Annotated in this window: 97 protein-coding genes and 7 tRNA genes; 80 read left to right on the forward strand and 24 right to left on the reverse strand. The window is 72.3% G+C overall.

Annotated features, from left to right (window positions below):
• Nucleotides 1–130: 130 nt before the first annotated feature.
• On the reverse strand, nt 131–802 hold the full coding sequence (locus ACZ6C6_RS23590) for a lysophospholipid acyltransferase family protein (protein WP_469205244.1): 672 nt from the start codon (nt 800–802) through the stop codon (nt 131–133).
• A gap of 234 nt (nt 803–1,036) precedes the next feature.
• On the opposite strand from ACZ6C6_RS23590, the gene ACZ6C6_RS23595 reads away from it, so the two are divergent.
• Complete coding sequence (locus tag ACZ6C6_RS23595; RefSeq protein WP_469205245.1) at nt 1,037–2,212, forward strand: glycerophosphodiester phosphodiesterase; 1,176 nt, start codon at nt 1,037–1,039, stop codon at nt 2,210–2,212.
• 204 nt (nt 2,213–2,416) lie between these two features.
• Nucleotides 2,417–2,923 carry a GNAT family N-acetyltransferase gene (locus ACZ6C6_RS23600; protein WP_469205246.1) on the forward strand — a complete coding sequence of 169 codons (507 nt, stop codon included), beginning with the start codon at nt 2,417–2,419 and terminating at the stop codon, nt 2,921–2,923.
• Between the two features lie 28 nt (nt 2,924–2,951).
• Here the strand turns inward: ACZ6C6_RS23600 and ACZ6C6_RS23605 are convergent, their stop codons facing one another.
• Both ACZ6C6_RS23605 and ACZ6C6_RS23610 read right to left on the reverse strand, forming a co-directional pair.
• Nucleotides 2,952–3,386 (reverse strand): hypothetical protein, encoded by a 435-nt coding sequence (locus ACZ6C6_RS23605; protein WP_469205247.1) that lies wholly within the window; start codon nt 3,384–3,386, stop codon nt 2,952–2,954.
• A gap of 2 nt (nt 3,387–3,388) precedes the next feature.
• Entirely contained in the window at nt 3,389–3,748 is a 360-nt protein-coding gene (locus tag ACZ6C6_RS23610) for a hypothetical protein (protein ID WP_018103833.1), read from the reverse strand.
• 572 nt (nt 3,749–4,320) lie between these two features.
• On the opposite strand from ACZ6C6_RS23610, the gene ACZ6C6_RS23615 reads away from it, so the two are divergent.
• The 8 genes from ACZ6C6_RS23615 to ACZ6C6_RS23650 all read left to right on the forward strand — a co-directional run bounded on the left by ACZ6C6_RS23615 (nt 4,321) and on the right by ACZ6C6_RS23650 (nt 15,109).
• On the forward strand, nt 4,321–5,373 hold the full coding sequence (locus ACZ6C6_RS23615) for a methionine ABC transporter ATP-binding protein (protein ID WP_469205248.1): 1,053 nt from the start codon (nt 4,321–4,323) through the stop codon (nt 5,371–5,373).
• Complete coding sequence (locus ACZ6C6_RS23620) at nt 5,370–6,038, forward strand: methionine ABC transporter permease (protein WP_469205249.1); 669 nt, start codon at nt 5,370–5,372, stop codon at nt 6,036–6,038. Before ACZ6C6_RS23615 ends, ACZ6C6_RS23620 begins: the two co-directional genes overlap by 4 nt.
• A 74-nt stretch (nt 6,039–6,112) precedes the next feature.
• Entirely contained in the window at nt 6,113–6,967 is an 855-nt protein-coding gene (locus tag ACZ6C6_RS23625) for a MetQ/NlpA family ABC transporter substrate-binding protein (protein ID WP_469205250.1), read from the forward strand.
• A 101-nt stretch (nt 6,968–7,068) separates the two neighbouring features.
• Nucleotides 7,069–7,746: a GNAT family N-acetyltransferase gene (locus tag ACZ6C6_RS23630; protein ID WP_073967835.1), complete on the forward strand. Its 678-nt coding sequence runs from the start codon at nt 7,069–7,071 to the stop codon at nt 7,744–7,746.
• 109 nt (nt 7,747–7,855) lie between these two features.
• On the forward strand, nt 7,856–9,094 hold the full coding sequence (gene cbiE, locus ACZ6C6_RS23635) for a precorrin-6y C5,15-methyltransferase (decarboxylating) subunit CbiE (RefSeq protein ID WP_469205251.1): 1,239 nt from the start codon (nt 7,856–7,858) through the stop codon (nt 9,092–9,094).
• 331 nt (nt 9,095–9,425) lie between these two features.
• Complete coding sequence (gene cobT, locus ACZ6C6_RS23640) at nt 9,426–12,725, forward strand: nicotinate-nucleotide--dimethylbenzimidazole phosphoribosyltransferase (protein ID WP_469205252.1); 3,300 nt, start codon at nt 9,426–9,428, stop codon at nt 12,723–12,725.
• Between the two features lie 257 nt (nt 12,726–12,982).
• Nucleotides 12,983–14,242: a uroporphyrinogen-III C-methyltransferase gene (cobA, locus tag ACZ6C6_RS23645; RefSeq protein ID WP_469205253.1), complete on the forward strand. Its 1,260-nt coding sequence runs from the start codon at nt 12,983–12,985 to the stop codon at nt 14,240–14,242.
• A 48-nt stretch (nt 14,243–14,290) separates the two neighbouring features.
• A complete protein-coding gene (locus ACZ6C6_RS23650) occupies nt 14,291–15,109 on the forward strand; it encodes a TrmH family RNA methyltransferase (RefSeq protein WP_469205254.1) in 819 nt (272 codons plus the stop codon).
• Here the strand turns inward: ACZ6C6_RS23650 and ACZ6C6_RS23655 are convergent, their stop codons facing one another.
• Entirely contained in the window at nt 15,110–16,405 is a 1,296-nt protein-coding gene (locus ACZ6C6_RS23655; RefSeq protein ID WP_469205255.1) for a serine/threonine-protein kinase, read from the reverse strand. It lies immediately after the preceding gene.
• Nucleotides 16,406–16,610: 205 nt separating this feature from the next.
• Here ACZ6C6_RS23655 and ACZ6C6_RS23660 point away from each other — a divergent pair, with 205 nt between their 5' ends.
• From ACZ6C6_RS23660 to ACZ6C6_RS23675, 4 genes are all read left to right on the forward strand, one after another.
• Nucleotides 16,611–16,871, forward strand: coding sequence for a hypothetical protein (locus tag ACZ6C6_RS23660; RefSeq protein ID WP_469205256.1), 261 nt, complete (start codon nt 16,611–16,613; stop codon nt 16,869–16,871).
• A gap of 186 nt (nt 16,872–17,057) precedes the next feature.
• A complete protein-coding gene (locus ACZ6C6_RS23665; RefSeq protein ID WP_365684207.1) occupies nt 17,058–17,249 on the forward strand; it encodes a hypothetical protein in 192 nt (63 codons plus the stop codon).
• Nucleotides 17,250–17,610: 361 nt separating this feature from the next.
• Nucleotides 17,611–18,567 (forward strand): phosphotransferase enzyme family protein, encoded by a 957-nt coding sequence (locus ACZ6C6_RS23670; protein ID WP_469205257.1) that lies wholly within the window; start codon nt 17,611–17,613, stop codon nt 18,565–18,567.
• A 68-nt stretch (nt 18,568–18,635) separates the two neighbouring features.
• Nucleotides 18,636–18,914, forward strand: coding sequence for a TFIIB-type zinc ribbon-containing protein (locus ACZ6C6_RS23675; protein ID WP_365684203.1), 279 nt, complete (start codon nt 18,636–18,638; stop codon nt 18,912–18,914).
• A 50-nt stretch (nt 18,915–18,964) separates the two neighbouring features.
• Here the strand turns inward: ACZ6C6_RS23675 and ACZ6C6_RS23680 are convergent.
• The 5 genes from ACZ6C6_RS23680 to ACZ6C6_RS23700 form a co-directional block, all read right to left on the reverse strand.
• Nucleotides 18,965–19,036: transfer RNA gene (locus tag ACZ6C6_RS23680), tRNA-Val, on the reverse strand.
• Nucleotides 19,037–19,058: 22 nt separating this feature from the next.
• Nucleotides 19,059–19,130 (reverse strand) — tRNA-Val (locus ACZ6C6_RS23685).
• A gap of 37 nt (nt 19,131–19,167) precedes the next feature.
• A tRNA-Val gene (locus tag ACZ6C6_RS23690) sits at nt 19,168–19,239 on the reverse strand.
• A 1-nt stretch (nt 19,240) separates the two neighbouring features.
• Nucleotides 19,241–19,314, reverse strand: a tRNA-Cys gene (locus ACZ6C6_RS23695).
• A 39-nt stretch (nt 19,315–19,353) separates the two neighbouring features.
• Nucleotides 19,354–19,426 (reverse strand) — tRNA-Gly (locus tag ACZ6C6_RS23700).
• A 163-nt stretch (nt 19,427–19,589) separates the two neighbouring features.
• Here ACZ6C6_RS23700 and ACZ6C6_RS23705 point away from each other — a divergent pair.
• The 3 genes from ACZ6C6_RS23705 to ACZ6C6_RS23715 all read left to right on the forward strand — a co-directional run bounded on the left by ACZ6C6_RS23705 (nt 19,590) and on the right by ACZ6C6_RS23715 (nt 22,348).
• Nucleotides 19,590–20,627, forward strand: coding sequence for a chorismate-binding protein (locus ACZ6C6_RS23705; protein WP_469205333.1), 1,038 nt, complete (start codon nt 19,590–19,592; stop codon nt 20,625–20,627).
• Nucleotides 20,624–21,445, forward strand: a complete 822-nt coding sequence (locus tag ACZ6C6_RS23710; RefSeq protein ID WP_469205258.1) for an aminotransferase class IV — start codon at nt 20,624–20,626, stop codon at nt 21,443–21,445. Before ACZ6C6_RS23705 ends, ACZ6C6_RS23710 begins: the two co-directional genes overlap by 4 nt.
• Nucleotides 21,446–21,511: 66 nt before the next feature.
• A complete protein-coding gene (locus ACZ6C6_RS23715; RefSeq protein WP_469205259.1) occupies nt 21,512–22,348 on the forward strand; it encodes a GNAT family N-acetyltransferase in 837 nt (278 codons plus the stop codon).
• Between the two features lie 14 nt (nt 22,349–22,362).
• On the opposite strand, the gene ACZ6C6_RS23720 is transcribed toward ACZ6C6_RS23715, so the two are convergent.
• The gene (locus tag ACZ6C6_RS23720) at nt 22,363–22,878 is read right to left on the reverse strand and encodes a DsbA family protein (protein ID WP_469205260.1); all 516 of its coding nucleotides are present in this window, start codon (nt 22,876–22,878) and stop codon (nt 22,363–22,365) included.
• Nucleotides 22,879–23,035: 157 nt separating this feature from the next.
• On the opposite strand from ACZ6C6_RS23720, the gene ACZ6C6_RS23725 reads away from it, so the two are divergent.
• The 3 genes from ACZ6C6_RS23725 (at nt 23,036) to ACZ6C6_RS23735 (ending at nt 25,016) form a co-directional block, all read left to right on the forward strand.
• A complete protein-coding gene (locus tag ACZ6C6_RS23725) occupies nt 23,036–23,497 on the forward strand; it encodes a hypothetical protein (protein WP_469205261.1) in 462 nt (153 codons plus the stop codon).
• Nucleotides 23,498–23,735: 238 nt separating this feature from the next.
• Nucleotides 23,736–24,707, forward strand: coding sequence for an acetylxylan esterase (locus ACZ6C6_RS23730; RefSeq protein WP_469205262.1), 972 nt, complete (start codon nt 23,736–23,738; stop codon nt 24,705–24,707).
• Nucleotides 24,708–24,860: 153 nt separating this feature from the next.
• Nucleotides 24,861–25,016, forward strand: a complete 156-nt coding sequence (locus ACZ6C6_RS23735) for a hypothetical protein (protein ID WP_018103853.1) — start codon at nt 24,861–24,863, stop codon at nt 25,014–25,016.
• Nucleotides 25,017–25,020: 4 nt separating this feature from the next.
• Here ACZ6C6_RS23735 and ACZ6C6_RS23740 read toward each other — a convergent pair whose 3' ends face one another.
• Nucleotides 25,021–25,596 (reverse strand): CGNR zinc finger domain-containing protein, encoded by a 576-nt coding sequence (locus tag ACZ6C6_RS23740; protein ID WP_469205263.1) that lies wholly within the window; start codon nt 25,594–25,596, stop codon nt 25,021–25,023.
• A 192-nt stretch (nt 25,597–25,788) separates the two neighbouring features.
• Nucleotides 25,789–26,202: an SsgA family sporulation/cell division regulator gene (locus ACZ6C6_RS23745; protein ID WP_003959770.1), complete on the reverse strand. Its 414-nt coding sequence runs from the start codon at nt 26,200–26,202 to the stop codon at nt 25,789–25,791.
• Nucleotides 26,203–26,392: 190 nt separating this feature from the next.
• On the opposite strand from ACZ6C6_RS23745, the gene ACZ6C6_RS23750 reads away from it, so the two are divergent.
• Complete coding sequence (locus tag ACZ6C6_RS23750; RefSeq protein ID WP_469205264.1) at nt 26,393–26,884, forward strand: TIGR02611 family protein; 492 nt, start codon at nt 26,393–26,395, stop codon at nt 26,882–26,884.
• A gap of 54 nt (nt 26,885–26,938) precedes the next feature.
• Nucleotides 26,939–27,010 (forward strand) — tRNA-Val (locus ACZ6C6_RS23755).
• 56 nt (nt 27,011–27,066) lie between these two features.
• Here ACZ6C6_RS23755 and ACZ6C6_RS23760 read toward each other — a convergent pair.
• Entirely contained in the window at nt 27,067–29,544 is a 2,478-nt protein-coding gene (locus tag ACZ6C6_RS23760; RefSeq protein WP_469205265.1) for an SCO7613 C-terminal domain-containing membrane protein, read from the reverse strand.
• 83 nt (nt 29,545–29,627) lie between these two features.
• Here ACZ6C6_RS23760 and ACZ6C6_RS23765 point away from each other — a divergent pair, with 83 nt between their 5' ends.
• Together ACZ6C6_RS23765 and ACZ6C6_RS23770 are read left to right on the forward strand one after the other, a co-directional pair.
• The gene (locus ACZ6C6_RS23765; RefSeq protein WP_469205266.1) at nt 29,628–30,071 is read left to right on the forward strand and encodes an SRPBCC family protein; all 444 of its coding nucleotides are present in this window, start codon (nt 29,628–29,630) and stop codon (nt 30,069–30,071) included.
• Nucleotides 30,072–30,110: 39 nt separating this feature from the next.
• Nucleotides 30,111–30,182: transfer RNA gene (locus tag ACZ6C6_RS23770), tRNA-Val, on the forward strand.
• A gap of 66 nt (nt 30,183–30,248) precedes the next feature.
• On the opposite strand, the gene ACZ6C6_RS23775 is transcribed toward ACZ6C6_RS23770, so the two are convergent.
• On the reverse strand, nt 30,249–30,974 hold the full coding sequence (locus ACZ6C6_RS23775) for an exonuclease domain-containing protein (protein ID WP_469205267.1): 726 nt from the start codon (nt 30,972–30,974) through the stop codon (nt 30,249–30,251).
• A 189-nt stretch (nt 30,975–31,163) separates the two neighbouring features.
• Between ACZ6C6_RS23775 and ACZ6C6_RS23780 the strand changes: the two genes are divergently transcribed.
• The 3 genes from ACZ6C6_RS23780 to thrS all read left to right on the forward strand — a co-directional run bounded on the left by ACZ6C6_RS23780 (nt 31,164) and on the right by thrS (nt 34,984).
• Entirely contained in the window at nt 31,164–31,730 is a 567-nt protein-coding gene (locus ACZ6C6_RS23780) for a DUF4365 domain-containing protein (RefSeq protein ID WP_469205268.1), read from the forward strand.
• Nucleotides 31,730–32,917, forward strand: coding sequence for a hypothetical protein (locus ACZ6C6_RS23785; protein ID WP_469205269.1), 1,188 nt, complete (start codon nt 31,730–31,732; stop codon nt 32,915–32,917). The genes ACZ6C6_RS23780 and ACZ6C6_RS23785 overlap by 1 nt, the downstream gene beginning before the upstream one ends.
• Before the next feature lie 90 nt (nt 32,918–33,007).
• Nucleotides 33,008–34,984: a threonine--tRNA ligase gene (thrS, locus tag ACZ6C6_RS23790; protein ID WP_469205270.1), complete on the forward strand. Its 1,977-nt coding sequence runs from the start codon at nt 33,008–33,010 to the stop codon at nt 34,982–34,984.
• Between the two features lie 38 nt (nt 34,985–35,022).
• Here thrS and ACZ6C6_RS23795 read toward each other — a convergent pair whose 3' ends face one another.
• The gene (locus tag ACZ6C6_RS23795; protein WP_469205271.1) at nt 35,023–35,694 is read right to left on the reverse strand and encodes a potassium channel family protein; all 672 of its coding nucleotides are present in this window, start codon (nt 35,692–35,694) and stop codon (nt 35,023–35,025) included.
• A 66-nt stretch (nt 35,695–35,760) separates the two neighbouring features.
• Between ACZ6C6_RS23795 and ACZ6C6_RS23800 the strand changes: the two genes are divergently transcribed.
• Entirely contained in the window at nt 35,761–36,321 is a 561-nt protein-coding gene (locus ACZ6C6_RS23800; protein ID WP_365684176.1) for an HIT family protein, read from the forward strand.
• 75 nt (nt 36,322–36,396) lie between these two features.
• Here ACZ6C6_RS23800 and ACZ6C6_RS23805 read toward each other — a convergent pair whose 3' ends face one another.
• Together ACZ6C6_RS23805 and ACZ6C6_RS23810 are read right to left on the reverse strand one after the other, a co-directional pair.
• Nucleotides 36,397–38,067 carry a hypothetical protein gene (locus ACZ6C6_RS23805; protein WP_469205272.1) on the reverse strand — a complete coding sequence of 557 codons (1,671 nt, stop codon included), beginning with the start codon at nt 38,065–38,067 and terminating at the stop codon, nt 36,397–36,399.
• 154 nt (nt 38,068–38,221) lie between these two features.
• On the reverse strand, nt 38,222–40,432 hold the full coding sequence (locus ACZ6C6_RS23810) for an elongation factor G-like protein EF-G2 (RefSeq protein ID WP_469205273.1): 2,211 nt from the start codon (nt 40,430–40,432) through the stop codon (nt 38,222–38,224).
• Between the two features lie 375 nt (nt 40,433–40,807).
• On the opposite strand from ACZ6C6_RS23810, the gene pgsA reads away from it, so the two are divergent.
• The 15 genes from pgsA (at nt 40,808) to ACZ6C6_RS23885 (ending at nt 55,971) form a co-directional block, all read left to right on the forward strand.
• Nucleotides 40,808–41,458: a phosphatidylinositol phosphate synthase gene (pgsA, locus tag ACZ6C6_RS23815; RefSeq protein ID WP_365684170.1), complete on the forward strand. Its 651-nt coding sequence runs from the start codon at nt 40,808–40,810 to the stop codon at nt 41,456–41,458.
• A complete protein-coding gene (locus ACZ6C6_RS23820; protein ID WP_469205274.1) occupies nt 41,455–42,396 on the forward strand; it encodes a phosphatidylinositol mannoside acyltransferase in 942 nt (313 codons plus the stop codon). The genes pgsA and ACZ6C6_RS23820 overlap by 4 nt, the downstream gene beginning before the upstream one ends.
• Nucleotides 42,393–43,553, forward strand: coding sequence for a glycosyltransferase family 4 protein (locus ACZ6C6_RS23825; protein WP_469205275.1), 1,161 nt, complete (start codon nt 42,393–42,395; stop codon nt 43,551–43,553). Before ACZ6C6_RS23820 ends, ACZ6C6_RS23825 begins: the two co-directional genes overlap by 4 nt.
• A 38-nt stretch (nt 43,554–43,591) precedes the next feature.
• Nucleotides 43,592–44,140, forward strand: coding sequence for a LemA family protein (locus ACZ6C6_RS23830; protein WP_018524205.1), 549 nt, complete (start codon nt 43,592–43,594; stop codon nt 44,138–44,140).
• A gap of 150 nt (nt 44,141–44,290) precedes the next feature.
• A complete protein-coding gene (gene pdxS / locus ACZ6C6_RS23835) occupies nt 44,291–45,211 on the forward strand; it encodes a pyridoxal 5'-phosphate synthase lyase subunit PdxS (RefSeq protein ID WP_469205276.1) in 921 nt (306 codons plus the stop codon).
• A gap of 6 nt (nt 45,212–45,217) precedes the next feature.
• Nucleotides 45,218–45,811, forward strand: a complete 594-nt coding sequence (pdxT, locus tag ACZ6C6_RS23840; RefSeq protein WP_469205277.1) for a pyridoxal 5'-phosphate synthase glutaminase subunit PdxT — start codon at nt 45,218–45,220, stop codon at nt 45,809–45,811.
• Between the two features lie 61 nt (nt 45,812–45,872).
• On the forward strand, nt 45,873–46,625 hold the full coding sequence (locus tag ACZ6C6_RS23845; RefSeq protein ID WP_365684162.1) for a YebC/PmpR family DNA-binding transcriptional regulator: 753 nt from the start codon (nt 45,873–45,875) through the stop codon (nt 46,623–46,625).
• 132 nt (nt 46,626–46,757) lie between these two features.
• Nucleotides 46,758–47,327: a crossover junction endodeoxyribonuclease RuvC gene (ruvC, locus tag ACZ6C6_RS23850; RefSeq protein ID WP_361025896.1), complete on the forward strand. Its 570-nt coding sequence runs from the start codon at nt 46,758–46,760 to the stop codon at nt 47,325–47,327.
• Nucleotides 47,324–47,950 carry a Holliday junction branch migration protein RuvA gene (gene ruvA, locus ACZ6C6_RS23855; RefSeq protein ID WP_469205278.1) on the forward strand — a complete coding sequence of 209 codons (627 nt, stop codon included), beginning with the start codon at nt 47,324–47,326 and terminating at the stop codon, nt 47,948–47,950. The genes ruvC and ruvA overlap by 4 nt, the downstream gene beginning before the upstream one ends.
• 74 nt (nt 47,951–48,024) lie before the next feature.
• Nucleotides 48,025–49,098 (forward strand): Holliday junction branch migration DNA helicase RuvB, encoded by a 1,074-nt coding sequence (gene ruvB, locus ACZ6C6_RS23860; RefSeq protein WP_365684158.1) that lies wholly within the window; start codon nt 48,025–48,027, stop codon nt 49,096–49,098.
• Nucleotides 49,099–49,263: 165 nt separating this feature from the next.
• Nucleotides 49,264–49,719: a preprotein translocase subunit YajC gene (yajC, locus tag ACZ6C6_RS23865; RefSeq protein ID WP_469205279.1), complete on the forward strand. Its 456-nt coding sequence runs from the start codon at nt 49,264–49,266 to the stop codon at nt 49,717–49,719.
• A gap of 147 nt (nt 49,720–49,866) precedes the next feature.
• Entirely contained in the window at nt 49,867–51,618 is a 1,752-nt protein-coding gene (secD, locus tag ACZ6C6_RS23870) for a protein translocase subunit SecD (RefSeq protein ID WP_469205280.1), read from the forward strand.
• A 1-nt stretch (nt 51,619) separates the two neighbouring features.
• Entirely contained in the window at nt 51,620–52,711 is a 1,092-nt protein-coding gene (gene secF / locus ACZ6C6_RS23875; protein ID WP_469205281.1) for a protein translocase subunit SecF, read from the forward strand.
• On the forward strand, nt 52,711–53,262 hold the full coding sequence (locus ACZ6C6_RS23880; protein ID WP_469205282.1) for an adenine phosphoribosyltransferase: 552 nt from the start codon (nt 52,711–52,713) through the stop codon (nt 53,260–53,262). The genes secF and ACZ6C6_RS23880 overlap by 1 nt, the downstream gene beginning before the upstream one ends.
• Before the next feature lie 150 nt (nt 53,263–53,412).
• Nucleotides 53,413–55,971 (forward strand): RelA/SpoT family protein, encoded by a 2,559-nt coding sequence (locus ACZ6C6_RS23885; RefSeq protein ID WP_469205283.1) that lies wholly within the window; start codon nt 53,413–53,415, stop codon nt 55,969–55,971.
• 67 nt (nt 55,972–56,038) lie between these two features.
• On the opposite strand, the gene ACZ6C6_RS23890 is transcribed toward ACZ6C6_RS23885, so the two are convergent.
• Together ACZ6C6_RS23890 and ACZ6C6_RS23895 are read right to left on the reverse strand one after the other, a co-directional pair.
• The gene (locus tag ACZ6C6_RS23890; protein WP_469205284.1) at nt 56,039–57,268 is read right to left on the reverse strand and encodes a DUF349 domain-containing protein; all 1,230 of its coding nucleotides are present in this window, start codon (nt 57,266–57,268) and stop codon (nt 56,039–56,041) included.
• 173 nt (nt 57,269–57,441) lie between these two features.
• Nucleotides 57,442–58,236, reverse strand: a complete 795-nt coding sequence (locus ACZ6C6_RS23895; RefSeq protein WP_469205285.1) for a peptidylprolyl isomerase — start codon at nt 58,234–58,236, stop codon at nt 57,442–57,444.
• A gap of 149 nt (nt 58,237–58,385) precedes the next feature.
• Between ACZ6C6_RS23895 and ACZ6C6_RS23900 the strand changes: the two genes are divergently transcribed.
• The 4 genes from ACZ6C6_RS23900 to ACZ6C6_RS23915 all read left to right on the forward strand — a co-directional run bounded on the left by ACZ6C6_RS23900 (nt 58,386) and on the right by ACZ6C6_RS23915 (nt 62,720).
• Entirely contained in the window at nt 58,386–59,081 is a 696-nt protein-coding gene (locus tag ACZ6C6_RS23900; protein WP_469205286.1) for an MBL fold metallo-hydrolase, read from the forward strand.
• A gap of 11 nt (nt 59,082–59,092) precedes the next feature.
• Nucleotides 59,093–60,355 carry a histidine--tRNA ligase gene (gene hisS, locus ACZ6C6_RS23905; protein WP_469205287.1) on the forward strand — a complete coding sequence of 421 codons (1,263 nt, stop codon included), beginning with the start codon at nt 59,093–59,095 and terminating at the stop codon, nt 60,353–60,355.
• A gap of 279 nt (nt 60,356–60,634) precedes the next feature.
• The gene (locus ACZ6C6_RS23910; RefSeq protein ID WP_365684138.1) at nt 60,635–61,270 is read left to right on the forward strand and encodes a vitamin K epoxide reductase family protein; all 636 of its coding nucleotides are present in this window, start codon (nt 60,635–60,637) and stop codon (nt 61,268–61,270) included.
• A 70-nt stretch (nt 61,271–61,340) separates the two neighbouring features.
• Nucleotides 61,341–62,720 carry a replication-associated recombination protein A gene (locus ACZ6C6_RS23915; RefSeq protein ID WP_469205288.1) on the forward strand — a complete coding sequence of 460 codons (1,380 nt, stop codon included), beginning with the start codon at nt 61,341–61,343 and terminating at the stop codon, nt 62,718–62,720.
• A gap of 18 nt (nt 62,721–62,738) precedes the next feature.
• Here ACZ6C6_RS23915 and ACZ6C6_RS23920 read toward each other — a convergent pair whose 3' ends face one another.
• Nucleotides 62,739–63,440, reverse strand: a complete 702-nt coding sequence (locus ACZ6C6_RS23920; protein WP_469205289.1) for a DUF2470 domain-containing protein — start codon at nt 63,438–63,440, stop codon at nt 62,739–62,741.
• A gap of 188 nt (nt 63,441–63,628) precedes the next feature.
• Here ACZ6C6_RS23920 and rpsD point away from each other — a divergent pair, with 188 nt between their 5' ends.
• Nucleotides 63,629–64,243, forward strand: a complete 615-nt coding sequence (gene rpsD / locus ACZ6C6_RS23925) for a 30S ribosomal protein S4 (protein ID WP_018524225.1) — start codon at nt 63,629–63,631, stop codon at nt 64,241–64,243.
• Here rpsD and ACZ6C6_RS23930 read toward each other — a convergent pair.
• Nucleotides 64,231–66,435, reverse strand: coding sequence for an ATP-binding protein (locus ACZ6C6_RS23930; protein WP_469205290.1), 2,205 nt, complete (start codon nt 66,433–66,435; stop codon nt 64,231–64,233). The genes rpsD and ACZ6C6_RS23930 overlap by 13 nt on opposite strands.
• A 214-nt stretch (nt 66,436–66,649) precedes the next feature.
• Between ACZ6C6_RS23930 and ACZ6C6_RS23935 the strand changes: the two genes are divergently transcribed.
• From ACZ6C6_RS23935 to ACZ6C6_RS23960, 6 genes are all read left to right on the forward strand, one after another.
• Nucleotides 66,650–67,090: a DUF948 domain-containing protein gene (locus tag ACZ6C6_RS23935; RefSeq protein WP_469205291.1), complete on the forward strand. Its 441-nt coding sequence runs from the start codon at nt 66,650–66,652 to the stop codon at nt 67,088–67,090.
• A gap of 7 nt (nt 67,091–67,097) precedes the next feature.
• Nucleotides 67,098–67,451 carry a DUF6167 family protein gene (locus ACZ6C6_RS23940; protein WP_469205292.1) on the forward strand — a complete coding sequence of 118 codons (354 nt, stop codon included), beginning with the start codon at nt 67,098–67,100 and terminating at the stop codon, nt 67,449–67,451.
• Nucleotides 67,451–70,120, forward strand: coding sequence for an alanine--tRNA ligase (gene alaS, locus ACZ6C6_RS23945; RefSeq protein ID WP_469205293.1), 2,670 nt, complete (start codon nt 67,451–67,453; stop codon nt 70,118–70,120). Before ACZ6C6_RS23940 ends, alaS begins: the two co-directional genes overlap by 1 nt.
• Before the next feature lie 8 nt (nt 70,121–70,128).
• Nucleotides 70,129–70,602: a Holliday junction resolvase RuvX gene (gene ruvX, locus ACZ6C6_RS23950; protein ID WP_450825087.1), complete on the forward strand. Its 474-nt coding sequence runs from the start codon at nt 70,129–70,131 to the stop codon at nt 70,600–70,602.
• Between the two features lie 95 nt (nt 70,603–70,697).
• Nucleotides 70,698–72,479 carry an endolytic transglycosylase MltG gene (mltG, locus tag ACZ6C6_RS23955; protein WP_469205294.1) on the forward strand — a complete coding sequence of 594 codons (1,782 nt, stop codon included), beginning with the start codon at nt 70,698–70,700 and terminating at the stop codon, nt 72,477–72,479.
• On the forward strand, nt 72,476–73,318 hold the full coding sequence (locus ACZ6C6_RS23960) for a shikimate dehydrogenase (protein ID WP_469205295.1): 843 nt from the start codon (nt 72,476–72,478) through the stop codon (nt 73,316–73,318). Before mltG ends, ACZ6C6_RS23960 begins: the two co-directional genes overlap by 4 nt.
• A gap of 44 nt (nt 73,319–73,362) precedes the next feature.
• Here ACZ6C6_RS23960 and ACZ6C6_RS23965 read toward each other — a convergent pair whose 3' ends face one another.
• A complete protein-coding gene (locus ACZ6C6_RS23965) occupies nt 73,363–73,800 on the reverse strand; it encodes a hypothetical protein (RefSeq protein ID WP_469205296.1) in 438 nt (145 codons plus the stop codon).
• Between the two features lie 297 nt (nt 73,801–74,097).
• Here ACZ6C6_RS23965 and aroC point away from each other — a divergent pair, with 297 nt between their 5' ends.
• The 8 genes from aroC (at nt 74,098) to nusB (ending at nt 80,544) form a co-directional block, all read left to right on the forward strand.
• A complete protein-coding gene (gene aroC, locus ACZ6C6_RS23970; protein ID WP_469205297.1) occupies nt 74,098–75,282 on the forward strand; it encodes a chorismate synthase in 1,185 nt (394 codons plus the stop codon).
• A complete protein-coding gene (locus ACZ6C6_RS23975) occupies nt 75,279–75,821 on the forward strand; it encodes a shikimate kinase (RefSeq protein WP_469205298.1) in 543 nt (180 codons plus the stop codon). The genes aroC and ACZ6C6_RS23975 overlap by 4 nt, the downstream gene beginning before the upstream one ends.
• Nucleotides 75,818–76,912: a 3-dehydroquinate synthase gene (gene aroB / locus ACZ6C6_RS23980; protein WP_469205299.1), complete on the forward strand. Its 1,095-nt coding sequence runs from the start codon at nt 75,818–75,820 to the stop codon at nt 76,910–76,912. Before ACZ6C6_RS23975 ends, aroB begins: the two co-directional genes overlap by 4 nt.
• Nucleotides 76,909–77,349 (forward strand): type II 3-dehydroquinate dehydratase, encoded by a 441-nt coding sequence (gene aroQ / locus ACZ6C6_RS23985; protein WP_469205300.1) that lies wholly within the window; start codon nt 76,909–76,911, stop codon nt 77,347–77,349. The genes aroB and aroQ overlap by 4 nt, the downstream gene beginning before the upstream one ends.
• Nucleotides 77,350–77,473: 124 nt before the next feature.
• A complete protein-coding gene (locus ACZ6C6_RS23990; protein ID WP_469205301.1) occupies nt 77,474–78,316 on the forward strand; it encodes a Pro-rich N-terminal domain-containing protein in 843 nt (280 codons plus the stop codon).
• Nucleotides 78,317–78,385: 69 nt separating this feature from the next.
• Complete coding sequence (locus ACZ6C6_RS23995; protein WP_469205302.1) at nt 78,386–79,492, forward strand: M24 family metallopeptidase; 1,107 nt, start codon at nt 78,386–78,388, stop codon at nt 79,490–79,492.
• Nucleotides 79,493–79,543: 51 nt separating this feature from the next.
• Nucleotides 79,544–80,110 (forward strand): elongation factor P, encoded by a 567-nt coding sequence (gene efp / locus ACZ6C6_RS24000; protein ID WP_018103901.1) that lies wholly within the window; start codon nt 79,544–79,546, stop codon nt 80,108–80,110.
• Nucleotides 80,111–80,112: 2 nt separating this feature from the next.
• Nucleotides 80,113–80,544 (forward strand): transcription antitermination factor NusB, encoded by a 432-nt coding sequence (gene nusB / locus ACZ6C6_RS24005; protein WP_365684107.1) that lies wholly within the window; start codon nt 80,113–80,115, stop codon nt 80,542–80,544.
• Between the two features lie 162 nt (nt 80,545–80,706).
• On the opposite strand, the gene bldD is transcribed toward nusB, so the two are convergent.
• The gene (gene bldD, locus ACZ6C6_RS24010) at nt 80,707–81,207 is read right to left on the reverse strand and encodes a transcriptional regulator BldD (protein ID WP_018103903.1); all 501 of its coding nucleotides are present in this window, start codon (nt 81,205–81,207) and stop codon (nt 80,707–80,709) included.
• A gap of 221 nt (nt 81,208–81,428) precedes the next feature.
• Between bldD and pyrR the strand changes: the two genes are divergently transcribed.
• From pyrR to ACZ6C6_RS24080, 14 genes are all read left to right on the forward strand, one after another.
• Entirely contained in the window at nt 81,429–82,013 is a 585-nt protein-coding gene (gene pyrR / locus ACZ6C6_RS24015; protein ID WP_469205303.1) for a bifunctional pyr operon transcriptional regulator/uracil phosphoribosyltransferase PyrR, read from the forward strand.
• Between the two features lie 85 nt (nt 82,014–82,098).
• Nucleotides 82,099–83,088, forward strand: a complete 990-nt coding sequence (locus ACZ6C6_RS24020; protein WP_469205334.1) for an aspartate carbamoyltransferase catalytic subunit — start codon at nt 82,099–82,101, stop codon at nt 83,086–83,088.
• Between the two features lie 2 nt (nt 83,089–83,090).
• A complete protein-coding gene (locus tag ACZ6C6_RS24025; RefSeq protein WP_469205304.1) occupies nt 83,091–84,377 on the forward strand; it encodes a dihydroorotase in 1,287 nt (428 codons plus the stop codon).
• A complete protein-coding gene (locus ACZ6C6_RS24030) occupies nt 84,374–84,949 on the forward strand; it encodes a PH-like domain-containing protein (protein ID WP_469205305.1) in 576 nt (191 codons plus the stop codon). Before ACZ6C6_RS24025 ends, ACZ6C6_RS24030 begins: the two co-directional genes overlap by 4 nt.
• Complete coding sequence (carA, locus tag ACZ6C6_RS24035; protein ID WP_469205306.1) at nt 84,946–86,085, forward strand: glutamine-hydrolyzing carbamoyl-phosphate synthase small subunit; 1,140 nt, start codon at nt 84,946–84,948, stop codon at nt 86,083–86,085. Before ACZ6C6_RS24030 ends, carA begins: the two co-directional genes overlap by 4 nt.
• On the forward strand, nt 86,078–89,386 hold the full coding sequence (carB, locus tag ACZ6C6_RS24040) for a carbamoyl-phosphate synthase large subunit (RefSeq protein WP_469205307.1): 3,309 nt from the start codon (nt 86,078–86,080) through the stop codon (nt 89,384–89,386). Before carA ends, carB begins: the two co-directional genes overlap by 8 nt.
• Before the next feature lie 54 nt (nt 89,387–89,440).
• Complete coding sequence (locus ACZ6C6_RS24045; protein WP_469205308.1) at nt 89,441–90,550, forward strand: quinone-dependent dihydroorotate dehydrogenase; 1,110 nt, start codon at nt 89,441–89,443, stop codon at nt 90,548–90,550.
• Entirely contained in the window at nt 90,547–91,386 is an 840-nt protein-coding gene (gene pyrF / locus ACZ6C6_RS24050; RefSeq protein WP_469205309.1) for an orotidine-5'-phosphate decarboxylase, read from the forward strand. The genes ACZ6C6_RS24045 and pyrF overlap by 4 nt, the downstream gene beginning before the upstream one ends.
• Nucleotides 91,387–91,631: 245 nt before the next feature.
• Nucleotides 91,632–91,955 carry an integration host factor gene (locus tag ACZ6C6_RS24055; protein WP_469205310.1) on the forward strand — a complete coding sequence of 108 codons (324 nt, stop codon included), beginning with the start codon at nt 91,632–91,634 and terminating at the stop codon, nt 91,953–91,955.
• A gap of 38 nt (nt 91,956–91,993) precedes the next feature.
• Entirely contained in the window at nt 91,994–92,611 is a 618-nt protein-coding gene (gmk, locus tag ACZ6C6_RS24060; protein ID WP_469205311.1) for a guanylate kinase, read from the forward strand.
• An 81-nt stretch (nt 92,612–92,692) separates the two neighbouring features.
• Nucleotides 92,693–92,965 (forward strand): DNA-directed RNA polymerase subunit omega, encoded by a 273-nt coding sequence (rpoZ, locus tag ACZ6C6_RS24065; RefSeq protein WP_003970369.1) that lies wholly within the window; start codon nt 92,693–92,695, stop codon nt 92,963–92,965.
• Nucleotides 92,966–93,110: 145 nt separating this feature from the next.
• Nucleotides 93,111–94,313 (forward strand): bifunctional phosphopantothenoylcysteine decarboxylase/phosphopantothenate--cysteine ligase CoaBC, encoded by a 1,203-nt coding sequence (gene coaBC, locus ACZ6C6_RS24070; protein ID WP_469205312.1) that lies wholly within the window; start codon nt 93,111–93,113, stop codon nt 94,311–94,313.
• A 239-nt stretch (nt 94,314–94,552) separates the two neighbouring features.
• Entirely contained in the window at nt 94,553–95,761 is a 1,209-nt protein-coding gene (gene metK / locus ACZ6C6_RS24075) for a methionine adenosyltransferase (RefSeq protein WP_018103916.1), read from the forward strand.
• A gap of 128 nt (nt 95,762–95,889) precedes the next feature.
• Nucleotides 95,890–98,022, forward strand: a complete 2,133-nt coding sequence (locus ACZ6C6_RS24080) for a primosomal protein N' (protein WP_469205313.1) — start codon at nt 95,890–95,892, stop codon at nt 98,020–98,022.
• Nucleotides 98,023–98,176: 154 nt separating this feature from the next.
• Here ACZ6C6_RS24080 and ACZ6C6_RS24085 read toward each other — a convergent pair whose 3' ends face one another.
• Nucleotides 98,177–98,653 carry a hypothetical protein gene (locus ACZ6C6_RS24085; RefSeq protein ID WP_469205314.1) on the reverse strand — a complete coding sequence of 159 codons (477 nt, stop codon included), beginning with the start codon at nt 98,651–98,653 and terminating at the stop codon, nt 98,177–98,179.
• 243 nt (nt 98,654–98,896) lie between these two features.
• Between ACZ6C6_RS24085 and fmt the strand changes: the two genes are divergently transcribed.
• The 4 genes from fmt (at nt 98,897) to ACZ6C6_RS24105 (ending at nt 103,291) form a co-directional block, all read left to right on the forward strand.
• On the forward strand, nt 98,897–99,829 hold the full coding sequence (gene fmt, locus ACZ6C6_RS24090; protein ID WP_469205315.1) for a methionyl-tRNA formyltransferase: 933 nt from the start codon (nt 98,897–98,899) through the stop codon (nt 99,827–99,829).
• A 66-nt stretch (nt 99,830–99,895) separates the two neighbouring features.
• On the forward strand, nt 99,896–101,329 hold the full coding sequence (locus ACZ6C6_RS24095; protein WP_469205316.1) for an RsmB/NOP family class I SAM-dependent RNA methyltransferase: 1,434 nt from the start codon (nt 99,896–99,898) through the stop codon (nt 101,327–101,329).
• 114 nt (nt 101,330–101,443) lie between these two features.
• Nucleotides 101,444–102,127: a ribulose-phosphate 3-epimerase gene (rpe, locus tag ACZ6C6_RS24100; RefSeq protein WP_365684082.1), complete on the forward strand. Its 684-nt coding sequence runs from the start codon at nt 101,444–101,446 to the stop codon at nt 102,125–102,127.
• Between the two features lie 147 nt (nt 102,128–102,274).
• Complete coding sequence (locus ACZ6C6_RS24105) at nt 102,275–103,291, forward strand: sugar-binding transcriptional regulator (protein ID WP_018103922.1); 1,017 nt, start codon at nt 102,275–102,277, stop codon at nt 103,289–103,291.
• Nucleotides 103,292–103,438 lie beyond the last annotated feature (147 nt).

The following is a 103,438-nucleotide window of genomic DNA, read 5'->3' on the forward strand; positions in this document are numbered from 1 at the left end:
GGGGGGGCCGCGGGGGCGCGCGGGCGGGGCCTGTTTGTGGTGGGGGTGTTGGTCCCCTTTGCGCCCGCGACGGCGGGCCCCCCCGCCCCCCGCCCGGGGGGACGCGGCCCCTCTCGTACGTTCCGCCGGATCAGGCGGCCTTCGCCTTGGTCGCGTACATGTCCACGTACTCCTGGCCGGACAGCCGCATCACCTCGGCCATCACGGAGTCGGTCACCGCGCGCAGCACGTAGCGGTCGCGGTCCATGCCCTCGTAGCGGGAGAACTCCATCGGCTCACCGAAACGTACCGTCACCTTGCCCGGCCGCGGCAGACCGGAGCCGCCCGGCTGGAGCTTGTCCGTGCCGATCATCGCGAAGGGCACCACCGGCGCGCCCGTCATCAGCGTCAGCCGCGCGATGCCCGTACGGCCCCGGTAGAGCCGGCCGTCGGGGGAGCGGGTGCCCTCCGGGTAGATGGCGAACGCCTTGCCCTCTTCCAGGATCCGGCGTCCCGTCATCAGCGCCGCGACACCGCCGCGCCCGCCGTCCCGGTCCACCGGGATCATGCCGACGCCCGTGAAGAACCAGGCCATCAGCCGGCCCTTGATCCCCTTGCCCGTCACGTACTCGTCCTTGCCGATGAAGTACACCGGACGGTCGCAGCAGATCGGCATGATCATCGAGTCGATGAACGTCAGATGGTTGCCCGCCAGGATCACCGGCCCACTGCCCGGGATGTTCTCGATGCCCTCCATCCGGGGACGGAACATCAGGCGCAGGATCGGTCCGAGCACTGCCTTGATGAGTGCGAGACGGGACAACGCTTCCTCCGGTGTAGTGGCCGGGCCGGCCGGGGCGACGGATTGTGAAGGTCCATGCAGGTGAGGACGATACTCGCGGGTACCCGCCAATCGCACATCGGGTTCACGGACCGGATACGCCGTGTTGACATGTGTTCGCGCCATGTTCGTCCAGGTGCCGCCCTCAGGACCGTACCCCTGCCTACGCTCGATCCTCGCTCGACAGGTGCCGTACATCACATGCGAGGAGCATTCATGACAGAGCGTGCGCAGGCCGCGCCGGGACGCCGGACCGTCATCGGGGCGGGGGCAGCCGTCCTCGGCACCGCCGCCCTGGGCGTCACCACAACGGCGCAGGCGGCCGACCGGAACGGCGGACACGGGGGCCACGGCGGACACCGCCTCGACCTGCCGGTCCCGACGGTCATCGGCCACCGGGGCACCAGCGGCTACCGCCCCGAACACACCCTGGGCTCCTACCAGCTCGCCCTGGACATGGGCGCGCACATCATCGAGCAGGACCTCGTCCCCACCCGCGACGGCCACCTCGTCTGCCGCCACGAGAACGACATCACCGCCACCACCGACGTCTCCGCGCACCCCGAGTTCGCGAACCGCCGGACCACCAAGACCGTCGACGGCGTCTCCCTCACCGGCTGGTTCACCGAGGACTTCACCCTCGCGGAGCTCAAGACCCTCCGCGCCAAGGAGCGCATCCCGGCCAACCGCCAGAAGAACACGCTGTACGACGGCCGCTGGGAGGTCCCCACCTTCGAAGAGGTCCTGCGCTGGGCCGACCGCGAGGGCCGCCGCCGCGGAAAGCCCGTCTGGCTGTACGTCGAGACCAAGCACCCCACCTACTTCCGCGGCCTCGGGCTCGGCCTGGAGGAGCCGCTGGCCAAGCTGCTGCGCCGCTACGGACGCCACCGCGCCCAGTCCCCGGTCATCCTCCAGTCCTTCGAGCCCGGCAGCGTCCAGCGCCTGGCCCGGCTCGTCGCGACCCCGCGCATCGTCCTGCTCTCCGGCGCGGGCACCCGGCCCTGGGACTTCGTGGTGTCCGGGGACCCGCGCACCACGGACGACCTCGTCGAGCCGGCGGGCCTGAAGTGGATGGCCTCCTTCGCGCAGGGCATCGGCCCCACCCTGGACCTGATCATCCCCAAGGACGCCGCCGGCCGGCTCACCGAGCCCACCACCCTGGTGCGCGACGCCCACGCGCAGGGCCTCGTCCTCCACCCGTACACGATGCGCAACGAGAACACCTTCCTGCCCGCCGACTTCCGGCGCGGCAGCGACCCGAACGCGTACGGGGACGCGTTCGGCGCGTTCGCGGCGTACTTCGCGACCGGGATCGACGGCATCTTCTCCGACAACCCGGACACCGCCCTGCTCGCGGCGGCGGACTTCACGGCGAAGAGCGCGAAGAAGTAGCGCGCCGGGCCCGACTCCCCGTCAGCTCCCCGCTCCCGTCACATCGCAGGGGAGTTGGCTATGTCACAGGGGAGTTTGGGCCCCATCCGTTCCCGATGCCTTGGATGTCTGCGCAGAATGCTCGCGGCGGAGGTTGTCGCTCCTGGACCGTGGGAAAGGAGCGGGAGACAACCGGCGGATCAGGTGAGCGGGAGGCATGCGCACATGGGCATGAGCGTGACCATCTCGGCGGCGGACGTGCGGGACGCCGAAGAGATTCTGAAGCTGCAGTACCTCTGTTTCCAGAGCGAGGCGGAGCTGTACGGCAATTACCGCATCGACCCGCTCGTCCAGACCCTCGACTCGGTACGCGCCGAGATCGCGGAGAACCTGGTCTACGTGGCACGACTCGGCGACGAGATCGTCGGCTCGGTGCGGGGCTCGACCGACGAGGAGGGCACCGGCCAGATCGGCAAGCTCTGCGTCCACCCCCGCCTGCGGGGCCACGGCCTCGGCGCCCGGCTGCTGCGCGCGGCGGAGTCCGGCCTCGCCGACGAGCGCGCCGCCACCCGCTTCCGGCTGCACACCGGCCACCGGAGCGAAGGAAACCTCAGGCTCTACCAGCGCGCGGGCTACGCCGCCGTGGGCAACGCCCAGGGCAACGACGGGGTCATGATGATCCTGCTGGAGAAGGAGGCCCAGGCCCCCACCGCGTACGTGGCCAGCGCCTAGGACGTGTTCGAGCGCCGCGCCCCCGCCGTTACGCGGTCCGGGCGCGGCGCAGCCACATCATTCCGGTGACCGGCAGGATCACCGGAATGAAGAGGTAGTCCCGGCCGCAGTACGACCACACGGTCGCGTCGGCGAACGCCGACGGCTCCACCAGCGTCCACGTCCCCACGATCAGCACCCCGGCCAGCTCGGCGGCGCAGCACACCAGCGCCATCCGGCGCGCCCGCTCGCCGCCGCGCACCAGCGAGTACGTGATGAAGCCGTAGACGAGCGCGGCGACCGCCGACAGCACATAGGCGAGGGGCGCGCGGCCGAAGTCCAGGATCATCTGGACGATCGAACGGGACGCCGCCGCCACGGTGAACACGCCGTAGAACCAGACGAGGACCCGGCCGGGACCGGTGCCGAGGTCGAAGGGCCGCTTCTCGCCGGCCGTCGCCTGCGTGGTGTCGGTGTCGGTCACGGTCAGCTTCCCCAGATGTCGTAGAGCCGTACTTCGAGGACGGCCAGGACCACCGCGCCCGCCGCCACCGTCACCGAGCCCCAGCGGGTCCGCTCGCTCAGCGACAGGAACCCCGCCGCCGGCACGGCGAGGAACGCCCCGGCGAGGTACGCGATGAAGATGGTCATGCCCTGCTCGGGCCGCTCGCCCCGGGCCAGCTGCACGATCCCCGTCACGAGCTGCGCCAGGGCCAGCAGCGAGACGACGGCCATGCCGATGAAGTGCCAGTCCTTGGTGGGCTGATCCCGGTAGGCGGCGTATCCGCACCAGGCGGCGAGGGCGAGGGCGGCCACGGCGACCGCGACCGTCAGGGCGTCGAGCATGAGCCGAGGGTATTACGGCGCGCCGGGCCCGCCGTCCTCGCCCCCGGTTCGCCGGGGCCCGGGCGGTATCGCCCGGGGATCGTGGCCTTGACCACAGGGCGCACCGCTTCGGGGTGCCGGGGGAGGGACTCGGCCGGGCCCGCTAGGAGCGCATCGTCGCAGGTCAGGGCGGTGTGGCTGGAAAGCGGCGGCCGATACGAGACCGTCGCACCGGCGTATCCACGGCTGTCCGCTATCCGGACAATCGGTCCGGCGGCGAACTCACGTCTGTTTTACTTGTGCCCATGACCACGACGAGCAGCCGCATCCTTGCGACCGAGGCGATCACGACGCCCGGTGCTCGTTGTATGTGTCGAATGCGCGCCTTCTGAGGGCCCACGACCGAGCCTCGCGCCCCGAAGCGAGATCCTTCCCGGCCGGCCGCACAGGCCCCGGCCCGCGGTGACCGCCGCGCCCGGACGCCCGGGGAAACCGCTCGGAACGTCCGATCGAAAACGTCCGGACCATCCCTGGACGCATGCCCCGTGCCCGGCGGACACCGCGCCGCGCACTCGACAGTGACGGAAACCCCTGTGATCACCACGACGGGCCTCACGAAGGTCTACCGTTCGCGCGACCGCGAGGTCACCGCCCTGGACGGCGTCGACCTCCACGTACGCGAGGGCGAGGTGTACGGCGTCATCGGCCGCAGCGGCGCCGGCAAGTCCTCGCTCATCCGCTGCGTCAACCTCCTGGAACGCCCCACCTCCGGCACCGTGACCGTGGCCGGCCAGGACCTCACCGCCCTCGCGGGCCGGGGCCGCCGGGCCGGCAAGGAACTGCGCGAGGCACGCAGCCGCATCGGCATGGTCTTCCAGCACTTCAACCTGCTGGCCTCCCGCACCGTGCAGCGCAACGTCGAACTCCCCCTGGAGATCCTCGGCGTCACCGGCCGCGAACGCTCCCGCAAGGCCCTCGAACTCCTCGACCTGGTCGGCCTCGCCGACAAGGCCAAGTCGTACCCGGGCCAGCTCTCCGGCGGCCAGAAGCAGCGCGTCGGCATCGCCCGCGCCCTCGCCGGTGACCCCAAGGTGCTCCTGTCCGACGAGGCGACCTCCGCCCTGGACCCCGAGACCACCCGGTCCATCCTCCAGCTCCTGCGCGACCTCAACCAGCAGCTCGGGCTCACCGTCCTGCTCATCACGCACGAGATGGACGTCGTCAAGACCATCTGCGACTCCGCGGCGCTGATGCGGGGAGGCCGGCTGGTCGAGTCCGGCACCGTCGGCGAACTGCTCGCCACCCCCGGCTCCGAGCTGGCCCACGAGCTGTTCCCCGTCGGCGGCACCGCCTCCGCGGCCGACCGCACCGTCGTGGACGTCACCTTCCACGGCGAGGCCGCCGCCCGCCCCGTGATCTCGCAGCTCTCCCGTACGTACAACATCGACATCTCGATCCTGGGCGCCGCCATGGACACCGTGGGCGGCAAGCAGATCGGCCGCATGCGCATCGAACTGCCCGGCCGGTTCGAGGAGAACGTCGTCCCGATCGGCTTCCTCCGCGAACAGGGCCTCCAGGCCGAGCTCGTCGACGGCGCAGACGCCGTACCCGTACCCGCACCGCTCACCAAGGAGGTGGCGAAGTGACCTGGTCCGAAATGCAGCCACTGCTTTCGCAGGGCACCGTCGACACCCTCTACATGGTGCTGTGGTCCGCCCTCGCCACCGTCCTGGTCGGGCTGCCCCTCGGCGTCCTGCTCGTCCTCACCGACAAGGGCGGACTGCTCCAGAACACCCCGGTGAACAAGGTCGTCGGCGTGATCGTGAACATCGGGCGCTCGCTGCCGTTCATCATCCTGCTGATCGCCCTGATCCCGTTCACCACCTGGGTCGTCGGCACCTTCATCGGCCCCACCGCGATGATCGTCCCGCTCGCCGTCGGCGCCATCCCCTTCTTCGCCCGGCTGGTCGAGACAGCGGTGCGTGAGGTCGACCACGGGCTCGTGGAGGCCGTCCAGTCGATGGGCGGGTCCATCCCGACTATCGTCCGCAAGGTGCTGCTCCCGCAGGCCCTGCCGTCCCTGGTCTCCGGGATCACCACCACCGTCATCGTGCTCATCGGCTACTCGGCGATGGCCGGCGCGGTAGGCGGCGAAGGGCTCGGCTCCAAGGCCGTCACCTACGGATTCCAGCGCTTCGACAACCGGTTCATGCTGATCACGGTCGCGCTGCTGATCGTCATCGTGACCCTCGTCCAGCTGATCGGCGACCTCGCCGTCCGCCTGCTGGCCCGCCGCGGCCGCACCTCCTGAGACTTCCCTTCCTCATCAAGCCCGCACTCCTTGTCCGGGCGCACCACCATCACCACCTGAAAGAGGCACTTTTCGTGCGTACCAGCAGCAAGATCACCGCCGCCGCCGCGGCCACCACCGCCCTCGCCCTCGGCCTCACCGCCTGCGGCACGGACTCCGACCCGTCGTCCAAGAGCGGCGGCACCGACACCTCCAAGGCCCTCGTCGTCGCCGCGTCCCCGACGCCGCACGCCGACATCCTCGGCTTCGTCAAGAAGAACCTCGCGGACAAGGCCGGCCTCAAGCTGGAGATCAAGGAGTTCACGGACTACGTCCTGCCGAACACCGCCACCGAGACCGGCCAGGTCGACGCCAACTTCTTCCAGCACCAGCCCTACCTGGACGACTTCAACAAGAAGAACGACACCCACCTGGTCTCCGTCGGCACCGTCCACCTCGAACCCCTCGGCCTGTACTCCAAGAAGGTCAAGGGCCTCGACGGCATCAAGGCCGGCCAGACCATCGCCGTCCCCAACGACACCACCAACGAGGGCCGCGCGCTCCAGCTGCTCGCCGAGAACAACCTCATCACCCTCAAGGACGGCGTCGGCACCAGCGCCAAGCTGAGCGACATCACCGACAAGAAGGGCCTGGAGTTCAAGGAGCTGGAGGCCGCCACGGTCCCGCGCGCCCTCAACGACGTGGACGCCGCCGTCATCAACGGCAACTACGCCATCGAGGCCGAGCTCAAGCCCGCGAAGGACGCCCTCGTCCTGGAGAAGGCCGACGGCAACCCGTACGCCAACATCGTCGCCGTCAAGAAGGGCGACGAGAAGGACCCCCGGGTCCAGAAGCTCGTGAAGCTCCTCCACTCCGACGAGGTCAAGAAGTTCATCGAGGACACCTACCAGGGCTCGGTCGTCCCGGCCTTCGGTGACGCCAAGTCCTGACCCGTACGCGGCACTTGCCCGAGGAGCCCCGCACACCCCGCCCGGGGGTGCGGGGCTCCGCCGTACCGACCCGGCCATGCGCGCGCCCCCCGCGATGCTGCATGCTGTGCATTTACACGGTCTTCGGCATGGAGCTGCGCATGACTTCCACCTTCCCGGACATCTCCATCAGCACGGACCGGCTGGTGCTGCGCCCATTCGACATGGCGGACATCCCCGCGTACATCGAGATGATGAACGACGAACTCGTCACCGCCTGGACCGACGCCCCCCACCCCTACACCCAGGTCGACGCCGAACGCTGGGTGCGCAGAATCGCTCCCGCACACCGCACCAAGGGCGACGGGATCGCCCTGGCCGTCACCGAGTTCCTCACCCAGCGCCTCGTCGGCTCCGTACGGCTGCGCAACACCGACTGGCGCACCCTGTCCACCGAGGCCGCCTACATCACCGCCCCCTGGGCCCGCGGCGAGGGCTACGCCACCGAATCCGTGCTGGCCGTCGCCCAGTGGCTCTTCCGCGACCAGGGCTTCGAGCGCATCGAACTGCGCACCGCCGCCGACAACACCGCCTCCCAGCAGGTCGCCCAGAAACTCGGCTGCATCAGCGAGGGCGTCCTGCGCAACGCCCGCATAGCGCGCTCCCAGACAGAGGACGGCGGATGGACCGACATCCGCACCGACCTCATCGTCTGGGGCCTGCTCCCCGAAGACCTCGAAGGCGTCGCCGAACAGCTCGCCGACGCCGGCGGCTACGGCACCTACAACGACTGGAACTGACCGGCGCCGGGGCCCCGACGCCCCCTCGGCGGGGACCGGGTAACCTCACCCTGCCTGCCTCCGGGCACCCCCGCCCCGCCTGCGACGACTCCAGGAGAATGACACCAAGATGGCCGACCGGGTCACAGTGATCGGCTGGGACGGCTCGCCGCTGACCAGAGCGGCCGGCGCAGCGCTCTCGGCCGCGACCCTGGTCGCCGGAGCCGCCCACCACCTCGCGCTGCCGGAGGTCCCGCGCGGCGCCGAACGCATCCGCCTCGGCTCCGTCGACCTCGCCGCCCGCCGCATCGCCGGCCACCGGGGCAGCGCCGTCGTCCTCGCCGACGGCGATCCCGGCTTCTTCGGCGTCGTCCGCACCCTGCGCGCCCCGCAGCACGGCCTGGAGGTCGAGGTCGTCCCGGCCGTCTCCTCCGTCGCCACCGCCTTCGCCCGCGCCGGCATGCCCTGGGAGGACGCCCAGACGGTCGTCGCCCACCCCCGCACCCTGCGCCGTGCCGTGAACGTCTGCCGTGCCCACCACAAGGTCGCCGTCCTCACCTCGCCCGGCGCCGGACCCGCAGAACTGGCCCTGCTCCTCGAAGGCGTCCACCGCACGTTCGTCATCTGCGAGGAACTGGGCACCGACCGTGAACAGGTCACCGTCGTCACCTCGGAGACCGCCGCCGACCACGTCTGGCGCGACCCCAACGTCGTCATCGTCATCGGCGGCGGCCCCGAACGGCAGGCCGACGGCGCCTGGATCGCCGGCCGCCACCCCGCCCACCCGCAGGGCGTACGGGGGTGGGCCCTGCCCGCCGGCGCCTACCCGGACCCCGGCGCCCGCCCGGCGGGGGAGAGCGGCGAGGGCGAGGGCCCCGTCCTGCGCGCCGCCCAACTCGCCCACCTCGGCCCGCGCACCGGCGACCTCGTCTGGGACATCGGCTCCGGGAGCGGCGCGCTGGCCGTCGAGGCGGCCCGCTTCGGCGCGGCGGTCCTCGCCGTGGACAGCGACTCCGAAGCCTGCGCCCGCACCGCGGCCGCCGCCCGCGCCTTCGGCGTCCAGCTCCAGGTCGTCGAGGGCCGCGCCCCGCACGTGCTGGAACGGCTGCCCGAGCCCGACGTCGTACGCATCGGAGGCGGCGGTGTCCCCGTCGCCACCGCCGTCGCGGACCGCCGCCCGGAACGCATCGTCACGCACGCCTCCACTCGCGACGAGGCCGAGGCGCTGGGTGCCGCGCTGTCCGGGAACGGCTACACGGTCGGCTGCTCCCTCCTCCAGTCCGTCGAACTCGACACGGCCGCCTGGTCGGAGCGCGAACGCACGGTCGTCTTTCTGCTTTCCGCACTTCGTTCGGACCTTGCCCCCTGACCCGTCGGCAAGCGGTGCGAGGTAGGCTGGCCGATCGTCGCACCGCTCCCGGATGTTCGTCGCTTCGTTCGTCAATGTCCGGAAAAGGGGACCGTTTTGGTCCCCGTTGTGGTACGGCAGCACCCTGGGACGCGCAACGTGGCGCAGTCCACAGCGGGCCGTGGCGAAATGAGCTGCCGCGGCGGCGAACGACCGCGAGAATGCAGGATGTCCGCGACCGATTCGTGCCGCGCGGCGCGCCCGCTCGTTCCACCGGACGAGCACCGCGTGCCGTGTCCGGGCGTCCCGGGCGAAGGGCCGAAGGAGCACTGACGATGGGCGAGGGGAACGCATGAGTGACACCGGCCGGATCCCGGGCGAGGGACTGCCGGAGAACGCGGGCACGGTGGAGCAGCCGGGCGTTCCCGCGGCTGACTCCTACACCTACCTTGAACCCTCCGCACAAACCCCCGAGGACGACGACCTCCTCCTGATGCCGAGCGCCCAGGGCGCCTGGGGCGAACCCCAGCCGGCGGTCCAGCAGGCGGACCCCTACGCCGACCCGGCCGCGCAGGGCGCGTACCAGCCGCACTTCCACCCCCAGCCGGCCGACCCCGCGCACGCCCAGGGCCCCGTCCAGCTCCAGGAGCAGGCCCCGGCGTACGCGATGCAGCAGGCCGCCGCACCGCTGCCCGAGACCGGCCCCGGCGCGCACGAGTCCGGAGGCCGCGACTCCGGCTCCGTCGACCTCGGTGCCGTCCGCATCCCCGCCCCTGCCGCGCAGCCCCCCGTGCGCCGTCCGCTGCACCGGGGCCCGGCCTCGCCCGAGCCGTCCTTCGGCGGTACGTCGGGGGCCGGAGTGGTCCGCTCCCTCGCCGACCGCGGCCCGGCCGGCGCGCCTCCCGCCCGCCACGCGGGCCCGGCCACGGCCGAACCCGAATACTTCGACCCGCAGCCGGCGGACCAGCCCCTCCCGGGCCCCCAGCTCGGCGAGATCCCGCCGCAGACGGCACCGCAGTGGGCCCCGGTGCCCCCGGTCGCCCCGGAGCAGCCCGCACCCTTCGCGGAGCCCGCCCAGGTGGCACCGGAGGAGCCTGCACCCGTGGCCCCGGTGGCCGAGACCCCGGCCCCCGAGGCGCAGGTCGCGGAACCGGTCGCGCCGGAGGCCCCGGCGCCGGCCGCCGAGCAGCCGGTCACGGAGCCGGTGGCGGTCACGGAGCCCGAGCCGGTTCCGGTCGCCGAGGCCGCGGCGGTGCCGGTCACGGAGCCAGTACCGACTGCGGAGCCGGTGGCCGTGGCGGAGCCCGAACAGGCCCCCGAGCCGCAGCCCGTGCCGGTTGCGGAGCCGGAGCCGGTCGCGGTGGCGGAGCCCGTACCGGCCCCCGAGCCGCAGGCCGTACCGGCCCCGGAGCCGGTCGCCGTGGCCGAACCCGTGGCGGCCCCCGAGCCGGAGCCCGTACCGGCTGCCGAGCCGGAGCCCCTCGCTGCGGCGGAGCCCGTGGCGACCCCGGAGCCGCAGCCCGTCGCGGTCGCCGAACCCGTGGCGGCCCCCGAGCCGCAGCCCGTACCGGCTGCCGAGCCCGAGCCCGAGCCCGAGCCCGTCGCCGTGGCGGAGTCCGCCCCGGTCGCGGAGCCGCAGCCCGCCCCGGAGCCGGAGCCGGTCGCTGTGGCGGAGTCCGCCCCGGCCCCCGAGCCGCAGCCCGAGGCAGCGGCCGAGCCCGTACCGGCCCCCGAGCCGGAAGCCGCCCCCGAGCCGGAGGCGGTCGGTCCGCTCGCCGAGCAGTCGATACAGCCCGAGGCCCCCGCTCCCACTCCCGCCCCCGAGCCGGAGGCCGGCCCCGAGGTCATCGAGACCCCGGACCTGAGCGACGAGGCTGAGCCCGTACAGCAGGAGCAGGCCCCCGAAGAGGCGCCCGCGGCGCCCCCCGCACCGGGCTACGACGACGCCGAGCGCGAGGCCGTCCTGCGGGTGATGCGGGAGCGCCGCGACATCCGCAACGGTTTCCGCAGCGACCCCATCCCGCACGAGGTGCTGCTGCGCGTCCTGGAGGCCGCGCACACGGCGCCCAGCGTGGGCCACTCGCAGCCGTGGGACTTCGTGGTCATCCGGTCCGCCGAGACGCGCCGCTCGATGCACGAGCTGGCGCAGCAGCAGCGGGAGGCGTACGCGAAGTCGCTGCCGAAGGCGCGGGCGAAGCAGTTCAAGGAACTGAAGATCGAGGCGATCCTCGACACCCCGGTCAACATCGTCGTGACCGCCGACCCGACGCGGGGCGGCCGCCACACGCTCGGCCGGCACACCCAGCCCCAGATGGCCCCGTACTCGTCGGCGCTCGCCGTGGAGAACCTGTGGCTGGCGGCACGCGCCGAGGGCCTGGGCGTCGGCTGGGTGAGCTTCTTCGACGAGCGCGAGATGGTGCGCGCGCTGGGACTGCCGGAGCACCTGGAGATCGTGGCCTACCTCTGCGTGGGGTACGTGGACGAGTTCCCCGAGGACCCGGAGCTGATGCAGGCGGGCTGGTCGAAGCGGCGCCCGCTGTCCTGGGTCGTCCACGAGGAGACGTACGGCCGCCGCGCCCTGCCCGGCGAGGCGCCGCACGATCTGCTCCAGGAGACGATCTCCAACATCCGGCCGCTGGACGCCAAGGCGCTCGGCGAGGCGTGGGAGCGCCAGAAGCGGATGACGAAGCCGGCCGGTGCGCTCGGCATGCTGGAGATCATCTCGGCGCAGCTGGCCGGGCTCTCCCGGATGTGCCCGCCGCCGATCCCGGAGCCGGCGGCCGTCGCGGTGTTCGCGGGCGACCACGGTGTGCACGCCCAGGGCGTCACGGCGTGGCCCCAGGAGGTCACCGGCCAGATGATCGCCAACATGCTCGGCGGCGGCGCGGTGTGCAACGCGTTCGCGTCCCAGGTGGGGGCCGAGGTGTGCGTGGTCGACGTGGGCGCGGTCGCGGAACTGCCCGCGATGCCGGGCCTGCTGCCCCGGAAGGTACGGGCCGGCACGGCGGACTTCACCACGGGGCCGGCGCTCACCCGCGAGGAGGTCCACGCGGCGATCGAGGTCGGCATCGAGACCGCCCGGGACCTGGTGGCGGCGGGCAACAAGGGTCTGCTGACCGGCGAGATGGGCATCGCGAACACGACCGCGTCGGCCGCGCTGATCTGCGTGTACACCGGCATGGACCCGGCCGAGGTGACGGGCCGGGGGACCGGCATCAACGACGAGATGCACGCCCGCAAGATCGACGTGGTGCGGCGCGCCCTCGAACTCCACCAGCCGGACCCGGCGGACCCGATCGGCGTCCTGGCGGCCGTCGGCGGCCTGGAGCACGCGGCGATGGCCGGCTTCCTGCTGGGCGGCGCGTCGCTGCGTACGCCGGTGATCCTGGACGGCGTCAGCGCGGGCGCGGCGGCCCTGGTGGCCCGGGCGATCGCCCCGGAGGCGCTGGCCGCGTGCATCGCCGGACACCGCAGCGCGGAGCCCGGCCATGTCGCCGCGCTCAACAAGCTGGGCCTGCGCCCGCTGGTCGACCTGGACCTCCGCCTCGGCGAGGGCACGGGTGCGCTGCTGGCGCTGCCGATCGTGCAGAGCGCGGCCCGTGCGATGCACGAGGTCGCGACGTTCGACTCGGCGGGCGTGACGGAGAAGTAGCGGCACCGTTGTCCGGGGCGCTGCCCCCGGACCCCCGCTGCTCAATCGCCGCAGGGGCTTACCCATGAGCCTCGTCGGCGATTGAGGCGGGGCGTCGGGGGCAGCGCCCCGGTCCCGGGAAGGGGCGGGGAGGGGACAAGGCTCGCCGCAGGCGCCCCCGCCCACCCCGTATCGTGATCCCCACCCACCACATTTCACGCCGCTCCACCGCCGCAGCGGCCCGCGCTTCCGCACCGCCCCGAGGAGCCCGCACCACCATGGCCGAGCACGCCGATCGCCCCGCCTACCCCGTCGGACTGCGCCTCAACGGGCGCCGCGTAGTCGTCGTCGGCGGCGGCCAGGTGGCGCAGCGCCGCCTCCCCGCCCTCATCGCGGCCGGGGCCGACATCGTCCTCGTGTCGCCGTCCGCCACCCCCTCCGTCGAGGCGATGGCGGACGCCGGCGAGATCCGCTGGGAGCGCCGCAGGTACGCCGAAGGCGACCTCACCGACACCTGGTACGCGCTCATCGCGACCGACGACGACGCCGCCAACGAGGCCGCGTCCGCCGAGGCGGAACGCACCCGCACCTGGTGCGTCCGCAGCGACGACGCCGAAGCGGCCACCGCCTGGACGCCCGCCACCGGTCGCAGCGAGGGCGTCACCGTCGCCGTGCTCACCGCGGGCGCCCAGGGCCGCGACCCGCGCCACTCCGCCGCGGTCCGCGACGCGATCGTGGAGGGCCTGCGCGACGGCAGCATCGCCGCCCCGCACCACCGCACCCGCACCGCCGGCGTCGCGCTGGTCGGCGGCGGCCCCGGCGACCCGGACCTCATCACCGTCCGGGGCCGCCGCCTGCTCGCCGAGGCGGACGTCGTCATCGCCGACCGCCTCGGCCCCCGCGACCTGCTCGACGAGCTCCCGCCGCACGTCGAGGTGATCGACGCCGCGAAGATCCCGTACGGCCGCTACATGGCCCAGGAGGCCATCAACAACGCGCTGATCGAGCACGCCAAGGCCGGCAAGGCCGTCGTCCGGCTCAAGGGCGGCGACCCGTTCGTCTTCGGCCGGGGCATGGAGGAGGCCCAGGCGCTCGCCGCCGAGGGCATCCCGTGCACCGTCGTGCCCGGCATCTCCAGCTCCATCTCGGTCCCCGGCGCGGCCGGCATCCCCGTCACCCACCGGGGCGTCGCCCACGAGTTCACCGTGGTCAGCGGGCACGTCGCCCCCGACGACGAACGCTCCCTGGTCGACTGGGCCGCCCTCGCCCGGCTGCGCGGCACCCTGGTGCTCCTGATGGCGGTCGACAAGATCGGCGCCATCGCCCGCACGCTCGTGGAGCACGGCCGCTCGCCCGAGACCCCGGTCGCTCTCGTCCAGGAAGGCACGACGGCCTCCCAGCGCCGCGTCGACGCGACCCTCGCCACGGTGGCCGAGCGGGTGGCCGCCGAGGACGTCCGCCCGCCCGCCGTCATCGTGATCGGCGCCGTGGTCGAGGTCGGCGCGGACGCCACTCCGACGGCGAGCAGCAAGCCGTGACAGCCCCCGACAGTCGGCACCCCCACCGGACAAGGCAGCACCAGAACCGTGGCTGAACCCCTCACCATCGACACCCCCGACGACCCCCGCCTCAGCGACTACGTCAGCCTCACCGACGTCGAGCTCCGGCGCAGGAAGGAGCCCGCGGAGGGCCTGTTCATCGCCGAGGGCGAGAAGGTGATCCGCCGCGCCCTGGAGGCCGGGTACGAGATGCGCTCCATGCTGCTCTCGGCCAAGTGGGCCGACCAGATGCGGGACGTCATCGAGGAGAGTGCCGCCCCCGTCTACACGGTCGCGCCGGACCTCGCCGAACGCGTCACCGGCTACCACGTGCACCGGGGCGCCCTCGCCTCGATGCGGCGAAAGCCCCTCCCGGCCGCCGGTGACCTTCTCCGCACGGCCCGCCGCGTGGCCGTCATGGAGGCCGTCAACGACCATACGAACATCGGCGCGATCTTCCGCAGCGCCGCCGCCCTCGGGATGGACGCCGTCCTGCTCTCCCCGGACTGCGCCGACCCGCTCTACCGGCGCTCCGTCAAGGTCTCGATGGGCGCGGTGTTCTCCGTGCCGTACGCGCGCCTCGGCTCCTGGCCGCAGGGTCTGGAGGCCGTACGCGAGGCCGGGTTCACGGTGCTCGCGCTGACGCCCGCCGAGCAGGCCGTCAGCATCGAGGAGGCGGCGCCGCACCGGATGGACCGCGTCGCCCTGATGCTCGGCGCCGAGGGCGACGGCCTCTCCGCCCGGGCCCTGGCCGCCGCCGACCGGTGGGTGCGCATCCCGATGGCCCACGGCGTGGACTCGCTGAACGTCGGCGCGGCGGCCGCGGTCGCCTTCTACGCGGTGGCCACGGGCCGCCCCGAGAGCTGACTACCGGCTCTGCTCCTGGCCTTGGCTCCGGTCGTGCCCGAGGTCCACGCCCAGCCCCCGGGCCGGACCCTGGCAGCCCTGCGCCGCCGCGATCCCCAGCGCCACCAGCAGCGTCACCACCACGAAGACGACGAGCCGCTGCCGCAGCAGCCTCGGGTTGGCCGGACGACGCCCCGTCGACGTCGTCCTGGTCCCGGGCCGGGTGCCCGGCCTGCCGTTCGTCCCGTTGGTGCCCTGCGGACGCCGGGCCGGCCGTGCCGTCCCGCGCGGCGGCTGCTGCACAGGCCGGCCGCCGCCACCGGTGCGGGCGGGGGCGGGACGCGCCGCCGACGGCCGGTTCTGCGGGCGCGACCCCGGCGCCGGACCGGCCGCCCGGCGGGTCTGCTGCTCCGTGTACGGGCCGTCCAGGCGACCGGTCGGGCGGTCCGCCTCCTGGGCCGAACGCTGGACCGGCGGCCGGCTCTCGTGCAGCCCCTGCGCCTCGCGCGCCGCGATCTCCTTGAGCCGCATCGACAGCTGGAGCGTGCTCGGCCGCTCCTCCGGGTCCTTCGCCAGACAGGCGCTCACCAGGGGCGCCAGCGCGTCGTGCACATCGAAGAGCTGGGGCTCCTCGTGCACCACGCGGTACAGCATCACCTCGGAACTGCCGTGCCCGAAGGGGGAGTCGGCCATCGCCGCGTACGCCAGCGTCGCCCCGAGCGAGAACACGTCCGTCGCCGGGGTCACCGCCGCGCCGCGCACCTGCTCGGGCGCGAGGAATCCGGGCGAGCCCACCGCCGTACCGACGTGCGTCAGCGTGGACGCGCCCGTGGCCCAGGCGATCCCGAAGTCGATGATCCGGGGGCCCTTGGGGGAGAGGAGGATGTTCGACGGCTTCAGGTCCCGGTGCACCACCCCGGCCTCGTGCACCGCGACCAGGCCCTCGGAGAGCGCCGCCCCGATCGAGGCCACCTCGGCGGCCGACAGCGGGCCCTCCTCGGCGACCTTGTCGTGCAGCGACGGCCCCGGAACGTACTGCGTGGCGAACCAGGGGCGGTCCGCCTCCAGATCGGCGGCGACCAGCCGGGCCGTACAGCCGCCGCGGATCCGCCGGGCGGCGGACACCTCGCGAGCGAACCGCGAACGGAACTCCTGATCCTCCGCCAGGTCCGGACGGATCACCTTCAGCGCGACGCGCTGGCCCCGCCGGTCCGAACCAAGGTAGACGACGCCCATCCCGCCGGCCCCGAGCCGCCGGTGCAGCCTGAACGAGCCGACGACACGCGGGTCCTCGCGCCGGAGCCGCATCATCGCCATGTCTGCCCATCCCCGCTGCCTGGTACGCCTGACGAGGCACAGCTTACGTACCCGCCGCCCGGGGTGCTCAGAGGCCGCGCCCTCAAGGGAGATTCGATTGTCAGTGGTGGGTGGGAGACTTGAGGAGTGGTCAGGGAGCCGCGGATCCAGGCTCCCCGGCCCGTGCGAGATCTCAAAGGTCCGTCGCAGAAGGGGGATTGGATCAGTGAAGGGCGATCGAGTCGAGATAGTGGTGGACGCCGGGGACAGCACCCGGACCTACGAGGTGGTGGCCTCCCGGGCGGGCCGCCGGGTGGAGACCGCGGTCCGCCGGGGCGTGGTCGAAGTGAGTGAAGTCACCAGGAACGGGTCCGTGGTGCGCACGGCCCGGTTCATGGCGACCAGGGTCCTCGCCCTGGTCGAGCAACCGGTGCCCAGGGAGGACACCTCCGAGCGTCCCCTCCGGGAAGACCCCAACGCCGCCTAGCCCGGTCTCCACCCAGGGGAGTACGCCGGGCGAGCACGGCTCATCCTCCGGGAGGCCCGGGATTCGGTACGCGGGCATGACGCCGCCCGCGCCCCGGATCCCTAATGTTGAGTCCAAGCGGCGGGCGTCGCACTCGTCCCCCGAGGTCAAACGCCCGCCGCCCCACATCAGGTCAGGAGAGGAACCATGGCTGACACGGCGGCACGGACGGTGGTCCGCACGCGGACACGCGGCTCGTACGCCGAGTCCGGCCGACGCCACCCGCTGGTGGCGACCGCCATGGTCCTTCCCCTGGCGGCCCTGCTCGTCGTCGTCTTCGGCGGCTGGGAAGCAGTGGTCACACAGGCGTCGTCCGTGGGCGTGATGCTGGGGCGCTGAGCGGCGCCCCGGGTCCGGAAGAGCGGTCCGGACCGGGACATCCGGCCAACAACCCCGTGGGGACGGGGGTGCGGCGGACGGCAGCGTTTGTCCGGTCAGCTGGGGAGCTGACCGGACATCGCGCTGTCCGGGGTCGGAACGCCTCCGGCCGCCACCCGTCCGCGTACGCCCTGCCGGGCCGTGGCGCCCGACCCCCGGCTGCCTCGGCCCGGGTCCGGGCGCCTTTCTGCACGTACGCCCTGCCGGGACGCCCGCGGCCGCCGGGGCCCGGACCCGGCGCCCTTTCGGCGCGTACGCCCTCCCTGCGCGTACCCTCGGCCGGGGCAACCGCCCCAGCCCGTTCCGCGCCCCCGGGGAGACCGTGACCACCGCACTCGTCCGCGCGCTGGGGGACCTCGCCCACCGGGCGGTCCACCCGGCAGGCTGCGGCCCCCGTCCCTGCCCGCCGCCGGCCGTGCTCGCCGAACGCGACGACGGGGTCGTCGTCCGCAGCGGGCCCGTCGTCGCCAAGGCGCACGCCGCCGGTACGGATACCGCCGAGCTCGCCGCCCGGTTGCGCCTGGCCGCCGGTCCGGGGCGGGCGGACATCCTGCTCGCGCCCCTGCACGGGGCGCACCTCACCGAGCTGCACGGCCGCCCCGTCACCCTCTGGCCCCACGGCGAGCCCGTCGACCCCGGCGACCCGGACGCGGCGCCCTGGGAGGAGGCCGGTGCGCTCCTGGCCCGGCTGCACCGGAGCGGGACCCGGCGGCCGCTCCCCGCCATGCGCGGGCCCGTGAAGGCCGCGTTCGCCGTCGCCCGGATGCGTGCCGCCCGCCCCGGCGAGCCGGCCACCGCGCCCGTGCTCGCCGCCTGGAGCGGGCTGCCCGCCTGGGCCAGGGGCGAGGCACCGCCTCCGGCGGGCCGGGGAACGTACCTCTGCCACGGCGACCTCCACCTGGGCCAGCTCGTGCGCCACCCCGCCCCGCAGGGCCCCTGGCTGCTCATCGACGTGGACGACGCGGGCCTCGGCGACCCCGCCTGGGACCTCGCACGCCCCGCCGCCTGGTACGCGGCCGGGCTGCTCCCGCCGGACGTCTGGTTCCGCTTCCTGGACGCCTACCGGACGGGCGGCGGCCCCGCCGTACCGGCCGACGGCGACCCGTGGCCGGCCCTGGATGTGCCGGCCCGCGCGCTGACCGTACAGACCGCCGCCCTGGCCTGGGCCAAGTCGGCTGCGGAGGGCCGGACTCCGGATGAGGTGGAACAGGTGATGATCGACGCCTGTGCCCGAATTGCCTCGCTCCCGCCCGAGTTGGCGGCCGAACGCACGTCGTAGGGTGGACCGACCGTCGGCGGGCATGCATTCCGGCGACGGCGAACCGACGGCGAGGAGTGAGCCCGAACATGCAGTGTCCCAAGTGCCACGCGCAGATGCACACGTACAACCGCAATGGCATCCAGATCGAGCAGTGCAGCGGCTGCCGGGGGATATTCCTGGACTACGGCGAGCTGGAGACGCTGACCCGCATCGAGTCCCAGTGGGCCCAGCAGGCACCGCCGCCGGCCGCCCCGCCGCAGGCGTACCCCTCCGCCCCAGCGCCCGCCTGGGGCGCCCCGCACCACGGCGGCCACCACGGTCACTACCGGCAGAAGAGCTTCGGCCGCATGCTCTTCTCCTCCTGACCGAGCACGACGAAGCCCCGGTCGCCGAGACGACCGGGGCTTCGTGACAGTGCGCGATACTGGGATTGAACCAGTGACCTCTTCCGTGTCAGGGAAGCGCTCTCCCGCTGAGCTAATCGCGCAGGTGAACCTGCGTGTACTGCGTGCGCGATACTGGGATTGAACCAGTGACCTCTTCCGTGTCAGGGAAGCGCTCTCCCGCTGAGCTAATCGCGCGGGTGATCCTTGCGGACCGGTGATCCTTGCGGATCAGTGGACGATACTGGGATTGAACCAGTGACCTCTTCCGTGTCAGGGAAGCGCTCTCCCGCTGAGCTAATCGTCCTTGGAGGTGGAGACGGGATTTGAACCCGTGTAGACGGCTTTGCAGGCCGTTGCCTCGCCTCTCGGCCACTCCACCAGGGGCGGGAGTTCCGGGAAGAATCCCCCGCCTTCTGCGAGCGGACGACCAGGTTCGAACTGGCGACCTCAACCTTGGCAAGGTTGCGCTCTACCAACTGAGCTACGTCCGCTTGTCTTTCCCGGTCCGCTTGCGCGTCCCGGCGACGTGTTGAACTCTAGCGGATTCCCGGGCCAGTACAAAAACGCGTTTGTGCAGCGTGCTGAGGTGCGCTCGCCCCGGCGCGGGTCACCGCGCGCCGTCCTACACTCGCGGACGTGCACGACCTCGCTCCCATGGCCCGCTTCGGCGGCCTCGTCGCCTCCGGTCTGCGGGATGTGACCAGCGATCCCGCCGCCCTCGACTCGTCCGGTTTCTGGGCCGTCTGCGCGGGCTTCGAATCCTCCCTGACCTGCGCCCGCTTCGACACCGTGCGCCCCGCCCCCGTGCCCGCCCCGGTCCCCGGAGCCTGGCGCGGCCCGGGCGCCGGGGACTGGACCTCCTCGCTCGACCGGGCCGCTTACACCGAAGGCGTACGGCGCATCCGCGCGTACATCGCGACCGGCGAGGTCTACCAGGCCAACCTCTGCCGCGTGCTGACCGCACCGCTGCCCGGCCCGGGCCCGGCCGACGTGGACGCGCTCACCGCACTGCTGGCGCGCGGCAACCCCGCCCCGTACGCAGGAACGATTCGGCTCCCCGCGCACGGCGTCGAGATCGCCACCGCGTCCCCCGAGCTCTTCCTGCGCAGGGAGGGCCGCACGATCGAGTCCGGACCCATCAAGGGCACCGGCCGCACCGAGGCCGACCTGCTGGAGAAGGACCACGCCGAGAACGTGATGATCGTGGACCTGGTCCGCAACGACCTGGGCCGGGTCTGCGCCACCGGATCGGTCACCGTTCCCGACCTCTGCGCCGTCGAGAAGCACCCCGGCCTCGTCCACCTCGTCTCCACCGTGCGCGGTCGCCTCGCCGAGGGCGTCGGCTGGCCGGAGATCCTCGCCGCCGCGTTCCCGCCCGGCTCGGTCACCGGCGCCCCCAAGTCCAGCGCGATGCGGATCATCGGCGAACTGGAGACCGCCCCGCGCGGCCCCTACTGCGGTGGTATCGGCTGGGTGGACGCCGACCGGAGGACCGCCTCGCTCGCCGTCGGCATCCGGACCTTCTGGACCGACCGCACCGGGCCCGCCCCCCTCCTGCGCTTCGGCACCGGGGCCGGCATCACCTGGGGCTCCGATCCGGAACGCGAGTGGGACGAGACCGAACTCAAGGCGTCCCGGCTGCTCGCTGTAGCGTCGGGCGCATACGACGCAACCGGAAGGACCGCACCATGAGGATCTGGGTCAACGGCGAGCTGCGCCCCGCCGACGACGCCCGGGTGTCCGTGCTCGACCACGGGCTCACCGTCGGCGACGGCGTCTTCGAGACGCTCCGGGTCTGCCACGGCCGCCCCTTCGCCCTCACCCGGCACCTCGACCGCCTGACCCGCTCCGCCCGGGGCCTCGGCCTCCCCGCCCCCGACCTGGACGAGGTGCGCCGCGCCTGCTCCGCCGTCGTGGAGGCCAACCCGGTCGGACTGGGGCGCCTGCGGATCACGTACACCGGCGGCATCTCGCCCCTCGGCTCCGACCGGGGCGACGCGGGCCCGGGCCTCGTCGTCGCCCTCGGCGAGGTGAGCCGCCGCCCCGACACCACGGCCGTCGTCACCGTGCCCTGGACCCGCAACGAGCGAGGCGCGCTCACCGGCCTCAAGACCACCTCGTACGCGGAGAACGTCGTCGCCCTGGCCCGTGCCCACGAGCGGGGCGCGTCCGAGGCGCTGTTCGCCAACACCGCCGGGCGGCTCTGCGAGGGCACCGGGTCCAATGTCTTCGTCGTCCTGGACGGGCAGCTCCACACCCCGCCCGTCGCCTCCGGCTGCCTGGCCGGCATCACCCGGGCGCTCACCGCGGAGTGGACCGGCGCGCTGGAGACCGACCTGCCGTTCGACGTCCTGGACCGGGCCGACGAGGTCTTCCTGACCTCCACCCTCCGTGACGTGCAGGCCGTCCACCGGGTCGACGGCCGGGAGCTGCCGGGCACACCGGGACCGGTGACCGCCAAGGCGATGCGGATCTTCGAGGAGCGCGCGGCCGACGACCTCGACCCGTGACCGGTCACCGGCCCGTCCGCGCAAATGCGGGTGACGGACCGCCACGCAGGGGATAGAAACCACCTGATGACGACGACACTGCGGCCGGCCGGGCCGATCCAGTCAGGCGCCGACGGCGCACAGCGGCGCGCGTACGACGTGTGCGACAACGGGCGCCCCGTCGGCTCCGTCGCGCTCGCCGTCGAGCCGGGCGCGGGCGGCGCGACGGGCCTCATCAGGGCCCTGCGGATCGACGAGGCCGTCCGCAGGCGCGGCCGGGGCACCATCGCCGCGCTGGCCTCCGAGGAGATCCTGCGCGGCTGGGGCTGCTCCCAGGTGTGTACGGAGGTGGCCGCCGGGGACACCGCGGGGCAGCGACTGGCCGCCGCGCTCGGCTACACGGAGCGCAGCCGCAATATGGTCAAGACGCTGCCCGACGAGCCCCCGGCCCTTCCCGACGGGCTCACCGCGGACCCGATGACGCCCGAGGAGTTCGCCGCCTGGGAGGGCGACGCCATCGCCGCGTACACGGAGAGCCTGGTCAGCCGGGGCGTCCCGCGCGAGGCGGCGCCGGCTGCGGCCCGCGCCTCCCACGCCCGCCACCTCCCGGACGGCCTCGCCACCGAGGGGGCGCGGTTGGACCACCTGCGCCACGGGGGCGAGACGGTCGGCCACGTCTGGGAGGCGCCGTTCGAGATGCACCCCGGCATGCGCATCGGCTACGTGTTCGACGTGGAGGTGGCGGAGGCGCACCGGGGGCGCGGTTACGGGCGGGCCCTGATGCTCCAGGCCGAGCGGATCGCGCTGGCGGCGGGCGAGACGCGGATCGGGCTGCACGTCGTCACGGCCAATACTCCGGCCCTGCGGCTGTACGAATCGCTCGGTTACGTGCCCACCCAGTACAACCTGATCAAACCGCTGTAGGGGCGCCCGGTCGTTCAGCGCTCCCCGGCCAGGAGCCGGTCGGCGATCTCCTCGATCCGCTCGCGCAGTCCGTCCTGGCTCTTGCCCCCGTCGAGGCGCTCCCCGGCGATCACGTACGTCGGCGTGCCGGTCACTCCGATGGCCTTGCCCTCGGCCTGGTCCGCGTCCACGATCAGCATGTGCCGCCCGTCGATGAGCGCGGTGTCGAACTCCTCCGCGTCCAGGCCGAGCTCCCCGGCGACCTCGACCAGCAGCTTCTCGCCCCGGTCCCCGAGCTCACCGGTGCGTGCGAGCACCGCCTCGATGTACGGCCAGCCGCTGCCCTGGGCCACGGCCTCCTCGGCGGCCTGCGCGGCGGCGTAGGCGTGCTTGTGCTTCTCCAGGGGGAAGTGCCGCAGCCGGATCTCCAGCCGGTCGCCGTACCGGGCCCGCAGGGCGTGCACATCGGTGAGGGCGTGGTGGCAGTCGGGGCACTGGAGCTCGCACCAGACGTCGAGGACGACCGGTGCGGCGGGGGTGGAATCGCTCATGGGGCCAGTCTCGCAGGGCGCGCGGCCGGGCGGCCGCCCGGCACCTGGGGAGGAGCCCGGCCCTGAGATCTCCCTGATACGGGCCCGGGGCATGGCCCCCCGCGCGGTGGCCGGTGCAGGATGGAAGGGACGTATCCCCCTGCGCCAGGAGGCACCGATGCTTGCCGAGACCATTTGCTCCGCGGTGTCCGCGGCGGGCCTGGGCATCGCGGCCGTCACCGCGTACCGCAAGCGGTTCCTCACCGCGACGAGGATCGCCGCCTATTCGCTGGTGCCGGTCGGCCTGGTGCTGACGGGTGCCGTGAGCTGGCTGTGGGACATCGCCTTCAAGCCGAGCGTCTGGCTGGGCTTCGGCCTGCTGGGGGTGGCCTGGCTGCTGTTCATGATCACGCGCGCGGTCGAACGCCGGGGCGGAGGCAGCCGCAAGGAACGCCGGGCGGCCGCCCGGGCAGCCCGCGGCGAGGCCGTGGAACCGGCCGCGTCGGCCCCCTCGCTCGGCGCGGGCTCCTCACCGGAAGCCACGCGTGCGCGGGGCAAGCAGGGCAAGCAGTCGTCGTCGGCCGGAGCCGGCGAGGACTTCAGCGACATCGAGGCCATCCTGAAGAAGCACGGCATCTGACACCGGGAGCCGTTCCGGCCCGCGGGCCCCGCCGCATCCCGCGGCGGGGCCCGCGTCGTCTCACCAGGTGAATCGTTTCACCCGGGGCGCCCGGGATTTCCTTGACCCTGCCCGGCGGGGCCGCATAACGTCCCGCTGGGCTGTGAACGTATGCGTTCGGGCCCATGAGACCGGGGGCGGGACGCGTGGACCTGAGCGGCGGACGCCGCCCCCTCCGCGTGCCCGAAACGGAGAAGCGATGGCCCTGTTCGACCTGCCCCTGGACCAGCTGCGTGGCTACCGGCCCGACCCCGAGGAGCCGGAGGACTTCGACGCCTTCTGGCGGCTCACCCTGGACGAGGCCGCGGCCCACCCGCTGGACGCCGAGTTCGCGCCCTACGACGGCGCACTGACCGCCGTCGACTCGTACGACGTCTCGTTCGCCGGCTGGGGCGGGCACCGGATACGCGCCTGGCTGAACGTCCCCGCGGGGGCCGAGGGCCCGCTGCCGACCGTCGTGCACTACCTCGGCTACAGCGGCGGGCGCGGGCTGCCCCACGACCATCTGGTGTGGCCCTCGGCCGGCTGGGCCGCGCTGATCGTGGACACCCGGGGCCAGGGCGCCGTCAACCACCACTCGGCGGGGGCCACCCCCGACCCGTACGGCGCGGCCAACCCGCAGGCGCCCGGCTTCATGACCAACGGCATCCTCGACCCGGAGACGTACTACTACCGCCGGGTCTTCACGGATGCGGTGCGCGCCGTCGAGGTCGCCCGCAGCCACCCGGCCGTCGACCCCGCCCGCATCGTCGTGAACGGCGCCAGCCAGGGCGGCGGCATCTCCCAGGCCGTGGCGGCCCTCAGCCCGCACGTGAAGGCCGCGTTCGTGGACGTGCCGTTCCTGACCCACTTCCGGCGGGCTGTCGAGATCACCGACGAGGACCCGTACCAGGAGATCGTCCGCTTCCTCGCCACCCAGCACGGCGCGGGCGACCAGGTGTTCCGCACCCTCTCGTACTTCGACGGCGTGAGCTTCGCCGCCCGTGCGACCGTCCCCGCGCTCTACTCGGTCGCCCTGATGGACGCGATCTGCCCGCCCTCCACGGTCTTCGCCGCCTACAACCGCTGGGCCGGACCCAAGGAGATCGAGATCTACCCCTGGAACGGTCACGAGGGCGGCACCGGCGTCCAGCGCCAGGTCCAGCTGCGGAGGCTGCGCGAGCTGCGCTGAGCCGACGGGCCCGCAGGGGAGCGGGGGTTGGGAAATGTGCTGGACCATCGCACGCCGGAGCGATTAACGAGCCCCCCATGACGGGTGAACTCCCGTCATGAAGAGGCATGTTGGTACGGAGGACCCCCCGGACTGCGTCATGATCGTCCCGAAATGGTGGACACCTCTCGGGGCGACGCCCCCGCACCCCCTGGCGAAGAGCCGCGCGGCTGCCTCTTCGCGCTTTCCCAGCCCCCTCTGATGATCTTCCTCACGGTCGTCGGCAGCCTGCTGCTGATGGCCGCGTTGCACGATCTCTTCCTGCTGTGAGCGGTCAGCCGGCCGCTTCCCGGCGGCGCGCCCGGTACGCGGCCACGTGCAGGCGGTTACCGCAGGTGCGGCTGGAGCAGTAGCGGCGGGAGCGGTTGCGTGAGAGGTCCACGAAGGCGTGCCGGCAGTCCGGCGCCTCGCACCGCCGCAGCCGTTCCGTCTCGCCCGCCACGATGATGAAGGCGAGGGCCATGCCGCAGTCGGCCGCCAGGTGGTCGGCGATGGAGGCGTCCGGCGAGAAGTAGTGCACATGCCAGTCGTAGCCGTCGTGGGCGGTGAGCTGCGGTGTGGTGCCCGCCTCGGCCACCAGGGCGTTGACCAGCCCGGCAGCGGTGCGCGCGTCCCCGGCGGCGAAGACCTCGGCGAACCGGGCGCGCACGTCGTGCACGGCCCTCAGGTCCCGCTGGTCGAGCACGCCGATCCCGCTCACGTGGTGGCTCACGGCGAACGCGTGGAGTGCCGCGACGTCTGCGAGCCCGTCGGCCGGCGCCCCGCCCCCTTCCGGCTCGCTTTCCGGCGCGGTGTTCACCAGATCGACCACTAGGTCGAGGGCGATCCGGGTGTCGTGGGGGATCAGCACGCTTTCGCTCCCTGGCCTCCGGCGTGCGGGCGCCCGCCGATGCCGGACGACTCTACTGGCTCGGACGCGACGCGGACCGGCGCCGGTCACCACGGTGGATCCGTGGCACCGGCGCCGGTGTCAGCCGTATGAGGTTGTCCGCGCGACGCCGTCTCCCCGAGTCGGACGGCGTCGTGCAGCTCTCGGCCTGGCTCAGCTCTCGGCCAGGATGTGTGAGAGCTCCGTATCGAGGTCGAAGTGACGGTGTTCGGTGCCCGGTGGAACCGCGGCGTCGGTCCGCTTCAGGAACGACTCCAGGGCCCGTGCCGGGGCCTCGAGCAGTGCTTCGCCCTCTGGGGAGCTCAGCGCGATGCAGACGACGCCCTGGCCGTGACTACGGGATGGCCAGACACGTACGTCTCCGGTGCCGGTGGGCCGGTGCAGCCCCTCGGCAAGGAGGTCGCGGGCGAAAACCCACTCGACCGTCTCCTCCGCTCCGGTGTGGAAGGTGGCGTGCACGGCATATGGATCGGCCGTGTCATACCGCAGGCCCGCGGGTACAGGCAGTGAGGACTCGCTCGACACAACGAGGCGCAGGTGCAGCTCGCAGCTGACCGTGGTGTTCATAAGCGCCAGGGCCTTTCGCTCAGTGTGCGCTCGGGGATTCGCACGTCGGCGAAATCGACATGCCACCTACGGTGGCGTTGTAAACCCCTCTGACCGTTTTGAGATGCTTCGGGTAGCTCGTACAGCGGTGTGTAACTTTGCGTCATGCGGCCATTCCAGTGAACGCGAGCGGGTCCGGTAGGTTGGGTTCATGAATGCGGAGAGTGACGAGCGGGACGGTGCCGCCGCGGCGAGGACACCGGCTCCCGCGGCGGCGGAAGCGCCCCGCGACGCGACGGGGGACGTCATACCGGGAGTGACCAAGGAGGATCCGGCGCTCGGCTCCAGAGCGCCCGGCTTCATCAAGGCGTCCCGGGCACTGCACATCAGCTGGCAGGTCGGCGTCTTCGTCGTCGGCCTCGCCGTCGTGGTGGCCGGCATCATCATGCTGCCGCTGCCGGGCCCCGGCTGGCTGGTGATCTTCGGCGGCATGGCGATCTGGGCGACCGAGTTCGTCTGGGCCCAGCTGGTGCTGCGCTGGACCCGGCGCAAGGTCACCGAGGCCGCCCAGCGGGCGCTCGACCCCAAGGTGCGCCGGCGCAACATCATCCTCACGGCGGCCGGACTCGTGATCATCGCCGTGCTCGTCGGGATCTACGTGTGGAAGTTCGGAATCGTCATGCCGTGGAAGATCCACGAGTGACCCCGGCCTGGTCATGGGGCGCCGCTGACATGGGGTAATGTTTGCCGTGCGCCCGGGCGATTAGCTCAGTGGGAGAGCGCTTCGTTCACACCGAAGAGGTCACTGGTTCGAACCCAGTATCGCCCACCCGGACCGACGGCCCGGAAGCTCCAAGAGCTTCCGGGCCGTCGGCGTTTCCGCCCTCACCGCATCCGCCCCAGCGCCTCCTTCAGCCGCCGGGCGTCCCGCAGCCGCTTCTCGTACGTCGCCCCCACGGCCAGCAGCAGCGCCCCGGCCAGCGCCGGCGCCACCCACCGCGGCAGCGCCCCCGCCACCTGCACCACGTACGGCGCCAGCTCGTGCAGCGCGTCCAGCGCCAGCACTGCGCCGCCCAGCACCAGCAGCGCCTGGAGCCGCAGTCGCGCCCCCGCCAGCGTGACCACCAGGGCCGCCACCCCCAGCAGCAGCGGACGCGTCCAGCCCGGGTCCGTCCAGGCCGCGCCCAGCGACGGCACCAGCGTCACCGCCAGGCCCGCCCCGTACGCCGCCCACGACGAGGCCGACGGGTCGCGGCGCCGGCGCAGCACTCCGACCACGAGCGCCGGCACGGTCACCGGCAGGGTGTACGCCTCCGGCGCCGACACCCCCGCCACCGCGAGCCGCACCCACGCCGCCGCCACGAACAGCATCGTCGCCAGGTACCCCGCGAACGGACGCCGCTCGGGACGCAGCGCCGTTCCCGCCGCGAGCACCCCGCACAGCGCCAGCACCAGCGCCAGGAACCGCGCGTCGCCCACCGCCATGGCGACCGCCACCGCACCCGCCCCCGCCCCGGTCACCTCGACCGGCACCGCCACCGGGTGGCCCTTCAGCCGCGCCCCCACCAGCACCGTCACCGCGGGCACCGCCAGCACCGGCACGGCCGCCTCGTACACCGCGAAGCCCAGCGAGGACCCCAGCGCGGCCACCGGCACCACGGCGCACACCACCGCCGCGCAGGCCGCCGCCGACACCACCACCGGCGAGGCCCCCTCCTGCCGGTCCAGGGCCGCCGAGAGCGCCACGAACACCACCACCAGCAGCCCGAACGCCGTGTACGTGGTCGTCTCGGCCGCCAGCGACAGCAGCCCCGCGCCCGCCGTACCGGCCACCCCGACCACACCCGCCGTCACCGCCACACCCCGCGCCCCGGCCCGCAGCCCGGCCACCGCCAGGCCGAACGCCGCCACGGCCAGGACCAGCCGCCCCGCCAGGGCCGCTCCGAAGGACAGGTCCAGCGCGGCCGGAAGCACCATCAGCCCCGCCCAGCCCAGCGCCACCGCCGCCGCACCCGCCGCACCCCGCCACGCGGACCCGGGCACCAGGGCCGGCCCGGCCCGCCGAAGCAGGCCCTCCCACCAACGGCACGCCGCGCCGAGCGCCACGGCGACCAGCAGCAGCACCACCGGGGCGGACACCATCCCGTCCCACGGCAGGTCCGTCGCACCCACCGCGCCCCGGGCCCCGCCGCGCGGAGCACCGGACCACACCGCGCCCAGCCGCGTCACCGGGCCCGCCGCGACCACCGTCACCGGCACCAGCGACACCAGCACCGCACCGGCCGCCACGACCGCCGACGCCCAGGCGAGCCCCCGGGCCGCCGCGACACCCAGCGGAGCGCGTACGGCCAACAGCAGTGCCCCGGCGCACAGCAGGTACGCCGCCACCGGCCAGCCTTCCGGCACCGCGGCGGCGGGCACCCCGCCCACCGCCGCCACGGCCGCGAGACCGGCCACCACGCCGCCCGCCGTCGCACACGCGACCGGAGCCCGGCGCGCCCCCGCCAGGGCGAGCGCCGCACCGGCCAGCAGCAGCGCCCCCGGTGCCGTCGCACCGGCGGGACCGGCCGCCGTCAGCGACTCCACCAGCGCCACCAGCAGCCCGGCCCCGCCCGTCGCGCACAGGGCGACGCACGCCACGACCCGCACCGGCGCCCGTCCGGCCCTCAGCGCCACCACGCCGTCCAGCGCGGCCGTCACCAGCAGCGCCCCCGAGAACCACAGCGGCCCGCCGCCCGCCGCCCACACCCACAGCACCAGCGGCAGCTGCGCGGAGACGACCGCCAGCGGCAGCGGCAGCCGCAGCCCGCCCAGGAGCAGCCCGTACGCCGTCCACAGCAGCGCGAGCACCGCCGCCGCCGTCCCCGTGTACGCCGCACCGTCCGCGTCCGGCACCGCCACCGCGTACACCGCGTACGCGTCCAGCACCATCAGCACCGACGCCACCGCCACCAGCGCCTCCGCCGTCGCCCCCAGCCCCCGGCGCAGCAGCGTCGCCGGAACGGCCAGCGCCCCGGCGGTCACCGCGGTCAGCACCGCGCTGCGTCCGCCGATGCCCATGTCGCCCCAGCTGACCAGGGTGAACGCGAGGGCGGCGACCGCGAGCAGCAGCCCGCCGAGGACCAGCAGCACGTTCTGCGCGCTGCGCTCGGGAGCCGGACGCGCCGGGCCGAACCCTCCGGGGCCCGGTCCCCAGGGCGCGACCGGACCCCGGGGCGGTCCCCAGGGAGCGGGCCCGTTGGCCTCCAGCGCCCGCAGCAGCCAGGCGCGGCGGGTCAGCAGCTGGGCCCGTCGGGCGTCCAGCCGGGCCAGTTCACGATCGAGGAGCGCCAATTCCTCGGCGGGCGGCGGCACATGTTCCATGAACGCGAGTGTGCTGCGCGCCACGTGGCCGAACATGCGTCCGCGTACTCAGATACCCGCCTGAGTACGCGCATCCTGGGGAGATGGACTGGAACCACTACCGATTCGTCAGCGTGTGGAAGCTGCGGGCAGCGCCCGGCGCCGTGTACGCCGAGCTCGAACGCGTCGAGGACTATCCGCAGTGGTGGCCGCAGGTCCGCGAGGCCACGCGGTCCGGCGACTCCGGCACCACGCGCGTCCGCTCCCTCCTCCCGTACGACCTCGTCATGACCGTGCGCGAACAGCGCCACGACCCGGTGAACGGCATTCTCGAAGCCGCGCTCCGCGGCGACCTGGTCGGCTGGGTCCGCTGGACGGTCACCGCCCACGGCTCCGGCACCCGCGTCGTCTACGAGCAGGAGGTCGAGGTGCGCCGGACGCTGATGCGGGTTCTCGCGGTGCCCTGCCGGCCGGTGTTCCGCGCCAACCACGCCCTGATGATGCGGGCAGGGCGGCGCGGGCTCGCGGCCCGGCTGGAAGCGGTTTGAACCACGGCCGTCCGGCCCTGTATGGTTCAACCCGTTCCCGGGCGATTAGCTCAGTGGGAGAGCGCTTCGTTCACACCGAAGAGGTCACTGGTTCGAACCCAGTATCGCCCACCCCGGGAAGGCCGGTCCGTCAGCACCACGACGGACCGGTCTTCGTGCGTCCGGACGCCCGACCGCTCACGCCGCCGTGCGCAGCTCCGGACGCAGCGGCCAGGCCGGGTCCACCGTCTCCGGCGTCCCGCTGCGCGCGAACCACGCCTGGAGCCCCCGCGCCTGGGCGGCGTGCCACACCGCCTGGAGCGTGTGCAGCTCCGCCGGGGTCAGCCGCTCAAGGCGGGCCGCGAAGCGGCGCCCCACCGCCCGGACCAGCTCCATCGAGGCCGCCGCGTCCGCCGCCGCGTCGTGCGCCCCGTCCAGGAGCACGCCGTACAGCTCGCAGAGATCCGTGAGCGTGCGCCGGCCCTTGCGGTAGCGGTCCAGATGCTTGTCCAGCACCCGGGGGTCCAGCACGCACAGCGACGACCGCTCCAGGTAGGCCCCCAGCGACGACGCCCGGTGCCGCTTCAACTCCCGGTCCAGCAGCGTCAGATCGAACGGCGCGTTCATCACGACGAGCGGCCGCCCCGCCGCGCACTGCTCGGCCAGCGCCCGCGCCATCTCCTCCACCGCCGGCGCCGGCCAGCGGCCGTTGCGCTGGAGGTGGTCGTCGGTCAGCCCGTGGATCTCCGTCGCCCCCGGGGGGACCGGCACCCCCGGATTCACCAGCCAGCGGGTGACGCGCACCGGGCCGTCCGCCCGGTCCTGGACCACCAGGGCGGCCGAGACGATCCGGTCCTCCTCGACGTCCACCCCCGTCGTCTCCGTGTCGAAAGCGGCCAGTGGCCCTTCGTACCAATGAGTCATCCCCGAACTCCTCGCGCACGCACGGCAGATGGCGGGATTCCTCTGCCCGGTTCGGTGATACCCGCGCCCTTTGCCTGATACGCCGTTTGCGCGCGGCCCCCTGCGGTGACAACACAAGTACCGGCAGCGGAAGTTGACCGCCCGGCACCTCTCATCCCCATCGGTACGGCCCGGAAGGCTTACGGAGCCATGGCGCTCGCGCAGCCCGAACCGAGCGGGCTGCTGCCCCAGCGGACCGCACCGCTGCGCGGCGGACTCGCCACCACCGCCTGCATGGAGACCCTCCAGGTGGGCTACCTCCACGCCGTCGCCGCGGCGGCGGGCTGCTCGCTGTCGCAGCCCTTCCCCGACAACGGCATCGACTGGCACGTCAGCCACGGTTCCCCCGGCCACCTCGTGGACGACGAGGTGACCATCAAGGTCCAGCTGAAGTGCACCTACCAGATACCGCCCCGGCCGCCCGGCCGGACCTTCGCCTTCACGCTGGACAACGCCCACCTGGTGAAGCTCGCCAGGACGCCCGTGTCGGTGCACAAGATCCTGGTCGTGATGCTCGTGCCGCGCAGCCAGGACGACTGGCTGCGGGCCGGCCCCGACAGCCTCGACCTGCGGCACTGCTGTTACTGGACCAACCTGGCCGGCCACCCCGTGACCGGCCGCCACCGGACCACCGTGCGGCTCCTGACCTCGCGCGTCTTCGACGACCGGGCGCTCTGCGAGATCATGACCCGCGTCGGGGCGGGAGGGAGACCCTGATGCACGAGTCCGTACGCGTCCACGGCGAGGCCGCCCCATCCTCCTGGGGCCTGCCCGACCCTGCCCGTGTCGACCCCGCCGTCCTCGGCGCCCTGCTCGCCCGGCACGGCTGGCAGCGGCGCGGGCCGGGCACCGGCCCCTACAGCCGCTGGACCCCGCCGGGCGGCACGACCAGCCTGCTCGTTCCCCGCACCGGGACCTTCCCCGACAGCGAGGACCTGCTCGGCGAGGCCCTGACCGCGCTCGCCCGCAGCGCGGTCCCCTCCGCCCGCGAGATCCTGGTCGCCCTCGCCGTCCCCAGTGACGAGATCCGCTGGCACCGCGAGGTCCCCGAACCCGCCGCCGGGGCCGCCGACTGGCTCGGCGCGGAGCAACTGCACGGCGCCGCCCGCCAGATCCTGCTGGCGGGCGCGCTCGCGGTCCGGGGCACGGCCGGCTACCACGGCGCCCGCCGCCGCGCCCGCGCCCTGGCCGCCCTCGGCCCCGTACTCACCGGTCCCGGACCCGGCGGCCGTTCCCTCACCGCCTTCGTCCCGGTCGACCCCGGCCGCCCCGTCGCCGTCCGGCTCCACCACGCCCTGCACGCCACCCGCGAGGCGGTGGACTACCAACGGGCCACCGGCCGCATGGAAGCCTTCGACAACGCCGTCGCGGCAGGCGTCAGCAGGGAACTCACCGAGGCGGTCGTCGCCCTCGTCCGAGGCTCGGAGGGCGCCGCCATCGCTCTGGACTGGGCGCCCGCCGCCGGAACGCCCGACGGCTGCCCCGCCCGCCCCGAACCCGTCGAGTTCTCCCCGGGCGACCTGCCCGCGCTGCGCCGGGCCGGGGCCCGCTACCTCCGCGACGAGCCCGCCGTCGCCGTACGGATCACCGGGGCCGTAGTCCGGCTGCGGCGGTCCGGGCCGCGCGGGGCGGGGATCGTACGGCTACGGGTGCTGGCCGGGGCCGAGGTGCCGCACGTCCGGATCGAGCTGGACGAAGAGGCGTACCGGATCGCGGGCCAGGCCCATCTGGTCGGGCTGCCGGTCCGGGTGGAGGGCCAACTGGAGAGCCGGGGCGGCTTCCGGCGGCTGACCGGGGCCTCGCAGGTCGTCCCCGTACAGGTGGACGACGGGGAACGGGACCGGCTGATGAAGTCGCTCCAGGAGAACGTGGACTTCTTCGAGGAGGCGTGCGCGGGGGAGTAGGGCCTTTCGCAATGGGGGGCCTCGGCTCGGTACGATTCCTTCTGCACGCGCCAGAGGAGTGCGGTGCGCCCCCTGAGTCAGGAGAGACCGGTGTCAGACGTCCGTGTGACCATCCAACGCGATTCCGAGCGGGAAGAGCGCGTGGTGACGACGGGCACTACGGCTGCCGAGCTCTTCCCCGGCGAGCGCACCGTCGTCGCGGCCCGCGTGGGCGGTGAGCTGAAGGACCTCGCGTACGAACTCCAGGACGGCGAGACCGTCGAGCCCGTGGAGATCTCCTCCGAGGACGGCCTCAACATCCTGCGCCACTCCACCGCGCACGTCATGGCCCAGGCCGTGCAGGAGCTGCACCCCGAGGCCAAGCTCGGCATCGGCCCGCCGGTCAAGGACGGCTTCTACTACGACTTCGACGTCGAGAAGCCGTTCACGCCCGAGGACCTCAAGGCCATCGAGAAGAAGATGCAGGAGATCCAGAAGCGGGGCCAGAAGTTCTCCCGCCGGGTCGTGACGGACGAGGCCGCCCGCGAGGAGCTGGCCGACGAGCCGTACAAGCTGGAGCTCATCGGCATCAAGGGCTCCGCGTCCTCGGACGACGGCGCGGACGTCGAGGTGGGCGGCGGCGAGCTGACCATCTACGACAACCTCGACCCGAAGACCGGCGAGCTGTGCTGGAAGGACCTCTGCCGGGGCCCGCACCTGCCGACGACCCGCTTCATCCCGGCCTTCAAGCTCATGCGGAACGCGGCCGCGTACTGGCGGGGCAGCGAGAAGAACCCGATGCTCCAGCGCATCTACGGCACCGCCTGGCCGACCAAGGACGAGCTCAAGGCGCATCTGGAGTTCCTGGAGGAGGCCGCCAAGCGCGACCACCGCCGCCTGGGGGCCGAACTGGACCTCTTCTCCTTCCCGGACGAGATCGGCCCCGGCCTCGCCGTCTTCCACCCCAAGGGCGGCGTCATCCGCCGGGCCATGGAGGACTACTCGCGCCACCGGCACGAGGAGGAGGGCTACGAGTTCGTCTACTCGCCGCACGCGACCAAGGGCAAGCTCTTCGAGAAGTCCGGCCACCTGGACTGGTACGCCGACGGCATGTACCCGCCCATGCAGCTCGACGACGGGGTGGACTACTACCTCAAGCCGATGAACTGCCCGATGCACAACCTGATCTTCGACGCGCGCGGCCGTTCGTACCGTGAACTGCCCCTGCGCCTCTTCGAGTTCGGCACGGTGTACCGGTACGAGAAGTCGGGCGTCGTGCACGGCCTCACCCGCTCGCGCGGTTTCACGCAGGACGACGCGCACATCTACTGCACCCGTGAGCAGATGGCCGAGGAGCTGGACCGGACGCTCACCTTCGTCCTCAACCTGCTCCGCGACTACGGGCTCACCGACTTCTACCTGGAGCTGTCCACCAAGGACCCGGAGAAGTTCGTCGGGTCGGACGACGCCTGGGAAGAGGCCACCGAGACCCTGCGCCAGGTCGCCGAGAAGCAGGGCCTGCCCCTGGTCCCGGACCCGGGCGGGGCCGCGTTCTACGGCCCGAAGATCTCCGTGCAGTGCAAGGACGCCATCGGCCGGACCTGGCAGATGTCGACCATCCAGCTCGACTTCAACCTGCCGGAGCGGTTCGACCTGGAGTACACCGGTCCGGACGGCTCCAAGCAGCGCCCGGTCATGATCCACCGCGCGCTGTTCGGCTCCATCGAGCGCTTCTTCGCGGTGCTCCTGGAGCACTACGCGGGTGCGTTCCCGGTCTGGCTGGCCCCGGTCCAGGCGGTCGGCATCCCGATCGGCGACACGCACATCCCGTACCTCCAGGAGTTCGCGGCGGAGGCCCGGAAGAAGGGCCTGCGCGTCGACGTGGACGCGTCGTCGGACCGGATGCAGAAGAAAATTCGCAACCACCAGAAGGCCAAGGTGCCCTTCATGATCATCGTCGGCGACGACGACATGAACGCGGGCACGGTGTCGTTCCGGTACCGCGACGGTTCGCAGGAGAACGGCATCGCCCGTGACGAAGCGATCGCCAAGCTCGTTGACGTGGTGGAGCGTCGCGTGCAGGTGTGAGGTGCTCCCCGCGCAAGCGGGGACGGGCCCCCGGTGAGCTACCCGCTCGCCGGGGGCTCCTTCTCGTCCTCCCTGCGGAACACCTGGATCAGCCACGACGAGAACGCGCCCGTCACCGCCCCCAGCAGCGCCAGGCCGCACGCCATCAGGCCCGCCGCGATGACCCGGCCCATCGTCGTCACCGGTACGGCATCCCCGTACCCCACCGTCGTCAGCGTCTCGCACGCCCACCAGACCGCGTCCCCGAATGTGCGGATCGAGGCGCCCGGGGCCCGGTGCTCCCAGTGGTACACGCTGAGGGCCGCCGAGAAGCCCAGGAGGACGGCCGTCATCCCGGCGTACGAGATCACTCGCGCGTACAGGCCGAGGCGCGGGCGGTCCCGCTTCTCCTGGACCGCCGTGTAGACCTGCACCATGCGCAGCGGGCGCAGCAGCGGCAGGGCCAGGACGAGGGTGTCGAGCCAGCGGACGCGGACGAAGCGGAGGCCGAGGCCGCTGAGGCGCAGGCGTGCCGCGTAGTCGAGGACGAACAGCAGCCAGGTCGCGCCGACGAGAGCGAGGGAGATGTCGTGCCAGGGCTGGGCGTCGCGCGGGGCCAGGACGCGGAACGCGTAGCCGGCGAGGAAGACCAGGGAGGCCGCGAGGAGCGGGACCTCGGTGCGCCGCTCCCAGTGGGTGAGGGCGGGAGGGGGCGGGGTGCGCGCGCTCATCGGCCCAGCATCGCGGTGCGTGGAGGGGATCGGCCCCGGCGACACGCTCCGCACAGGTGAAGCAATATGCTGGCCGGCATGACGAGTGAGCCGGAACAGCAGATCGGAGTGGGGACGCCCGACGCGTTCCAGCGCCTGTGGACGCCCCACCGGATGGCGTACATCCAGGGCGAGAACAAGCCGACCGGCCCGGAGGCGGGGGACGGCTGTCCGTTCTGCGGAATTCCGGAGAAGTCGGACGAGGACGGGCTCGTCGTCGCGCGCGGTGCGAAGGTGTACGCCGTGCTGAATCTGTACCCGTACAACGGGGGGCACCTGATGGTGGTGCCGTACCGGCATGTCGCGGACTACACGGAGCTGGACGGTCCGGAGACGGCGGAGCTGGCCGATTTCACGAAGCGGGCGATGACCGCGCTGCGGGCGGCCTCGGGTGCGCACGGTTTCAACATCGGGATGAACCAGGGCGCGGTGGCGGGGGCGGGCATCGCCGCGCATCTGCATCAGCATCTGGTGCCCCGGTGGGGTGGTGACGCCAACTTCATGCCGGTGGTGGGGCACACCCGGGTGCTGCCGCAGCTGCTGGCGGACACGCGGAAGATGCTGGCGGACGCCTGGCCGGCCGCTTGATCTCCCTGGTTCTCCTGCTCGCCGTGCGGGGCGCTCCGGTTTCCTCCGGGGCGCCCCGTTCGCGTACGCGGGTGGTTACGCGTCGTAGAGGTCGGCCTTGCCGGGCGTCGGGGCCTGGACGAGGCCGCTGAGGACCGACGAGCGGCCCGCGAAGCGCTCGGTGTCCACGCCGTGCTCCTCCAGGACCTTGATGGCGGCGTTGTGCACGACGCGCAGGACGGGGGTGGCGGCGCGCATGGCGTCGTCGGCCATGAAGCGGTGGCGCCAGGGCTTCTCGGCCCAGGCGTGGCGGAGGCCGAAGGGCTCGGGCAGGGCGATCTTGCCGCCGAGGTAGTCCAGGAGCGGCGGATACCAGGTGAAGGGGGCGCGCAGGGCGAGGCGGGTGACCTCGTGGGCGTCGACCAGGGCGAGGGTGATGTCGCGGGTCTCCCAGAACCGGACGGTCTTGTTGACGGTCCGGGTCTTCGCGGCGGGCTTGCTGGTGAAGAGGGAGTGGACGGGGCCGAGGGCGTGTCCGGTGACCTCGATGCGCAGGGTCTCGTAGAGGACGGTGACGGTGATCATCATGGTGATGACGAGCTGGCCGTCCCAGAGGGTGAACTGAACGCCCAGGTAGTGGCGGTTGCCGCCGCCGAACTGCTGGTGGTTGCAGATCCGCTGTATCTCGTGGGGCTTGATCTGGTAGGTGGCGACGTCCTCGCCCTGGGGGCGGGTGACGCTGTCCGCGTTCTCCCCGATGGGGGTGACGATCCAGTGGTTGACGGAGGGGGTGGGGAATCCGCCGGTGTTCAGCGGGCCGCGTTCCAGCAGCTTGAGCTGGTCGTGGATGACGCGGATGACGTCCCAGCTGCGGAACTGGTGGATCTCCTTGCCCGGTTCCTTGGGGACGAGGTCTTCGGCGAGCTGCCAGCTGCCCCAGCGGGTGCCCATGCCGAGGATGCCCTTGGGGCCCGCGTAGAAGACGGAGTTGGACTGCTGCTCGGCGGAGAGCTTCTCCAGGCCCTGGCGCAGGGCCTCGCGGGCGGTCTCGCTGGGGTTCTTCGGGACGGACTCGGGGATCTTGGCGGCGACGCCGCCGCCGGAGAGCAGGCCCTCCCAGCGGGCGCGCATGTCCCGGGCGGACCTTTCGGCGATCCGTTTGGCGATGTACCAGCCGATGACCGGGGCGACGAGCATCGCGCGCAGGTAGAGGGCGAGGAGTCCGGCCAGGGGCAGCCGGATCATCAGGAAGACGACGCCGATGCCGACGAGGGGCAGCAGGCTGTTGCCGAGGGTGGTGAGGAGCCTGTCCTTGGTCTTGGCGAAGCCGTCGCGGAGCCGGAAGGCGATGACCCACAGCAGCATGCCCGGCAGGAACAGGAAGCCGAACAGCACGGTGACAGCCGTGAGCCGGGTGTCCCGTTGCTTACGGAGGCTGTTCGCGGAGAGGCAGTGCTCGACCACGGTCTGCGGGTCGGTGCCGAAGGACTGGATGAGGTCCTTGCGGGCGCCGCCGAGCATGCGCTCCTGTACGGCGCGGGCGAACGCCTCGCCGAGGTTGGGCTTGAAGTAGTCGGACTTGAGGAAGCCGGAACGACCCGCTTTCACCTCGGACTTGTGCCACTCGCTGTTCGCTTTGAGGATCTCCTCCACCGGGCTGTCGCGGTACGCGGCGGAGGCGAGGGCGTTGGTCGCCACCGCCGCGCCTGCCGACCCCTGGAGCGGAATCTGCGCTCCGGGTGAGAAATCGAATCCGTTGCTGGCCACTGTCGCCCCCACTCGCCACCGAGGAACCGCTCCTGCGGCTGTTTCCCAACTGCCGTGCCCGGCACACTTTCTGAGCTGGGGTCTCAGCGTATCGTCCGGATACGTCCGCCGTCCGGCCCTGTGGACAACGTTCGGCGGAGCGGCCCGTTTCGTGTCACCCCCGGCCGGCGTGCACGCGGTCGGCGAGCTGCGGGGGCATGGGTTCGTGGCGGGCGTACGAGCGTTGGAAGCGGCCGGTGCCGTGGGTCAGGGCCCGCAGGTCCACCGCGTACCGGCCGATCTCCAGTTCGGGCACGTCGGCGCGGACGAGGGTGCGTCCGGAGCCGGACTGTTCGGTGCCGGTGACCCGGCCCCGGCGGCCCGAGAGGTCGCTCATGACCGGGCCGACGTAGTCGTCGGGCACCAGGACGGCGACCTCGGCGACGGGTTCCAGGAACTGCACGTGCGCCTCGGCGGCGGCCTCGCGCAGAGCCAGGGCGCCGGCGGTCTGGAAGGCGGAGTCGGAGGAGTCCACGGAGTGGGCCTTGCCGTCGCGCAGGACGACCCTGATGTCGACCAGGGGATGTCCGGCGGCGACGCCCCGGGCGGCCTGGGCACGGACGCCCTTCTCGACGGAGGCGATGAACGCCCGGGGTACGGCGCCGCCGACCACCCGGTCCTCGAAGGCGACGCCCGAGCCGGCGGGCAGCGGTTCGACGTCGATCTCGCAGACCGCGTACTGGCCGTGGCCGCCGGACTGCTTGACGTGGCGGCCGCGCCCGGTGGCCGGTCCGGCGAAGGTCTCGCGGAGGGCGACGCGGTGCGGGACGGTGTCGACCTGGACGCCGTAGTGGTCGCGCAGCCGGTCCAGGGCGACGTCCAGGTGGGCTTCGCCCAGGCCCCACAGGACGAGCTGGCCGGTGTCCGGGTTCTGTTCGAGGCGCAGGGCCGGGTCCTCGGCGACGAGGCGGGACAGGCTGTGGGAGAGCTTGTCCTCGTCGGTCTTGCTGTGGGCCCGGACCGCGAGCGGGAGGAGGGGGTCGGGGGTGGTCCAGGGGGCGAGGAGGAGGGGGTGGCCGGTGCCGGAGAGGGTGTCGCCGGTCTCGGCGGTGTCCAGCCGGGCGACGCAGGCCAGGTCGCCGGCGACGCACGCGTCGAGGGGCCGCTGCTGCTTCCCGAAGGGGGAGGTGAGGGCGCCGACCCGGGTGCGCGCCTCGTGGCCGGGGCGGTCCTCGTGTGCGGGGGAGTCGAGGCCGTGGCCGTGGACGTGCACGGTGTCGTCGGGGCGCAGGGTGCCGTTGAAGACGCGGACGAGGGAGAGCCGGCCGACGTAGGGGTCGGAGGACGTCTTGACGACCTCGGCGACCAGGGGGCCCTCGGGGTCGCCGTCGAGGGCGGGGAGCGGGGAGCCGTCCGGGGCGGTGACGGCGGGCAGCGGGTGCTCGCGCGGGTCCGGGAAGCCGCCGGTGATCAGGTCGAGGAGTTCGACGGTGCCGATGCCCTGGCGGGCGCCGTCGGCGGCGGGTGCGGCGGCGAGGACGGGGTGGAAGGAGCCGCGGGCGACGGCGCGTTCGAGGTCGGTGACCAGGGTGCCGGTGTCGATGGCCTCACCGCCGAGGTAGCGGTCCATCAGGGTTTCGTCCTCGCTCTCCGCGATGATCCCCTCGATGAGGCGGGCGCGGGCCTCGGCCAGGGGTGCCTGCTCGTCGCCGGACGGGGGGTGTGCGGCGCGCTCCCCGCCGGAGTAGTCGAAGACGCGCTGGGCGAGCAGGCCGGTGAGGCCGGTGAGCGGGGCGTGCCCGTCGGCGGCCTCCGGGCCGAGCACGGGCAGGTAGAGGGGGAGGACGGCGTCGGGGTCGTCGTCGCCGAAGAGCTCCCCGCAGATCCGGGTCATCGCGTCGAACGGGGTGCGGGCGGTGTCGAGGTGGGTGACCACGATGGCCCGGGGCATGGCGACGGCGGCGCACTCCTCCCACAGCGCCCGGGTGGTCGCGGCGACGGCCTCGGGCTCCTGCGCGGCCGAGATGACGAAGAGGGCCGCGTCCGCCGCCCGCAGCCCGGCCCTGACCTCCCCGACGAAGTCGGCGTACCCGGGGGTGTCCAGCAGGTTGACGCGGTGCCCGTCCCAGTCCACGGGGACGAGGGAGAGCTGGACGGACCGGTTCTGGCGGTGCTCGATCTCCTCGTGGTCGGAGACGGTCGTGCCGTCCTCGACGCGTCCCGCGCGGCCGAGGGCGCCCGCGGTCTGCGCGAGGGCCTCGACCAGCGTGGTCTTGCCGGAGCCGCTGTGGCCGACCAGCGCCACGTTGCGCAGGGCGCCGGGGTGGTGGCCGGCCGCCGGTGTCCCTCCGGCGGCTCCGGTGCGTGCGTGTGCCTTGTCGCCCATGATCATGCCTCCCGGCGGTGGCGTACGGGCAGGCGCTCGGGGCCGGCGCGGCGGCTGCGACGACGCCCGCGGTATTCCGAGCTTGGCACTGCCCGCGGGAGGCGTCCATACGGGCGTGCGGGGTGCCCGGACGGTGGACGGCGCAGCGCGTGACTACGATGGGCCCGGAGGGTGCTGAAGGCCCTGGCCGGGCTCGCGGCGCCCGGACGCACGTCTGCGGCGTTGCCGAAACGCCTTCATGGCTCGCCATGGAGACGCTCCGGCGCCCTGCAGCCGCACGCACCGGCCACCGCTCCCTGATCCGGCCAGGGCCTTCAGCACCCTCCAGCCGGTGGCCGACGGGGTCACGCGGCCCAGCTACCCCTCGGGAAGGCCATGCTGAACAAGTACGCGCGTGCCTTTTTCACGCGTGTCCTCACGCCGTTCGCCGCACTGCTCCTCCGCCTCGGCGTGAGCCCGGACGCGGTCACCCTGATCGGTACGGCCGGGGTGATGGCCGGTGCGCTGGTCTTCTTCCCGATGGGGGAGTTCTTCTGGGGCACGATCGTCATCACGATCTTCGTGTTCTCCGACCTCGTCGACGGGAACATGGCGCGCCAGGCCGGCATCTCCAGCCGGTGGGGCGCGTTCCTGGACTCCACCCTCGACCGGGTCGCCGACGGGGCGATCTTCGGTGGCTTCGCCCTCTGGTACGCGGGCAGCGGCGACGACAACACCCTGTGCGCGGTCGCGATCTTCTGCCTGGCGAGCGGTCAGGTGGTCTCGTACACGAAGGCGCGCGGAGAGGCGATCGGGCTGCCGGTGGCGGTCAACGGGCTCGTGGAGCGTGCCGAGCGCCTGGTGATCTCGCTGGTGGCGGCCGGTTTCGCGGGTCTGCACAAGTTCGGGGTGCCGGGCATCCAGGTGCTGCTGCCGATCGCGCTGTGGATCGTCGCCGTCGGCAGCCTCGTGACGCTGGTCCAGCGGGTCGTCACCGTGCGCCGTGAGGCGGCGGAGGCGGACGCGGCGGACTCGGGCGGGCAGTGAGCGGCGCCGAGGCGCGGCCCGGCGCCAGGGAGCGGCTGAGCGACGCGCTGTACGGGCTGGGCTGGGCGGCGGTCAAGACGCTGCCCGAACCGGCCGCCCGGGCCCTCTTCCGTACCCTCGCCGACCAGGTGTGGAGGCGGCGCGGGAAGAGCGTGCTCCGGCTGGAGGCCAACCTCAAGCGGGTCGTGCCGGACGCCGGCCCGGCCCGGCTGGCCGCCCTGTCGCAGGCAGGCATGCGCTCGTACATGCGCTACTGGATGGAGTCGTTCCGGCTGCCCACCTGGAGCCCGGAGCGGATCAAGGCGTCGATCGACGTCACGGACGCGCACCGGCTGACGGAGGGGCTGGACTCCGGGCGCGGGGTCATCCTCGCCCTGCCGCACCTGGGGAACTGGGATCTGGCCGGAGCGTGGGTGACCACGGACCTGAAGGTGCCGTTCACCACGGTCGCCGAGCGGCTGAAGCCGGAATCGCTGTACGACCGGTTCGTCGCCTACCGCGAGGGCCTGGGCATGGAGGTGCTGCCGCACACCGGCGGTGCCGCGTTCGGGACGCTTGCCCGGCGGCTGCGGTCGGGCGGCCTGGTCTGCCTGGTCGCCGACCGCGATCTGTCCTCGTCGGGCATCGAGGTGACGTTCTTCGGCGACACGGCCCGGATGCCCGCCGGTCCGGCGCTGCTGGCCCAGCAGACCGGCGCACTGCTGCTGCCGGTGACGCTCGGTTATGACGACACGCCGGTGATGAAGGCACGCATCCACCCGCCGGTCGAGGTGCCGGAGTCAGGTGACCGGGCCGCGAAGACGTCAGTGATGACACAGGCCCTGGCCGACGCGTTCGCCGTGGGCATCGCCGAGCATCCGGAGGACTGGCACATGCTGCAACGGCTCTGGCTCGCCGACCTCGAACCGCGCACGGACCGGAGCGGAGACCCGACGTGAAGATCGGCATCGTCTGCCCGTACTCCTGGGACGTTCCGGGCGGTGTGCAGTTCCACATCCGCGACCTGGCCGAGCATCTGATCCGGCTCGGCCACGAGGTGTCCGTGCTCGCCCCGGCCGACGACGAGACGCCGCTGCCGCCGTACGTGGTCTCCGCGGGCCGGGCCGTGCCGGTCCCGTACAACGGCTCGGTGGCGCGGCTGAACTTCGGGTTCCTGTCGGCGGCCCGGGTGCGGCGCTGGCTGCACGAGGGCACGTTCGACGTGATCCACATCCACGAGCCGACCTCGCCGTCGCTGGGGCTGCTGACCTGCTGGGCGGCGCAGGGGCCGATCGTCGCCACGTTCCACACGTCCAACCCGCGCTCCCGGGCGATGATCGCCGCCTACGCGATCCTGCAGGCGGCGCTGGAGAAGATCAGCGCGCGGATCGCGGTCAGCGAGTACGCCCGCCGGACCCTGGTCGAGCACCTGGGCGGCGATGCCGTGGTCATCCCGAACGGGGTGGACGTCGACTTCTTCGCGCGGGCCGAGCCCCGGCCCGAGTGGCAGGGCGGCACGATCGGCTTCATCGGCCGCATCGACGAGCCCCGCAAGGGCCTGCCCGTGCTGATGCGCGCGCTGCCCGCGATCCTCGCCGCCCGTCCGGAGACCCGGCTCCTGGTGGCCGGCCGGGGCGACGAGGAGGAGGCCGTCGCCTCGCTGCCGAAGGAGATGCGCTCGCGCGTGGAGTTCCTCGGCATGGTGAGCGACGAGGACAAGGCGCGGCTGCTGCGCAGCGTCGACCTGTACGTGGCCCCCAACACCGGGGGCGAGAGCTTCGGGATCATCCTGGTCGAGGCCATGTCGGCGGGCGCGCCGGTCCTCGCCAGCGATCTGGACGCCTTCGCGCAGGTCCTGGACCAGGGCTCGGCGGGCGAGCTGTTCGCCAACGAGAACGCGGACGCGCTGGCCGGGGCGGCGATCCGGCTGCTGGGCGACCCGGAGCGGCGCGCCGGGCTGCGCGAGCGGGGGAGCGCCCATGTGCGGCGCTTCGACTGGTCGACGGTCGGGGCGGACATCCTCGCGGTGTACGAGACGGTGACGGACGGCGCCGCCTCGGTGGCGGCGGACGAACGCACGGGGCTGCGGGCCCGGTTCGGGCTGGCGCGGGAGTAGCGCCTGGCCGGGCCTTCGCCCCGGTAGCCTTGCCGCCCGTGACCGTAACCCTCATCATCTGGGCCGTCGTGGTGCTCGTCGCGATCGGCCTGTACCTCAGCTGGACCGCGGGCCGCCTCGACCGGCTGCACACCCGCATCGACGCGGCCCGGGCGGCCCTCGACGCCCAACTGCTGCGCCGGGCCTCGGTCACCCAGGAGCTCGCCACCTCCGGCGTCCTCGACCCGGCCGCGTCGATCGTGCTGTACGAGGCCGCGCACGCCGCGAGGCAGTCGCCCCAGGACCACCGCGAGGTCGCCGAGAGCGAGCTGAGCGCCGCCCTGCGCGCGGTGTTCGGTGAGAGCGCGCAGGTGGAGGCGGTACGGGAGATCCCCGGTGGCCAGGAGGCGGCGTCCGAGCTGGCGGCCGCGGTGCGGCGGGTGCCGATGGCGCGCCGCTTCCACAACGACGCGGTCCGGGCCGCGCGGGCGCTGCGCCGGCACCGTACGGTGCGGTGGTTCCGGCTGGCGGGGCACGCGCCGTTCCCGCTGGCCTTCGAGATGGACGACGAGCCGCCGGTGGCCCTGGCGGACCGGCCGGGCAGCTGACGGACAGCGCCCCGTCCCCGCGCGCGGGGAGGCCGGCGAAAACGATCCACCGGCCTTCCATTGGCCCTTGCTGTGGACTGGTGCGGAGGAGTTTGCTCGGCAGTGCGTCATTCGGCGCGCCCGCATCCGCTCCCCCCAGTGAGGTCATCCGTGTCCACGCTTCCCAGCACTTCGCAGTCCGCCGACGCCCCGGCCACCGGCACCGCCCGCGTCAAGCGCGGCATGGCCGAGCAGCTCAAGGGCGGCGTGATCATGGACGTCGTCAACGCCGAGCAGGCGAAGATCGCCGAGGACGCGGGCGCCGTGGCGGTCATGGCCCTGGAGCGGGTGCCGGCCGACATCCGGAAGGACGGCGGCGTGGCCCGGATGTCGGACCCGAACATGATCGAGGAGATCATCGAGTCGGTGTCCATCCCGGTGATGGCCAAGTCCCGCATCGGTCACTTCGTGGAGGCGCAGGTCCTCCAGTCCCTCGGCGTCGACTACATCGACGAGTCCGAGGTCCTGACCCCGGCCGACGAGGTCAACCACAGCGACAAGTTCGCCTTCACCACCCCCTTCGTCTGCGGCGCCACCAACCTGGGCGAGGCGCTGCGCCGGATCGCCGAGGGCGCGGCCATGATCCGTTCCAAGGGCGAGGCGGGCACGGGGAACGTGGTGGAGGCCGTCCGTCACCTGCGCCAGATCAAGAACGAGATCGCCCGGCTGCGCGGCTTCGACAACAACGAGCTGTACGCCGCGGCCAAGGACCTGCGCGCCCCCTACGAGCTGGTCAAGGAGGTCGCGGAGCTGGGCAAGCTGCCCGTCGTGCTGTTCTCCGCGGGCGGCGTCGCCACCCCGGCCGACGCGGCGCTGATGCGCCAGCTCGGTGCCGAGGGCGTCTTCGTCGGCTCCGGGATCTTCAAGTCCGGCGACCCGGCCAAGCGCGCCGCCGCCATCGTGAAGGCCACCACCTTCTACGACGACCCGAAGGTCATCGCGGACGCCTCCCGGAACCTGGGCGAGGCCATGGTCGGCATCAACTGCGACACGCTGCCCGAGGCCGAGCGCTACGCCAACCGCGGCTGGTAGTCACCGATGAACGACACCCCTGTGATCGGAGTCCTGGCCCTCCAGGGCGACGTACGGGAACACCTGATCGCCCTGGCCTCGGCGGATGCCCTGGCCAGGCCGGTCCGGCGCCCCGAGGAACTGGCCGAGGTGGACGGCCTGGTCCTGCCCGGCGGCGAGTCCACCACCATGTCCAAGCTGGCCGCCCTCTTCGGCATGCTGGACCCCCTGCGCGAGCGGATCGCGGCCGGGATGCCGGTGTACGGCACCTGCGCCGGGATGATCCTGCTCGCCGACAAGATCCTCGACCCCCGGTCCGGCCAGGAGACGCTGGGCGGCATCGACATGATCGTGCGCCGTAACGCTTTCGGGCGGCAGAACGAGTCCTTCGAGGCGGCCGTCGACGTCGCCGGGATCGACGGCGGGCCGGTCGAGGGCGTCTTCATCCGGGCCCCCTGGGTCGAGTCCGTGGGCGCCGGGGCGAAGGTGATCGCGGAGCACGGCGGCCACATCGTGGCCGTACGCCAGGACAACGCCCTTGCCACGTCGTTCCACCCGGAACTGACCGGGGACCACCGACTCCACGCGTACTTCACCGAGATGGTGCGCGCGGCCGGGTGACTCGATCCCGGTAGGATCTCTCGGGTTCGTACGGAATTTGGTGACGCGAAGGAGAAGGCAGATGTCCGGCCACTCTAAATGGGCTACGACGAAGCACAAGAAGGCCGTGATTGACGCCAAGCGCGGCAAGCTCTTCGCGAAGCTGATCAAGAACATCGAGGTCGCGGCCCGCACCGGTGGTGTGGACCCCGAGGGCAACCCGACCCTCGTGGACGCGATCCAGAAGGCGAAGAAGAGTTCGGTCCCGAACAAGAACATCGACTCCGCGGTCAAGCGCGGCGGCGGTCTTGAGGCGGGCGGCGTCGACTACCAGACGATCATGTACGAGGGCTACGGCCCCAACGGTGTCGCGGTGCTCATCGAGTGCCTGACCGACAACCGCAACCGTGCCGCGTCCGACGTACGGGTCGCCATGACCCGCAACGGCGGTTCGATGGCCGACCCGGGTTCCGTCTCGTACCTGTTCAACCGCAAGGGCGTCGTCATCGTCCCCAAGGGCGAGCTGACCGAGGACGACGTGCTCGGTGCCGTTCTCGAAGCGGGCGCCGAGGAGGTCAACGACCTCGGCGACACCTTCGAGGTCGTCAGCGAGGCCACCGACATGGTCGCGGTCCGCACCGCGCTCCAGGAGGCGGGCATCGACTACGACTCGGCCGAGGCCAACTTCCTGCCCACCATGCAGGTCGACCTGGACGAAGAGGGCGCCCGCAAGATCTTCAAGCTGATCGACGCGCTGGAGGACAGCGACGACGTGCAGAACGTCTTCGCCAACTTCGACGTCAGCGACGAGGTCATGGCGAAGGTCGACGCCTGAGCCGCGTCCGACACAGCCGTTGCGGACGGGCCGGCGGGGGACACACCCCGCCGGCCCGTCCGCATTGTCGGTGGTGACCGATAGCCTGCTGAAACACTGGAACAGTTGACCGATCGGCAGGGAGGGGCGACCGTGCGCGTGCTCGGCGTGGACCCGGGACTGACCCGGTGCGGGGTCGGCGTGGTCGAGGGCGTCGCGGGCCGCCCGCTCACCATGCTCGGCGTGGGCGTCGTGCGCACCCCCGCCGACGCGGAGCTCGGCCACCGCCTGGTCGCCGTCGAGCGCGGCATCGAGGAATGGCTGGACGAACACCGCCCCGACTGCGTCGCCGTGGAACGCGTCTTCGCCCAGCACAACGTGCGTACGGTGATGGGCACCGCCCAGGCCAGCGCGATCGCCATGCTCTGCGCGGCCCGGCGCGGCCTCCCGGTCGCCCTGCACACGCCCAGCGAGGTCAAGGCCGCCGTCTCCGGCAGCGGACGCGCCGACAAGGCGCAGGTGGGAGCCATGGTGACCCGCCTCCTGCGGCTGGACGCCCCGCCGAAACCGGCCGACGCCGCGGACGCCCTGGCCCTCGCCATCTGCCACATCTGGCGCGCCCCCGCCCTCAACCGACTCCAGCAGGCGCACGCGGCGGCCGCCGCCCGCCCCCCGCGCGTCCCGCGCACCGCAGCCGTACCCGTCCGGAAGGTCCCCCGATGATCGCCTTCGTCACCGGCCCCGTCGCCGCTCTCGCCCCGACCACGGCCGTCATCGAGGTCGGCGGCATCGGCATGGCCGTCCAGTGCGCGCCGAACACCCTGGCCGCCCTGCGCGTCGGCCAGGAGGCCAGACTCGCCACCTCGCTCGTCGTCCGCGAGGACTCGCTGACCCTCTACGGCTTCGCCGACGACGACGAGCGGCAGGTCTTCGAGCTCCTCCAGACCGCCAGCGGCGTCGGCCCCCGGCTCGCCCAGGCCATGCTGGCCACGCACACCCCGGACGCCCTGCGGCTCGCCGTGGCCACCGGCGACGAGAAGGCGCTCACCGCCGTCTCCGGCATCGGCAAGAAGGGCGCCCAGAAGCTCCTGCTGGAACTGAAGGACCGGCTCGGCGAACCCATCGGCACCCACGCCCCCGGCCAGGGCATCGGCACCGCCGTCTCCGCCTCCTGGCGCGACCAGCTCCAGGCCGCCCTGATCGGCCTCGGCTACGCCACCCGCGAGGCCGACGAGGCGGTCGCCGCCGTCGCGCCCCAGGCCGAGGAAGCCCTCGCCGCCGGAGGCCAGGCACCCGTGCCGCAGCTGCTGCGCGCCGCCCTGCAGACCCTCAACCGGGCGCGCTGAGCGGCACGGGCACCCCTTCTCCGCCCGGCCGGCCACCCGGCCGGGCACCGATACATCCGAGGCGGACAGACGAGATGAACTGGGACGACACCGGAGCTGGCACGGACGACCGGCTCGACGAGCGGCTGGTCGACGCCGGCGCGGACGGCGACGACACCGCGGTCGAGGCCGCGCTGCGCCCCAAGGACCTGGACGAGTTCGTCGGCCAGGAAAAGGTCCGCGAACAGCTCGACCTGGTCCTCAAGGCCGCCCGCGCCCGCGGCGCCACCGCCGACCACGTCCTGCTCTCCGGCGCGCCCGGCCTCGGCAAGACCACCCTCTCCATGATCATCGCGGCGGAGATGAACGCCCCGATCCGGATCACCTCCGGCCCGGCCATCCAGCACGCCGGCGACCTCGCGGCGATCCTCTCCTCGCTCCAGGAGGGCGAGGTGCTGTTCCTGGACGAGATCCACCGCATGTCCCGGCCCGCCGAGGAGATGCTGTACATGGCCATGGAGGACTTCCGGGTCGACGTCATCGTCGGCAAGGGCCCCGGCGCCACCGCGATCCCGCTGGAGCTGCCCCCCTTCACGCTGGTCGGCGCCACCACCCGGGCCGGGCTGCTGCCGCCCCCGCTGCGCGACCGCTTCGGCTTCACCGGGCACATGGAGTTCTACGCCCCCGCCGAGCTGGAAAGGGTGATCCACCGCTCCGCCCGCCTGCTGGACGTCGAGCTGGACGCCGAGGGCGCCGCCGAGATCGCCGGGCGCTCCCGGGGCACGCCCCGTATCGCCAACCGGCTGCTGCGCCGCGTGCGGGACTACGCCCAGGTCAAGGCCGACGGCCGCATCGACCGGGAGGTCGCGTCGGCGGCCCTCGGGGTGTACGAGGTCGACGCCCGGGGCCTGGACCGGCTGGACCGGGCGGTGCTGGGGGCGCTGCTCAAGCTGTTCGGCGGGGGTCCGGTGGGCCTGTCCACGCTCGCGGTGGCCGTGGGGGAGGAGCGCGAGACCGTCGAGGAGGTCGCCGAGCCCTTCCTCGTACGGGAAGGACTGCTGGCCAGGACGCCGCGCGGACGGGTCGCCACCCCGGCCGCCTGGGCCCACCTGGGACTGGTTCCTCCGCAGCACGGCGTAACGGGACAACAGGGTTTGTTCGGGGCGTGATGCGTCACAGGTTGACCGCAAGCGGAACCACGGTGCCATGCTGGGCGTTGTTCCATCGATGCGGACTCGCTTAGACTCCGCCGATGCCGCCCGTAACGGGTCGGTGTACCCACCCCCGTAGACCAGGCCGTTCTCCAGTGCGGTCGTGCGAAGGAAATTCGTCCCGTGAATCCCGTGACTCTCCTCCCCTTCATCGTGCTCATCGGGGCCATGTTCCTGATGACGCGGTCCGCCAAGAAGAAGCAGGCGGCGGCTGCGGCCATGCGCAATGAGATGCAGCCCGGCACCGGCGTCCGCACGATCGGGGGCATGTACGCCACCGTCAAGGAGCTTCACGACGACACGGTCCTCCTTGAGGTCGCCCCCGGCGTCCACGCCGTGTACGCGAAGAACGCGATCGGCGCCGTCCTGGACGACGCGGAGTACAACCGCATCGTCCACGGCGACGACCCGGAGCTCGACGTCGACGGCGCGGTCGTGCCGGACGACGCCTCCTCGCTGACCGAGGCCGACGACGTCAAGACCGACCTGGTCAAGAAGACGGACTCGGACGACGACGCCGAGGCCGCGGACGACAAGAAGTCCGACGGCAAGGCCGACGGCGAGGCCGACGCGAAGTAGCACACCGCGACCCGGGGATGCCGTGAGCCCACAGGCGTCCGGCACCCCGGTGCGTGCGTGCCTTCGCGGGGGCGGGTCCCCACTAAACTTCGTGGCCGCTCGGACGCATACCCGGCGCGGGGCGGTTGGACAGGGAGAAACGACAAGGTGGCAGCACCGAAGAAGGGCCGAGGCGCGGCCGGTGGTCAGGGGAAGCCAGGGCGTTCCCTGGCGCTGATCCTGATCGCCATGGTGGCCCTCACCGGCGGGATGTTCCTGGCCGATCAGCCGACGCCGCGACTCGGCATCGACCTGGCCGGCGGCACCTCCATCACGCTGGAGGCCAAGGCCGAGCCCGGCCAGGAAAAGGCGATCAACAAGACCAACATGGACACCGCGGTCGACATCATGAACCGCCGTGTCAACGGTCTGGGGGTCAGCGAGGCCGAGGTCCAGACCCAGGGCAATCGCAACATCATCGTCAACATCCCCAAGGGCACGAACTCCGCCGAGGCCAGGGCGCAGGTCGGCACCACCGCCAAGCTGTACTTCCGGCCGGTGCTGACCGTCGCCCAGGGCGCGCCCACCCCGGACCCCAGCGCCTCCCCCTCCGGCAAGGCCAGCACCTCCCCCTCGCCGAAGGCGTCCGCCTCCGAGAAGGCGACGGACGGCGACAAGGCCAGCCCCTCGTCCAAGCCGTCCGCGTCCGCCACCACCCAGGGCCGCGCGGTCACCGGCGCCCTGAAGGCCGACTCCTCGCCGTCGCCGAAGGCCAGCGCCACGCCGAAGGCCAGTGAGTCCGCGTCCGCCGAGGACCAGGCCGCCGCCGCCAAGCTCCAGAAGCAGTTCGAGTCGCTCGACTGCTCCAGCAAGGCGTCCCGTGCCGAGGCCGCCCGGGGCAGCAAGGCCGGTGACACGGTCGTGGCGTGCAGCCAGGAGGGCGACGCCAAGTACGTGCTCGGCCCGGCCGAGGTCTCCGGCACCGAGGTCAAGACCGCCAAGGCCGCCTTCGACCAGCAGCGCGGCATGTGGATCGTCCAGATGGAGTTCTCCGGCAAGGGCTCCAAGCAGTTCCAGGCGATCACCAAGAAGCTCTCCACGCAGCAGGAGCCGCAGAACCAGTTCGCCATCGCCCTGGACGGCGAGGTCGTCTCCGCCCCCCGGGTCAGCGAGCAGCTGAGCGGCAGCGCCGAGATCTCCGGCAGCTTCAACCAGGACTCCGCCGAGGCCCTGGCCAACCAGCTCTCCTACGGTGCGCTCCCGCTCTCCTTCAAGGAGCAGAGCGTCACCACCGTCACCGCCGCGCTCGGCGGCGAGCAGCTGAAGGCCGGGCTCATCGCCGGCGCCATCGGCCTCGCCCTCGTCGTCATCTACCTGGTGGCCTACTACCGCGGCCTGGCGTTCATCGCCCTGCTCAGCCTCCTGGTCTCCGGCATCCTCAGCTACACGATCATGTCGCTGCTCGGCCCGGCCATCGGCTTCGCGCTGAACCTCCCGGCCGTCTGCGGTGCCATCGTGGCCATCGGTATCACCGCCGACTCGTTCATCGTCTACTTCGAACGCGTACGGGACGAGATCCGCGAGGGCCGTACGCTGCGCCCCGCCGTGGAACGCGGCTGGCCGCGCGCCCGGCGCACCATCCTGGTCTCCGACTTCGTGTCGTTCCTCGCCGCCGCCGTGCTCTTCGTGGTCACCGTCGGCAAGGTCCAGGGCTTCGCGTTCACGCTGGGTCTCACCACCCTGCTCGACGTCGTCGTGGTGTTCTTCTTCACCAAGCCGCTCATGACGATCATGGCGCGCAAGAAGTTCTTCGCCAGCGGCCACCCCTGGTCCGGTCTGGACCCGAAGCGCCTCGGCGCCAAGCCGCCGCTGCGCCGCTCCCGCCGTGTCAACGCCCCCACCGAACCGAAGGAGGCGTGAGATGTCGCGACTCGGGAATCTCGGCGCCCGTCTCTACCGAGGCGAGGTCGGCTACGACTTCATCGGCAAGCGCAAGATCTGGTACGGCGTCTCCGTCCTGATCACCATCACGGCCATCCTCGGCCTGGTGGTCAGCGGCCTGAACATGGGCATCGAGTTCAAGGGCGGTGCCGTCTTCACCACCCCGAAGACGAGCGTGTCCGTCTCCGAGGCGGAGGACCTGGCGTCGGACGCCTCCGGCCACCAGGCCATCGTCCAGAAGCTCGGCAACGGCGGTCTGCGCATCCAGATCACCGAGGTCGACACCCAGAAGTCTGACGAGATCCAGGACAAGCTCGCCCAGGACCTCGACGTCCCGCGCGAGAAGATCGCCGCCGACCTCGTCGGTCCCAGCTGGGGCGAGCAGATCGCCAACAAGGCGTGGACCGGCCTCGGGGTCTTCATGATCCTGGTCGTGATCTACCTGGCCATCGCCTTCGAGTGGCGGATGGCGGTGGCGGCCCTCGTCGCGCTGATCCACGACATCACCATCACGGTCGGTGTCTACGCCCTGGTCGGCTTCGAGGTCACCCCGGGCACCGTGATCGGTCTGCTCACCATCCTCGGTTACTCCCTCTACGACACGGTCGTCGTCTTCGACAGCCTCAAGGAGGGCACGAAGGGGATCACCAAGCAGACCCGGTGGACGTACAGCGACGTCGCCAACCGCTCGATCAACAGCACGCTGGTCCGCTCGATCAACACCACCGTCGTCGCCCTGCTGCCGGTCGCCGGTCTGCTGTTCATCGGTGGCGGCGTCCTCGGCGCCGGCATGCTGAACGACATCTCGCTGGCCCTCTTCGTCGGCCTCGCGGCCGGTGCGTACTCCTCGATCTTCATCGCCACCCCGCTGGTCGCCGACCTCAAGGAACGCGAGCCGCAGATGAAGGCCCTCAAGAAGCGGGTCCTCGCCAAGCGCGCGGCCGCCGCGGCCAAGGGCGAGACCGAGGACGACCGGGGCGAGGACGACTACGAGGACGCGGCTCCGGCAGGTGCGGTCGTCGGACAGCGCCAGCAGCCCAGGGGCCACGGCCGGACCCCGGGGAAGCGCTGATGACCAGCACCACCGACAGCATCAGGGAGCTCCTGCTCAGCCGTATCCGTGACGTGGCGGACTACCCGAAGCCGGGCGTGATGTTCAAGGACATCACCCCGCTGCTCGCGGACCCGGTCGCCTTCACGGCCCTCACCGACGCCCTCGCGGAGCTGTGCCGGCGGCACGGCGCCACGAAGATCGTCGGCCTGGAGGCCCGCGGCTTCATCCTGGCGGCCCCCGTCGCGGTCCGGGCCGGCCTCGGCTTCGTACCGGTCCGCAAGGCCGGGAAGCTGCCGGGGGCCACGCTCAGCCAGGCGTACGAGCTGGAGTACGGCACCGCCGAGATCGAGATCCACGCGGAGGACCTGTCCGCCGACGACCGGATCATGGTCATCGACGACGTGCTCGCCACCGGCGGCACCGCCGACGCGTCCCTGGAGCTCATCCGCCGGGCCGGCGCCCAGGTCGCCGGGGTCGCCGTCCTCATGGAGCTGGGCTTCCTGTCCGGCCGGGCCCGCCTGGCCGACAGCCTGCGCGGGGCCCCGCTGGAGGCCCTGATCACGGTCTGAGGACCTGCCGCAGCGACGCCGACGGGCACCCGGGAACAACCGGGTGCCCGTCGGCGTTGTCAGGGCTCTCACGGTCCCCGGGGGAGGACCGGCCGCCGGGTCGTTACGATGGCCCTTCCGGGTGTGTCCGGATCCGCACGAGGAGCGCTCTTGCCAGACGAGGCCCAGCCAGTCGCCGCCCCGCAGCCCGACAAGCCCGGGGGCGCCTCCGCCACGCCCGCGAAGCAGGAATCCGCGGAGAAGCCGAAGCCTCCGGCGCCCCAGCCCGGCACGGGCCCCGCGCCCGCCGAGGCCAACGGCCCGGCGCCCGCTTCCCCCGCCCAGCCGGCCGCCCCCGCCCCGACCGCGCCCAAGCCCCCCGCGAAGCCCGCCGCCGGATCCGCCTCGCCCACCGGCCCGGCCTCCCGCTCCGGCGGTTCCTCCAACCGCGTCCGCGCCCGCCTCGCCCGTCTCGGTGTCCAGCGCTCCAGCCCGTACAACCCGGTCCTCGAACCGCTGCTGCGGATCGTCCGCGGCAACGACGCCAAGACCGAGACCTCCACGCTGCGCCAGATCGAGCGGGCCTACCAGGTCGCCGAGCGCTGGCACCGGGGCCAGAAGCGCAAGAGCGGCGACCCGTACATCACGCACCCGCTCGCCGTGACGACGATCCTCGCCGAGCTGGGTATGGATCCGGCCACTCTGATGGCCGGGCTGCTGCACGACACGGTCGAGGACACCGAGTACGGCCTGGACACCCTGCGCCGCGACTTCGGCGACCAGGTCGCCCTGCTGGTCGACGGCGTCACCAAGCTGGACAAGGTCAAGTTCGGCGAGGCCGCCCAGGCCGAGACCGTGCGCAAGATGGTCGTCGCCATGGCCAAGGACCCGCGCGTCCTGGTCATCAAGCTCGCCGACCGGCTGCACAACATGCGCACCATGCGGTATCTCAAGCGGGAGAAGCAGGAGAAGAAGGCCCGCGAGACGCTGGAGATCTACGCCCCGCTCGCCCACCGCCTGGGCATGAACACCATCAAGTGGGAGCTGGAGGACCTCGCCTTCGCGATCCTCTACCCCAAGATGTACGACGAGATCGTGCGGCTGGTCGCCGAGCGGGCGCCCAAGCGCGACGAATACCTCGCCATCGTCACCGACGAGGTCCAGGCCGACCTGCGCGCCGCCCGCATCAAGGCCACCGTCACGGGGCGGCCCAAGCACTACTACAGCGTCTACCAGAAGATGATCGTGCGGGGCCGCGACTTCGCGGAGATCTACGACCTGGTGGGCATCCGCGTCCTCGTGGACACCGTCCGCGACTGCTACGCGGCGCTCGGCACCGTGCACGCGCGATGGAATCCGGTCCCCGGCCGGTTCAAGGACTACATCGCGATGCCCAAGTTCAACATGTACCAGTCGCTGCACACCACGGTGATCGGCCCCAGCGGCAAGCCCGTCGAGCTCCAGATCCGTACGTTCGACATGCACCGCCGCGCCGAGTACGGCATCGCCGCGCACTGGAAGTACAAGCAGGAGGCCGTCGCGGGCGCCTCCAAGGTCCGCACCGACGTCCCCAAGAACAGCGGGCGCGGCCAGGACACCGTCAACGACATGGCGTGGCTCCGCCAGCTCCTGGACTGGCAGAAGGAGACCGAGGACCCCAGCGAGTTCCTGGAGTCGCTGCGCTTCGACCTCTCGCGCAACGAGGTCTTCGTCTTCACGCCCAAGGGAGACGTCATAGCGCTGCCGGCCGGGGCCACCCCGGTCGACTTCGCCTACGCCGTCCACACGGAGGTCGGCCACCGCACGATAGGAGCACGGGTCAACGGCCGGCTCGTGCCGCTGGAGTCCACGCTCGACAACGGCGACCTGGTCGAGGTCTTCACCTCGAAGGCGGCCGGCGCCGGGCCCTCGCGCGACTGGCTCGGCTTCGTCAAGTCGCCCCGGGCCCGCAACAAGATCCGCGCCTGGTTCTCCAAGGAGCGCCGCGACGAGGCGATCGAGCAGGGCAAGGACGCCATCGCGCGGGCCATGCGCAAGCAGAACCTGCCGATCCAGCGCATCCTGACCGGCGACTCTCTGGTCACCCTGGCGCACGAGATGCGCTACCCCGACATCTCGTCCCTCTACGCAGCCATCGGCGAGGGCCATGTCGCCGCCGCGGGCGTCGTGCAGAAGCTGGTCCAGGCCCTCGGCGGCGAGGACGCGGCCAACGAGGACCTGGAGGAGAGCACCCCGCCCTCCCGCAGCCGCACCAAGCGCCGTTCCAACGCCGACCCCGGGGTCGTCGTCAAGGGCGTCGACGACGTCTGGGTCAAGCTCGCCCGCTGTTGTACGCCCGTGCCCGGCGACCCCATCATCGGCTTCGTCACCCGGGGCAGCGGCGTCTCCGTGCACCGCGCGGACTGCGTGAACGTCGACTCGCTCTCCCAGCAGCCCGAACGGATCCTGGACGTCGAGTGGGCGCCCACCCAGTCCTCGGTCTTCCTGGTCGCCATCCAGGTCGAGGCCCTGGACCGGTCCCGCCTCCTGTCGGACGTCACCCGGGTCCTCTCGGACCAGCACGTCAACATCCTGTCCGCCGCCGTCCAGACGTCCCGGGACCGGGTGGCCACCTCGCGCTTCACCTTCGAGATGGGCGACCCGAAGCACCTCGGCCACGTCCTGAAGGCGGTACGGGGCGTGGAGGGCGTCTACGACGTCTACCGGGTGACCTCGGCCCGCCGGCCGTAAGCACGCACAGGAGAGGGGCCCCTCCGCTTCGCGCGGAAGGGCCCCTCTCCTGCGGTACGGGACCGGATCAGCCGCCGAACTCCTCCAGGCCCTTGAGCGCCTGGTCGAGCAGGGCCTGCCGGCCCTCCAGCTCACGGGCCAGCTTGTCCGCGCGGGCGTTGTTGCCCGAGGCGCGGGCCGCGTCGATCTGGCCGCGCAGCTTGTCCACGGCCGCCTGGAGCTGACCGGTCAGACCCGCGGCGCGGGCCCGGGCCTCCGGGTTCGTCCGGCGCCACTCGGTCTCCTCGGCCTCCTGGAGCGCCCGCTCGACCGCCTGCATCCGCCCCTCGACCTTCGGGCGGGCGTCACGCGGTACGTGGCCGATGGCCTCCCAGCGCTCGTTGATGCCCCGGAACGCGGCCCTGGCCGCCTTCAGGTCCGTCACCGGCACCAGCTTCTCGGCCTCGTCGGCGAGCTCCTCCTTCAGCTTGAGGTTCTCGCCCTGCTCCGCGTCGCGCTCCGCGAAGACCTCGCCACGGGCGGCGAAGAAGACGTCCTGGGCACCGCGGAAACGGTTCCACAGCTCGTCCTCGGCCTCGCGCTGGGCGCGGCCCGCCGCCTTCCACTGGGTCATCAGGTCGCGGTAGCGGGCTGCCGTGGCCCCCCAGTCCGTGGACCCGGAGAGCGCCTCGGCCTCCGTGACCAGCTTCTCCTTGACCTTGCGGGCCTCCTCGCGCTGGGCGTCCAGCGAGGCGAAGTGGGCCTTGCGGCGCTTGGAGAACGCCGAGCGGGCATGCGAGAAGCGGTGCCACAGCTCGTCGTCGGACTTGCGGTCGAGCCTGGGCAGGCCCTTCCACGTGTCCACGAGGGCGCGCAGCCGCTCGCCCGCGGAGCGCCACTGCTCGCTCTGCGCCAGCTCCTCGGCCTCGGCGACCAGAGCCTCCTTGGCATGCTTCGCCTCGTCGGCCTGCTTCGCCTTCTGGGCCTTGCGCTCCTCGCGGCGCGATTCGACCGTCGCGACGAGCGCGTCCAGCCGCTTGCGCAGCGCTTCCAGGTCGCCGACGGCGTGGTGCTCGTCGACCTGGGTGCGCAGGTGCTCGATGGCGGTCGTCGCGTCCTTCGCGGACAGATCGGTGGTCTTCACCCGCCGTTCGAGGAGGCCGATCTCGACCACAATGCCCTCGTACTTGCGCTCGAAGTAGGCCAGGGCCTCCGCCGGTGAACCGGCCTGCCACGATCCGACGACCTGCTCGCCGTCGGCTGTACGCACGTACACGGTGCCCGTCTCATCGACACGGCCCCACGGGTCGCTGCTCACAGCGCCTCCTCCACCTGATGCCCGCGAGGGGATCACCCCCCTGGCATCGTCCACAGTTTCCTGGGGCGGGCACCGCCCGCCCTGCACGACGCCAATCTAGGCGACGGGCCGCCCGGCTGTCCGCACTCAGCACGGCTGGATTTATTCGCCGCCCGGCCCGCCCGCCCCCGCAATCACACCTTGTCGACGGTCAGCTTCGAGATGTTCACTGCCTTCTTCGGCGCACCGTCGGGGCCGCCGCCGTCCACTCCGGCCTTGCCGACGGCCTCGACGGCCTTCAGCGACTTCGCGTCCATCGTGCCGAACGGCGTGTACGTGGGCGGCAGCTTGCTGTCCTTGTAGACCAGGAAGAACTGGCTGCCGCCGGTGTGCTCCTGCCCGGTGTTGGCCATCGCCACCGTGCCCGCCGGGTACGTCACCGAGCCGTCCGCGCCCGCCTTGCCCAGCGCGGTCAGGTTCTCGTCGGGGATGGTGTAGCCCGGACCGCCGGTGCCGTCGCCCTTGGGGTCACCGCACTGGAGGACGTAGATGTTCTCCGTGGTCAGCCGGTGGCACTTGGTGCCGTCGAAGAACTTCTTGTCGGCCAGCGACTTGAAGGAGTTCGTCGTGTGCGGGGTCTTCGACGCGTCCATGGTGAACGAGATGTCGCCCTGGCTCGTCTTGAGCGACATCGTGTACGTGGCCTTCTTGTCGATCTTCATCGCCGGCTCCGGCTTCGCCTTCTCCGTGGGGGAGGGCGACGTCTCGGCCGACGGGCTCTGGCTCGCGGCCGCGTCCGTCTTGTCCTTGTCGTCGTCCCCGCTGGTGGCGAGGTACGTCGCGCCCGCGATGACCGCCACCACGGCGACCGCCGAGGTGATGGCGAGCGTCAGCCGCCTCGTACGCTTCCGGGCGTCCTCCCGGCGCCGCTGCTGCCGCTCGTACTTCTCCCGGGCGAGCTGCCGCCGCCGCTGATCGCTGGTGACCACCGGGTGTTCTCCTTGTACGTCGTGTGTTCGGGCCTGGGTCGCCCCGTACCGTATATGGGTTAGCTGTGGAATGAGGAGCGCCGGTAGGCTCTGAACTGCTGTGACCTCACGGTCGCTCTTCCGCGCAGGACTACCGATTGAGGACGATCGTGCTGATTGCCGGGTTCCCCGCCGGGGCCTGGGGGACCAACTGTTACCTGGTCGCCCCCGCCGCGGGTGAGGAGTGCGTGATCATCGACCCGGGCCACCAGGCCGCCGCCGGAGTCGAGGAGACGCTGAAGAAGCATCGGCTCAAGCCCGTAGCCGTCGTCCTCACGCACGGCCACATCGACCATGTCGCCTCGGTCGTCCCGGTGTGCGGCGCGCACGACGTCCCCGCCTGGATCCACCCCGAGGACCGCTACATGATGAGCGACCCGGAGAAGGCGCTCGGCCGCTCCATCGGGATGCCGCTCATGGGCGAGCTCACGGTGGGGGAGCCGGACGACGTCCAGGAGCTGACCGACGGCGCACGGCTGAGCCTCGCGGGCATGGAGTTCGGCGTCTCGCACGCGCCCGGCCATACCAAGGGGTCGGTGACGTTCAGGATGCCCGAGAGCCCGGAGATCCCCCCGGTCCTCTTCTCGGGCGACCTGCTCTTCGCCGGCTCCGTCGGACGCACCGACCTGCCTGGCGGCGACCACGCCGAGCTCCTGGAGTCGCTGGCCCGTGTGTGCCTGCCGCTCGACGACTCGACCGTGGTGCTGTCCGGCCACGGCCCCCAGACGACCATCGGCCGCGAGCGCGCCACCAACCCGTTTCTGACCGGGATGACCGGTGCGGACGCGCCCCGACGAGGAATGTGACGAGAGCGACAGTGAGCACCTTCAAGGCCCCCAAGGGCACGTACGACCTGACCCCGCCGGACTCCGCGAAGTACCTGGCGGTGCGCGAGGCGATCGCCGCCCCGCTGAAGAACTCCGGCTACGGCTACATCGAGACCCCCGGTTTCGAGGACGTGGCACTCTTCTCGCGCGGCGTCGGCGAGTCCACCGACATCGTGACCAAGGAGATGTACACCCTCACCACCAAGGGCGGCTCCCAGCTCGCCCTGCGCCCCGAGGGCACCGCATCGGTGCTCCGCGCGGCCCTGGAGGCCAACCTCCACAAGCTGGGCAACCTGCCGGTCAAGCTCTGGTACTCCGGCTCGTACTACCGCTACGAGCGCCCGCAGAAGGGCCGCTACCGCCACTTCTCGCAGGTCGGGGCGGAGGCCATCGGCGCCGAGGACCCGGCGCTCGACGCCGAGCTCATCATCCTCGCCGACCAGGCGTACCGCGCGCTGGGCCTGCGCGAGTTCCGGATCCTGCTGAACTCGCTGGGCGACAAGGAGTGCCGTCCGGTCTACCGGGACGCGCTCCAGGGCTTCCTGCGCGAGCTCGACCTGGACGAGGAGACCCGTCGGCGCATCGAGATCAACCCGCTGCGCGTCCTGGACGACAAGCGCCCGGAGGTCCAGAAGCAGCTCACCGGCGCCCCGGTGCTGCGCGACTTCCTCTGCGACGCGTGCAAGGCGTACCACGAGCAGGTCCGCGACCTCCTCAACGAGGCCGGTGTGATCTACGAGGACGACGAGAAGCTGGTCCGCGGCCTCGACTACTACACCCGCACCACCTTCGAGTTCGTCCACGACGGTCTCGGCTCGCAGTCGGCGGTGGGCGGCGGCGGGCGCTACGACGGGCTGTCCGAGATGATCGGCGGCCCGGCGCTCCCGTCGGTGGGCTGGGCGCTCGGCGTCGACCGCACGGTCCTCGCCCTGGAGGCCGAGGGCATCGAGCTGGAACTGCCCTCCACCACCAGCGTCTTCGCGGTCCCGCTCGGCGAGGAGGCGCGCCGGGTGCTCTTCGGCGTCGTCACCCAGCTGCGCCGGGAAGGCGTGGCCGCGGACTTCGCGTTCGGCGGCCGGGGCCTGAAGGGCGCGATGAAGAGCGCCAACCGCTCGGGGGCCCGGTTCACGATCGTCGCCGGTGAGCGCGACCTGGCCGAGGGCCACGTCCAGCTCAAGGACATGGAGTCCGGCGAGCAGACGCCGGTCCCCGTCTCCGACGTGGTCGAGACGGTCCGCGCGCGCCTCGTCTGACGAAGCGTGGAGCGGGCGGGCGGTGCGCCCGCCCGCTCCACGTCAACTCGGTGGGCGCGGATTCATCCCGCACGGTGATTCCGTCCGTGCGGGATGTGACGCCCGAGGGAAGGGTGTGCGGGGCGGGACGGCCCCGTCGCGGCTGCGCGGCCCGGGATCCGCTTCCGGACGGGCCCACTGGGCCGCGTACGTCTTTATGTGCATCGAACGGAAGAGCGGCCGTGCCGTGCGGCACAATGACCCTGCCCCAGCAGGCTACTCAGTGACGGAAACGGCGATATGACGACTGCAGCGGTTGACCATCCCTCCTCCGACCAGGACGAGAGGGGCGGGAAGCGGACCATCGGCGGCAGCCGCGCACTGGCCATCCTGCTCATGATCACGGGCGCCGCCGGCACGCTCGCCGCATGGGTCATCACGCTCGACAAGCTCAAGATGATGGAGGATCCCTCCTTCGTCCCCGGGTGCAGCCTCAACCCCGTGGTCGCCTGCGGCAACATCATGAAGAGCGAGCAGGCGTCCGCTTTCGGCTTCCCCAACCCCTGGCTCGGCATGGTCACCTACCCGGTGATCATCGCCATCGGCCTGGCCCTGCTCGCCGGAGCCCGCTTCCGCCCCTGGTACTGGCTCGGCATGAACGCGGGCACGCTGTTCGGCGTCGGCTTCTGCACCTGGCTCCAGTACCAGTCGCTGTACAACATCAACTCGCTGTGCCTGTGGTGCTGCCTCGCCTGGGTGGCCACCATCTTCATGTTCTGCTACGTCACCACGCACAACATCCGGCACGGGATCATCCCCGCGCCCTCCTGGCTGCGCAACGGCCTCACCGAGTTCCACTGGGTGCCCCCGGTGCTGTGGATCGGCATCATCGGCATGCTGATCCTGACCCGCTGGTGGGACTTCTGGACCAGCTGACCATCGTCTCCCGCCGGGCCGGACCACCGGCCCGGCACCGTTGTCAGTGCGGTGACATAGGCTTCAGGACGTGGAGCCCGACCTCTTTACCGCCGCTGCCGAAGACCGCCAGGAGAAGGATCCGTCCAGCAGCCCGCTGGCCGTCCGGATGCGTCCCCGTACGCTGGACGAGGTCGTCGGCCAGCAGCATCTGCTCAAGCCGGGATCGCCCCTGCGCCGTCTGGTCGGGGAGAGCGGCGGCGGACCGGCCGGCCCCTCGTCGGTCATCCTCTGGGGCCCGCCCGGGATCGGCAAGACCACCCTCGCGTACGTGGTCAGCAAGGCGACGAACAAGCGGTTCGTGGAGCTCTCCGCGATCACCGCGGGCGTCAAGGAAGTCCGCGCCGTGATCGAGGGCGCCCGCCGCGCCACCGGGGGGTACGGCAAGGAGACCGTCCTCTTCCTGGACGAGATCCACCGCTTCTCCAAGGCCCAGCAGGACTCCCTCCTCCCCGCCGTGGAGAACCGCTGGGTCACCCTGATCGCCGCGACCACGGAGAACCCGTACTTCTCCGTCATCTCGCCGCTCCTCTCGCGCTCGCTGCTGCTGACACTGGAGCCCCTGACCGACGACGACCTGCGCGGCCTGCTGCGCCGTGCCCTCGGCGACGAGCGCGGTCTCGGCGGAGCGGTGAGTCTGCCGGAGGACGCCGAGGAACACCTGCTGCGCATCGCCGGGGGCGACGCCCGCCGCGCGCTGACCGCCCTGGAGGCCGCCGCCGGGGCGGCGCTGTCCAAGCAGGAGGAGGCGATCACGCTCCTCACCCTGGAGGAGACCGTCGACCGGGCGGCCGTGAAGTACGACCGGGACGGCGACCAGCACTACGACGTGGCCAGCGCCCTGATCAAGTCGATCCGGGGCTCCGACGTCGACGCGGCCCTGCACTACCTGGCCCGCATGATCGAGGCGGGAGAGGACCCGCGGTTCATCGCCCGGCGGCTGATGATCTCGGCCAGCGAGGACATCGGCCTCGCCGACCCCACAGCCCTGCCCACCGCGGTCGCGGCAGCCCAGGCGGTGGCCCTGATCGGCTTCCCCGAGGCAGCGCTCACCCTCAGCCACGCCACCATCGCCCTGGCCCTCGCCCCCAAGTCCAACGCGGCGACGCTGGCGATCTCCGCCGCCCGCGAGGACATCCGCAAGGGACTGGCCGGCCCGGTCCCGGCCCATCTGCGCGACGGCCACTACAAGGGCGCGGCCAAGCTGGGCCACGCCCAGGGCTACGTCTACCCGCACGACGTCCCCGGCGGCATCGCCGCCCAGCAGTACGCGCCGGACGCGGTGAGCGACAAGCAGTACTACCGCCCCACCCGCTACGGCGCCGAGGCGCGGTACGCGGACGTGGTGGACCGGGTCAGGGAGCGGCTGGGCCGGTCGGAGGGCGAGGACGGGACGGGCGGCACGGCCTGAGTCCCGGGCGCGTGCTCCTCAGCGCGCGGCGGCCGCGAAGAGCGTGTGCATGGCGTGGCTGAGTTCCACGACGTCCCGTACCGGCCGGGGGAACTCGAAGCGCGCGTCGAAGCAGCTGCCGCCCGGCTCGCGAAAGCGCACCCGCAGCCCGAGCCGGTCCAGGGCCAGGGGCACCACGTCCGGCCGGTGCTCGGCGCAGGTACGCACCGCCCGCTCGCCGAGCAGGCCGCACAGCGTCTCCAGCTCCTCGCGGTGTGCCGCGTACAGATGCTGGAGGAGCTCCGTCTCATGCGCGGCGAGCGGGTCGGGGGCGGCGTCGCGGAAGCGCTCGGCCTCGACATCCGTCACGCCCCACAGGTCGTCGATGTGGGCCTCGTGCGTCTCCAGGCGGAGCATCGACCGGCCGGGGCCCGCCATCCCGGGGACGGCGGTCAGCCAGCCGCTGACCCGGGCCCGGCCCCGGATACGGTGGGGTACGGCGACCGGAGCGACGTCCGTGATCTCCAGCACGGCGGGCAGCTCGTCGTCCTGGGCGTGCGTCGCGGCCCGTGCGACGGGGGAGTCCGCGGGGAATTCCAGGAACAGGTCGCCGTCCGGGCCCACGCCCCGGGACAGCGGCATGAGCTGGTCCGAGCCCGCGGATTCGAGCCCGGGAACGAGCAGCACCGCGGAGCAGGTACTCTGTACGAGAGTTCGTGTGCGCTCGGCTGCTGACGGCATCCGTGTGATTTCAAGCCCGCTGGGACGCGGCTGACCACGATCTGATCGGTCCTCCGTCATCTCGACGCCTTCAGGCGCGTCGATGCTGTCTGTGCTGTCCGTGACGTGTGTGGTGTTCCCAGGGCGAGACATGCGATCTCCTTGAGTAAGGTGAGCCTAACCTAACCTACAACGGAGGTCTGGAGAACGTGCCTAATCAGTCGCGTCCCAAGGTCAAGAAGAGCCGTGCGCTCGGCATCGCGCTGACGCCGAAGGCGGTCAAGTACTTCGAGGCCCGCCCCTACCCGCCGGGCGAGCACGGCCGCGGCCGCAAGCAGAACTCGGACTACAAGGTCCGTCTGCTGGAGAAGCAGCGTCTGCGCGCCCAGTACGACATCAGCGAGCGCCAGATGGCGCGTGCCTACGACCGCGCCAAGAAGGCCGAGGGCAAGACGGGCGAGGCGCTGGTCGTCGAGCTCGAGCGCCGTCTCGACGCGCTGGTCCTGCGTTCGGGCATCGCCCGGACCATCTACCAGGCCCGCCAGATGGTCGTCCACGGCCACATCGAGGTCAACGGCGGCAAGGTCGACAAGCCGTCGTTCCGCGTCCGCCCGGACGACGTCGTCCAGGTCCGCGAGCGCAGCCGTTCCAAGGTGCCCTTCCAGGTGGCCCGCGAGGGTGGCTACGACACCGACGGCGAGACCCCGCGCTACCTGCAGGTGAACCTGAAGGCCCTGGCCTTCCGCCTTGACCGGGACCCGAACCGCAAGGAAATCCCCGTGATCTGCGACGAGCAGCTCGTCGTCGAGTACTACGCCCGCTGATCCAGGCGTAGCCGCTCTTCACCGGCGCTCAGGCCCGCCCCTTCCCGTTCCCCGGGGAGGCGGCGGGCTTTCGCGTTCTCGCGCGCCAGCAGCGCCCGGGCGACCGCCGCGTCCGGCGCCAGCTCGCCGCCCGCGCCCAGCGCCGCGGCGTACCGCGCCCCGCCCAGCTCCCGCAGCGCCAGCTCCTCGCAACGGGCCCGCGGCGCCCCGTAGTACGCCGATCCGAACAGCGGCAGCCCCACCGACGGCCAGATCCGGTCGGCGGCCCCCTGGAGCAGCGCCGCCTCGGCCGCGTCCCCCTCGGTGACGGTGACCAGGGCCAGCAGTTCGAGGACGAGGACCGTGCCGAGCAGGTCGTGGAAGCCGTGGCTGATCGCCAGCGATTCGAGGAGCAGCCCCCGCGCCCGCTCCGGCTCGCCGCGCTCCAGAGTGGCGTAGGCCAGCACGTACAGCGCGTAGCTCAGGGCCCATCGCTCGCCGTGGTCCTCGCAGATGTCCCGGACCTCCTCGCAGATCGCGACGGCCCGCTCCGCGTCCCCCAGGAAGCCGGTGGCCATGGCCAGTTCGACCTGGGCCATCAGGACGTTGCTGTTCAGCTCGCCCAGTTCCCGGTAGCGGGTGAGCGCGTCGTCCAGGAGGCCCCGGGCGCGCTCCATGTCGTCGGTGACCAGGGCCAGGCACCCGGTGCGGTGCACGGCGTACGCGGCGGCGGTGGGGTCACCCGCCGCCTCGGCCTCCTCCCGGCACTCCGTCAGCGCGGAGATCGCCCCCACCGGGTCCCCCTGGAGGACGGCCACGTATCCCAGCACCCACAGGGCCTTCAGCCGGGAGGAGTCGTACGGGGTGTCCTCCTCCAGGACGTGCTCCAGCCAGTGCCGCCCCTCCGAGAGGCGCCCGCAGCCCACCCACAGAAACCACAGCGTGCCCGCCAGGTACTGGGCCAGATGCGCGTCCTGCGGGCTCTCCAGCGAGCATTCCATGGCCCGGCGCAGGTTGGGCAGCTCGCTCTCGGCCCGGGCCGCCACCTCCGCCTGCCGGGGGCTGAACCAGTCCAGCTCGCACCAGGTCGCGAGCCCCAGGAACCAGTCGCGGTGCCGCCGCCGCAGCCGGTCGGTGTCCCCGGTGGCGGCCAGCCATTCGGCGCCGTACTCGCGCACGGTGTCCAGCATCCGGTAGCGGGTGCCGGCGGGGGAGTCCTCGCGCAGCACCACGGACTGGGCCAGCAGCCCGGACAGCACGTCGAGCACCGAGTCGGCGGGCAGGTCGGGCCCGCTGCAGATGTATTCGACGGCCTCCAGGTCGAACTGCCCGGCGAAGACCGAGAGCCGGGCCCACAGCAGCCGCTGCGGCGGTGCGCACAGCTCATGGCTCCAGCCGATGGCCGTCCGCAGCGTCTGGTGCCGCTCCAGCGCCCCCCGGCTGCCGCCGGTCAGCAACCGGAAGCGGTCGTCCAGCCGTTGCAGCACCTGTTCGGTCGACAGGGCCCGCAGCCGGCCCGCCGCCAGCTCCAGGGCCAGCGGGATCCCGTCGAGCCGGCGGCACAGCTCCTGGGCGTGGGCGCGGCCGCGCTCGGTCAGCCGGAAGTCGGGGCGCACCCCGGCGGCCCGCTCGGCGAACAGCCGGAGCGCGTCCTCGTCGGTCATGGTCGCGAGCGGGTGGACGGCCTCGCCCGCCAGCTCCAGCGGCAGCCGGCCCGCCGCGAGGACCCGCAGCCGCGGGGCTCGGCGCAGCAGCTCCCGTACCAGCGCGGCGCAGTCGTCCACCAGGTGTTCGAAGCCGTCGATCACCAGCAGCAGGGCGCGGTCGGCGCAGTGCTCCACGATCGCGGCGCGGGGCGGCCGGGCGGTGTGGTCGGTGAGACCGAGCGCCTCGGCCACAGCGTGTTCCAGCAGTCCGGCGTCGTGGACGGCGGACAGCTCCACCAGCCACACCCCGTCGCAGTACCGTTTCTCCAGCAGGGCCGCGGCTCTGGTGACCAGGCGGGTCTTGCCGACCCCGCCCACCCCGGTCACGGTCACGAGCCGGGACTCCTCCAGCGAGTCGGCGAGAGCGGCCAGTTCGCTCTCCCGGCCGACGAAGTCGTTCAGCTCGGCGGGCAGATTGCCCGGGTGCGGATGTGCGGCGGTGTCGTCGGCGGCGGCCGGGGTACCGGAGTCGTCGGCGGGCGGAGAAGGGCGCTGAGGGCGTCGCATGAGACACGCAGAGTACTGGCTTGAAAGCGCTCCGTACAATCTCGTCGCCCGGATCCCCGTCGCCCGCCCCGGTCATGCGGTGCGGGGCGTGAGCCCCGGCGCGATAGGCTCGGGGAAGGTGACGGGCCACCACGACGGCCCTCGCCGGAGCAAGAGAACAAGACAGAGACAGACGACAAGCCAGAGAGCGCGGTGCACTGTGTCCGGTGGTGAGGTGGCCGGGATCCTGGTGGCCGTCTTCTGGGCGATCCTGGTTTCGTTCCTCGCCGTCGTGCTGGTGAGGCTCGCCCAGACGCTCAGGGCGACCACCAAACTCGTGGCGGACGTGACCGAACAGGCCGTCCCCCTGCTCGCGGACGCCTCCGCGACCGTACGCTCCGCGCAGACCCAGCTCGACAAGGTCGACGCCATCGCGACGGACGTGCAGGAGGTCACCTCCAACGCCTCCGCGCTCTCCACCACGGTCGCCTCCACCTTCGGCGGCCCGCTGGTCAAGGTCGCCGCGTTCGGCTACGGGGTCCGGCAGGCCATCGGCCGCCGGTCCGCTCCCGAACCGGAGGCGCGCTCCCGGCGCTCGGTGATCGTCGGCCGGACCGTCCCCTCCGCGCGCGGCAGGAAGCGCGGCGGCCGAAACTCCCGCGGATCGAAGGACTGACGCAGCGATGTTCCGCCGTACGTTCTGGTTCACCGCCGGCGCAGCCGCCGGGGTGTGGGCCACCACCAAGGTCAACCGGAAGATCAAGCAGCTGACCCCCGAAAGCCTCGCGGCGCAGGCCGCCGACAAGGCGATCGTGGCCGGTCACAAGCTGAAGGACTTCGCGCTGGACGTCCGCGAGGGCATGGTCAGGCGCGAGGCCGAACTCGGCGAGGCGCTGGGCCTCGAAGCGGCGGACGCCCGCGAACTGCCGCCGGCCCGCCACCCGGCCGTCGAGGCGGCCGACGCGGACCCGCACCCGGCCCCCGCCCCCTACCGCAAGCTCCCCTACCACTCGTACAACCGGAATGAGGACCACTGATGGAGTCGGCAGAAATTCGTCGCCGCTGGCTGAGCTTCTACGAGGAGCGCGGTCACACCGTTGTCCCTTCGGCGTCGCTCATCGCGGACGACCCGACTCTGCTGCTGGTCCCCGCCGGCATGGTGCCGTTCAAGCCCTACTTCCTCGGTGAGGTCAAGCCGCCCGCGCCGCGCGTCACCAGCGTGCAGAAGTGCGTGCGCACGCCGGACATCGAGGAGGTCGGCAAGACCACCCGGCACGGCACCTTCTTCCAGATGTGCGGCAACTTCTCGTTCGGCGACTACTTCAAGGAAGGCGCCATCGAGTACGCCTGGGAGCTGCTGACCAGCTCCGTGGCGGACGGCGGCTTCGGGCTCGACCCCGAGCGCCTGTGGATCACCGTCTACCTGGACGACGACGAGGCCGAGGCCATCTGGCGCGACAAGATCGGCGTCCCGGCCGAGCGCATCCAGCGCCTGGGCAAGAAGGACAACTTCTGGTCCATGGGCGTCCCCGGCCCGTGCGGTCCGTGCTCCGAGATCAACTACGACCGCGGCCCCGAGTTCGGCGTCGAAGGCGGCCCGGCCGTCAACGACGAGCGCTACGTGGAGATCTGGAACCTGGTCTTCATGCAGTACGAGCGCGGCGCCGGCGAGGGCAAGGACGACTTCCCGATCCTCGGCGACCTGCCCTCCAAGAACATCGACACCGGTCTCGGCCTCGAACGCCTCGCGATGATCCTGCAGGGCGTGCAGAACATGTACGAGACCGACACCCTGCGCGTCGTCATGGACCGCGCCACCGAGCTGACCGGCGTGCGTTACGGCGCCGCCGAGTCCACCGACGTCTCGCTGCGCGTGGTCGCGGACCACATCCGCACCTCCGTCATGCTCATCGGCGACGGCGTCACCCCCGGCAACGAGGGCCGCGGCTATGTGCTGCGCCGCATCATGCGCCGCGCCATCCGCAACATGCGCCTGATGGGCGCCACCGGCTCCGTCGTCCGCGAGCTGGTCGACGTCGTGGTCACCACGATGGGGCAGCAGTACCCGGAGCTCGTCACCGACCGCAAGCGCATCGAGACCGTCGCGCTCGCGGAGGAGGCCGCCTTCCTCAAGGCCCTCAAGGGCGGCACCAACATCCTGGAGACCGCCGTCACCGAGACCAAGGCCGCCGGCGGCACGGTCCTCGCCGGCGACAAGGCGTTCCTGCTCCACGACACCTGGGGCTTCCCGATCGACCTCACCCTGGAGATGGCCGCCGAGCAGGGGCTCTCCGTGGACGAGGACGGGTTCCGCCGCCTCATGCAGGAGCAGCGGGCCAAGGCCAAGGCGGACGCCAAGGCCAAGAAGACCGGCCACGCCGACCTCTCCGCCTACCGCGAGGTCGCCGACAACTCCGGCGTCACCGAGTTCACCGGCTACACCATGACCGAGGGCGAGTCGACGATCGTCGGCCTCCTCGTGGACGGTGTCCCCTCGCCCGCCGCCACCGAGGGCGACGAGGTCGAGGTCGTCCTCGACCGCACCCCGTTCTACGCCGAGGGCGGCGGCCAGCTCGCCGACCAGGGCCGCATCCGGCTCGACAGCGGCGCCGTCATCGTGATCCGCGACGTCCAGCAGCCGGTCCCGGGCGTCTCCGTGCACAAGGGATCCGTCCAGGTCGGCGAGGTCACGGTCGGCGCGTCCGCGTACGCGGCCATCGACTCCACCCGCCGCCGCGCCATCGCCCGCGCCCACAGCGCCACGCACCTCACGCACCAGGCGCTGCGCGACGCGCTCGGCCCCACGGCCGCCCAGGCCGGTTCGGAGAACTCCCCGGGCCGCTTCCGCTTCGACTTCGGTTCGCCCGCCGCCGTTCCCGGCACGGTCCTCACCGACGTCGAGCAGAAGATCAACGAGGTCCTGGCCCGCGAGCTCGACGTGCAGGCCGAGGTCATGTCGCTGGCCGAGGCGAAGAAGCAGGGCGCCATCGCGGAGTTCGGCGAGAAGTACGGCGAGCGGGTCCGGGTCGTCACGATCGGGGACTTCTCCAAGGAGCTCTGCGGCGGTACGCACGTCCACAACACCGCCCAGCTCGGCCTGGTCAAGCTGCTCGGTGAGTCGTCCATCGGGTCCGGCGTGCGCCGCATCGAGGCCCTGGTGGGCGTCGACGCGTACAACTTCCTGGCCAGGGAGCACACGGTCGTCGCCCAGCTCCAGGAGCTGGTCAAGGGCCGTCCCGAGGAGCTGCCGGAGAAGATCGCGGGCATGCTCGGCAAGCTGAAGGACGCCGAGAAGGAGATCGAGAAGTTCCGCGCGGAGAAGGTCCTCGCGGCCGCCGCCGGTCTCGTGGACTCCGCGATCGACGTCCGGGGCGTCGCCCTGGTCACCGGCCAGGTCCCGGACGGCACCTCCGCCGACGACCTGCGCAAGCTCGTCCTCGACGTGCGCGGCCGCATCCAGGGCGGCCGACCGGCCGTCGTCGCGCTGTTCACGACGGCCAACGGGCGCCCGCTGACCGTCATCGCGACCAACGAGGCGGCCCGCGAGCGCGGCCTCAAGGCCGGCGACCTCGTCCGTACCGCCGCCAAGACCCTCGGCGGCGGGGGCGGCGGCAAGCCGGACGTCGCGCAGGGCGGCGGCCAGAACCCGGAGGCGATCGGCGACGCCGTCGCCGCCGTCGAACGCCTCGTCACCGAGACGGCGTGACACCGGACATGACGCAGATGCGCCGAGGTCGCCGGCTGGCGATCGACGTCGGGGACGCCCGGATCGGGGTCGCCTCGTGCGACCCCGACGGGATCCTCGCGACGCCGGTGGAGACCGTGCCGGGACGCGATGTCCCGGCCGCCCACCGGCGGCTGGGGCAGATCGTCGCGGAGTACGAGCCGATCGAGGTCGTCGTCGGGCTGCCGCGCTCCCTGGGCGGCGGCGAGGGCCCGGCCGCCGCCAAGGTCCGCGCCTTCGCCGATGTGCTCGCCCGAGCGGTCGCACCCATTCCGGTGCGCTTGCTGGACGAGAGGATGACCACAGTGACGGCAAGCCAGGGGCTGCGCGCCTCGGGCGTGAAGTCCAAAAAAGGCCGATCCGTCATCGACCAGGCTGCCGCTGTGGTGATCCTGCAGAACGCTCTGGAGTCGGAGCGCGCTTCGGGCAATCCGCCGGGCGAGGCCGTCGAAGTAGTGGTCTGATCGCAATACGGTAACGTTCCGCGCGATGCGGCGGTGTTCGAACAAACACCGCACAGCAAAGAGACGGAACATCGTCTCGCGGCTCAAGGGGATCGATGACTGAGTATGGCCGGGGCCCCGGCTCCGAACCGTGGCATCCCGAGGACCCCTTGTACGGGGACCAGGGGTGGGGCGGCCAGCAGCCTGCCAACGGCCAGGTCCAGTACGACGGCCAGAACCAGTACGGCGCCCAGCAGCAGTACCCGCAGGGCCAGGGCCACTACGACCCGTACCAGCAGCAGCCGCAGGACCCGTACGCGCAGCAGCAGTACCAGCAGCAGGATCCCTACGCGCAGCAGCAGCAACAGCCGCAGGACCCGTACGCCCAGCAGCAGTACCAGCAGCAGGCGTACGGGAACCAGCACCCGCAGGACCCGTACGGGCAGCAGCCCCAGCAGCCGCAGCCCGGCTACGACACCGGCTGGGACACGGGCCAGCAGGCGGTGCCGCCGTACGAGGGGCAGCCCGTCGCCACGTACGGCTACGGCGAGACGAACGACTACTACGGAACCCCTGAGGCGTACCCGCCCCCGCAGCCCCCGGGCCGCCGCGAGGCCGCACCGGCCCCGGCCCCGGCTCCGGAGCCGGCCCCGGACTGGGACCCGGAGGAGCCGCCGGAGGAGACCCACCCCTTCTTCACGGGTGTGGACGAGAAGGACGACCGCAAGGCGCCCCGGGACGACGACTACGACGACGATGACGACGACCGCGACACCCGCGACGGGGGCGGCGAGCGTCGGGGCAAGGGCAAGAAGAAGAAGGGCCGCAGCGGCTGCGCGTGCCTGGTCGTCTCCCTCGTCCTGGTCGCCGGCGTCGGCGGCGCGGGCTACTACGGCTACTCCTTCTACCAGGACCGCTTCGGCCCCGCCCCGGACTACTCGGGCAGCGGCTCGGGCTCGGTCGAGGTGGAGATCCCGAAGGGCGCGTTCGGGTACGACATCGGCAACATCCTGAAGAAGGCGGGCGTCGTGAAGAGCGTCGACGCCTTCGTCTCGGCGCAGAACGAGAACCCGAAGGGCAAGGGGATCCAGGCCGGGGTCTACCTCCTCCACTCGCAGATGTCGGCGGCCGAGGCCGTGAAGATGATGGTGGACCCGAAGAGCCAGAATCTCCTGATCATCCCGGAGGGCACGCCGAACCGGCTGGTCTACGCCTCCATCGACACCAAGCTGGGCGTCGCCAAGGGAACGACCGCCAAGGTGGCCAAGAAGGAGTCCGGCAGCCTGGGCCTCCCGGGCTGGGCGAAGAACCACGAGGGCGTTCTCGACCCTCTGGAGGGCTTCCTCTACCCCGCCGCCTATCCGGTCACCAAGGGCATGAAGCCGGAGACGGTCCTCAAGTCGATGGTCTCCCGCGCCAACGAGGAGTACGAGAAGGCCGACCTGGCGGAGAACGCCAAGAAGCTCAAGCTGGAAAGCCCCTGGCAGCTGATCACCGTGGCGAGCCTCGTCCAGGCCGAGGGCAAGTACAAGCACGACTTCGACAAGGTCGCGCGGGTCGTCTACAACCGGCTCAAGCCCAACAACGTCGAGACCAACGGGCTGCTCGACTTCGACTCCACGGTGAACTACGCCAAGAAGCAGAGCACGCTGGATACCGGGGCCGTCTCGGACCTCCGGAACTTCAAGCACCCGTACAACACGTACTACATCCATGGCCTGCCGCCGGGCCCCATCAACAACCCCGGTGACGCGGCCCTGCAGTCCGCCATAAAGCCCACCCCCGGCCCCTGGTACTACTTCGTCTCGGTGACCGAGGACAAGACGGTCTTCGCCGTGACCAACGAGGAGCACGAGCGGAACCGCGAGAAGTACAAGAAGGAGCAGTCGGGTCAGTGAGCACCCAGCACCGAGCGGCCGTCCTCGGCTCGCCCATCGCCCACTCGCTCTCCCCGGTCCTCCACCGGGCCGCCTACGCCGAACTCGGCCTCGACGACTGGTCGTACGGCCGGTTCGAGGTCGACGAGCAGGCGCTGCCCGGGTTCATCGAGGGGCTGGACGGCAGCTGGGCCGGGCTTTCGCTGACCATGCCGCTGAAGCGGGCCGTCATCCCGCTGCTCGACGGGATCACCGCCACCGCCGCCTCCGTCGAGGCCGTGAACACCGTGGTCTTCGGCGAGGACGGCCGCCGCACCGGCGACAACACCGACATCCCGGGCGTGGTCGCCGCCCTGGGCGAACGCGGCGTCGAGAAGGTCGAGTCCGCCGCCATCCTCGGCGCCGGCGCCACCGCGTCCTCCGCGCTGGCGGCGCTGTCCGGCATCTGCGCCGGACCCGTCACCGCGTACGTCCGCAGCGCGGCCCGCGCCGACGAGATGCGCGGCTGGGGCGAACGGCTCGGCGTCGACGTCCGCATCGCCGACTGGGCCGAGGCCGACCGGGCGCTGACCGCGCCCCTCGTCATCGCGACCACCCCCGCCGGCGCGGCCGACGCGCTGGCCGGGGCCGTGCCGGAACGGGCAGGCACTCTCTTCGACGTGCTGTACGAGCCGTGGCCGACCCGGCTCGCCTCCGCCTGGGCCAACCATGGCGGCGCAGTCGTCGGAGGCCTCGACCTCCTCGTGCACCAGGCGGTCCTCCAGGTCGAGCAGATGACGGGGCTGGGCGCCCCGCTCGGCGTCATGCGTGCCGCGGGAGAAGCGGCGCTGACCGGGCGCTCGCAGAACGTCTCCCTCTGACACACCGGCGCCGCCCCCCGGGAGGACACGGCGCCGCGGGAGACTCAGGTCTCGATGTTGACCAAGCAGGTCTTGTAGGTCACGATCTCGCTGCCCTCCTTGTTGGCGACCTGGATGCCGATGCTGTAGAGCCCGGCGTCGGTCTGGGCGGTGGTGTACCACGTGCGACCGCCCGGAGACCCGCCGTCGTAGGAGTGCCAGGCCCAGTAGGTGACGCCGCCGCCGTAATTGTGGGAGATGAAACGGACCTCGGGATGGTGGCCGTCCGCCGAGATGTCGAGGGCGGTGAGCGACAGGTCGATGGAGTCGATGGTGCCGTTGCTCCACCACCGGTAGCCGAGCTCGCCCTGGGCGCCGCCCGAGGTGCAGGTCAGGTAGCGCCAGTCGGAGTTGCCCGTGGGGCCGGCGTACGCGGTGCCGCCGAGCGTGACCGACAGGGCCAGGGCGGTGCCCATGGCGAGGGATATCAGCGATTTACGCATGCGAGTCATCCTTGTGAATCAAGTGTGCGCAATTGTTGTGGCGTGATTTTCACAGGCTCCTGATAAGGCGTCAAACTACTTTCAATTTGTCTCTTCATTTGCCTTGTATGGCATATGAATGAGTGAATGAAATGAATTTCCCGTTTGGTCTGGTCGGTCGTGCCCGGGACAGGGCCGTCCGTCTGCTGGACCGGCGGCGGGCCGGGCGCCCCGGTCGTGGGAGGATCGGGGGCGGCGGGCCAGGGCCGCGCACCCGGTCGCGCCGCTGGATTTCAGGCGCGAGCATGAGGAGCACCGTTGAGCAGGTTGCGCTGGCTGACCGCGGGGGAGTCGCACGGCCCCGCACTGGTGGCGACGCTGGAGGGCCTTCCCGCCGGCGTCCCGGTCACCACGGAGATGGTGGCGGACGCGCTCGCCCGGCGACGGCTCGGCTACGGCCGCGGTGCGCGGATGAAGTTCGAGCAGGACGAGGTCACCTTCCTCGGCGGTGTCCGGCACGGCCTGACCATGGGCTCCCCGGTCGCCGTGATGGTCGGCAACACCGAGTGGCCCAAGTGGGAGCAGGTCATGTCGGCCGACCCGGTCGACCCCCAGGTGCTGGCCGAACAGGCCCGTAACGCCCCGCTGACCCGGCCCCGCCCCGGCCACGCCGACCTCGCCGGGATGCAGAAGTACGGCTTCGACGAGGCCCGCCCGGTCCTGGAGCGCGCCAGCGCCCGGGAGACCGCCGCCCGCGTCGCCCTCGGTGCCGTCGCCCGGTCCTACCTCAAGGAGACCGCGGGCATCGAGATCGTCAGCCACGTCGTGGAGCTGGCCGCAGCCAAGGCGCCGTACGGGGTCTACCCCGTCCCCTCCGACGTGGACCGGCTCGACGCAGACCCGGTGCGCTGCCTCGACGCCGACGCGAGCAAGGCGATGGTCGCCGAGATCGACCAGGCCCACAAGGACGGCGACACCCTCGGCGGCGTCGTCGAGGTGCTGGCGTACGGCGTGCCCGTCGGCCTCGGCTCGCACGTCCACTGGGACCGTCGGCTCGACGCCCGCCTCGCCGGGGCGCTCATGGGCATCCAGGCCATCAAGGGCGTCGAGGTCGGCGACGGCTTCGACCTCGCCCGGGTGCCCGGGTCCAAGGCGCACGACGAGATCCTGGTGACCGAGGACGGCATCAAGCGCGCTTCCGGCCGGGCCGGCGGCACCGAGGGCGGCCTCTCCACCGGCGAGCTGCTGCGCGTCCGCGCCGCGATGAAGCCGATCGCCACCGTGCCGCGCGCGCTGGCCACCGTCGACGTGGTGACCGGTGAGCCCGCCAAGGCCCACCACCAGCGCTCCGATGTCTGCGCCGTCCCGGCCGCCGGGATCGTCGCCGAGGCGATGGTCGCCCTGGTCCTGGCCGACGCGGTGGCGGAGAAGTTCGGCGGCGACAGCGTCCCCGAGACCCGCCGCAACGTGACGTCGTACCTCGACCACCTCCAGATCCGATGACCGGACCCCTGGTCGTCCTCGTCGGACCCATGGGCGTCGGCAAGTCCACGGTCGGCGAGCTGCTCGCCGACCGGCTGGGCACCGGCTACCGGGACACCGACGCGGACGTCGTCGCGACCGCGGGCAAGCCCATCGCCGAGATCTTCTACGACGAGGGCGAGGACCACTTCCGGGCGCTGGAGCGGGAGGCCGTCCGCGCCGCTGTCGCCGAGCACACCGGCGTCCTCTCGCTCGGCGGCGGGGCCGTCCTGGACGAGTCGACCCGCGCGCTGCTCGCCGGCCACCCGGTCGTCTACCTCTCGATGGACGTGGACGAAGCGGTCAAGCGGGTCGGGCTCAACACCGCCCGCCCGCTGCTCGCGGTCAACCCGCGCCGGCAGTGGCGCGAGCTGATGGAGGCCCGCCGGCACCTCTACACCGAGGTCGCCCGCACGGTCGTCGCCACCGACGAGCGCACACCCGAAGAGGTCGCCCAGGCGGTCCTCGACGCACTGGAGTTGCCGGACGGGGCCCCGTCCGGCCGGGAGAACACACCATGACCCAGCAGGCACCCACCCGCGTCCGCATCGCAGGCAGCGCGGGCACCGACCCGTACGAGGTACTGATCGGCCGGCAGCTCCTCGGCGAGCTGCCCGGGCTCATCGGTGAGCGGGCCAAGCGGGTCGCGGTCCTCCATCCCGAGGCGCTCGCCGAGACCGGTGAGGCGGTCCGCCAGGATCTCGCCGGCCAGGGCTACGAGGCCATCGCGATCCAGCTGCCCAACGCGGAGGAGGCCAAGACCGTCGAGGTCGCCGCCTACTGCTGGAAGGCGCTCGGCCAGACCGGCTTCACCCGCACCGACGTCATCGTCGGCGTCGGCGGCGGCGCCACCACCGACGTGGCGGGCTTCGTCGCCGCGTCCTGGCTGCGCGGGGTGCGCTGGATCGCCGTACCGACGACCGTGCTCGGCATGGTCGACGCGGCCGTCGGCGGCAAGACCGGCATCAACACCGCCGAGGGCAAGAACCTCGTCGGCGCCTTCCACCCCCCGGCCGGTGTCCTCTGCGACCTGGCCGCCCTGGACTCGCTGCCCGTCCACGACTACGTCTCCGGCATGGCCGAGATCATCAAGGCCGGCTTCATCGCCGACCCGGTGATCCTCGACCTGATCGAGCAGGACCCGCAGGCCGCCCGGACGCCCGCCGGACCGCACACCGCGGAGCTCATCGAGCGCTCCATCCGGGTCAAGGCCGACGTCGTGTCCAGCGACCTCAAGGAGTCCGGTCTCCGCGAGATCCTGAACTACGGCCACACCCTGGGCCACGCGATCGAGAAGAACGAGCGCTACAAGTGGCGCCACGGCGCCGCCGTCTCCGTCGGCATGGTCTTCGCCGCCGAACTGGGCCGGCTGGCCGGCCGCCTGGACGACGCCACCGCCGACCGGCACCGGGCGATCCTCGAATCCGTCGGGCTGCCCCTCACCTACCGGGGCGACCAGTGGCCCAAGCTGCTGGAGAACATGAAGGTCGACAAGAAGTCGCGCGGGGACCTGCTGCGGTTCATCGTCCTGGACGGCCTCGGCAAGCCCGTCGTCCTGGAGGGCCCCGACCCGGCCGTCCTGCTCGCCGCCTACGGGGAGGTCTCGGCATGACCCGCCGGGTCCTCGTGCTCAACGGCCCCAACCTCGGCCGCCTCGGCTCCCGCGAGCCCGACGTCTACGGCTCCACGTCGTACGCCGGGCTCGTGGAGGCGTGCCGCACCCTCGGCAAGGAACTCGGCTTCGACGCCGACGTGCGCGAGACCAACGACGAGGGCGAACTGATCCGCTGGCTCCACGAGGCCGCCGACGGATCGATTCCGGTCGTCATCAACCCCGGTGCCTTCACGCACTATTCGTACGGCATGCGGGACGCGGCCGCCCAGCGCACGGCCCCGCTGATCGAGGTCCACATCTCGAATCCGTACGCGCGGGAGGAATTCCGCCACACCTCGGTGATCGCCCCGGTCGCCAGCGGAACCGTGGCCGGATTCGGCATCGGTTCCTACCGTCTCGCCCTGCGCGCCCTGGCGGAGGAACTCGCGGACTGAGCAGGCCCTCACGGAGCGCCGGGCACTTCGTACCTGTCCCGGCCGTTGTCCGTGTGGCGGCCGGGGAAGGTACGGTTGCCGTTGCACCAGCGCCAGTTGCCTGTACGAGACGGAGTTGCACCGGATGCAGCACGCAGTGGGGGCCCCGCTGCCTCCGCCCCAGGGTCCCGGAAACGGCCCCGCCGGCTGGTCGCACCAGGCCCAGCACCCCGGCCCGCCGCACCAGCCCCCGGCCGGGCACCCCGGGCCGCCGCCCGCGGGCCCGCCCGCGCCGCAGGGGCACGGCTGGAGCGGACCGGCGCCGCAGCAGGCCCCGGCCCCGGTCGCCCGTGAGACCACCGGGCACATCCAGCTGCCGCCCGGCAGGCCCGTACCGCTGCCGGCGCCGCCCGCCGGGCCCGGCACGGGCAACGCGACGCTCGCGGTGCTCCTCATCGGCCCGGCGGGCGCCGGCAAGACCACGGTCGCCCGGCTCTGGGCGGCCCGCCGCCGGGTGCCCACCGCCCACGTCAGCCTGGACGACGTCCGGGAGTGGGTCTGCTCCGGCTTCGCGGACCCGCAGGCCGGGTGGAACGACCAGTCGGAGGCGCAGTACCGCCTGGCCCGCCGCACCTGCGGCTTCGCCGCCCGCAACTTCCTGGCCAACGGGATCTCCTGCATCCTGGACGACGCCGTCTTCCCGGACCGGCCGGTCGTCGGCCTCGGCGGCTGGAAGCGGCACGTCGGTCCCGGGCTCCTGCCCGTCGTGCTGCTGCCCGGCCTGGAGATCGTCCTGGAGCGCAACGCCGAGCGCAGCGGCAACCGCCGCCTCTCCGACGAGGAGGTCGCCCGCATCCACGGCCGGATGGCCGGCTGGTACGGCTCCGGGCTCCCGATCATCGACAACTCGACGTACGACGTGGAGACCACCGCCCGGGTCCTGGACGACATACTCGCCCGGTCCCTGGCCAGCCCCCCTTCCTGGTGAGGCGGCGGCCGCCCCCCGGTCGGCTGCGCCCGCCGGGCGGACCCGGCGCCCCGCTCGTACGCTCGACGCATGTCAGAGGTGTACGCCGTCCGACGCGGGCTGCTCCGCGACCGGTGCGCCGCAGTCGGGTCCGCGGCCGCCCTGGTCTCCCGCCCCGCCAACGTCCGCTACCTGGCCGGGGGAGCGCCCCCGGGTGCCGTGCTCCTGCTCGGACCCGGCGAGGACGTCCTGCTCTGCCCGCGCCCGCCCACCGGTGACCCGGCCGACGGGCGCACCGACGAGCACCTGCGGGTCGACCCGCTGCCGGTGGCGGGCGGGGACCCCGTGGTCGCCGCCGCCGACCTCGCCGCGGCGGCCGGCGCGGAGTCGCTGGCCGTCGAGGAGCACGACCTGACGGTCGCCCGGCACCGGGCCATGGCCTCGGTCGCCCCGAAGCTGCGGCTGGCCGACCTGGGCGCGACGGTCGAGCAGTTGCGCATCGTCAAGGACGAGGAGGAGATCGGCTGCCTGCGGATCGCGGCCGAGATCACCGACCAGGCCCTGGGCGAACTCCTCGAATCGATCCTCGTCGGCCGCACCGAACGCCACCTGGCGCTGGAGCTGGAGCGCCGGCTGGTGGACCACGGCGCCGACGGCCCCGCCTTCGCGACCTCCGTCGCCACCGGCCCCAACTCGGGACGCGGCCGCCACCGGCCCTCGGACCGGAGGGTCGAGGAAGGAGATTTCCTCTCGGTGTGCCTGGGCGCCAACTACCGCGGCTACCGCTGCGAGATCGGCCGGACCTTCGTCATCGGAACGGCGCCCGCCGACTGGCAGATCGAGCTGTACGAGCTGGTTTTCGCCGCTCAGCGGGCCGGTCGCGAGGCGCTGCAGCCCGGCGCCGAGTACCGCGACGTGGACCGGGCCGCCCGCCATCTCCTGGACTCCGCGGGCCACGGTGAGGGCCTGGCGCCCTACACGGGCCACGGGGTGGGGCTCGAAATCGACGAGGACCCGCAGCTGGCACCCGCGGCCATGGGTAAACTGGACGCTTGTGTGCCGGTCACCGTCGAACCGGGGGTCCACCTCCCGGGCCGGGGCGGGGTCCGGATCGATGACACGCTCGTCGTGCGCCCCGAGGCGGACGGCGGACCCGAGCTACTCACCATTACGACCAAGGAGCTGCTCGCGCTCTAGCGCGCGTCCCTCGGTCGTTCCACCAGCTTCAGCCCAGGAGATTCCGCAACCGTGGCTTCCACGAACGACCTCAAGAACGGCATGGTGCTCAAGCTCGACGGGGGCCAGCTCTGGTCCGTAGTCGAGTTCCAGCACGTCAAGCCCGGCAAGGGCCCGGCCTTCGTGCGCACCAAGCTCAAGAACGTGCTCTCCGGCAAGGTCGTCGACAAGACCTTCAACGCAGGCATCAAGGTCGAGACGGCCACGGTCGACCGACGCGACATGCAGTTCTCGTACATGGACGGCGACTACTTCGTCTTCATGGACATGGACACGTACGACCAGCTGATGGTCGACCGCAAGGCCGTCGGAGACACCGCCAACTTCCTGATCGAGGGCTTCACCGCCTCCGTCGCCCAGCACGACGGCGAGGTGCTGTACGTCGAGCTGCCGGCCGCCGTCGAGCTGAAGATCCAGCACACCGACCCGGGCGTGCAGGGCGACCGCTCCACCGGCGGCACCAAGCCGGCCACCCTGGAGACCGGTTACGAGATCGGCGTCCCGCTGTTCATCACCACGGGTGAGACGATCAAGGTCGACACCCGCTCGGGCGAATACATCAGCCGGGTGAACAAGTAGTCGTGGCTGCTCGTAACACGGCGCGCAAGCGCGCCTTCCAGATCCTCTTCGAGGCCGACCAGCGGGGCGAGTCCGTGCTGACGGTCCTCGCGGACTGGGTACGGCACTCGCGGTCCGACACCCGCCAGCCGCCGGTCACCGAGTACACGATGGAGCTCGTGGAGGGGTACGCGCAGTACGCGGACCGCATCGACGACCTCATCGTCACCTACGCCGTGGACTGGGAGCTCGACCGCATGCCGGTCGCCGACCGGAACATCCTGCGACTCGGTGCCTACGAGCTGATCTGGGTCGACGGGACCCCGGACGCGGTGGTCATCGACGAGGCGGTGCAGATCGCCAAGGAGTTCTCCACCGACGACTCCCCGTCCTTCGTGAACGGCCTGCTGGCCCGTTTCAAGGACCTCAAGCCGAATCTCCGCCGGGAGCAGTGACCCCGCCGGCGGCGTTCCGCCGACGAAGGGCCCATGGCTGAAGCCGTGGGCCCTTCGGCATGCCCGCGCGCATTCTGGGGGCGGACGAGAAAAAGCCGGGCCCGGCGGGGCGCCCGTGCGGGGCCCCGCCGAACCCGGCGGCACGTTTCTCCGAGGGGCTGCTCAGCCCTCGTCGTGGGCGACGGCGCGGCGCGCGTCCGCGTCGAGCACGCCCCAGCTGATCAGCTGCTCGGTCAGCACCGAAGGCGACTGGTCGTAGATCACGGCCAGCGTGCGCAGGTCGTCCTGGCGGATCGACAGCACCTTGCCGTTGTAGTCGCCGCGCTGGCTCTGGATCGTCGCCGCGTAGCGCTGGAGGGGGCCTGCCTTCTCCGGGGGCACGTGCGCCAGGCGCTCCAGCTGGAGGACCAGCTTCGGCGGCGGCTCGGCGGCACCGCCGGGCGTCGTGCCGGGCAGGAGCTCCTGGACCGGGACGCCGTAGAAGTCCGCCAGCTCGGCAAGGCGCTGCACGGTCACGGCACGGTCGCCGCGCTCGTACGAACCGACCACGACGGCCTTCCAGCGGCCCTGCGACTTCTCCTCCACGCCGTGGAGGGAGAGGCCCTGCTGGGTGCGGATGGCGCGGAGCTTGGCCCCGAGCTGTTTTGCGTATTCGCTGGACATAAGGCTCCCCGGACGCTGGAACGTACGCGGCTGGGCCGCGTGGCTGGTAACTCACTGTGAGGTTACGCAGCGTTACTTGGTCGCGTCAAGCTGAGATGGTCCGTACCGGCTTTCCCCGGGGGTGCGGGCGAGTTCCGGAACGGGCCCTGGTAACGTGGATGACGCAATTTCGACGTCCTTTAAGGTCCGTCCCGTGAGGCGGAGAAGGAGGTCCGTTTCTTATGGACGCACAGTACGACGCCACCGGCAATGCGGCACGCCCCGTTCTGGAGGCCCCCGACATCGCCCGGGTCCTGACCCGCATCGCCCACGAGATCGTCGAGCGCGCCAAGGGCGCCGACGACGTGGTGCTCCTCGGCATCCCGACGCGCGGGGTCTTCCTCGCCCGCCGGCTCGCCGCCAAGCTCGAAGAGATCACCGGCCGCACGATGCCGGTCGGCTCCCTCGACACCACGATGTACCGCGACGACCTCCGGCTGCGCCCCGCGCGCACCCTGGCCCGCACCGAGATCCCCGGTGACGACATCGAGGGCCGCCTGGTCGTCCTCGTGGACGACGTCCTCTTCTCCGGCCGCACGATCCGCGCCGCCCTCGACGCGCTCGGCGACATCGGCAGGCCCCGAGCGGTGCAGCTCGCGGTCCTGGTGGACCGCGGCCACCGCGAACTGCCGATCCGCGCCGACTACGTCGGCAAGAACCTCCCCACGTCACTGCGGGAGACGGTCAAGGTCCAGCTCGCCGAGGAGGACGGCCGCGACGCCGTGCTGCTCGGGGTCGAGCAGGCCGCCCCCGCGGTCGAGCGTTAGCTCACGCCCGTACGGCCCGCCCGCCGTGCGGCGGCTTCCGCGCGCCCGCATGCCTGAATCCTCCAGCCACCCGGAGAACACCCAGATGAAGCGTCACCTCATCTCGGCCGCCGACCTCACCCGCGACGACGCCGTCCTGATCCTCGACACCGCCGAGGAGATGGCCAGGGTCGCGGACCGGCCGATCAAGAAGCTCCCGACCCTGCGCGGCCGGACCGTCGTCAACCTCTTCTTCGAGGACTCGACGCGTACCCGCATCTCCTTCGAAGCGGCCGCCAAGCGGCTGTCCGCCGACGTCATCAACTTCTCCGCGAAGGGCTCCTCCGTCTCCAAGGGCGAATCCCTCAAGGACACCGCCCTGACCCTGGAGGCGATGGGCGCCGACGCCGTCGTCATCCGCCACGGCGCCTCCGGAGCCCCGTACCGGCTCGCCACCTCCGGCTGGATCGACGGCGCCGTCGTCAACGCCGGCGACGGCACCCACGAGCACCCCACCCAGGCCCTCCTGGACGCCTTCACGATGCGCCGCAGGCTCGTCGGCGCCGACGCCGGGCTCGGCAAGGACCTGGACGGCCGCCGCATCACCATCGTCGGCGACATCCTGCACAGCCGGGTCGCCCGCTCCAACGTCCACCTGCTGAACACGCTCGGCGCCCACGTCACCCTCGTAGCCCCGCCGACCCTGGTCCCGGTCGGCGTCGAGCAGTGGCCCTGCGACGTCAGCTACAGCCTGGACGAGGTGCTGCCCCAGTCCGACGCTGTGATGATGCTCCGTGTGCAGCGCGAGCGGATGAACGCCGCCTACTTCCCGACCGAGCGCGAGTACTCGCGCCGCTACGGCCTGGACGGCGAGCGGATGGCGAGGATGCCCGAGCACGCCGTCGTCATGCACCCCGGGCCCATGGTCCGCGGCATGGAGATCACCGCCGAGGTCGCCGACTCCGACCGCTGCACGGTCGTGGAGCAGGTCGCCAACGGCGTCTCCATCCGCATGGCCGTGCTCTACCTGCTGCTCGGCGGCTACGAGTCGGCCACACCGACCGCCCCCGCCGCCCGTACCGAGGAGAACAAGTAACCATGAGCAAGATCCTTATCCGCGGTGCGAAGGTACTCGGCGGCGACCCGCAGGACCTCCTCATCGACGGCGAGACCATCGCCGCCGTCGGCACCGGCCTCGACGCCGGCGACGCCACCGTGATCGAGGCGGCCGGCCAGGTCCTGCTGCCCGGCCTGGTCGACCTCCACACCCACCTGCGCGAGCCCGGCCGCGAGGACTCCGAGACCGTCCTCACCGGAACCAAGGCCGCCGCGGCCGGCGGCTTCACCGCCGTCCACGCCATGGCCAACACCTTCCCGGTCGCCGACACCGCCGGTGTGGTCGAGCAGGTCTGGCGCCTCGGCAAGGAGTCCGGCTACTGCGACGTCCAGCCCGTCGGGGCCGTCACCCTCGGCCTGGAGGGCAAGCAGCTCGCCGAGCTCGGCGCCATGCACGACTCCGCCGCCGGGGTGAAGGTCTTCTCCGACGACGGGAAGTGCGTGGACGACGCGGTCATCATGCGCCGCGCCCTGGAGTACGTGAAGGCGTTCGACGGCGTCGTCGCCCAGCACGCCCAGGAGCCCCGCCTCACCGAGGGCGCCCAGATGAACGAGGGCGTCGTCTCGGCCGAGCTGGGCCTCGGCGGCTGGCCCGCCGTCGCCGAGGAGTCGATCATCGCCCGCGACGTCCTGCTCGCCGCGCACGTCGGCTCCCGGGTCCACATCTGCCACCTGTCGACCGCGGGCTCCGTGGAGATCGTGCGCTGGGCCAAGTCCAAGGGCTGGAACGTCACCGCCGAGGTCACCCCGCACCACCTGCTGCTCACCGACGAGCTCGTCCGGTCCTACAACCCGGTCTACAAGGTGAACCCGCCGCTGCGCACCGAGGCCGACGTGATGGCGCTGCGCGAGGCCCTGGCCGACGGCACGATCGACTGCGTCGCCACGGACCACGCCCCGCACCCGCACGAGGACAAGGACTGCGAGTGGGCCGCGGCCGCCATGGGCATGGTGGGCCTGGAGACCGCGCTCTCCGTGGTCCAGCAGACGATGGTCGAGACCGGGCTGCTCGACTGGGCCGGTGTCGCCGACCGCATGTCGGCCCGCCCCGCGGCCATCGGACGGCTCGAAGGACACGGCCGCCCCGTCTCGGCCGGTGAGCCCGCCAACCTCACGCTGGTCGATCCGGCATACCGTGGAGAGGTGGACCCCGCGGGCTTCGCCTCCCGCAGCCGCAACACCCCGTACGAGGGGCGCGAGCTGCCGGGCCGAGTGACCCACACCTTCCTGCGGGGCCGTGCCACGGTCGTCGACGGGAAGCTCGCGTGACAACACAGACCCTGTACCAACTCGCCGCCGAGCAGAAGTCGGCGGAAGTGACCGACTGGTCCGCACGGATCAGCTGGGTGATCGGACTCGTCGTCCTCGTCGTGTTCGTCTACTGGCTCATGCGTCAGGGCTGGAAGTGGCGCGGGAACCTCCAGTCCGACCTGCCCGCCCCGGCCACCGCGCCGGAGGGCTCCGCGGACGGCGAGAAGCTGCTCACCCTCTCCGGCCGCTACCACGCGTCGACCACGGCCGGGCAGTGGCTCGACCGGATCGTCGCCCACGGCCTCGGCACCCGCAGCCGCGTCGAGCTCACCCTCACCGCGAAGGGCCTCGACGTCGTACGGCCCGGCGCCGCGGACTTCTTCGTCCCGGCGGCCGACCTGCGCGGTGCCCGCACCGAAAGGGCACTGGCGGGCAAGGTCCTGCCCGAGGGCGGCCTCCTCGTCATCACCTGGGCGCTCGGCGACCGGCTGATCGACTCCGGATTCCGCTCCGACCACTCGGCCGAACACCCCGCCTGGGTCGACGCCGTCAACCACCTCACCAGCACTACGGAAGGCATCGCACGATGACGACCTCCACCCGGGGAACCCAGGTTCCCGCCGTACTCGTCCTGGAGGACGGCCGCACCTTCCGCGGCCGCGCCTACGGGGCTGTGGGGGAGACCTTCGGCGAGGCGGTCTTCTCCACCGGCATGACCGGCTACCAGGAGACGCTGACCGACCCCTCGTACCACCGCCAGGTCGTCGTGATGACCGCCCCGCACGTCGGCAACACCGGCGTCAACGACGAGGACCCCGAGTCCCAGCGGATCTGGGTCTCCGGCTACGTCGTCCGCGACCCCGCCCGCACCCCCTCCAACTGGCGCTCCCGCCGCACCCTCGACGAGGAGCTGGCGAACCAGGGCGTCGTCGGCATCAGCGGCATCGACACCCGCGCCCTCACCCGCCACCTGCGCGAGCGCGGCGCCATGCGCGTCGGCATCTTCTCCGGCGAGGCCGTCACCGGCGAGGCGGCGATGCTGGCCCGCGTCCAGGAGGCCCCCGAGATGAAGGGCGCCGACCTGTCCGCGGAGGTCGCCACCAAGGAGGCGTACGTCGTCCCCGCGATCGGCACCAAGAAGTTCACGGTCGCCGCGGTCGACCTCGGCATCAAGGGCATGACCCCGCACCGGATGGCCGAGCGCGGCATCGAGGTCCACGTGCTGCCCGCCACCGCCACCCTGGAGGAGGTCTACGCGGTCGCCCCGGACGGCGTCTTCTTCTCCAACGGTCCCGGCGACCCGTCCACCGCCGACCACCCCGTCGCGCTGATGCGGGGCGTCCTGGAGCGGAAGACCCCGCTCTTCGGCATCTGCTTCGGCAACCAGATCCTGGGCCGCGCGCTCGGCTTCGGCACGTACAAGCTGAAGTACGGCCACCGCGGCATCAACCAGCCCGTGCAGGACCGCTCGACCGGCAAGGTCGAGGTCACCGCGCACAACCACGGCTTCGCCGTCGACGCCCCCCTCGACAAGGTCTCCGACACCGCCTACGGGCGCGCCGAGGTCTCCCACGTATGCCTGAACGACCAGGTCGTCGAGGGCCTTCAGCTGCTCGACCGGCCGGCCTTCAGCGTCCAGTACCACCCCGAGGCGGCCGCGGGCCCGCACGACGCCGCGTACCTCTTCGACCGCTTCGTTTCCCTGATGGAGGGCCAGCGTGCCTAAGCGCTCCGATATCCAGTCCGTCCTGGTCATCGGCTCCGGTCCGATCGTCATCGGGCAGGCCGCCGAGTTCGACTACTCCGGTACCCAGGCGTGCCGCGTGCTCAAGGCCGAGGGCCTGCGCGTCATCCTGGTGAACTCCAACCCGGCGACGATCATGACCGACCCGGAGATCGCCGACGCCACCTACGTCGAGCCGATCACCCCGGAATTCGTCGAGAAGATCATCGCGAAGGAGCGCCCCGACGCGCTGCTGCCCACCCTGGGCGGCCAGACCGCGCTGAACACCGCGATCTCCATGCACGACAACGGTGTGCTGGAGAAGTACGGCGTCGAGCTCATCGGAGCCAACGTCGAGGCCATCAACAAGGGCGAGGACCGCGACCTCTTCAAGGGTGTCGTGGAGGCCGTCAAGGAGAAGATCGGCTACGGCGAGTCCGCCCGCTCGGTCATCTGCCACTCCATGGACGACGTCCTCGCCGGCGTCGACACCCTCGGCGGCTACCCCGTCGTCGTCCGCCCCTCCTTCACCATGGGCGGCGCCGGCTCCGGCTTCGCCCACGACGAGGAGGAGCTGCGCCGCATCGCGGGCCAGGGCCTCACGCTCTCCCCCACCACCGAGGTGCTGCTCGAAGAGTCCATCCTCGGCTGGAAGGAGTACGAGCTGGAGCTGATGCGCGACCGCAACGACAACGTCGTGGTCGTCTGCTCCATCGAGAACTTCGACCCGATGGGCGTCCACACCGGCGACTCGATCACCGTCGCCCCGGCGATGACCCTCACCGACCGCGAGTACCAGCGGCTGCGCGACATCGGCATCGCGATCATCCGCGAGGTCGGCGTCGACACCGGCGGCTGCAACATCCAGTTCGCGATCGACCCCACCGACGGCCGCGTCATCGTCATCGAGATGAACCCGCGCGTCTCCCGCTCCTCGGCGCTCGCCTCCAAGGCCACCGGCTTCCCGATCGCGAAGATCGCCGCCAAGCTGGCCGTCGGCTACACGCTGGACGAGATCCCCAACGACATCACCGAGAAGACCCCGGCCTCCTTCGAGCCGACCCTCGACTACGTCGTCGTCAAGGCCCCGCGCTTCGCCTTCGAGAAGTTCCCCTCCGCCGACTCCACCCTCACCACCACCATGAAGTCGGTGGGCGAGGCCATGGCGATCGGCCGGAACTTCACCGAGGCCCTGCAGAAGGCCCTGCGCTCCCTGGAGAAGAAGGGCTCGCAGTTCACCTTCACCGGCGACCCGGGTGACAAGGCCGAGCTGCTGGCCGAGGCGGTCCGCCCGACCGACGGCCGCATCAACACCGTCATGCAGGCGATCCGGGCCGGTGCCACCCAGGAGGAGGTCTTCGACGCCACGAAGATCGACCCCTGGTTCGTGGACCAGCTCTTCCTGATCAAGGAGATCGCCGACGAGCTGGCCGCCGCGGACAAGCTCGGCCCCGAGCTGCTGGCCGAGGCCAAGCGGCACGGCTTCTCGGACGTCCAGATCGCCGGGATCCGCGGCCTGCGCGAGGACGTCGTCCGCGAGGTCCGCCACGCGCTCGGCATCCGCCCGGTCTACAAGACGGTCGACACCTGCGCAGCCGAGTTCGCCGCGAAGACCCCGTACTTCTACTCCTCCTACGACGAGGAGACCGAGGTCGCGCCCCGCACCAAGCCCGCGGTGATCATCCTGGGCTCCGGCCCCAACCGCATCGGCCAGGGCATCGAGTTCGACTACTCCTGCGTCCACGCCTCCTTCGCGCTCAGCGACGCCGGCTACGAGACCGTGATGGTCAACTGCAACCCGGAGACGGTCTCCACCGACTACGACACGTCCGACCGCCTGTACTTCGAGCCGCTGACGCTGGAGGACGTGCTGGAGATCGTGCACGCCGAGTCGCTGGCGGGCCCGATCGCGGGCGTCGTCGTCCAGCTCGGCGGCCAGACCCCGCTGGGTCTGTCGCAGGCGCTCAAGGACAACGGCGTGCCCGTCGTCGGCACCTCCCCGGAGGCGATCCACGCCGCCGAGGACCGCGGCGCCTTCGGCCGCGTCCTGGCCGAGGCAGGCCTGCCCGCCCCCAAGCACGGCACCGCCACCACCTTCGCCGAGGCCAAGGAGATCGCCGACGAGATCGGCTACCCCGTCCTCGTACGCCCGTCGTACGTGCTCGGCGGACGCGGCATGGAGATCGTGTACGACGAGACCCGGCTCTCCGCGTACATCTCCGAGTCCACCGAGATCAGCCCCACCCGGCCGGTCCTGGTCGACCGCTTCCTGGACGACGCCATCGAGATCGACGTCGACGCCCTCTACGACGGCACCGAGCTCTACCTCGGCGGCGTCATGGAGCACATCGAGGAGGCCGGCATCCACTCCGGCGACTCCGCCTGCGCGCTGCCCCCGATCACCCTCGGCGGCCACGACGTCAAGCGGCTGCGCGCCTCCACGGAGGCCATCGCCAAGGGCGTCGGCGTCCGGGGCCTGATCAACATCCAGTTCGCGCTCTCCGGCGACATCCTCTACGTCCTGGAGGCCAACCCGCGCGCCTCCCGGACCGTGCCCTTCACCTCGAAGGCGACCGCGGTCCCGCTGGCCAAGGCCGCCGCCCGGATCTCGCTGGGCGCGACCGTGGCCGAGCTGCGCGAGGAAGGCCTGCTGCCGAAGAGCGGCGACGGCGGCACGCTGCCGCTGGACGCGCCGATCTCCGTCAAGGAGGCCGTCATGCCGTGGTCGCGCTTCCGCGACATCCACGGCCGCGGCGTCGACACCATCCTCGGCCCGGAGATGCGCTCCACCGGCGAGGTCATGGGCATCGACTCGGTCTTCGGCACCGCGTACGCCAAGTCGCAGGCCGGCGCCTACGGGCCGCTGCCCACCAAGGGCCGCGCCTTCATCTCGGTCGCCAACCGCGACAAGCGCTCGATGATCTTCCCGGCCCGCGAGCTGGTCGCCCACGGCTTCGAGCTGCTGGCCACCTCCGGCACGGCCGAGGTCCTGAAGCGCAACGGCATCAACGCCACGGTCGTGCGCAAGCAGTCCGAGGGCACGGGCCCGAACGGCGAGCCGACCATCGTCCAGCTGATCCACGAGGGCGGTGTCGACCTCATCGTCAACACCCCGTACGGGACCGGCGGCCGGCTCGACGGCTACGAGATCCGCACGGCGGCCGTCTCCCGCTCCGTGCCCTGCCTCACCACGGTGCAGGCGCTCGCCGCGGCCGTCCAGGGCATCGACGCCCTCAACGGCGGAGACGTCGGCGTCCGCTCCCTCCAGGAACACGCGGAACATCTGACCGCGGCCCGCGACTAGAAGCCCACAGGGGGACACCGGAAACGGTGTCCCCCTCTTCATGAGGACACCGTGATGTACAAGTTCTTCTTCCAGCTGGTCTTCAAGCGGATGGACCCCGAGCAGGCCCACTACCTGGCCTTCCGCTGGATCCGCCTCGTCGCCCGCGTCCCCGTGCTGCGCACCTTCGTGGCCGCCGCCCTCGCCCCCCGGTACAAGGAACTGCGCACCGAGGCCCTGGGCCTGCGGATGCACGGCCCCTTCGGGCTCGCCGCCGGCTTCGACAAGAACGCGGTCGCGATCGACGGCATGGCGATGCTCGGCTTCGACCACGTCGAGATCGGCACCGTCACCGGCGAGCCGCAGCCCGGCAACCCGAAGCAGCGGCTCTTCCGCCTGGTCGCGGACCGCGCGCTGATCAACCGCATGGGCTTCAACAACGAGGGCTCGGCCGCCGTCGCCGAACGCCTGGCCGCCCGCAACCCGGTCTTCCGCACCACCGTCGGCGTCAACATCGGCAAGACCAAGGTCGTCCCCGAGGCCGACGCCGCCGCCGACTACGTGAAGTCCACCGAGCGCCTGGCCGCCCACGCCGACTACCTCGTCGTCAACGTCTCCTCGCCCAACACCCCCGGACTCCGCAACCTCCAGGCCACCGAGTCGCTGCGCCCGCTGCTCACCGCCGTGCGCGAGGCGGCCGACCGCACCGTCACCCACCGCCGCGTCCCGCTGCTCGTCAAGATCGCCCCTGACCTCGCGGACGAGGACGTCGACGCCGTCGCCGACCTGGCCGTCGAACTGGGCCTGGACGGCATCATCGCCACCAACACCACCATCGCCCGCGAAGGGCTGGGCCTGAAGTCCCCGGCGGCCCTGGTGAAGGAGACCGGCGGCCTGTCCGGTGCTCCGCTCAAGGAACGCTCCCTGGAGGTCCTGAGCCGCCTCCACCGGCGCGTGGGGGACCGGATCACCCTGGTGGGCGTCGGCGGCGTCGAGAGCGCCGAGGACGCCTGGCAGCGCATCCTGGCCGGAGCCACCCTCGTCCAGGGCTACAGCGCCTTCATCTACGAGGGCCCGTTCTACGCCCGCGCGATCCACAAGGGCCTGGCCGCGCGTCTGGCCGCCTCCCCGTACGCCACGCTCGCCGACGCCGTCGGCGCGGAATCCCGGAAGGCAGTGAAATGACCCTGGAACCCTTCGGCGCCCGGCTGCGCCACGCCATGGACACCCGAGGCCCGCTCTGCGTCGGCATCGACCCGCACGCCTCGCTGCTCGCCGCCTGGGGACTGAGCGACGACATCGCGGGCCTGGAGCGGTTCACCCGTACGGTCGTCGAGGCGCTGGCCGACCGGGTCGCCGTGCTCAAGCCGCAGTCCGCGTTCTTCGAGCGGTTCGGCTCGCGCGGCGTCGCGGTCCTGGAGAAGGCCGTCGAGGAGGCCCGCGCGGCCGGCGCCCTGGTCCTGATGGACGCCAAGCGCGGTGACATCGGCTCGACCATGGGCGCCTACGCGGCGACCTACCTGGACAAGGACTCGCCGCTGTTCTCGGACGCGGTCACCGTCTCGCCGTACCTCGGCTTCGGCTCGCTGCGGCCCGCGCTCGACGCGGCGGCGGTCTCCGGCGCCGGCGTCTTCGTCCTCGCGCTGACCTCCAACCCGGAGGGCGCCGAGGTGCAGCGGGCCACCGCCGCCGACGGCCGTCCGCTGGCGCAGCTGATGCTCGACCACATGGCCGCCGAGAACGCGGGCGCCACTCCGCTCGGTTCGGTCGGCGCGGTCGTCGGCGCCACGCTCGGCGACGCGGGCGTGGACCTCGCGATCAACGGCCCGCTGCTCGCCCCGGGCATCGGCGCGCAGGGGGCGACCCCGGCCGATCTGCCGGGTGTCTTCGGCGACGCGGTCCGCGACGTGGTGCCCAGCGTCAGCCGGGGCGTGCTGCGCCACGGGCCGGACGTGGCGGGGCTGCGCGGGGCCGCCGAACGGTTCGCGGACGAGGTCCGCGCGGCCGTCTCGGACCGCTGACCCTGCCACGTAACCGTGTGTTGACGGAATCCTGACGAAAAAACTCGGTGGTTATGCCTGAAAAGTCCTGGTCGGTAGAGGCTGACCAGGACTTTTCGTCTGTTCTCGCTGACTCGGGCGGCCTTGGCCGCTAGTCTCCGTCGAGAGCCGACGCGCACGGGATGCTCGCGGCTCAGCAGGTGAGGGGCGATATCGCCGCCTCACCGGTCCGTATCCGACAGATCGACATCCGAGGTGACGTAGGCGTGGCTCTTCCGCCCCTTACCCCTGAACAGCGCGCAGCCGCGCTCGAAAAGGCCGCCGCGGCTCGCCGGGAGCGGGCCGAGGTCAAGAATCGACTCAAGCACTCCGGCGCCTCCCTCCAAGAGGTCATCAAGTCGGGCCAGGAGAACGACGTCATCGGCAAGATGAAGGTCTCCGCCCTGCTGGAGTCCCTGCCCGGTGTGGGCAAGGTCCGTGCCAAGCAGATCATGGAGCGGCTCGGCATCTCCGAGAGCCGTCGCGTGCGGGGTCTTGGCTCCAACCAGATCGCATCCCTGGAGCGTGAGTTCGGCGGCACCGCCGCCTGACGTTCTCGGGCACCCCTGAGAACCTGGATAATCGCTCCATGGCTGCAACATCCCGGGGGACGTCCCCCGTACCCCCGGACGTACGTCCGCGGCTGACCGTGCTCTCCGGCCCCTCGGGGGTCGGCAAGAGCACGGTCGTCGCGCATATGCGCAAGGTCCACCCCGAGGTGTGGCTCTCGGTGTCGGCGACGACCCGCAAGCCGCGCCCCGGCGAACGCAACGGCGTCCACTACTTCTTCGTGGACGACGAGGAGTTCGACAAGCTGATCGCCAACGGTGAGCTGCTGGAGTGGGCCGAGTTCGCCGGCAACCGCTACGGCACGCCGCGCCGCGCCGTCCAGGAGCGGCTGGAGGCGGGAGAGCCGGTGCTCCTGGAGATCGATCTCCAGGGTGCCCGGCTGGTCCGCCAGTCCATGGCCGACGCCCGGCTGGTCTTCCTCGCCCCGCCGAGCTGGGAGGAGCTGGTCCGCCGGCTCACCGGCCGGGGGACCGAGGCGCCCGAGGTGATCGAGCGCCGTCTCGCCGCCGCCAAGGTGGAGCTGGCCGCCGAAGCGGAGTTCGACACGACGCTCGTCAACACCTCCGTCGAGGACGTGGCACGTGAGCTGCTAGCCTTGATGCTGGAGGCTTCCGGCCACCGCGCCGCCGGCGAGTGAAACACCGGCAGCGGGGCCCGGCACCAAAGCCCCTGACTGTCAAAGAATTCTTTGATCTTCATCCCCTTCGGAAGGCAGAGCGTGTCCTCTTCCATCACCACGCCCGAGGGCATCATCAACCCGCCGATTGATGAGCTCCTCGAAGCAACCGACTCGAAGTACAGCCTCGTGATCTACGCCGCCAAGCGCGCGCGCCAGATCAACGCGTACTACTCGCAGCTCGGTGAGGGCCTCCTCGAGTACGTCGGTCCGCTCGTCGACACCCACGTGCACGAGAAGCCGCTCTCGATCGCGCTCCGCGAGATCAACGCGGGCCTGCTCACGTCCGAGGCCATCGAGGGCCCCGCGCAGTAAGCAGCGACGACGCACCTTCACCCCGGGCCCGGCGGACATCCGCCGGGCCCGCGGTGTGTCCGGGGCGGCCGACCGGCGTCCGCGCCCGTGAGGCAGCATGGAGACGTACGTACGCAGGGTGCGTGACCGAGTGCGGGGAGACGCAGTGGACAAGCCGAAGGTCGTTCTGGGGGTCAGCGGCGGCATCGCCGCGTACAAGGCGTGCGAGCTGCTGCGCCGGCTGACCGAGTCCGGCCACGACGTACAGGTCGTCCCCACCGCGTCCGCCCTCCACTTCGTCGGCGCCGCCACCTGGTCGGCGCTCTCCGGCCACCCCGTCTCCACCGAGGTCTGGAACGACGTCCACGAGGTGCCGCACGTCCGGATCGGGCAGCACGCCGACCTCGTCGTCGTCGCCCCCGCCACCGCCGACATGCTGGCCAAGGCCGCGCACGGCCTCGCCGACGACCTGCTCACCAACACCCTGCTCACCGCCCGCTGCCCGGTCGTCTTCGCGCCGGCCATGCACACCGAGATGTGGGAACACCCCGCCACCCAGGAGAACGTCGCGACGCTGCGCCGCCGGGGCGCCGTCGTCATCGAGCCCGCCGTCGGCCGCCTCACCGGCGTCGACACCGGCAAGGGCCGGCTCCCCGACCCGGGCGAGATCTACGAGGTCTGCCGCCGGGTCCTCGCCCGGGGCACGGCCGCCCCCGACCTCGTGGGCCGCCACGTGGTGATCAGCGCCGGCGGCACGCGGGAACCCCTCGACCCGGTCCGCTACCTCGGCAACCGGTCCTCCGGCAAGCAGGGCTACGCGCTCGCCCGCACCGCCGTCGCGCGCGGCGCGCGGGTCACCCTGGTCGAGGCCAACACCGGGCTCCCCGACCCGTCCGGCGCCGACGTCGTCCGCGCCGGCACCGCGACGCAGTTGCGCGAGGCGGTGCTGAAGGCGGCCCGGGACGCCGACGTCGTGGTCATGGCGGCCGCCGTCGCCGACTTCCGGCCCGCCGAGTACGCCACCGGCAAGATCAAGAAGAAGGACGGCCAGGAGCCCGCCCCGATCACGCTCGTCCGCAACCCGGACATCCTCGCCGAGGTCTCCGCCGAGCGCGCCACGCCCGGGCAGATCGTCGTCGGGTTCGCCGCCGAGACCGACGACGTCCTGGCCAACGGCCGCCAGAAGCTGCGCCGCAAGGGGTGCGACCTGCTGGTCGTCAACGAGGTCGGGGAGCGCAAGACCTTCGGCTCCGAGGAGAACGAGGCCGTGGTGCTCGCCGCCGACGGCACCGAGACCCCCGTCCCGTACGGGCCGAAGGAGGCCCTGGCCGACACGGTGTGGGACCTCGTCGCGGCGCGCCTCGGATGAATTTCAGGTGACACGCCGGGGCCGGAGGCACCCCGGCGTGACGGTCCGGGACCTCGCCGCAGCAGGCTTCCGGGGCCTTCCGGCCCTCATGGAACAGGTCACAGGGCGGCCAAAGGGCGAGACACGTTGTCCGGCGACCGGAGCCGACCGATAAACTGCACCCTGGACCATGCCGGGCGCAGCTCCCGGATCGTCCGGCCAATGATCAGCCAGCAGCCGCTGCAACCCCAGGGAGCGATGTGTCCCGCCGTCTCTTCACCTCGGAATCCGTGACCGAGGGTCACCCCGACAAGATCGCCGACCAGATCAGCGACACCATTCTCGACGCGCTCCTGCGCGAGGACCCGTCCTCCCGCGTCGCCGTCGAGACCCTGATCACCACCGGTCTCGTGCACGTCGCGGGTGAGGTCACGACCAAGGCGTACGCCGACATTCCGACGCTGGTCCGCAACAAGGTCCTGGAGATCGGCTACGACTCCTCGAAGAAGGGCTTCGACGGCGCCTCCTGCGGCGTCTCGGTGTCCATCGGGGCCCAGTCCCCGGACATCGCGCAGGGCGTCGACACCGCGTACGAGAAGCGGGTCGAGGGCGATGAGGACGAGCTCGACAAGCAGGGCGCCGGCGACCAGGGCCTGATGTTCGGCTACGCCTGCGACGAGACCCCCGAGCTCATGCCGCTGCCGATCTTCCTCGCGCACCGGCTCTCCCGCCGGCTCTCCGAGGTGCGCAAGAACGGGACCATCCCGTATCTGCGCCCCGACGGCAAGACCCAGGTCACCATCGAGTACGACGGCGACAAGGCCGTCCGCCTCGACACCGTCGTCGTCTCCTCGCAGCACGCCAGCGACATCGACCTCGACTCGCTGCTCGCGCCCGACATCCGCGAGTTCGTGGTCGAACACGTGCTGAACCAGCTCATCGAGGACGGCATCAAGCTCGACACCGAGGGCTACCGCCTCCTGGTCAACCCGACCGGGCGCTTCGAGATCGGCGGCCCGATGGGCGACGCCGGTCTGACCGGGCGCAAGATCATCATCGACACCTACGGCGGCATGGCCCGCCACGGCGGCGGTGCCTTCTCCGGCAAGGACCCGTCGAAGGTGGACCGCTCGGCCGCCTACGCCATGCGCTGGGTCGCCAAGAACGTCGTCGCCGCCGGTCTCGCCGCCCGCTGCGAGGTCCAGGTCGCGTACGCGATCGGCAAGGCCGAGCCGGTGGGCCTCTTCGTGGAGACCTTCGGCACCGCCGCGATCGAGACCGAGAAGATCGAGCACGCCATCGGTGAGGTCTTCGACCTCCGCCCGGCCGCGATCATCCGCGACCTCGACCTGCTGCGCCCGATCTACGCCCAGACCGCCGCTTACGGCCACTTCGGCCGCGAGCTGCCCGACTTCACCTGGGAGCGCACGGACCGGGTGGACGCGCTGCGCGCCGCCGCCGGTCTGTAACCACCGCACCCAGGCGGTCTTCCGCCGGAGCCCGGACACCGCACGGTGTCCGGGCTCCGGCGTTTCACGGTGGGAGGTTACGGGGACGGGCGGCGCCGTTGTCCGAGGCGTCTGGTAGGGATGGAGCTGTGAGCAGCGAGAACGAGCGGCCCGACGAGCCCGGGGCCGGGGCGCCGGAACAGCTTGCGCTGATCCGGGAGGCGGTCCGCCGGGCAGATGTGCCGCGGGCCAAACCGCGCACCTGGCGCGGTGCCGCCCTCGCCAAGGAGCTGCCCGTCGCCCGCGTCCTCGTCAACAAGGGCGCGCTCCACCTCGACCAGTACTTCGACTACGCCGTTCCCGAGGAGCTGGACGCGGACGCCCAGCCCGGGGTCCGCGTCCGCGTCCGCTTCGGCGCCGGCGGCCGCAATGTGCGCGGCGGCCGGCGCGAGGGCGGTGGGCTCGTCGACGGCTTCCTCATCGAGCGGCTGGCCGAGTCCGACTACAACGGGGCGCTCGCCGCGCTCGCCTCCGTCGTCTCGCCCGAGCCGGTGCTCGGCCCCGGCCTCCTCGCCCTCGCCCGCGCCGTCGCCGACCGGTACGCGGGCAGCCTCGCCGACGTCCTCCAGCTCGCCGTCCCCCCGCGCAACGCGCAGGCCGAGGCCAAGCCTTCGCCCGCGCCCCTGCCCGCCCCCGCGCCCCCCGCCCCCGGGACCTGGGAGCGGTACGCGCAGGGCCCCGCGTTCCTCTCCGCGCTGGCCGGCGGAGGCGCGCCCCGGGCCGTGTGGACCGCGCTGCCCGGGCCGCACTGGCCGGCCGAGATCGCCGCGGCCGTCGCCGCGACCCTGTCCTCCGGGCGTGGGGCCCTCGTCGTCGTCCCCGACGGCCGGACCGCCGCCCGGGTCGACGCCGCGCTCACCGCCCTGCTCGGCGCGGGGCGGCACGCGCTGCTCACCGCCGGCTCCGGACCCGGCAAGCGGTACCGGGAATGGCTCGCCGTGCGGCGCGGGTCCGTCCGGGCGGTGGTGGGGACCAGGGCGGCGATGTTCGCTCCCGTCGCCGACCTCGGGCTCGTCGTCGTCTGGGACGACGGCGACTCCAGCCACAGCGACGACCGCGCCCCCTTCCCGCACGTCCGGGAGGTCCTGGAGCTGCGGGCCACGCACGGCCGGTGCGCCTTTCTGCTCGGCTCCGTCAGCTGCACCGTGGAGGCCGCGCAGTTGGTGGAGAGCGGGTGGGCGCTGCCGCTGCGCGCCGACCGGGACCAGGTGCGGATGGCGGCGCCCGTGATCCGCACCGTGGGCGACGGCGACCTCGCGCGCGACGGGGCCGCGCGGGCCGCCCGGCTGCCCAGCCTCGCCTGGCAGGCCGTCCGGGACGGGCTGAGGTCCGGTCCGGTGCTGGTCCAGGTGCCGCGCCGGGGTTACGCCCCCCGGCTGGCCTGCGAGCGCTGCCGGGAGCCCGCCCGGTGCCGGCAGTGCGCGGGGCCGCTGGAGGCGCCGGACCAGCAGGACCTGAACTGCGCGTGGTGCGGGCGGGCAGAGACGTCCTGGCACTGCGTGGCCTGCGGCGGCCGACGGCTGCGCGCCCAGATCGTGGGGGCGCGGCGCACGGCTGAGGAGCTGGGCCGGGCGTTCCCGGCGGTGCCGGTGCGGACGTCCGGGCGCGACCATGTCCTCGACTCCGTGCCGGACCAGCCCGCGCTGGTCGTCAGCACGCCGGGCGCCGAGCCGGTCGCCGAGGGCGGGTACGCGGCGGCGCTCCTGCTCGACGGCTGGGCCATGGTCGGGCGGCCCGACCTGCGCGCCGGGGAGGAGGCGCTGCGCCGGTGGACGTCCGCTGCCGCGCTGGTCCGGGGGCGGCCGGAGGGCGGCACGGTGGTGGTCGTCGCCGAGCCGACGCTGCGGCCGGTGCAGGCGCTGGTCCGCTGGGACCCGGTCGGGCACGCGCGGCGGGAGCTGGCGGAGCGGGCCGAGCTGGGCTTTCCGCCGGTGTCCCGGATGGCGTCGGTGACGGGGGAGCCGGAGGCGCTGGCCGCGTTCTTCGCGGGGGCCGAGCTGCCCTCGGACGCGGAGGTGCTGGGGCCCGTGCCGGTGCCCGCCGCGGAGCCGGGGCGGCCCCGGCGGGCGTTCGAGGCGCCCGCGGGGGAGGTCTGGGAGCGGGCGCTGGTGCGGGTGCCGCCCGGGAGCGGGGCGGCGTTGGCTGCGGCGTTGCGGCTTGCCCGCGTGGCGCGCGGAGGGGGTGCGGTGCGGGTGCGGGTGGATCCGGTGGACATCGGCTGAGGTGTTGGTGGCGTGCGGGTGGGTGTCGCCTGGTGCCTTTGTCCTCGATCGCCGGACGGGCTTGCTTTGCCGGCGTGCTTGGTTTTGCGCGGGCGCGTTGCGCATGAGTGTGGCCGCCCTTCGCTCTCGCGACGGGCGGCCACTCATCCTCGGGTCAGCCGTTGCGGGGTCCCGGGAACGGGTTGGGGCGGTCTGTCGGGGGTTGGGGGGCGCGGGCCGCGGGGACCGTGGGGCCGCGCTGGGGGACCACCTCCGCGGGCTCCGGCGCCGTGGGCTGCGGGGTCGTGCGCCGTGATCCGTAACGGCGGTGGACGGCCTGCTTGGTGACCCCGAGCGCGGAGCCCACCGCGTCCCAGGAGAAGCCCAGCGAGCGATCGAAGTCCACGGCCGCCGTGACCAGCGTCTCGACGCTGTCCCGCAGTTCCTGGGCCAGTCTCACGGTTGGGGCCGGGGCCCTGCCGTAGACGACGAAGCCCGCGGACGGGCCGGTGCGGCGCGGACGGTAGACGTTGCCCAGCTGTGCGGTGAGCGTGCGCAGTGCGTCCACCTGCCGCCGGACCCGCTCGATGTCCCGCACCAGGAGATGCAGGCTGGCCCGCGCTTGGGCGTCGTGGGTTGCGTGGTCGGCCATGAAGAAGCCTCTCGAACCGGCGTTGAAAGGGATCGGGCCGCACCAGGGCGGCTCGCTTCGGTCAATCTCTCTTGACCAACGCCGCACCGGGGGATCTGGTCACGCTCGGGGGGCGTATGCGCACCTGCGAGGGGCGCGCGACTGTGCGTACGCCCCCCGGTCCGCCGCCCCATAGACTTGTGCGTTGCTCGTCACCGTAACGTTTCGGCCTGAGAGTCCGGCCTGAGAGGCAGTCAGCCACCCATGAAGCTCGTCTTCGCAGGCACCCCCGAGGTAGCCGTTCCCGCACTCGACGCCCTGATCGCCTCCGGCCGGCACGAGGTGGCCGCCGTCGTGACCCGGCCCGACGCGCCCGCCGGGCGTGGCCGGCGGCTGGTGGCCAGCCCGGTCGCCGAGCGCGCCGAGGAGGCCGGGATCGAGGTGCTGAAGCCCGCCAGGCCCCGGGACGAGGACTTCCTCGCGCGGCTGCGGGAGATCGCGCCGGACTGCTGCCCGGTCGTCGCGTACGGCGCGCTGCTGCCCAAGGTGGCTCTCGACATCCCGGCGAAGGGCTGGGTCAACCTGCACTTCTCGCTGCTGCCTGCCTGGCGCGGCGCGGCCCCGGTGCAGCACGCGGTGATGTCCGGCGACGAGGTGACCGGCGCGTCCACCTTCCTGATCGAGGAGGGCCTGGACTCCGGGCCCGTCTACGGCGTCCTGACCGAGGAGGTCCGCCCGACCGACACCAGCGGCGACCTGCTGACCCGGCTGGCGTTCGCCGGGTCCGGACTGCTGGCCGCCACGATGGACGGCATCGAGGACGGCACCCTGCACGCCGTGCCGCAGCCCGCCGAAGGGGTCACCCTCGCGCCGAAGATCACCGTCGAGGACGCCCAGGTCCAGTGGTCCGCGCCCGCCCTCCGCGTCGACCGCGTCATCCGCGCCTGCACCCCAGCCCCGGGCGCCTGGACGCTGTTCCGGGGCGAGCGCCTGAAGCTCGTCCAGGCGACCCCCGCCGTCGACCGGTCCGAGCTGGCGCCCGGGGAGCTGTCGGTCGGCAAGAACAACGTGTTCGTCGGCACCGGGTCGCACGCGGTCGAGCTGCTGTGGGTGCAGCCGCAGGGCAAGAAGCCGATGCGCGCCGCCGACTGGGCGCGCGGGGTGCGCATCGTCCCCGGCGAGCTGGTCGGGAGCTGAGCCCCGCGGGGCGGGACGTAGGCTGGGAGGGTTCGTCCTCTCGATCTTCAGCGGAGCACCTTTCACGTGAACGACCAGCCGCGTCGCCGTCCCGCCCAGCCGCACCGCCGTCCCAAGAAGGACCCGGTCCGCTTCCTCGCCTTCGAGGTCCTGCGGGCGGTGGACGAGCGCGACGCGTACGCGAACCTCGTCCTGCCCCCGCTGCTGAAGAAGGCCAGGGCCAAGGGTGACTTCGACCACCGCGACGCCGCCCTGGCGACCGAGCTGGTCTACGGGACGCTGCGCCGCCAGGGGACGTACGACGCGATCGTCGCCGCCTGCATCGACCGGCCGCTGCGCGAGGTGGACCCGCCGGTCCTGGACGTGCTGAACATGGGCGTGCACCAGCTCCTCGGCACCCGCATCCCGACCCACGCGGCGGTCTCCGCCAGCGTGGAGCTGGCCCGGGTGGTGCTGGGGGAGGGGCGCGCCAAGTTCGTCAACGCCGTCCTGCGCAAGGTGTCCGCCGACGACCTCGACGGCTGGGTCGCGAAGGTGGCCCCGGCCTACGAGGACGACGCGGAGGACCACCTCGCGGTCGTCCACTCCCACCCGCGCTGGGTCGTCTCCGCGCTCTGGGACGCGCTCGGCGGCGGCCGCGCCGGGATCGAGGACCTGCTCGACGCGGACAACGAGCGCCCCGAGGTCACCCTCGTCGCCCGCCCCGGCCGCTCCACCACGGACGAGCTCACCGAGGAGCTGGGCGAGGAGAACGCGCTGCCCGGCCGCTGGTCGCCCTACGCCGTGCGGATGGCCGAGGGCGGCGAGCCCGGCGCCCTGACCGCCGTGCGCGAGGGCCGGGCCGGGGTCCAGGACGAGGGCAGCCAGCTCGTCGCCGCCGCCCTGGCCGCCGCCCCGCTGGACGGCCCCGACGCCCGCTGGCTCGACGGCTGCGCGGGCCCCGGCGGCAAGGCCGCCCTGCTCGCCGCCCTCGCCGCGGACCGGGGCGCCGCCCTGCTCGCCGCCGAGAAGCAGCCGCACCGCGCCCGCCTCGTGGAACGCGCGCTGGCCGGCAACCCCGGTCCGTACCAGGTCATCACCGCCGACGGCACCCGCCCGCCGTGGCGCCCCGGCAGCTTCGACCGGGTCCTGATGGACGTGCCGTGCTCCGGGCTCGGTGCGCTCCGCCGCCGCCCCGAGGCCCGCTGGCGCCGCCGCCCGGAGGACCTGGAAGGCTTCGCGCCCCTCCAGCGCGGGCTGCTGCGCGAGGCGCTGAAGGCCGTGCGCGTCGGCGGTGTCGTCGGGTACGCCACCTGCTCGCCGCACCTGGCGGAGACCCGGGTCGTCGTGGAGGACGTGCTCAAGGGGCGCGGCGGGGCGCCCGTCGAGGCGGAGTGGATCGACGCCCGCCCGCTGCTGCCGGACGTGCCCGCGCTGGGCGACGGGCCCGACGTCCAGCTCTGGCCGCATCTGCACGGCACCGACGCGATGTATCTGGCGCTGCTCCGCCGCACCGCCTGACCGCACGCTCCTCACCGGGGCGAAACGCCGGGAATGCGCGAACCGTAATGATCCCGTGAGCCTTTGGAGCGCACCGAGGCCGGGAAGTGACGCAGAACATGGCAGGCTTGGCCCATGGCCCAGATCAACCCGAGTATTCTCTCCGCCGATTTCGCGCGCCTCGCCGATGAGGCCAAGGCCGTCGAAGGGGCCGACTGGCTCCATGTCGATGTCATGGACAACCACTTCGTGCCCAACCTGACCCTCGGCGTTCCGATCGTGGAATCGCTCAGCAGGGCCACGGACACGCCGCTGGACTGCCATCTGATGATCGAGGACGCGGACCGCTGGGCACCGCAGTACGTCGAGGCGGGGGCCGGGTCGGTCACCTTCCACGCCGAGGCCGCCGCCGCCCCCGTGCGGCTGGCCCGGGAGATCCGCGCCAAGGGAGCCCGCGCCTCCATGGCGCTCAAGCCCGCGACGCCCATCGAGCCGTACGAGGACCTGCTCCCCGAGCTCGACATGCTGCTGATCATGACCGTGGAGCCGGGCTTCGGCGGCCAGGCGTTCCTGGACATCATGCTGCCGAAGATCCGCCGCACCCGTGAGCTGATCTCCAAGCACGGACTCGATCTGTGGCTCCAGGTCGACGGCGGGGTCTCCGAGTCCACCATCGAGCGGTGCGCCGAGGCCGGTGCCGACGTCTTCGTCGCCGGCTCCGCGGTGTACGGGGCGGGCGACCCGGCCGCCGCGGTGCGGGCCCTGCGCGCCAAGGCCGACGGGGCCATCGGCTCGGCCGGCTGGGCCTGCGCGCACTGAGCCCGGGCGGCCGGCGCCGGGTGAGCGGCGCCCGGGCCAAGGGCAGATGAACGGGTTCCGACGGGACCGGTCAGGGATCGCCGTATCTGACAGGATGAACGGCGTATCAAGAGCGTGAACAGCAGTGAGGAGAACGCGGTGTCTGCAATGTCGGCGGGCCGGTCCGCCCTGCGGATGGGGCCCGCGGAGCTGGTGCAGGCGGCGGCCATGGCCCGCCGCTTCTACCTTGAGGGCAAGTCCAAGATCCAGATCGCCGAGGAGTTCGGCGTCAGCCGCTTCAAGGTCGCCCGGGTCCTGGAGACCGCCCTGGAGCGTGACCTCGTACGCATCGAGATCCGGGTCCCCGCGGAGCTGGACGCCGAGCGCTCCGACGCTCTCCGGGCCCGCTACGGGCTGCGCCACGCGGTCGTCGTGGAGTCCCCGGCGGAGGAGCAGGACGACGCGGCGGACCCGGAGAACCTGGGCGAGGTCGCGGCCGATCTGCTCGGCGAACTGGTGAACGAGGGCGACGTGCTCGGGCTCGCCTGGGGCCGCTCGACCATCCACATGGCCGCCGCCCTCGACCGGCTGCCCCCGTGCACGGTCGTGCAGCTCACCGGGGTGTACGACGCGGGCACCGCCGAGCGCGGTTCGGTGGAGGCGGTGCGGCGCGCCGCCCAGGTCTCCGGGGGCGAGGCCCACCCGATCTACGCGCCGATGCTGCTGCCGGACCCGGCGACGGCCGCCGCGCTGCGCCACCAGACGGGGATCGCCCGCGCCTTCGAGTACTTCGACAAGGTGACGGTCGCGGCCGTCTCCATCGGTTCCTGGGAGCCGGGCATCTCGACCGTGCACGACATGCTCTCCGACGAGGAGCGCCGCCATTACGCCTCGCTCGGCGTCGCCGCCGAGATGTCGGCCCATCTGTTCGACGCGGAGGGCCGCCGGGTCGGCCGGGACCTCGGCGAGCGGTGCATCACCGTGGAGGCGGACCGGCTGCGCCGGATTCCCGAGGTGGTGGCCATCGCGGGCGGGCAGCGCAAGGCCGCCGCGATCGGCGCGGTGCTGCGGTCCGGCCTGGTCACCAGCCTGGTGACGGACACGGCCGCCGCCGACTACCTCCTCACCGAGTCCGCCGCCCCGCGCCGGCCGGCCCTGGAGCGCGCGGACCCGGACGGGGACTGAGACGTACGGGCATACGGGAGAGGGGGGGGGGGGGGGCCCCCCCCCCCCCCCCCCCCCCCAATACAGCGCCCCAGGCGGGGGGGGGGCCCCGCGCCGGGGGGGGCGCAAAAGATGAGGGGGGGGGGGGGGGGGGGGGGGGGGCGCGGG

This window comes from Streptomyces sp. NPDC041814 (genome assembly GCF_055590565.1).

What these genes read in the sequence shown, in the direction of transcription:
- ACZ6C6_RS23595 (WP_469205245.1), top strand. Translation starts at nt 1,037, where the DNA reads ATGACAGAGCGTGCGCAGGCCGCGCCGGGACGCCGGACCGTCATCGGG.
- ACZ6C6_RS23600 (WP_469205246.1), top strand. Translation starts at nt 2,417, where the DNA reads ATGGGCATGAGCGTGACCATCTCGGCGGCGGACGTGCGGGACGCCGAA.
- ACZ6C6_RS23610 (WP_018103833.1), bottom strand. Translation starts at nt 3,748, where the DNA reads ATGCTCGACGCCCTGACGGTCGCGGTCGCCGTGGCCGCCCTCGCCCTC.
- ACZ6C6_RS23630 (WP_073967835.1), top strand. Translation starts at nt 7,069, where the DNA reads ATGCTGTGCATTTACACGGTCTTCGGCATGGAGCTGCGCATGACTTCC.
- cbiE (WP_469205251.1), top strand. Translation starts at nt 7,856, where the DNA reads ATGGCCGACCGGGTCACAGTGATCGGCTGGGACGGCTCGCCGCTGACC.
- cobT (WP_469205252.1), top strand. Translation starts at nt 9,426, where the DNA reads ATGAGTGACACCGGCCGGATCCCGGGCGAGGGACTGCCGGAGAACGCG.
- cobA (WP_469205253.1), top strand. Translation starts at nt 12,983, where the DNA reads ATGGCCGAGCACGCCGATCGCCCCGCCTACCCCGTCGGACTGCGCCTC.
- ACZ6C6_RS23655 (WP_469205255.1), bottom strand. Translation starts at nt 16,405, where the DNA reads ATGGCGATGATGCGGCTCCGGCGCGAGGACCCGCGTGTCGTCGGCTCG.
- ACZ6C6_RS23665 (WP_365684207.1), top strand. Translation starts at nt 17,058, where the DNA reads ATGGCTGACACGGCGGCACGGACGGTGGTCCGCACGCGGACACGCGGC.
- ACZ6C6_RS23675 (WP_365684203.1), top strand. Translation starts at nt 18,636, where the DNA reads ATGCAGTGTCCCAAGTGCCACGCGCAGATGCACACGTACAACCGCAAT.
- ACZ6C6_RS23705 (WP_469205333.1), top strand. Translation starts at nt 19,590, where the DNA reads ATGGCCCGCTTCGGCGGCCTCGTCGCCTCCGGTCTGCGGGATGTGACC.
- ACZ6C6_RS23710 (WP_469205258.1), top strand. Translation starts at nt 20,624, where the DNA reads ATGAGGATCTGGGTCAACGGCGAGCTGCGCCCCGCCGACGACGCCCGG.
- ACZ6C6_RS23715 (WP_469205259.1), top strand. Translation starts at nt 21,512, where the DNA reads ATGACGACGACACTGCGGCCGGCCGGGCCGATCCAGTCAGGCGCCGAC.
- ACZ6C6_RS23720 (WP_469205260.1), bottom strand. Translation starts at nt 22,878, where the DNA reads ATGAGCGATTCCACCCCCGCCGCACCGGTCGTCCTCGACGTCTGGTGC.
- ACZ6C6_RS23725 (WP_469205261.1), top strand. Translation starts at nt 23,036, where the DNA reads ATGCTTGCCGAGACCATTTGCTCCGCGGTGTCCGCGGCGGGCCTGGGC.
- ACZ6C6_RS23730 (WP_469205262.1), top strand. Translation starts at nt 23,736, where the DNA reads ATGGCCCTGTTCGACCTGCCCCTGGACCAGCTGCGTGGCTACCGGCCC.
- ACZ6C6_RS23735 (WP_018103853.1), top strand. Translation starts at nt 24,861, where the DNA reads ATGGTGGACACCTCTCGGGGCGACGCCCCCGCACCCCCTGGCGAAGAG.
- ACZ6C6_RS23745 (WP_003959770.1), bottom strand. Translation starts at nt 26,202, where the DNA reads ATGAACACCACGGTCAGCTGCGAGCTGCACCTGCGCCTCGTTGTGTCG.
- ACZ6C6_RS23750 (WP_469205264.1), top strand. Translation starts at nt 26,393, where the DNA reads ATGAATGCGGAGAGTGACGAGCGGGACGGTGCCGCCGCGGCGAGGACA.
- ACZ6C6_RS23760 (WP_469205265.1), bottom strand. Translation starts at nt 29,544, where the DNA reads ATGGAACATGTGCCGCCGCCCGCCGAGGAATTGGCGCTCCTCGATCGT.
- ACZ6C6_RS23765 (WP_469205266.1), top strand. Translation starts at nt 29,628, where the DNA reads ATGGACTGGAACCACTACCGATTCGTCAGCGTGTGGAAGCTGCGGGCA.
- ACZ6C6_RS23775 (WP_469205267.1), bottom strand. Translation starts at nt 30,974, where the DNA reads ATGACTCATTGGTACGAAGGGCCACTGGCCGCTTTCGACACGGAGACG.
- ACZ6C6_RS23780 (WP_469205268.1), top strand. Translation starts at nt 31,164, where the DNA reads ATGGCGCTCGCGCAGCCCGAACCGAGCGGGCTGCTGCCCCAGCGGACC.
- ACZ6C6_RS23785 (WP_469205269.1), top strand. Translation starts at nt 31,730, where the DNA reads ATGCACGAGTCCGTACGCGTCCACGGCGAGGCCGCCCCATCCTCCTGG.
- ACZ6C6_RS23795 (WP_469205271.1), bottom strand. Translation starts at nt 35,694, where the DNA reads ATGAGCGCGCGCACCCCGCCCCCTCCCGCCCTCACCCACTGGGAGCGG.
- ACZ6C6_RS23800 (WP_365684176.1), top strand. Translation starts at nt 35,761, where the DNA reads ATGCTGGCCGGCATGACGAGTGAGCCGGAACAGCAGATCGGAGTGGGG.
- ACZ6C6_RS23810 (WP_469205273.1), bottom strand. Translation starts at nt 40,432, where the DNA reads ATGGGCGACAAGGCACACGCACGCACCGGAGCCGCCGGAGGGACACCG.
- pgsA (WP_365684170.1), top strand. Translation starts at nt 40,808, where the DNA reads ATGCTGAACAAGTACGCGCGTGCCTTTTTCACGCGTGTCCTCACGCCG.
- pdxT (WP_469205277.1), top strand. Translation starts at nt 45,218, where the DNA reads ATGAACGACACCCCTGTGATCGGAGTCCTGGCCCTCCAGGGCGACGTA.
- ACZ6C6_RS23845 (WP_365684162.1), top strand. Translation starts at nt 45,873, where the DNA reads ATGTCCGGCCACTCTAAATGGGCTACGACGAAGCACAAGAAGGCCGTG.
- ruvA (WP_469205278.1), top strand. Translation starts at nt 47,324, where the DNA reads ATGATCGCCTTCGTCACCGGCCCCGTCGCCGCTCTCGCCCCGACCACG.
- ruvB (WP_365684158.1), top strand. Translation starts at nt 48,025, where the DNA reads ATGAACTGGGACGACACCGGAGCTGGCACGGACGACCGGCTCGACGAG.
- secF (WP_469205281.1), top strand. Translation starts at nt 51,620, where the DNA reads ATGTCGCGACTCGGGAATCTCGGCGCCCGTCTCTACCGAGGCGAGGTC.
- ACZ6C6_RS23880 (WP_469205282.1), top strand. Translation starts at nt 52,711, where the DNA reads ATGACCAGCACCACCGACAGCATCAGGGAGCTCCTGCTCAGCCGTATC.
- ACZ6C6_RS23910 (WP_365684138.1), top strand. Translation starts at nt 60,635, where the DNA reads ATGACGACTGCAGCGGTTGACCATCCCTCCTCCGACCAGGACGAGAGG.
- ACZ6C6_RS23920 (WP_469205289.1), bottom strand. Translation starts at nt 63,440, where the DNA reads ATGCCGTCAGCAGCCGAGCGCACACGAACTCTCGTACAGAGTACCTGC.
- ACZ6C6_RS23930 (WP_469205290.1), bottom strand. Translation starts at nt 66,435, where the DNA reads ATGCGACGCCCTCAGCGCCCTTCTCCGCCCGCCGACGACTCCGGTACC.
- ACZ6C6_RS23940 (WP_469205292.1), top strand. Translation starts at nt 67,098, where the DNA reads ATGTTCCGCCGTACGTTCTGGTTCACCGCCGGCGCAGCCGCCGGGGTG.
- alaS (WP_469205293.1), top strand. Translation starts at nt 67,451, where the DNA reads ATGGAGTCGGCAGAAATTCGTCGCCGCTGGCTGAGCTTCTACGAGGAG.
- ruvX (WP_450825087.1), top strand. Translation starts at nt 70,129, where the DNA reads ATGACGCAGATGCGCCGAGGTCGCCGGCTGGCGATCGACGTCGGGGAC.
- mltG (WP_469205294.1), top strand. Translation starts at nt 70,698, where the DNA reads ATGACTGAGTATGGCCGGGGCCCCGGCTCCGAACCGTGGCATCCCGAG.
- ACZ6C6_RS23965 (WP_469205296.1), bottom strand. Translation starts at nt 73,800, where the DNA reads ATGCGTAAATCGCTGATATCCCTCGCCATGGGCACCGCCCTGGCCCTG.
- ACZ6C6_RS23975 (WP_469205298.1), top strand. Translation starts at nt 75,279, where the DNA reads ATGACCGGACCCCTGGTCGTCCTCGTCGGACCCATGGGCGTCGGCAAG.
- aroB (WP_469205299.1), top strand. Translation starts at nt 75,818, where the DNA reads ATGACCCAGCAGGCACCCACCCGCGTCCGCATCGCAGGCAGCGCGGGC.
- aroQ (WP_469205300.1), top strand. Translation starts at nt 76,909, where the DNA reads ATGACCCGCCGGGTCCTCGTGCTCAACGGCCCCAACCTCGGCCGCCTC.
- ACZ6C6_RS23990 (WP_469205301.1), top strand. Translation starts at nt 77,474, where the DNA reads ATGCAGCACGCAGTGGGGGCCCCGCTGCCTCCGCCCCAGGGTCCCGGA.
- ACZ6C6_RS23995 (WP_469205302.1), top strand. Translation starts at nt 78,386, where the DNA reads ATGTCAGAGGTGTACGCCGTCCGACGCGGGCTGCTCCGCGACCGGTGC.
- bldD (WP_018103903.1), bottom strand. Translation starts at nt 81,207, where the DNA reads ATGTCCAGCGAATACGCAAAACAGCTCGGGGCCAAGCTCCGCGCCATC.
- pyrR (WP_469205303.1), top strand. Translation starts at nt 81,429, where the DNA reads ATGGACGCACAGTACGACGCCACCGGCAATGCGGCACGCCCCGTTCTG.
- ACZ6C6_RS24020 (WP_469205334.1), top strand. Translation starts at nt 82,099, where the DNA reads ATGAAGCGTCACCTCATCTCGGCCGCCGACCTCACCCGCGACGACGCC.
- ACZ6C6_RS24025 (WP_469205304.1), top strand. Translation starts at nt 83,091, where the DNA reads ATGAGCAAGATCCTTATCCGCGGTGCGAAGGTACTCGGCGGCGACCCG.
- carA (WP_469205306.1), top strand. Translation starts at nt 84,946, where the DNA reads ATGACGACCTCCACCCGGGGAACCCAGGTTCCCGCCGTACTCGTCCTG.
- ACZ6C6_RS24045 (WP_469205308.1), top strand. Translation starts at nt 89,441, where the DNA reads ATGTACAAGTTCTTCTTCCAGCTGGTCTTCAAGCGGATGGACCCCGAG.
- pyrF (WP_469205309.1), top strand. Translation starts at nt 90,547, where the DNA reads ATGACCCTGGAACCCTTCGGCGCCCGGCTGCGCCACGCCATGGACACC.
- gmk (WP_469205311.1), top strand. Translation starts at nt 91,994, where the DNA reads ATGGCTGCAACATCCCGGGGGACGTCCCCCGTACCCCCGGACGTACGT.
- ACZ6C6_RS24085 (WP_469205314.1), bottom strand. Translation starts at nt 98,653, where the DNA reads ATGGCCGACCACGCAACCCACGACGCCCAAGCGCGGGCCAGCCTGCAT.
- fmt (WP_469205315.1), top strand. Translation starts at nt 98,897, where the DNA reads ATGAAGCTCGTCTTCGCAGGCACCCCCGAGGTAGCCGTTCCCGCACTC.
- rpe (WP_365684082.1), top strand. Translation starts at nt 101,444, where the DNA reads ATGGCCCAGATCAACCCGAGTATTCTCTCCGCCGATTTCGCGCGCCTC.
- ACZ6C6_RS24105 (WP_018103922.1), top strand. Translation starts at nt 102,275, where the DNA reads ATGTCGGCGGGCCGGTCCGCCCTGCGGATGGGGCCCGCGGAGCTGGTG.